This window comes from Mesorhizobium sp. M0217 (assembly GCF_040321955.1).
Classification (GTDB): domain Bacteria; phylum Pseudomonadota; class Alphaproteobacteria; order Rhizobiales; family Rhizobiaceae; genus Mesorhizobium.
Genome location: NZ_JAMYSN010000010.1, coordinates 56,619 through 169,138, shown reverse-complemented (window position 1 = coordinate 169,138; position 112,520 = coordinate 56,619). Strand labels below are relative to the sequence as shown.

The 112,520-nt window shown below is 62.6% G+C and carries 104 protein-coding genes and 3 pseudogenes (2 of these 107 cut by a window edge); 62 read left to right on the top strand and 45 right to left on the bottom strand.

Annotation, left to right across the window (positions count from 1 at the left end):
* The 4 genes from NKJ18_RS18090 to NKJ18_RS18075 form a co-directional block, all read left to right on the top strand.
* Positions 1–433 carry the final stretch of an ABC transporter permease subunit gene (locus NKJ18_RS18090; protein WP_023715631.1) on the top strand. 560 nt of this gene lie to the left of the window's left edge, so only the last 433 of its 993 coding nucleotides appear in the window; the start codon falls outside the window, past its left edge; the stop codon is at positions 431–433.
* Positions 434–509: 76 nt separating this feature from the next.
* On the top strand, positions 510–1,448 hold the full coding sequence (locus NKJ18_RS18085) for an ABC transporter substrate-binding protein (RefSeq protein ID WP_023670567.1): 939 nt from the start codon (positions 510–512) through the stop codon (positions 1,446–1,448).
* Positions 1,449–1,514: 66 nt separating this feature from the next.
* Positions 1,515–2,408: a sugar phosphate isomerase/epimerase family protein gene (locus tag NKJ18_RS18080; RefSeq protein ID WP_023681847.1), complete on the top strand. Its 894-nt coding sequence runs from the start codon at positions 1,515–1,517 to the stop codon at positions 2,406–2,408.
* Between the two features lie 621 nt (positions 2,409–3,029).
* A complete protein-coding gene (locus NKJ18_RS18075; protein ID WP_023670565.1) occupies positions 3,030–3,272 on the top strand; it encodes a DUF768 domain-containing protein in 243 nt (80 codons plus the stop codon).
* A 33-nt stretch (positions 3,273–3,305) separates the two neighbouring features.
* Here NKJ18_RS18075 and NKJ18_RS18070 read toward each other — a convergent pair whose 3' ends face one another.
* Entirely contained in the window at positions 3,306–4,424 is a 1,119-nt protein-coding gene (locus NKJ18_RS18070) for a DmpA family aminopeptidase (protein ID WP_023715632.1), read from the bottom strand.
* Between the two features lie 8 nt (positions 4,425–4,432).
* The gene (gene xseA / locus NKJ18_RS18065; RefSeq protein ID WP_023715633.1) at positions 4,433–6,106 is read right to left on the bottom strand and encodes an exodeoxyribonuclease VII large subunit; all 1,674 of its coding nucleotides are present in this window, start codon (positions 6,104–6,106) and stop codon (positions 4,433–4,435) included.
* Between the two features lie 91 nt (positions 6,107–6,197).
* Here xseA and NKJ18_RS18060 point away from each other — a divergent pair, with 91 nt between their 5' ends.
* Entirely contained in the window at positions 6,198–8,396 is a 2,199-nt protein-coding gene (locus NKJ18_RS18060; RefSeq protein WP_352759065.1) for a bifunctional diguanylate cyclase/phosphodiesterase, read from the top strand.
* Positions 8,397–8,402: 6 nt separating this feature from the next.
* Here NKJ18_RS18060 and NKJ18_RS18055 read toward each other — a convergent pair whose 3' ends face one another.
* A complete protein-coding gene (locus NKJ18_RS18055; RefSeq protein WP_352759064.1) occupies positions 8,403–9,359 on the bottom strand; it encodes a LysR substrate-binding domain-containing protein in 957 nt (318 codons plus the stop codon).
* A gap of 178 nt (positions 9,360–9,537) precedes the next feature.
* Between NKJ18_RS18055 and NKJ18_RS18050 the strand changes: the two genes are divergently transcribed.
* Entirely contained in the window at positions 9,538–9,828 is a 291-nt protein-coding gene (locus tag NKJ18_RS18050; protein ID WP_023692355.1) for a DUF1127 domain-containing protein, read from the top strand.
* A gap of 232 nt (positions 9,829–10,060) precedes the next feature.
* Here NKJ18_RS18050 and NKJ18_RS18045 read toward each other — a convergent pair whose 3' ends face one another.
* From NKJ18_RS18045 to NKJ18_RS18030, 4 genes are all read right to left on the bottom strand, one after another.
* On the bottom strand, positions 10,061–11,122 hold the full coding sequence (locus tag NKJ18_RS18045) for a DUF937 domain-containing protein (protein ID WP_352759061.1): 1,062 nt from the start codon (positions 11,120–11,122) through the stop codon (positions 10,061–10,063).
* A gap of 90 nt (positions 11,123–11,212) precedes the next feature.
* Complete coding sequence (locus tag NKJ18_RS18040) at positions 11,213–12,586, bottom strand: glutamate--cysteine ligase (protein WP_023670558.1); 1,374 nt, start codon at positions 12,584–12,586, stop codon at positions 11,213–11,215.
* A gap of 114 nt (positions 12,587–12,700) precedes the next feature.
* Entirely contained in the window at positions 12,701–13,435 is a 735-nt protein-coding gene (locus tag NKJ18_RS18035; protein WP_023715634.1) for a 16S rRNA (uracil(1498)-N(3))-methyltransferase, read from the bottom strand.
* 31 nt (positions 13,436–13,466) lie between these two features.
* Positions 13,467–14,114 carry a hypothetical protein gene (locus tag NKJ18_RS18030; protein ID WP_352759059.1) on the bottom strand — a complete coding sequence of 216 codons (648 nt, stop codon included), beginning with the start codon at positions 14,112–14,114 and terminating at the stop codon, positions 13,467–13,469.
* An 86-nt stretch (positions 14,115–14,200) separates the two neighbouring features.
* Here NKJ18_RS18030 and NKJ18_RS18025 point away from each other — a divergent pair, with 86 nt between their 5' ends.
* Together NKJ18_RS18025 and NKJ18_RS18020 are read left to right on the top strand one after the other, a co-directional pair.
* Positions 14,201–14,899 carry a type 1 glutamine amidotransferase gene (locus NKJ18_RS18025; protein WP_352759058.1) on the top strand — a complete coding sequence of 233 codons (699 nt, stop codon included), beginning with the start codon at positions 14,201–14,203 and terminating at the stop codon, positions 14,897–14,899.
* Between the two features lie 277 nt (positions 14,900–15,176).
* Complete coding sequence (locus NKJ18_RS18020; protein ID WP_006206855.1) at positions 15,177–15,317, top strand: hypothetical protein; 141 nt, start codon at positions 15,177–15,179, stop codon at positions 15,315–15,317.
* On the opposite strand, the gene NKJ18_RS18015 is transcribed toward NKJ18_RS18020, so the two are convergent.
* Genes NKJ18_RS18015 through NKJ18_RS18005 form a run of 3 tightly spaced genes read right to left on the bottom strand, consistent with a single transcriptional unit; the run spans position 15,314 to position 18,083 of the window.
* A complete protein-coding gene (locus tag NKJ18_RS18015) occupies positions 15,314–16,081 on the bottom strand; it encodes a metallophosphoesterase family protein (protein WP_352759055.1) in 768 nt (255 codons plus the stop codon). The genes NKJ18_RS18020 and NKJ18_RS18015 overlap by 4 nt on opposite strands.
* Positions 16,082–16,136: 55 nt before the next feature.
* Positions 16,137–17,273, bottom strand: a complete 1,137-nt coding sequence (locus NKJ18_RS18010) for an alpha-hydroxy acid oxidase (RefSeq protein ID WP_023815110.1) — start codon at positions 17,271–17,273, stop codon at positions 16,137–16,139.
* 12 nt (positions 17,274–17,285) lie between these two features.
* Positions 17,286–18,083 (bottom strand): FCD domain-containing protein, encoded by a 798-nt coding sequence (locus tag NKJ18_RS18005; protein WP_023827917.1) that lies wholly within the window; start codon positions 18,081–18,083, stop codon positions 17,286–17,288.
* Between the two features lie 205 nt (positions 18,084–18,288).
* On the opposite strand from NKJ18_RS18005, the gene NKJ18_RS18000 reads away from it, so the two are divergent.
* The 4 genes from NKJ18_RS18000 (at position 18,289) to glcF (ending at position 24,075) form a co-directional block, all read left to right on the top strand.
* On the top strand, positions 18,289–19,611 hold the full coding sequence (locus NKJ18_RS18000) for a DUF3422 family protein (protein ID WP_023686827.1): 1,323 nt from the start codon (positions 18,289–18,291) through the stop codon (positions 19,609–19,611).
* A gap of 222 nt (positions 19,612–19,833) precedes the next feature.
* A complete protein-coding gene (locus tag NKJ18_RS17995) occupies positions 19,834–21,330 on the top strand; it encodes an FAD-linked oxidase C-terminal domain-containing protein (protein ID WP_352759053.1) in 1,497 nt (498 codons plus the stop codon).
* Between the two features lie 203 nt (positions 21,331–21,533).
* Complete coding sequence (locus NKJ18_RS17990) at positions 21,534–22,745, top strand: FAD-binding protein (RefSeq protein ID WP_352759051.1); 1,212 nt, start codon at positions 21,534–21,536, stop codon at positions 22,743–22,745.
* Positions 22,746–22,749: 4 nt separating this feature from the next.
* Positions 22,750–24,075 (top strand): glycolate oxidase subunit GlcF, encoded by a 1,326-nt coding sequence (gene glcF / locus NKJ18_RS17985; RefSeq protein WP_352759049.1) that lies wholly within the window; start codon positions 22,750–22,752, stop codon positions 24,073–24,075.
* A gap of 4 nt (positions 24,076–24,079) precedes the next feature.
* Here glcF and NKJ18_RS17980 read toward each other — a convergent pair whose 3' ends face one another.
* On the bottom strand, positions 24,080–25,000 hold the full coding sequence (locus tag NKJ18_RS17980; protein ID WP_352759046.1) for a bifunctional 5,10-methylenetetrahydrofolate dehydrogenase/5,10-methenyltetrahydrofolate cyclohydrolase: 921 nt from the start codon (positions 24,998–25,000) through the stop codon (positions 24,080–24,082).
* A 270-nt stretch (positions 25,001–25,270) separates the two neighbouring features.
* Entirely contained in the window at positions 25,271–26,017 is a 747-nt protein-coding gene (locus tag NKJ18_RS17975; RefSeq protein WP_352759045.1) for a L,D-transpeptidase, read from the bottom strand.
* A gap of 209 nt (positions 26,018–26,226) precedes the next feature.
* Here NKJ18_RS17975 and NKJ18_RS17970 point away from each other — a divergent pair, with 209 nt between their 5' ends.
* Positions 26,227–26,865, top strand: a complete 639-nt coding sequence (locus NKJ18_RS17970) for a DNA-3-methyladenine glycosylase I (RefSeq protein ID WP_023670545.1) — start codon at positions 26,227–26,229, stop codon at positions 26,863–26,865.
* A gap of 127 nt (positions 26,866–26,992) precedes the next feature.
* Here NKJ18_RS17970 and NKJ18_RS17965 read toward each other — a convergent pair whose 3' ends face one another.
* Entirely contained in the window at positions 26,993–27,235 is a 243-nt protein-coding gene (locus NKJ18_RS17965; protein ID WP_023732340.1) for a hypothetical protein, read from the bottom strand.
* Between the two features lie 203 nt (positions 27,236–27,438).
* Here NKJ18_RS17965 and hisS point away from each other — a divergent pair, with 203 nt between their 5' ends.
* The 5 genes from hisS (at position 27,439) to NKJ18_RS17940 (ending at position 34,128) form a co-directional block, all read left to right on the top strand.
* Positions 27,439–28,944, top strand: a complete 1,506-nt coding sequence (gene hisS / locus NKJ18_RS17960) for a histidine--tRNA ligase (protein WP_352759043.1) — start codon at positions 27,439–27,441, stop codon at positions 28,942–28,944.
* 178 nt (positions 28,945–29,122) lie between these two features.
* On the top strand, positions 29,123–30,241 hold the full coding sequence (locus NKJ18_RS17955; protein WP_352759041.1) for an ATP phosphoribosyltransferase regulatory subunit: 1,119 nt from the start codon (positions 29,123–29,125) through the stop codon (positions 30,239–30,241).
* On the top strand, positions 30,238–30,939 hold the full coding sequence (gene hisG / locus NKJ18_RS17950; protein WP_352759038.1) for an ATP phosphoribosyltransferase: 702 nt from the start codon (positions 30,238–30,240) through the stop codon (positions 30,937–30,939). The genes NKJ18_RS17955 and hisG overlap by 4 nt, the downstream gene beginning before the upstream one ends.
* A gap of 234 nt (positions 30,940–31,173) precedes the next feature.
* Positions 31,174–32,934: an AMP-binding protein gene (locus NKJ18_RS17945; protein WP_352759036.1), complete on the top strand. Its 1,761-nt coding sequence runs from the start codon at positions 31,174–31,176 to the stop codon at positions 32,932–32,934.
* 90 nt (positions 32,935–33,024) lie between these two features.
* Positions 33,025–34,128 (top strand): calcium:cation antiporter, encoded by a 1,104-nt coding sequence (locus NKJ18_RS17940; protein WP_352759034.1) that lies wholly within the window; start codon positions 33,025–33,027, stop codon positions 34,126–34,128.
* Between the two features lie 104 nt (positions 34,129–34,232).
* Here the strand turns inward: NKJ18_RS17940 and NKJ18_RS17935 are convergent, their stop codons facing one another.
* Complete coding sequence (locus NKJ18_RS17935; protein WP_023751744.1) at positions 34,233–35,141, bottom strand: hydrogen peroxide-inducible genes activator; 909 nt, start codon at positions 35,139–35,141, stop codon at positions 34,233–34,235.
* 140 nt (positions 35,142–35,281) lie between these two features.
* On the opposite strand from NKJ18_RS17935, the gene katG reads away from it, so the two are divergent.
* A complete protein-coding gene (katG, locus tag NKJ18_RS17930; RefSeq protein ID WP_023751745.1) occupies positions 35,282–37,477 on the top strand; it encodes a catalase/peroxidase HPI in 2,196 nt (731 codons plus the stop codon).
* Between the two features lie 64 nt (positions 37,478–37,541).
* On the opposite strand, the gene NKJ18_RS17925 is transcribed toward katG, so the two are convergent.
* A complete protein-coding gene (locus NKJ18_RS17925) occupies positions 37,542–38,219 on the bottom strand; it encodes an MIP family channel protein (protein ID WP_023751746.1) in 678 nt (225 codons plus the stop codon).
* Between the two features lie 319 nt (positions 38,220–38,538).
* Between NKJ18_RS17925 and NKJ18_RS17920 the strand changes: the two genes are divergently transcribed.
* From NKJ18_RS17920 to NKJ18_RS17890, 7 genes and pseudogenes are all read left to right on the top strand, one after another.
* Positions 38,539–39,828, top strand: coding sequence for an RsmB/NOP family class I SAM-dependent RNA methyltransferase (locus NKJ18_RS17920; protein ID WP_352759031.1), 1,290 nt, complete (start codon positions 38,539–38,541; stop codon positions 39,826–39,828).
* Between the two features lie 72 nt (positions 39,829–39,900).
* A complete protein-coding gene (locus NKJ18_RS17915; RefSeq protein WP_023704461.1) occupies positions 39,901–40,353 on the top strand; it encodes a TspO/MBR family protein in 453 nt (150 codons plus the stop codon).
* 84 nt (positions 40,354–40,437) lie between these two features.
* Positions 40,438–40,896 (top strand): PaaI family thioesterase, encoded by a 459-nt coding sequence (locus NKJ18_RS17910; protein ID WP_023686843.1) that lies wholly within the window; start codon positions 40,438–40,440, stop codon positions 40,894–40,896.
* Positions 40,896–41,561 (top strand): 5'-methylthioadenosine/S-adenosylhomocysteine nucleosidase, encoded by a 666-nt coding sequence (locus tag NKJ18_RS17905; protein WP_023807579.1) that lies wholly within the window; start codon positions 40,896–40,898, stop codon positions 41,559–41,561. The genes NKJ18_RS17910 and NKJ18_RS17905 overlap by 1 nt, the downstream gene beginning before the upstream one ends.
* A 55-nt stretch (positions 41,562–41,616) precedes the next feature.
* A complete protein-coding gene (guaA, locus tag NKJ18_RS17900; RefSeq protein WP_023692332.1) occupies positions 41,617–43,179 on the top strand; it encodes a glutamine-hydrolyzing GMP synthase in 1,563 nt (520 codons plus the stop codon).
* Between the two features lie 282 nt (positions 43,180–43,461).
* Positions 43,462–43,738: pseudogene (locus tag NKJ18_RS17895) on the top strand (Arm DNA-binding domain-containing protein); the annotation flags it as partial.
* 195 nt (positions 43,739–43,933) lie between these two features.
* Complete coding sequence (locus NKJ18_RS17890) at positions 43,934–44,476, top strand: protein TonB (RefSeq protein ID WP_352519028.1); 543 nt, start codon at positions 43,934–43,936, stop codon at positions 44,474–44,476.
* On the opposite strand, the gene NKJ18_RS17885 is transcribed toward NKJ18_RS17890, so the two are convergent.
* Positions 44,469–44,759 carry a MucR family transcriptional regulator gene (locus NKJ18_RS17885; protein ID WP_502896302.1) on the bottom strand — a complete coding sequence of 97 codons (291 nt, stop codon included), beginning with the start codon at positions 44,757–44,759 and terminating at the stop codon, positions 44,469–44,471. The two genes, NKJ18_RS17890 and NKJ18_RS17885, sit on opposite strands and share 8 nt — an antisense overlap.
* A gap of 470 nt (positions 44,760–45,229) precedes the next feature.
* Positions 45,230–46,576, bottom strand: coding sequence for a family 1 glycosylhydrolase (locus NKJ18_RS17880; protein ID WP_023667728.1), 1,347 nt, complete (start codon positions 46,574–46,576; stop codon positions 45,230–45,232).
* Positions 46,577–47,495: 919 nt separating this feature from the next.
* Between NKJ18_RS17880 and NKJ18_RS17875 the strand changes: the two genes are divergently transcribed.
* From NKJ18_RS17875 to NKJ18_RS17845, 7 genes are all read left to right on the top strand, one after another.
* Positions 47,496–48,710 (top strand): ROK family transcriptional regulator, encoded by a 1,215-nt coding sequence (locus tag NKJ18_RS17875; protein WP_023681814.1) that lies wholly within the window; start codon positions 47,496–47,498, stop codon positions 48,708–48,710.
* Positions 48,707–49,960, top strand: coding sequence for a M20 family metallopeptidase (locus NKJ18_RS17870; RefSeq protein WP_023667730.1), 1,254 nt, complete (start codon positions 48,707–48,709; stop codon positions 49,958–49,960). Before NKJ18_RS17875 ends, NKJ18_RS17870 begins: the two co-directional genes overlap by 4 nt.
* A gap of 31 nt (positions 49,961–49,991) precedes the next feature.
* On the top strand, positions 49,992–51,053 hold the full coding sequence (locus NKJ18_RS17865) for a substrate-binding domain-containing protein (RefSeq protein ID WP_031249128.1): 1,062 nt from the start codon (positions 49,992–49,994) through the stop codon (positions 51,051–51,053).
* Positions 51,054–51,120: 67 nt separating this feature from the next.
* Positions 51,121–52,182: a substrate-binding domain-containing protein gene (locus tag NKJ18_RS17860; protein WP_023735717.1), complete on the top strand. Its 1,062-nt coding sequence runs from the start codon at positions 51,121–51,123 to the stop codon at positions 52,180–52,182.
* A 35-nt stretch (positions 52,183–52,217) separates the two neighbouring features.
* Complete coding sequence (locus NKJ18_RS17855; protein WP_023686847.1) at positions 52,218–53,186, top strand: ABC transporter permease; 969 nt, start codon at positions 52,218–52,220, stop codon at positions 53,184–53,186.
* Positions 53,187–53,198: 12 nt separating this feature from the next.
* Positions 53,199–54,398 (top strand): alanine racemase, encoded by a 1,200-nt coding sequence (locus NKJ18_RS17850; protein ID WP_023818638.1) that lies wholly within the window; start codon positions 53,199–53,201, stop codon positions 54,396–54,398.
* A 9-nt stretch (positions 54,399–54,407) separates the two neighbouring features.
* A complete protein-coding gene (locus tag NKJ18_RS17845) occupies positions 54,408–55,151 on the top strand; it encodes an ATP-binding cassette domain-containing protein (RefSeq protein ID WP_023686849.1) in 744 nt (247 codons plus the stop codon).
* Between the two features lie 23 nt (positions 55,152–55,174).
* On the opposite strand, the pseudogene NKJ18_RS17840 reads toward NKJ18_RS17845, so the two are convergent.
* Positions 55,175–55,428: pseudogene (locus tag NKJ18_RS17840) on the bottom strand (MBL fold metallo-hydrolase); the annotation flags it as partial.
* On the opposite strand from NKJ18_RS17840, the gene NKJ18_RS17835 reads away from it, so the two are divergent.
* Positions 55,388–55,552, top strand: a complete 165-nt coding sequence (locus NKJ18_RS17835) for a hypothetical protein (RefSeq protein WP_155922419.1) — start codon at positions 55,388–55,390, stop codon at positions 55,550–55,552. The pseudogene NKJ18_RS17840 and the gene NKJ18_RS17835 sit on opposite strands and share 41 nt — an antisense overlap.
* A 151-nt stretch (positions 55,553–55,703) precedes the next feature.
* Here the strand turns inward: NKJ18_RS17835 and NKJ18_RS17830 are convergent, their stop codons facing one another.
* The gene (locus NKJ18_RS17830) at positions 55,704–56,033 is read right to left on the bottom strand and encodes a GMC oxidoreductase (RefSeq protein WP_023740511.1); all 330 of its coding nucleotides are present in this window, start codon (positions 56,031–56,033) and stop codon (positions 55,704–55,706) included.
* A 120-nt stretch (positions 56,034–56,153) separates the two neighbouring features.
* Here NKJ18_RS17830 and NKJ18_RS17825 point away from each other — a divergent pair, with 120 nt between their 5' ends.
* Positions 56,154–56,687: an ABC transporter permease gene (locus NKJ18_RS17825; protein ID WP_502882089.1), complete on the top strand. Its 534-nt coding sequence runs from the start codon at positions 56,154–56,156 to the stop codon at positions 56,685–56,687.
* Between the two features lie 204 nt (positions 56,688–56,891).
* Here the strand turns inward: NKJ18_RS17825 and NKJ18_RS17820 are convergent, their stop codons facing one another.
* From NKJ18_RS17820 to NKJ18_RS17795, 6 genes are all read right to left on the bottom strand, one after another.
* Positions 56,892–57,743, bottom strand: coding sequence for a sugar phosphate isomerase/epimerase family protein (locus NKJ18_RS17820; protein ID WP_023704358.1), 852 nt, complete (start codon positions 57,741–57,743; stop codon positions 56,892–56,894).
* On the bottom strand, positions 57,740–58,765 hold the full coding sequence (locus NKJ18_RS17815) for an ABC transporter permease (protein ID WP_023667740.1): 1,026 nt from the start codon (positions 58,763–58,765) through the stop codon (positions 57,740–57,742). The genes NKJ18_RS17820 and NKJ18_RS17815 overlap by 4 nt, the downstream gene beginning before the upstream one ends.
* The gene (locus tag NKJ18_RS17810) at positions 58,762–59,769 is read right to left on the bottom strand and encodes an ABC transporter permease (RefSeq protein ID WP_023681803.1); all 1,008 of its coding nucleotides are present in this window, start codon (positions 59,767–59,769) and stop codon (positions 58,762–58,764) included. Before NKJ18_RS17810 ends, NKJ18_RS17815 begins: the two co-directional genes overlap by 4 nt.
* Positions 59,762–61,276 (bottom strand): sugar ABC transporter ATP-binding protein, encoded by a 1,515-nt coding sequence (locus NKJ18_RS17805; RefSeq protein WP_023704356.1) that lies wholly within the window; start codon positions 61,274–61,276, stop codon positions 59,762–59,764. Before NKJ18_RS17805 ends, NKJ18_RS17810 begins: the two co-directional genes overlap by 8 nt.
* Before the next feature lie 80 nt (positions 61,277–61,356).
* Complete coding sequence (locus NKJ18_RS17800; protein WP_023704355.1) at positions 61,357–62,349, bottom strand: substrate-binding domain-containing protein; 993 nt, start codon at positions 62,347–62,349, stop codon at positions 61,357–61,359.
* A gap of 365 nt (positions 62,350–62,714) precedes the next feature.
* A complete protein-coding gene (locus tag NKJ18_RS17795; RefSeq protein ID WP_023692318.1) occupies positions 62,715–63,794 on the bottom strand; it encodes a substrate-binding domain-containing protein in 1,080 nt (359 codons plus the stop codon).
* Between the two features lie 1,011 nt (positions 63,795–64,805).
* Here NKJ18_RS17795 and NKJ18_RS17790 point away from each other — a divergent pair.
* From NKJ18_RS17790 to NKJ18_RS17755, 8 genes are all read left to right on the top strand, one after another.
* Entirely contained in the window at positions 64,806–65,828 is a 1,023-nt protein-coding gene (locus NKJ18_RS17790) for a LacI family DNA-binding transcriptional regulator (protein WP_023686868.1), read from the top strand.
* A 173-nt stretch (positions 65,829–66,001) separates the two neighbouring features.
* Positions 66,002–67,015 (top strand): SIS domain-containing protein, encoded by a 1,014-nt coding sequence (locus NKJ18_RS17785; RefSeq protein WP_023686869.1) that lies wholly within the window; start codon positions 66,002–66,004, stop codon positions 67,013–67,015.
* 28 nt (positions 67,016–67,043) lie between these two features.
* Complete coding sequence (locus NKJ18_RS17780) at positions 67,044–68,366, top strand: ABC transporter substrate-binding protein (RefSeq protein WP_023686870.1); 1,323 nt, start codon at positions 67,044–67,046, stop codon at positions 68,364–68,366.
* An 11-nt stretch (positions 68,367–68,377) separates the two neighbouring features.
* Positions 68,378–69,337: a carbohydrate ABC transporter permease gene (locus NKJ18_RS17775; protein ID WP_023682778.1), complete on the top strand. Its 960-nt coding sequence runs from the start codon at positions 68,378–68,380 to the stop codon at positions 69,335–69,337.
* Complete coding sequence (locus NKJ18_RS17770) at positions 69,334–70,194, top strand: carbohydrate ABC transporter permease (protein WP_023686871.1); 861 nt, start codon at positions 69,334–69,336, stop codon at positions 70,192–70,194. The genes NKJ18_RS17775 and NKJ18_RS17770 overlap by 4 nt, the downstream gene beginning before the upstream one ends.
* Positions 70,195–70,215: 21 nt before the next feature.
* Positions 70,216–71,070 (top strand): sugar phosphate isomerase/epimerase family protein, encoded by an 855-nt coding sequence (locus NKJ18_RS17765; RefSeq protein WP_023686872.1) that lies wholly within the window; start codon positions 70,216–70,218, stop codon positions 71,068–71,070.
* Positions 71,067–71,930 (top strand): PfkB family carbohydrate kinase, encoded by an 864-nt coding sequence (locus NKJ18_RS17760; RefSeq protein ID WP_023686873.1) that lies wholly within the window; start codon positions 71,067–71,069, stop codon positions 71,928–71,930. Before NKJ18_RS17765 ends, NKJ18_RS17760 begins: the two co-directional genes overlap by 4 nt.
* Complete coding sequence (locus tag NKJ18_RS17755) at positions 71,927–73,345, top strand: NAD(P)/FAD-dependent oxidoreductase (RefSeq protein ID WP_352759026.1); 1,419 nt, start codon at positions 71,927–71,929, stop codon at positions 73,343–73,345. Before NKJ18_RS17760 ends, NKJ18_RS17755 begins: the two co-directional genes overlap by 4 nt.
* Before the next feature lie 177 nt (positions 73,346–73,522).
* Here the strand turns inward: NKJ18_RS17755 and NKJ18_RS17750 are convergent, their stop codons facing one another.
* Positions 73,523–74,617, bottom strand: coding sequence for a LacI family DNA-binding transcriptional regulator (locus NKJ18_RS17750; protein ID WP_023707239.1), 1,095 nt, complete (start codon positions 74,615–74,617; stop codon positions 73,523–73,525).
* Positions 74,618–74,830: 213 nt separating this feature from the next.
* On the opposite strand from NKJ18_RS17750, the gene NKJ18_RS17745 reads away from it, so the two are divergent.
* The 10 genes from NKJ18_RS17745 (at position 74,831) to NKJ18_RS17700 (ending at position 82,624) form a co-directional block, all read left to right on the top strand.
* Positions 74,831–75,673 carry an ABC transporter substrate-binding protein gene (locus NKJ18_RS17745; protein ID WP_023692311.1) on the top strand — a complete coding sequence of 281 codons (843 nt, stop codon included), beginning with the start codon at positions 74,831–74,833 and terminating at the stop codon, positions 75,671–75,673.
* 94 nt (positions 75,674–75,767) lie between these two features.
* Entirely contained in the window at positions 75,768–77,309 is a 1,542-nt protein-coding gene (locus tag NKJ18_RS17740) for an amino acid ABC transporter permease/ATP-binding protein (RefSeq protein WP_352759023.1), read from the top strand.
* A 60-nt stretch (positions 77,310–77,369) separates the two neighbouring features.
* A complete protein-coding gene (locus NKJ18_RS17735; protein WP_023710086.1) occupies positions 77,370–78,497 on the top strand; it encodes an NAD(P)/FAD-dependent oxidoreductase in 1,128 nt (375 codons plus the stop codon).
* Positions 78,498–78,677: 180 nt separating this feature from the next.
* On the top strand, positions 78,678–78,893 hold the full coding sequence (locus tag NKJ18_RS17730) for a hypothetical protein (protein ID WP_023667757.1): 216 nt from the start codon (positions 78,678–78,680) through the stop codon (positions 78,891–78,893).
* Positions 78,894–78,906: 13 nt separating this feature from the next.
* Positions 78,907–79,152, top strand: coding sequence for a hypothetical protein (locus tag NKJ18_RS17725; RefSeq protein ID WP_352759020.1), 246 nt, complete (start codon positions 78,907–78,909; stop codon positions 79,150–79,152).
* A gap of 172 nt (positions 79,153–79,324) precedes the next feature.
* The gene (locus NKJ18_RS17720; protein WP_023707234.1) at positions 79,325–79,513 is read left to right on the top strand and encodes a hypothetical protein; all 189 of its coding nucleotides are present in this window, start codon (positions 79,325–79,327) and stop codon (positions 79,511–79,513) included.
* Between the two features lie 132 nt (positions 79,514–79,645).
* Positions 79,646–79,789 (top strand): hypothetical protein, encoded by a 144-nt coding sequence (locus NKJ18_RS17715; RefSeq protein ID WP_023818614.1) that lies wholly within the window; start codon positions 79,646–79,648, stop codon positions 79,787–79,789.
* Between the two features lie 9 nt (positions 79,790–79,798).
* A complete protein-coding gene (locus tag NKJ18_RS17710; RefSeq protein ID WP_352462136.1) occupies positions 79,799–81,565 on the top strand; it encodes a thiamine pyrophosphate-dependent enzyme in 1,767 nt (588 codons plus the stop codon).
* Positions 81,566–81,588: 23 nt separating this feature from the next.
* Positions 81,589–81,741: a hypothetical protein gene (locus tag NKJ18_RS17705; protein ID WP_352759018.1), complete on the top strand. Its 153-nt coding sequence runs from the start codon at positions 81,589–81,591 to the stop codon at positions 81,739–81,741.
* Between the two features lie 13 nt (positions 81,742–81,754).
* On the top strand, positions 81,755–82,624 hold the full coding sequence (locus NKJ18_RS17700) for an SDR family oxidoreductase (protein ID WP_023707232.1): 870 nt from the start codon (positions 81,755–81,757) through the stop codon (positions 82,622–82,624).
* Between the two features lie 305 nt (positions 82,625–82,929).
* On the opposite strand, the gene NKJ18_RS17695 is transcribed toward NKJ18_RS17700, so the two are convergent.
* Positions 82,930–83,442 (bottom strand): OmpA family protein, encoded by a 513-nt coding sequence (locus tag NKJ18_RS17695; RefSeq protein ID WP_023667764.1) that lies wholly within the window; start codon positions 83,440–83,442, stop codon positions 82,930–82,932.
* Between the two features lie 10 nt (positions 83,443–83,452).
* Positions 83,453–84,112: a L,D-transpeptidase gene (locus NKJ18_RS17690; protein ID WP_023682764.1), complete on the bottom strand. Its 660-nt coding sequence runs from the start codon at positions 84,110–84,112 to the stop codon at positions 83,453–83,455.
* Positions 84,113–85,128: 1,016 nt separating this feature from the next.
* On the opposite strand from NKJ18_RS17690, the gene NKJ18_RS17685 reads away from it, so the two are divergent.
* Entirely contained in the window at positions 85,129–85,293 is a 165-nt protein-coding gene (locus NKJ18_RS17685; protein WP_023667766.1) for a hypothetical protein, read from the top strand.
* Positions 85,294–85,503: 210 nt separating this feature from the next.
* Here NKJ18_RS17685 and NKJ18_RS17680 read toward each other — a convergent pair whose 3' ends face one another.
* The gene (locus tag NKJ18_RS17680) at positions 85,504–86,103 is read right to left on the bottom strand and encodes an EF-hand domain-containing protein (protein ID WP_352759015.1); all 600 of its coding nucleotides are present in this window, start codon (positions 86,101–86,103) and stop codon (positions 85,504–85,506) included.
* Positions 86,104–86,516: 413 nt separating this feature from the next.
* Here NKJ18_RS17680 and NKJ18_RS17675 point away from each other — a divergent pair, with 413 nt between their 5' ends.
* Positions 86,517–86,984, top strand: coding sequence for a hypothetical protein (locus NKJ18_RS17675; RefSeq protein ID WP_023667769.1), 468 nt, complete (start codon positions 86,517–86,519; stop codon positions 86,982–86,984).
* A 282-nt stretch (positions 86,985–87,266) separates the two neighbouring features.
* Here NKJ18_RS17675 and NKJ18_RS17670 read toward each other — a convergent pair whose 3' ends face one another.
* On the bottom strand, positions 87,267–87,524 hold the full coding sequence (locus NKJ18_RS17670; protein WP_245260390.1) for a hypothetical protein: 258 nt from the start codon (positions 87,522–87,524) through the stop codon (positions 87,267–87,269).
* Positions 87,525–88,648: 1,124 nt separating this feature from the next.
* Here NKJ18_RS17670 and NKJ18_RS17665 point away from each other — a divergent pair.
* Positions 88,649–88,873, top strand: coding sequence for a hypothetical protein (locus NKJ18_RS17665; protein ID WP_155922421.1), 225 nt, complete (start codon positions 88,649–88,651; stop codon positions 88,871–88,873).
* Positions 88,874–89,129: 256 nt separating this feature from the next.
* Here the strand turns inward: NKJ18_RS17665 and NKJ18_RS17660 are convergent, their stop codons facing one another.
* From NKJ18_RS17660 to NKJ18_RS17650, 3 genes are all read right to left on the bottom strand, one after another.
* Positions 89,130–89,678 (bottom strand): hypothetical protein, encoded by a 549-nt coding sequence (locus NKJ18_RS17660; protein WP_023667774.1) that lies wholly within the window; start codon positions 89,676–89,678, stop codon positions 89,130–89,132.
* Positions 89,679–89,688: 10 nt separating this feature from the next.
* Complete coding sequence (locus tag NKJ18_RS17655) at positions 89,689–90,864, bottom strand: zinc-dependent alcohol dehydrogenase (RefSeq protein WP_023682758.1); 1,176 nt, start codon at positions 90,862–90,864, stop codon at positions 89,689–89,691.
* A gap of 534 nt (positions 90,865–91,398) precedes the next feature.
* The gene (locus tag NKJ18_RS17650) at positions 91,399–92,028 is read right to left on the bottom strand and encodes a TetR/AcrR family transcriptional regulator (protein ID WP_023682757.1); all 630 of its coding nucleotides are present in this window, start codon (positions 92,026–92,028) and stop codon (positions 91,399–91,401) included.
* 123 nt (positions 92,029–92,151) lie between these two features.
* Here NKJ18_RS17650 and NKJ18_RS17645 point away from each other — a divergent pair, with 123 nt between their 5' ends.
* Positions 92,152–93,048 (top strand): NAD(P)/FAD-dependent oxidoreductase, encoded by an 897-nt coding sequence (locus NKJ18_RS17645; RefSeq protein WP_352759012.1) that lies wholly within the window; start codon positions 92,152–92,154, stop codon positions 93,046–93,048.
* Between the two features lie 333 nt (positions 93,049–93,381).
* On the opposite strand, the gene NKJ18_RS17640 is transcribed toward NKJ18_RS17645, so the two are convergent.
* The 3 genes from NKJ18_RS17640 to NKJ18_RS17630 form a co-directional block, all read right to left on the bottom strand.
* The gene (locus NKJ18_RS17640) at positions 93,382–94,095 is read right to left on the bottom strand and encodes an alpha/beta hydrolase (protein WP_352759009.1); all 714 of its coding nucleotides are present in this window, start codon (positions 94,093–94,095) and stop codon (positions 93,382–93,384) included.
* 110 nt (positions 94,096–94,205) lie between these two features.
* Positions 94,206–95,654, bottom strand: coding sequence for an NAD-dependent succinate-semialdehyde dehydrogenase (locus NKJ18_RS17635; protein ID WP_352759097.1), 1,449 nt, complete (start codon positions 95,652–95,654; stop codon positions 94,206–94,208).
* Between the two features lie 58 nt (positions 95,655–95,712).
* On the bottom strand, positions 95,713–96,939 hold the full coding sequence (locus NKJ18_RS17630) for an iron-containing alcohol dehydrogenase (protein WP_352759007.1): 1,227 nt from the start codon (positions 96,937–96,939) through the stop codon (positions 95,713–95,715).
* 174 nt (positions 96,940–97,113) lie between these two features.
* Between NKJ18_RS17630 and NKJ18_RS17625 the strand changes: the two genes are divergently transcribed.
* On the top strand, positions 97,114–97,812 hold the full coding sequence (locus NKJ18_RS17625; RefSeq protein ID WP_023667782.1) for a GntR family transcriptional regulator: 699 nt from the start codon (positions 97,114–97,116) through the stop codon (positions 97,810–97,812).
* A gap of 156 nt (positions 97,813–97,968) precedes the next feature.
* Positions 97,969–98,562: a DJ-1/PfpI family protein gene (locus tag NKJ18_RS17620; RefSeq protein ID WP_023686902.1), complete on the top strand. Its 594-nt coding sequence runs from the start codon at positions 97,969–97,971 to the stop codon at positions 98,560–98,562.
* A gap of 271 nt (positions 98,563–98,833) precedes the next feature.
* Here the strand turns inward: NKJ18_RS17620 and NKJ18_RS17615 are convergent.
* From NKJ18_RS17615 to NKJ18_RS17600, 4 genes and pseudogenes are all read right to left on the bottom strand, one after another.
* A pseudogene (locus tag NKJ18_RS17615) lies at positions 98,834–99,464 on the bottom strand (class I SAM-dependent methyltransferase).
* Positions 99,465–99,593: 129 nt separating this feature from the next.
* Positions 99,594–100,193 carry an NADPH-dependent F420 reductase gene (locus NKJ18_RS17610; RefSeq protein WP_023732290.1) on the bottom strand — a complete coding sequence of 200 codons (600 nt, stop codon included), beginning with the start codon at positions 100,191–100,193 and terminating at the stop codon, positions 99,594–99,596.
* 32 nt (positions 100,194–100,225) lie between these two features.
* On the bottom strand, positions 100,226–100,978 hold the full coding sequence (locus NKJ18_RS17605; protein ID WP_023751777.1) for an SDR family NAD(P)-dependent oxidoreductase: 753 nt from the start codon (positions 100,976–100,978) through the stop codon (positions 100,226–100,228).
* A 50-nt stretch (positions 100,979–101,028) separates the two neighbouring features.
* The gene (locus tag NKJ18_RS17600; protein ID WP_023699875.1) at positions 101,029–101,763 is read right to left on the bottom strand and encodes an SDR family NAD(P)-dependent oxidoreductase; all 735 of its coding nucleotides are present in this window, start codon (positions 101,761–101,763) and stop codon (positions 101,029–101,031) included.
* 229 nt (positions 101,764–101,992) lie between these two features.
* Here NKJ18_RS17600 and NKJ18_RS17595 point away from each other — a divergent pair, with 229 nt between their 5' ends.
* Complete coding sequence (locus tag NKJ18_RS17595; RefSeq protein WP_023667788.1) at positions 101,993–102,889, top strand: LysR family transcriptional regulator; 897 nt, start codon at positions 101,993–101,995, stop codon at positions 102,887–102,889.
* A 131-nt stretch (positions 102,890–103,020) separates the two neighbouring features.
* Here NKJ18_RS17595 and NKJ18_RS17590 read toward each other — a convergent pair whose 3' ends face one another.
* The 5 genes from NKJ18_RS17590 to NKJ18_RS17570 are packed head-to-tail and all read right to left on the bottom strand — an operon-like array spanning position 103,021 to position 109,665.
* On the bottom strand, positions 103,021–104,613 hold the full coding sequence (locus NKJ18_RS17590; protein ID WP_023692298.1) for an indolepyruvate oxidoreductase subunit beta family protein: 1,593 nt from the start codon (positions 104,611–104,613) through the stop codon (positions 103,021–103,023).
* Positions 104,606–106,759, bottom strand: coding sequence for a thiamine pyrophosphate-dependent enzyme (locus tag NKJ18_RS17585; protein ID WP_023692297.1), 2,154 nt, complete (start codon positions 106,757–106,759; stop codon positions 104,606–104,608). The genes NKJ18_RS17590 and NKJ18_RS17585 overlap by 8 nt, the downstream gene beginning before the upstream one ends.
* A gap of 44 nt (positions 106,760–106,803) precedes the next feature.
* On the bottom strand, positions 106,804–107,286 hold the full coding sequence (locus tag NKJ18_RS17580) for a MarR family winged helix-turn-helix transcriptional regulator (protein ID WP_023667791.1): 483 nt from the start codon (positions 107,284–107,286) through the stop codon (positions 106,804–106,806).
* Positions 107,286–108,857 carry a phytoene desaturase family protein gene (locus NKJ18_RS17575; protein ID WP_023735693.1) on the bottom strand — a complete coding sequence of 524 codons (1,572 nt, stop codon included), beginning with the start codon at positions 108,855–108,857 and terminating at the stop codon, positions 107,286–107,288. The genes NKJ18_RS17580 and NKJ18_RS17575 overlap by 1 nt, the downstream gene beginning before the upstream one ends.
* Positions 108,858–108,873: 16 nt before the next feature.
* Positions 108,874–109,665 carry a cyclase family protein gene (locus tag NKJ18_RS17570; protein ID WP_023695181.1) on the bottom strand — a complete coding sequence of 264 codons (792 nt, stop codon included), beginning with the start codon at positions 109,663–109,665 and terminating at the stop codon, positions 108,874–108,876.
* A 118-nt stretch (positions 109,666–109,783) separates the two neighbouring features.
* Here NKJ18_RS17570 and NKJ18_RS17565 point away from each other — a divergent pair, with 118 nt between their 5' ends.
* Together NKJ18_RS17565 and NKJ18_RS17560 are read left to right on the top strand one after the other, a co-directional pair.
* Positions 109,784–111,358, top strand: coding sequence for a phytoene desaturase family protein (locus tag NKJ18_RS17565; RefSeq protein WP_352759005.1), 1,575 nt, complete (start codon positions 109,784–109,786; stop codon positions 111,356–111,358).
* 112 nt (positions 111,359–111,470) lie between these two features.
* Positions 111,471–112,520, top strand: partial view of an ABC transporter substrate-binding protein gene (locus tag NKJ18_RS17560; protein WP_023686913.1) — the 5' portion only. 480 nt of this gene lie beyond the right edge of the window; 1,050 of the gene's 1,530 nt are visible here — the first part of the coding sequence; its start codon is at positions 111,471–111,473; the stop codon falls past the right edge of the window.

Here is a 112,520-nt window from a genome sequence, read left to right as displayed (position 1 = left end):
GTCCTGGCTGGTGCTCAAGCGCACCGTGCTCGGCACCTGGATCTATGCCGTCGGCGGCAATGCCGAAGCGGCGCGGCTGACCGGCATCAAGGTGCCGCTGGTGCTGCTCTTTGTCTATGGCGTTTCCGGCCTGCTGGCCGGCCTTGGCGGCGCCATGTCAGCGGCCCGGCTCTATGCGGCCAACGGGCTGCAGCTTGGGCAGTCTTACGAACTCGACGCCATTGCCGCGGTCATTCTCGGCGGCACCAGCTTCGTCGGCGGCGTCGGCTCGATCTGGGGTACGCTGATCGGTGGCCTGATCATAGCGGTGCTATCCAACGGGCTCATCTTGGCCGGTGTCTCGGACATCTGGCAGTACATCATCAAGGGATTGGTCATCATCGTGGCAGTCGCCCTCGACCGCTACAGGCTCCAGGCAGGAGCGAGAACGTGATTGACCTTGGTCGCCGGCGTAAACGACCGGTTTGTGTAACGCACCGTGAGAGGCGCGGGGCAATTGGAGGAAAGCAATGAAGACCATCGCTAAACTGCTCTGCGGCGTCGCACTCGCGGCCGCCGCCATCGCGCCCGCATCGGCCAAGGACCTCAACAAGGTCGGCATCTCGGTCGGCCTGCTCGGCAACCCCTTCTTCGTCGCCACCATCAAGGGCATCGAGGACGCGGCCAAGAAGATCAACCCGAAGGTCGAGGTAACCTCAGTGTCGGCCGACTACGACCTCAACAAGCAGGTCTCTCAGGTCGATTCCTTCATCGCCGCCGGGGTCGACGTGATCATGCTCAATGCGGTCGATGCCAAGGCGATCGGCCCGGCGGTGAAGAAGGCGCAAGCAGCGGGCATCGTCGTTGCCGCCTTCGACGTCTCGGCGCCAGGCGCCGACGTCACCGTCATGACCAACAACGTCAAGGCCGGCGAAGAGGCCTGCCAGTATCTGGTCGACCACACCGGCGGCAAGGGCGACTACGTTATCCTCAACGGCCCCGCGTCGTCGTCGATCCTGGAGCGGGTGAAGGGCTGCAAGGACGTCCTTGCAAAACACCCCGACATCAAGATCCTCTCCGACGATCAGAATGCCGAAGGCTCGCGCGACGGCGGCCTGAAGGTCTTCCAGTCGCTGCTCACCCGCTTCGACAAGATCGATGCGGTGTTTGCCATCAACGATCCGACGGCGATCGGCGCCCAGCTTGCGGCCAAGCAGCTCAATCGCTCGGAGTTCATCTTCACCGCAGTGGATGGCGCTCCCGATATCGAGAAGGAACTCGCTTCCGGCACCTCGATGATCAAGGCCTCGGCTTCGCAGGATCCCTACGTGATGGCTGGCCAGTCGCTGACGATGGCGGCTGAGCTGCTTGCCGGCAAGAAGCCGGCGGAGCCGACCGTGCTGCTCGACCCGAAGCTGATCACGGCCGAGAACCTGAAAGACTACAAGGGCTGGACCGCAGCCCGCTAAGCCTCCCAAGGCCGATGCGGCCGGGGCAACCCGGCCGCATCTCAATTCCAGAAACGGGAGACGATCATGTCGCGCATCGGTATTCATTCCTTCGTCTGGTCGGCGAGCTCGGCGCAAGGCGACCTCGAACGCACGCTGGCCAACACCAGAGAGGCCGGCTTCGACCTGATCGAGTTCTCCTATCTTGACCCGGCCAATGTCGACGTTGGCGGGTTGGCCAGGCGCATCGCCGACCTCAAGCTCGGCGTCGCGATCAGCATCGGCCTGCCGGCCGACGGCGACATTTCGAGTGCCGACAAGGCGGTTGCCGCGCGCGGCGTCGAGATCCTCAACGAGACGATCGCGCTCACCCGCGATCTCGGCGGCCAGAAGATTGGCGGCATCCTCAGCACCAGCCACGGCTTGCAGACGCAGGCGCCGACGCGCGATCAGTGGAACCGCAGCGCGGGGACACTTGCGAAGGTTGCGGAGACGGCCAAGGCCGCCGGCGTCACGCTCAATCTGGAGATCGTCAACCGCTTCGAAAGCAATCTGCTCAACACCGCTTCACAAGGCCTGGCCTTCATCGCGGACACCGGCTCCGACAACATCTTCCTGCATCTCGATACCTTCCACATGAACATCGAGGAGGCCGATGTCGGACTGGCTATCCGCCATGCCGCTGACAAGATCGGCTATGTCCATATCGGCGAGAGCCATCGCGGTTTCCTCGGCACCGGCAATATCGACTTTGCCGCCATCTTCGATGCGCTGACCGCAATCGGCTATAGGGACGACCTCAGCTTTGAATCCTTCTCGTCGAAGATCGTCGACGAGAACCTCTCACGGAAGACCGCGATCTGGCGCAATCTGTGGGCCGACAATATGGAACTGGCCCGGCATGCGCGCGCCTTCATCTCAATCGGGCTGGAGACGGCGCAGCGCAAGGCAGAGCTTGTCGCATCGAGACATCGTCCTTAGCAGGAGCGCGCTGCCAAAGCGCCAATGTTGTCGTTCATCCGGCCCGCGCGTTACGTGCAAGGAATCGACGTCGGAGGCGCTGAGTGTGGCGGAGGCAGTCGAGCGGGGTGACGCTGACGAGAGCTTTCTGATTTTGGCTCACGAAACGCAATAAAATCAACATCTTCATACGCCCTCCGGGGCCATCCGATCTCCATACTGGACGGGGATGACGTTTGACACAGCGCGGCGGAAGGAAGCAGGATGGCTGATAGAGTCGACATCGCATAATGATGTCACTATATAGCGGCGGCTTCGACCGTGTAGCTGTGGCTGTGTACCACGAAGCAGCAGAAAATGTGTTACGCGTTGTGATCCCTATTGTGATACAAATCGGCCGTCGACAGCAGGAAAAGATCGTAAGAACAACAGCATAGAGCCGAAGCCGATCCCGGCCAACGTACCACTCTATCAAACAATCAGAACGTGCTCATTGAACCCTTCCCTTCATTCGGCTCTTCGGACCTCCGACAAGATCAACTTGCCGGGCGAAGCCGACTCGGTTCGAATGGCAGCATGCATCCTTTACCGGGTGCGGACGTTTACGGTTACCAACCGGCATAGCCGCCAGGGAAAAGCAGTATGAGTGAACATGCGATCGAGTTCTTGCGCGGATGGATCGGTGAAAAGGTCCACTGCCAGCACTCGCCGGTAAAGATCGAGAAGCAGGCCGAGACCCTCGCCAAGGAGTGCGCGGCCAAGGCCGCTGAGGTCGGCATTCCGCTGGAAGATATCCAGGAAGAAGTCGGCGACATCCAGGAACTGATCGCATCGCGGCTCGAAGAGGCGGCCGAGGCCGACCAGAGCAACGCGGCCAAGCCGTGACGCAACAGGCCTGGCGCCGCCAGGCCTTGTCCTCTATCCAAATCGATCTTTCAGCCAGGCCTTCGGCAGCGCCGGCACGAAATTGCCGTCGCGTCCGCTCATATCCTCATTGGCGACCATTGCATTGAGAATCGCCTCCTCTACGCCTTGCGCCACCGCATCGAAGAACGGATCGATATCGACGTCCGGGATGTAAGCGACGTTTGCGGTTCGTCCCGATGGTGCAAGTGCTGCTTGCGGATTGGCGGTGGTGAAGGCCAGAAAAATGTCGCCCGAACTGTGGTAGCCGAAGCCGCCTGTCATGGCGATGCCGAGCGGCACGCGCTTTGCCAGCCGCTTCATCTGGTGCGGCAGAAATGGCGCATCGGTGGCGACGATGGCGATGATCGAGCCCTTTTCGGCACGCGGCGTGCCTTCGCGCATCGCCGGCTCTACCAGATCAGGCCCGACGCGGGCGCCGCGCAGTGTGAAATTGCGCCGCTTGCCGAAATTCGCCTGCACGAATACGCCGACCGTATGCCTGATGCCCTGCCACTCGACGATGCGCGATGCCGTGCCCGAGCCGGCCTTGAAGCCAAAGGCAATCATGCCGGTGCCGCCGCCGACACTGCCTTCCTCGATCGCTCCACCGGCGGCACCGTCGAGCGCGGCTTCGACATCTTCGAAGCCGACGTGATGACCGTTGATGTCGTTGAGGAAACCATCATAGGTCTCCGCCGCAACCGGCAGGCCCCAGCCGCTGTCGAGCGCCGGCGGCAGCACGCGTTGCATCCAACGCAGCGTGCCGTCGCGGGTAACGCCGCAGGAATGCGTGTTGGTGATCGTGACCGGCAGGTTGAAGGCGCCGACTTCCTCGATAATGTGCGACCCCGTCAACTCGCCATTGCCGTTCTGGCTGAAGACACCGGCAAACACCGGCGTGGCGAGCTCAGCCAACGGCCGCGGCAGGATGGCGGTGACGCCGGTGCGCACCGGCCCCGTGCCAACCTCGAGCAGACCCTCGCCGGAAATCAGCGTCGCATAGCCGACCGATACGCCGGGCACATCGGTGATGGCGTTGAAGCCGCCCGGCGTGCCCTCGAAGGCAATGCCGAAAGCACGGGCGCGCGGCTTGCCCGCCGGCGTTTGAAGATGCGGGTCATGTCCGGTCATGCGGTCCTCTAAAAAAGCGAGCCCTGATTGCCCGGTTCTTTCGGTTTGCTGGCCGCCGGCTTTGCGGCGGGTTTGCTGGCGGGCGGCGTGGCCGCTGGTTTGGCAACGGCCTGCACCCGCTCGGCGTCGCCGGTCGCGACCGCATTTACGATGCCGTCGGCGAACTCCAGCTGCAGGCCAGCGCCCGGCGTCACATCAACTGCCAGTTTGATCACCGCGCCGTCGGCATCCTTGACCAGCGCGAAGCCGCGGGCCAGCACAGCCTTGTGCGACAGCGTTGCCATCAGCCTCTCGGATTGGACAATGCGGCCGCGCAGTCGCTCCAGCCTGAGCAGTACCGCTTGCGTGCCGCGTCTCGTCAAAGCTGTCAGCAGATCCCTCTGCACGGTTTGCCGCCGTGCCGTTGGCTCGATCGTAATGCGGCCTTGCAGCAAAGCCAGTTGCTGCCTGTGCCGTTGCAGGGATGCTTTTGCGCATTTTGGCAGTTGATCCGCTGCGCGATTGAGTTCCGCGCGCCGGGCTCTCGCCAATGCGCGCAGCGCCCCCTGGGCGCGCAAAAGGTTGCGGTCGTTGGTTCGTCGCGCCTCGGCAATCCGCCGCGACAGCGTTGCCGGAGTGAGCTTCACGGCGAAGAACCGAGCTCGCTTTCTTTCGGTGGAGACCATCAGCCCCCGGCTAAGCCGGCTGGCCGCCTCGTCCAGCCGCCGTCGCGGCAGCGCCAGCAACTGGTCGGGTGAGGGCAGTGCCCGGGCCGCCGCACGCGAGGCCTGCCGCTTGCGTTCGAAATTGCGCAAGGTGGCTGCTTTGAGACGTGCGCCAAGACTGGCTAGTGTCGCTTCGAGGTCCGCTTTCACCGGCACCGCGATCTCCGCCGCACCTGTCGGCGTCGGTGCGCGCATGTCGGCGACGAGGTCGATCAAGGTCCAGTCGGTCTCGTGCCCGACGGCCGAAATCACCGGAATGCGCGAGGCGGCGACGGCGCGCGCCAGCCCTTCATCGTTGAACCCCCAGAGGTCCTCGAGGCTGCCGCCGCCGCGCGCCACGATCAGAAGGTCGGGCTGGGCAATCGCGCCATCCCAGGCCAGCGCGTTGAAGCCGTTGACGGCGGCCGTCACTTCCGCCCCCGCCGTCTCGCCCTGGACTCTTACCGGCCAGACCAGCACATGCAGAGGAAAGCGGTCCTTGATGCGATGGATGATGTCACGGATCACCGATCCGGTCGGCGAGGTGACGACGCCGATGGTGCGCGGCATGAACGGCAGCCGCCGCTTGCGGCCGGCATCGAAAAGTCCTTCGGCCTGCAGTCGCCGCTTGCGCTCTTCCAAAAGCGCCATCAGCGCCCCGGCGCCGGCGGGTTCTAGATTGTCGATGACGATCTGGTAGTTGGATTTGCCGGGATAGGTGGTGAGTTTGCCGGTGGCGATCACCTCCATCCCCTCTTCGGGACGGAATTTCAGCCGGCTCATCGTGCCTTTCCAGACCACGGCATCGAGCCGCGCGCGGTCGTCCTTCAGGGTGAAATAGGCATGGCCGGAAGAGTGCGGCCCGCGATAGCCGGAAATTTCGCCGCGCACCCGCACATGGCCGAAGACATCCTCGACCGTGCGCTTCAGCGCGCCGGAAATCTCGCTCACCGTGTATTCGGTGGCATTGGTTCGTGATTCGGATTCTGCGTCGCTCATCGGCCGATTGAGCGGCTGTTGTCGCTCCGCGTCAAGATTCCATAACTTGATCTTAAGCCTGGCCTGATTGACTCTGGGCCAAGGAGGACGCATGAGCGCCCGCAAACAACGCAGCCCGTTGACGTTCCAGGTCACCCTGACGGTGCTGACGCTTGCCGTTTTTGCACTGGCCATCGTTGTCGGCTTCGGCCTTTACGCCACCATGCAGGCCGACCGGGTCTCGCTCGAGCGGGAGAAGGTTTTCCTTGCCAACGGCCTGCAGGACCAGATCGCCGCGGTAAAGCGCGAGCAGGAAAGCGTCGCCGTCTGGGATGATTCCGTTATAAACGCCAAGGCCGGCAACCAGACCTGGATGGCCGAGAATTTCAGCGTCTGGATGTACTCGTATTACGGCCACAACCGGGTCTATGTGCTGGACAACGCCAACCGGCCGGTCCACGCCATGCGCGAAGGCAAGGTCGTGTCGCCTGCCGTCTTTGGCGAGGACGAACCCGCTTTGCGGCCGACCATCGCCAGGTTGCGCCAGATGATGAGCAAGGACGCAAGCCAGGCCGGCGCAAAATTCGTTGCCGACGATCTGGTCTCGCTTGGCGGTCAGCCTGCCATACTCAGCGTCATGCCTCTGGTGCCGAGTTCGGATCGCGTCACCCAGGCATCCGGCAGCGAATATCTGCATGTCTCCATAGAGTTCATCAACGACGCGGTGATCGGCAAGATCGCGCAGAAATATCTGCTGGCGGGGGCGCATCTCCTGCCGATGGCTCAGCCGCTTGGCTCGGCTGCCATTCCGCTTATCGACAAACAGGGTGTCATCCTCGGCTATATTGCCTGGGACCAGGAACGGCCCGGCCTGACGCTGGTGGGCAAGGCCAGCCCGGCCCTGGCTCTGGCCGCGCTGCTCGCGGCGAGCGTGCTGGCCTTTCTGCTCCGGCGTCTGCGCCGAGCATCATCGGCGCTGCAGACCAGCCAGGCCCAGGCGCAATATCTCGCCTTTCACGACACGCTCACCGGCCTGCCCAACCGGGCACTGTTCGAGGACAGGCTGCGGCGTGCCTTGCTTACCTCCGGCAATGAAAGCAAGGTGGCGCTGCTTTATCTCGATCTCGATCGCTTCAAGCATGTCAACGACACGCTTGGTCACCCGGCAGGCGACGAACTCGTGCGCCAGACGGCGGCCAGGCTTCAGCATACGGTTCGCGACGTGGACACGGTGGCAAGGCTGGGTGGCGACGAATTCGCGGTGATTCTGATCGATGTCCGCGACGTCAGGAACGCAGAGGATATTTCGGAGAGGGTGCTGCAGAAACTGCAGGAGCCGTTCAAGCTGATGGACGATCAGGTCTTTATCAGCGCCAGCATCGGCATAGCCTTGTCGACAGGCTCTGATGCCGATGCAGACGATCTGCTGCGCAAGGCCGACATCGCGCTCTACGAAGCCAAGAAGAACGGCCGTGGCCGCTACCAGGTCTTCGCCGGCGACATGGACGACCTTTTGCTGCGCAAGCGCAAGGTCGAGAGCGAGCTGCGCAGCGCGCTGAACGGCGGCACCGGTATCAAGCTCGCCTACCAGCCGGTCTTTGCCAGCGACGGCAAGACCATTGTCGGCGCCGAGGCGCTGATCCGCTGGGCGCATGAGGTCCATGGCGCATTGCCGGCAGCGCAGTTCATCGCCATCGCCGAGGAACGCGGCATGATCGGGCAGCTCGGCGCATGGGCCCTGCTGGAAGCCTGCCGCTTCGCCGTGAAGACCAAACTGCCGTGGCTCGCCGTCAATGTCTCGCCGCTGCAATTGCGCGACGCCGGCTTTGCCGAAGAGGTTGCCTCGATCCTCGCCGAAACGGGACTGGCGCCGAAGCGCCTGCAGCTCGAGATCACCGAAAACGTTCTCCTGGAAAACAACGACACCACCAGAGCGGCTCTGGCAGCCTTGCGCCAGTCGGGCGTCGGCATTGTGCTCGACGATTTCGGCACCGGCTATTCGTCGCTGAGCTATCTGCGCCGCCATGCCATCGACAAGCTCAAGATCGACCGCTCCTTCGTGCGGCTTCTCGACGGCGACGGCAATTCGGGCGCCATCGTCAAGGCGCTGATCGATCTCGCCGGCGCGCTCAAGGTCGAGGTCACCGCCGAGGGCGTAGAGACCGAGGTGCAAAAGGCGCTGCTGGTCGCCATGGGCTGCCAGCAGCTGCAGGGCTACCTCTTGTCGCCGCCGCTGGAGCCGGCGCAATTGGTGGCGCTGCCCGGCCTGTCGTCGGCCAACGCAACGACGGAGGCGGCAGCGTCGGCCTGATCGTTCCTACCAGCCAGGCAGGATCTGGTTCGGCTTGCTCCGCTTCATCTTGGCGAAGGCGAGCGAGGCGAAATCGAAGCTTCCCGTTTCTTCGCCGAGCGGCACGGAAATATTGTCGAGGCTTTCCGAGATGTGCCGGGCCAGCGCGTCGACGATTTCGGGCCGCGAGGTCTGGCCGCGCATGATGCCGATGCGGCAGTCGGGCAGCGCGCCAAAACCGTCGGCTTCGCCCAGCACTCGCATGCCGGGCCGCAGCGCGCATTCCGGCAGCACCGAGATCGCCAGCCCCGACAGCACCGCGGCGGTGATGACGGTCGCCGAGAAGCTGGTGAAGAGGATGCGATAGTCGCGGCTTTGCCGGTCGAGCACATCGACGGCGGCGCGCCGCCAGATGCAGTTCGGCCGGCCGAAGGCCATCGGCAGCACTTCCTGTTCGTGCGTGGCATGGTTGGCCGAGGTCACCCATAGCAGCGGCTCGCGCCGCACCACTTCCGACTGGCCGCGCGTATCCTTGTGCGTCACCAGCGCAAGATCGAGATTGCCGCGCTTGATATGCTCGACCAAGCCTGGCGTAGGCTCGCAGATGACGGTCAGTTCGACGCGCGGGTTTGACCGTGTGAAGCGTGCCATGATTTCGGGCAGGAACCGGTCGGCATAGTCGTCGGGGGTGCCGATGCGGATGGTGCCTTCGAGCCGCTGGTCATCGAAGGCGGCCAGCGTTTCGCGGTTGAGATAGAGCAGGCGGCGCGCGTAGGAGAGCAGCTTGTCGCCTTCCTCGGTCAGCCTGTTGGTGCGGCCGTCCTTTTCGAACAGCGGCTTGCCGATCCGCTCTTCCAGCCGGCGCATCTGCATCGACACCGCCGATTGCGTGCGCAGCACTTCCTCGGCCGCGCGGGTGAAGCTGCCGGTATCGGCAATCGAGATGAAGGTCTGCAACTGGTCGAGATCGAGTGGCGCTTTCATCGGTCCAATCCATCACTAGCGTTGATGCTAAAGATTAGAAACATTCGTTGGATTAATCAATCGGTGCGTGGCAAATTCACATTGTCCACATGAAAGCATGTGAATCGAGACCGGAACGGCCGCTGTCCCCAGCGCCGATCGCCTGGTCTTGTCCAGTTCGAGTCTGAAGGAGACCGACATGACCACGTTTGATTTCGCCACCGAGACCTCGCGCATCACCTCGCGTCCGGCCGTTGCGACGCGCGTGGCCAACACTCTTCTCAATGCCTACCAGGCCTGGAAAAATCGCCGCGCCTTCTATCGCCTTGGCGAGATGTCGGACGCCGAACTCGCCGATATCGGCCTGACGCGCTCGGACCTCCATGTCGCCATCGATGTGCCGTTCGGCGCCGATCCGACCGTGAAGCTGCGTGCGATTGCGAGCGATCGTGCCGATACGATCGAAGATCTCGCCCGCCAGATAGCGTGATGTCGGGCGCATTGTTTCGGTTGCCGTGAACCTTTCTCAGGCTCGCTGCGACCAACGAGTATAGCAGGCTCCCCACTCCCTGCCGGTTCCCCGCCGGCCAGCCTGCACACTGGCCCGGTCCTCCTCCAGGACCGGGCTTTTCTTTTAAAGCTCCGTCGTCATCCTGCGGTCTGCGCCGCTCGCTTCGTTCCTTGCTCCGAAGCCGCGAAGGTCAGCGCCCAACTACCGCCAACTACCGCCGGTCCATGTCCCGCTTGAACTGGTCGAAGATCGTTTCCACGCCCTTCTGATAGTCGTCGCGCTGCTGGGCGCCGGTCTCGAACATCTTGCCGAAAATATCGTCGAACGGATTGCGTGGCCTGCCGCTCGGATTGGCCTGCGGTTGCGGCGCCTCGCGCTCCTGCGGTGCCTGTCGCGGCTGGGGTGCTTGCGGCTGCTGCGGCGCCGGCTGCCCACCGGGCAGGCCGAAGCCGCCACCACCGCCTTGCCGCATCATCTCTTCAAAAATCTTGCCCAGCGGGTTGTCGCCGTAAGGGCTCTGCGTCTGTTGCGGCTGTGTTGGCTGCTGCGGCCGGCCCTGCGGTTGCTGTGCCGCGCCACCGCCGAACATGTCCTGCAGCACCTTGCCCAGCGGATTGTCGCCATAGGGGTTGGGCGCCTGTTGCGGCTGGCTTTGCGGCTGTTGCGCGCCGCCGCCGAACATGTCCTGCAGCACTTTGCCCAGCGGGTTCTCACCGTAAGGATTGGGTGCTGGCTGCGGCGCAGGCTGTGCCCCGCCGCCCGCCTGCCGCATCATCTGTTCGATGATCTCGCCGAGCGGATTGCTGCCGCCGCCGAAGCCACCGGCGGCCTGCATCTGACCCCCGGTCAACTGGTCTGTCGTCTGCTTGAACAATCCGCCCATCACCATCGAAGCGATGGCCGGCAGCATCTGCTGCAAGATCTGCTGGCTGACGCCGGTCGCCTGCGCGGCCTGGCTGGCCACCGCGCGCGACAGCTCCTTCGAGCCGAACAGATGACCCAGAATGCCATTGCCCTCATTGACGCCTTGCGGTGAGAAAGCCCTGGTCGCGTCCTCGAAATATTTGGCGTGCTGGCCGCTCGCCATCGCCGTCATGAAGGCGCCTAGCCCATAGGGATCGGCGGTGTTGCGTTGCAGCCCTTGCGAGAAGGCCGGCAGCAGAGCGGCGACAGCCGCCTGCGTCTGCTGCATGGAAAGCCCGTACTGCTGGGCAAGCGCCTGCATGCCGTTGCCGTTCTGCGCCTGCGCCAATATGTCGAACAAGGTAGGCATCGGTTTCTCCTCCGGGAAATCCTCGAGGGAGAACCTAGTTCGTTTCGATGTTCGATTGAAGCGGCTTTTGCCGCTGCTCGAGGCGCGACGCTAATACGCATATTCCATGAACACCGGCTCGATCGAGCCGCCCCAGCGCGTGTGGTAGGCCGACAGCATTTCCTCGGCACTGGTGGTACCGCGCGCCACGACTTCGTCCAGCGTGTTGAGGAACGAGGTCTCGTCATAGCCGTCGCGGTTTTTCCTGCCGCGATTTTTGAGCCCAAGGCGCGAAATGGTCATTACATCGCGGCCGATCTCACGCAGCGTCGTGTTGCGGAACGGCGCGGAAATGCCTTGTTCCGGCACCGCATTGCGCATCGCCAGCGTTTCTTCATAGGTCCAGCTCGAAGTCAGCGCCTCGGCGGCGTCGAGCGCGGCCTCGTCATAGAGCAGCCCGACCCAGAAGGCCGGCAGCGCGCAGATGCGGCGCCACGGCCCGCCATCGGCGCCGCGCATTTCGAGGAAGCGCTTCAGCCTGACGTCAGGGAACAGCGTTGACAGATGGTTCGCCCAGTCGCCCATGGTCGGCAGTCCGTCCGGTACTTCATTGCGGGCAACGCCGGCCATGAACTGGCGGAAGGTGATGTGCGTCATGTCGTGATAGTGGCCGTCGCGGATGACGAAATACATCGGCACGTCGAGCGCCCATTCGACATAGTCGGCAAAGCCGAACTCGGGCGAGAAGCAGAATTCGAGCAGGCCCGAGCGTTGGTTGTCGGTGTCGCGCCAGATGTCGCCGCGCCAGCTCTGCAGCCCGTTCGGCCGGCTGTCGGTGAAGGGCGAGTTGGCAAACAGCGCCGTCGACAGTGGCTGCAGCTTCAGCGACACCTGCATCTTGCGGCGCATGTCGGCTTCGCTTTCGAAGTCGAGGTTCACCTGGATGGTGCAGGTGCGATACATCATGTCGAGACCCTTGGTGCCGACCTTGGGCATGTAGCGGGTCATGATTTCGTAGCGCGATTTCGGCATTTTCGGCGTCTCGGCCAGCGACCATTTCGGGCTGCCGCCGAGGCCGAGAAAGCGGATGCCCATCGGCTCGGCGATCTCGCGTACCTGCGCCAGATGCGCATTGCCCTCGCGACAGGTCTGGTGGATCGTTTCCAGCGGCGCGCCCGACAGCTCGAACTGGCCGCCCGGCTCCAGCGAGATCGCGCCCTGTCCGGTCGGCTCGACCAGGCCGATGATGCGGCCGTCATCGATGATCGGGTCCCAGCCGAGCTTTTGCTGCATGCCTTCGAGGATGGCGCGGATGCCGCGCTCGCCGCCATAGGGCACCGGCGCGTTGCCGTCGACATAGAAGGGGAACTTCTCGTGCTCGGTCCCGATGCGCCACTTGTCGCGCGGCTTGTTGCCTTCGGCCAGATGCTCGACCAGTTCGTCGATGCCTTCGATTGGCCGGAAATCGGTTGTGTCGCGCGCCATGGGGCCCCCTCTGCGGCTCTCGGAGCCCGCCGGCGCTAAATGGACGAAATGTCAGCAGCCGATCAAGCGAAAAATCCTGAGCCACAGGTCAACAGGAATTGATCTTTACGCCTCTTACCAGTCTCCGACCGTCGCCTGCATCACCGCAAGCGCCGCTACAGCTGCTGTGTCAGCGCGCAGGATGCGCGGTCCGAGCGGGATGGCAGTGACGAAGGGGAGCGCCCGCAGCATCTTGCGTTCGTCATCGGAAAAGCCGCCTTCCGGCCCGACCAGCAGCGCCAGCTTCCTCTCAGGTATTGCCTGCAATGCCGGCAGCGGGTTGTTGGTCGAGGCATCCTCGTCGCAGAAGATAAGCCGGCGTTCCTTGTCCCAGCCGGAGAGCAGGCGCTCGAATTTCTCGGCCTCGCGCACTTCCGGCACCGCCAGTATGCCGCATTGCTCGGCCGCCTCGACGACATTGGCGCGCAGCCGGTCGATGGAGGGTTTTGCCACTTGCGTGTGCTGGGTGATCACCGGCTGCAGGATGCCGGCGCCCATCTCGACCGCCTTCTGCACGAGATAGTCGAGCCGGCCCTGTTTCAGTGGCGCGAAGCAATAGATCAGGTCAGGCAGGGGCGGTTGCGGTCTCTGCGAGGCCAGCACCTTCAGCCGCACCGCCCTTTTCGACCTGGTGGCAATCGCCGCCGACCACTCGCCGTCGCGGCCGTTGAAGACCAGGATCTCGGCGCCTTCGCCGAGCCGCAGCACATGCGTGAGATAATGGCTCTGCTGCTGGCCGGCATCGAATTCGATGCCGGCCGCGAGGTCGTCCGGCACGAACAGCCGCTGCATCTTGTAATTGGCGCGCATCGCCGAGGAATGGGCGAGGCGGTGCCTGGCGTCAAGTCTCGGCGGAACGATGCCACACCGGTTCAAAACCGTGCCGCAGCACCGAAACGGTCGTGGCCGGTGTGAGCAGGCGCAGCGACCGGCCGGCAAGGCTGTCGAAGGCCGCCGCATCGCCATAGCCTGCGAACGACCAGGGCAGCGCCTTGCCGCCGCGCAGCGCATAGGCCGAGCCGCCATCCGCGATCATCGCTCCGTCCGGCAATTCGGCAAGCTCTCCCATGGTGACATCAGGTGGCTTGCCGCCGGAAGCCAGCCGCTCCTTGTGCAGCCGCTTGTCCACCATTGGCGCGCGCGGTTCATTTACACCGAAGACTTTGCCGAAACGCCCGACAAAATCCGTGGCTCGCTCACGCCGGCAATAGAAACAGGGACGGTGCCCGGCGGCCAGCGCCGTCACCTCGTCGAGGAAGAACAACTCGGTCCAGCCGGCCCTGCCGCCCGGCCTGTTCCTGCCCATCGGCTCGCGCCGCACATTGCGGAATTGGCAGACGCAGATGATCCAGGCCGGCAAGGCCCAACGCTTTTTCAGCAGCGTCTTGGTCTCAGGATCGTGGATGATGCCGCGATTGCCGGTGAACAGGCCGCGCTCGGATACGGCATGGATGGCGCCGAACGGATCGACCCGGTTCTGCAGTGGCATAGTTCTCTCCCGAATGCGCATCTTGGCTGCAATACGGGCGACATGATATCGCTCCTCGCGTCATTTCATGTCAGCAGGGTTTGGCGATGCGGGTGCTGGTGGTCCAGAACTACGACAATACCGGCCTTGGCCAGGTTGGCATTGCGCTCGCCGAAGCGGGCGCCGATCTCGACCTGCGCCGGCCCTACAAGGGCGACGCGCTGCCGCACGACGCGACCGGACACGATGCCATGGTGATGCTTGGCGGCGGTCAGAATGCGCTGGCCGACGATGACTACCCGTATTTCCCGGCGCTGCTCGAACTGACCCGCGATTTCGCCGCCAAGGATCGCTCGGTTCTCGGTATCTGCCTGGGCAGCCAGTTGGTTGCCCGCACTTTCGGCGGTGAGAACCAGATCGGCGGCGCCTCGGAATTCGGCTGGCACAAGGTATCGCTGACGCCGGACGCCAGAACCGATCCGGTGCTTGGCGCACTTCCCCAGGATTTCCCCATCTTCGAATGGCACGACGACACTTTCGCGCTGCCGTCAAATGCGGTGCGGCTTGCCGGCAGCGACATTGCTGAGAACCAGGCGTTCCGAATCGGCCGCGCCGTCTACGGCTTCCAGTTCCATTTCGAGGCCGACCGGCCGATGGTGAGGGACTGGAGCACGTCCTTCGCGCCGCTGATTGCCGATCGCCATCCCGACTGGCACGATCGCCTCGACAGCGAAATGGCTCTCAACGGCCCCGAGGCTGATGCCGCGGGCTTGGCCATTGCCCGCGCCTGGGTGGCGACGATCTGAACCCAGCCAACGCGCGGCCGTTGCATAATTGGCACGCGGCGGGGAATCTGCCGGGGACAACTTCTTTCGTCCTTGGTTTGTGGCCGAACGCCATCCTACAAGGCGCGCGCTATGCATCGGCAATGCAACCGCGATGAACCTTCTGTGTGATCCGCGCGACACACCGCCGATACAGAATCGACCTACAAGCGCGAAATCGTCGAAACTTTGAGACGAATTCTCGGTTTCAACCCATTGGTAACCGCCTCGTGCCCAGATGCAGGAAGCTCAACTAGAGATGACGTCCGTGAAAGCAGCGCTTCTGTCCTTTGTCATGCTGTCTGCCATCGTTTTGTGCGGTCTCGGCATTTATTCCGCCGATGCAGCCAACAACCATCAGGCCGTCGACGGCTACGGCGTCACCGCCGCGCTTCGCTAAAACGCTTTTCCCTGCACCGTCAGGATACGCTTGTCCGCGCCGTCCACGGCGAGCGCGCTGAGCATGCCTGACTGCCAGGCGAGCGTGTCGACATTGACGCGGTTCGGCATCACCTCCGCCTCCGGCACCGGTGTGTGGCCGTGCACGATCACCTTCGGGTAAAGCCTTGGATGGTTGTGGAAGACGTCGCGGATCCAGACCAGATCCTGCGGGCTCTGGCTCTCCAGCGGCACGTCAGGCCTGACGCCGGCATGGCAGAAGAAGAAATCACCTGATATCAGTGACAATTGCAGCGACCGCAGGAAGTCGACATGGGCTTGCGGTACAGCATTGACCAGTGCCTGGTGTCCCCGCCGTAACGCCTCGGCCTTGCCGAACCAGCTTGCTTGTTCCGCTAGGTCGACGCCATAGGATTGTGCCGTCTGCACGCCGCCATAGCGGATGAACAGCCCTTCCGGGTCAGGCTCGTCGAGAAAATCGAGGAAGCCGATATCGTGGTTGCCGGCGAGCATCAGATGCCGTGGATCGCGTTTCTGTACCTCGATCAGGAAGTCGATGACGCCCTTGGACTCTGGTCCGCGGTCGACATAGTCGCCGAGGTGGATGACGCGCCAATCGCTGGTCGGCTTGTATTCGAGTTCGCTCTCGATGCGGCGATGCATGGCCGCGAGCAGGTCGAGCCGGCCATGCACGTCGCCGATCGCATAGAGGCGCATGCCATCGGGTGCGCGCGCGTCGAGGTAGTGGATGCCGGTCTCGGTCAAGGCGGCTTCGTCTCCGTGATCCAGCGAGGCTAGGGTCTAATCGGTGAACAAGACCCTATCGCCGCAACTGGTCCTTGCCCATCTCGGTCACCAGCCGTTTGCCGCACAGTGCCAGCGTGATGTCCATCTCCTTGCGGATGATGTCCAGCGCCAGGGTCACGCCTTGCTTGCCCATGGCGCCCAATCCGTACAGGAACGGGCGGCCGATATAGGTGCCCTTGGCGCCGAGGCAAAGCGCCTTCAGCACGTCCTGGCCCGAGCGGATGCCGCCGTCCATATGCACCTCGATCCTGTCGCCGACGGCATCGGCGATCTCTTCCAGCGCCATGATTGACGACGATGCGCCGTCGAGCTGGCGCCCGCCATGGTTGGAAACGATGATGGCGTCGGCGCCGGTCTCGACCGCCATCAGCGCGTCCTCCTTGTCGAGAATGCCTTTCAGGATCAGCTTGCCGCCCCAACGTTCCTTGATCCAGGCGACATCCTTCCACGACAGGTGCGGGTCGAACTGCTCCGTCGTCCACGATGCCAGCGAAGCGACGTCGCCGACGCCCTTGGCATGGCCGACAATGTTGCGGAAGGTGCGGCGCTTGGTGCCGGCAATGCCCATCAGCCAGCGTGGCCGCATGGCGATGTTGGCAATGTTGGCCAGCGTCATCTTGGGCGGCGCCGACAGCCCGTTGCGGACATCCTTGTGGCGCTGCCCCAGGATCTGCAGGTCGAGCGTCAACACCAGCGCCGAGCATTTTGCAGCCTTCGCCCTGTCGATCAGGTCGAGCACGAAATCCTTGTCGCGAAGCACGTAGAGCTGGAACCAGAACGGCTTCTTCGTCACCGACGCGACATCCTCGATCGAGCAGATGCTCATCGTCGACAGCGTGAACGGCACGCCGAATTCCTCTGCCGCCTGCGCCGCCAGCATCTCGCCATCGGCATGCTGCATGCCGGTCATTCCAGTTGGGGCAAGCGCCACCGGCATCGCCACTTTCTCGCCGATCATGGTCGATTCCAGCGAGCGGTTGCTCATGTCGACCAGCACGCGCTGACGGAATTTTATCTTCTGGAAGTCCTCCTCGTTGGCGCGGTAGGTGCTTTCGGTCCAGGCGCCGGAATCGGCATAGTCGTAGAACATCTTCGGCACCCGCCGGCGCGCCAGGTCCTTGAGATCGGCAATGGTGAGGATGTCGCTCATGGTGGTTCCTCGTTAGCCAGTCGTCTTGAAGCCGTCGTCGGCGTCGGAGCGCTGCTTGAGCCTGAGCCGCGACACGCGCTGCCACTCGCCGCTGCGTTCGGCCTCGAGCATCGAGCGCTCGACATAGGAGATATGGTCCATCGCCGCCTGGCGGGCAGCTGAGGGATCGCCGGCCTTCACGGCTTTGTAGATCGCGCCGTGCTGGGCCAGCAGCGCCTCGCGCGCTCCGGGCACGCTGAACACCAGAAGCCGGTTCTGGAACACGCCTTCAGACAGCAGCCGGTAGCAGGAGCGCAGCGTATGCAAGAGGATGATGTTGTGCGCGCATTCGCACACAGCATGGTGGAACTCGACGTCGATTTCCGCCTCGTCGTCGAAATCGCCGGTGCGGTGCGCCTCGTCCATGCGCGCCATGATGCGGTCGAGCAGCGCAATGTCGTCCGCTGTCGCGCGTCGCGCCGCATATTCGGCCGCAACACCTTCGATCTCGCGGCGGTATTCCAGATAGTCGGTCACCGCCTTGCGGTGCATCGAGATGAGGTCGGTCACCGGCTTGGTGAACAACTGGCCGATGACGTCGGCGACATGGGTGCCGCCGCCGGCCTTGGTGATCAGCAGCCCGCGCCCTTCCAGCGCCTTCAGCGCATCGCGCAGGATCGGCCGCGACACGTCGAACTGGCGCGCCAGCTCGCGCTCGCCCGGCAGCCGGTCGCCGGTGCGCAGCACGCCTTCAAGGATCAGGCTTTCGATCTGCTGCACCACCTCGTCGGCGGTGCGCGAATGCTCGATCCTGGAGAAAATATCGCTCAACGGGGGCCTGGGAAATTGAACCGGTGTCGCGCAAGATAAAGCCAGCGTCGCCAACTGGTCAAATTATTTATCCAATTTGCCCAATCGGGTCGGTCTGCGCGTCGCGCCGGCAGGACCTACGATGCTAGACTTTGGTGTTTACGCGCCTCATGGATTGCCTTTAGAGGACGCCATCACACGAAGGGTCGAGAACAGGGGGACCACCGTGTCGGACGAGACGTCCAACCTCGAATTCCAGCCGCGCGCCCAGGGCAGCGTGATGGGCTTTCCCGCGCATGAGGGACGGCCCGGCGCGATCGGCGAGGTCCATGCCCGGCCGCATCCGCTGATCGAGAAGCCGCGCGTGCTTGTGCAACTCGCCTTCATGACCGAGGGCGGCTCCGGCGTCGACATGGCCGTGCTCTCCGAACTGTCGCGGCGCCTCGGCATCGCGGCGCCCGACCGTCATGCCCGCCACCACGCCATGAAGTGGGGCAAGGGTACGCTGCGCTGGGAGCGGCATACGGAATTCTCGACCTATCTTTGGGAAGGGCCGCTTGCCGAAAGCGGCAGGGCGCAGGAGGATTCTCCTTTCGGCAACGGGTTCTCGCCGCCGGGAACGGTGATCTCAGGCATAAGGCTGGAGATCCGCAAATGGACGCCGGCAAGCGAGAAGCTGATTGCGGCCTTCGACCCGACGAGCCTCTGCTATTCGCTGGTCGAGCGCGGCAATGCGGCCATCGTCACCGATTTCCGCCAGGACGGCGACGGCCTGACCCGCATCCTGGTGCTTGATCGCGGCCTGACGCCGGCGCGGACCGGCGCGCTGTCGCAGCGGCTGATCGACGTCGAGACCTACCGCACGCTTGCCATGCTCGGCCTGCCGCTGGCGCTGACCCTGTCGAGCCGCGCCCGCCGCATTGAAGACCGGTTGGCGCAGACCACGCTGGAAATGAAGGTCACTGAAACCCGCGACAGCCAGACGCTGCTCGCCGACCTGACCGAGCTTGCCGCCGAGCTGGAAGCCGATGCCGCCTCCAGCCTCTATCGCTTCGGCGCCAGCCGCGCCTATGACGGCATCGTTGTCGAGCGGCTGGAGGCGCTGGACGAAGAAGCCGTGCCCGGCTACGACACTTGGGGCGGCTTCCTGCAGCGGCGGGTGGCGCCTGCCATGCGCACCTGCCGTTCGGTCGAGGAGCGCCAGGCCAACCTGTCGCGCAAACTAACCCGCGCCACGACGCTGCTGCGCACGTGGGTTGATGTCGAGGTCGAGAAGCAGAACCGCGATCTGCTGGCGTCGATGAACAACCGCGCCCGGCTGCAACTGCGGTTGCAGCAGACGGTCGAGGGCCTGTCGGTGGCAGCAGTGTCCTACTATGTCGTCGGTCTGATCTCCTACCTTGCCAAGGGCGCCTCGATCTTCGGCCATGCCATTGCGCCCGAAGTCGTCACCGCCGCCTCGGTGCCGGTCGCCATCGTGCTGGTCTGGTGGGGTGTGCGGCGAGTGAGGCGGATGCACTCCGAGCCGGCGAAACATCCGGGGGAGTGAGAAGCGGTCCGCGCAGCGGACGAAAAGCCAATTGCTTGGCTTTTCGAGCTTCGAACGCCCTGAGCCAGCGAAGGGCAAGGCGCTGGACGATCCGCCCTGCCGGGCCAGCGGCAGATTGCCGCTGCGGAAGGCGGGCAGTACGCTCTTTGCCCGACGCGGTGTTTGCAACATCCGGATGTAACTGGTAAAAGATTTTTACCAGCCAAGCGGAGGACGCCGCCGATGTCCGGCCTTGTCATGCCCAAGCCAGACGACGCCACGATGCGAAGGCGCGCAGAGATCGTCGCCGATATGCGCATCATCGTGCCGGGCGAGGGCGTCGTCGACGCCACCAACGAAATGCGCGCTTTCGAAAGCGACGGTCTCACCGCCTACCGGCAATTGCCTCTGGTCGTGGTGCTGCCGGAAACGGTGGCGCAGGTGTCGCGGGTGCTGAAATACTGCAACGACCGCAACATCCGTGTCGTGCCGCGCGGCTCCGGCACCTCGCTCTCCGGCGGCGCGTTGCCGCTCGAGGATGCCGTGCTGCTGGTCATGAGCCGCTTCAACCGCATCCTTGCCATCGACTATCCCGATCGCGTCGTCGTCGCTCAGCCCGGCGTCACCAATCTCGGCATCACCACCGCCGTCGAGCAGGAGGGCTTCTACTATGCGCCCGATCCATCCTCCCAGATCGCCTGCTCGATCGGCGGCAATGTCGCTGAAAATTCCGGCGGCGTGCACTGCCTGAAATACGGCCTGACCGCTAACAATGTGCTGGGCATCGAGATGGTGCTGATGAACGGCGAGGTGGTGCGCCTGGGCGGCAATCATCTGGACTCGGAAGGCTATGATCTCCTCGGCGTCATGACGGGGTCCGAAGGCCTGCTCGGCGTCGTCACCGAGGTCACGGTACGCATCCTGAAGAAGCCGGAGACGGCGCGCGCTCTGCTGATCGGCTTTCCGACCAGCGAGCAGGGCGGCCAATGCGTCGCCGACATCATCGGCGCCGGCATTATCCCTGGCGGCATGGAGATGATGGACCGGCCGGCGATCCATGCCGCGGAAGATTTCGTCCACGCCGGCTATCCCCTTGATGTCGAGGCGCTGCTGATCGTCGAACTCGACGGGCCGGGCGTCGAGGTCGATCACCTGATCGGTCTCGTCGAAGCGATCGCCTACAGGAACGGCTCCACCACCTGCCGCATCTCGCAATCCGAACAGGAGCGGCTGAGTTTCTGGGCCGGCCGCAAGGCGGCCTTCCCGGCGGTCGGCCGCATCTCACCCGACTATTACTGCATGGATGGCACCATCCCGCGCAAGGAATTGCCGCGTGTGCTCGCCGGCATGCGCGAACTGTCGGGAAAATACGGCCTTGGCGTCGCCAATGTCTTCCACGCCGGCGACGGCAATCTGCATCCGCTGATCCTCTACGACGCCAACGTGCCGGGCGAACTCGACAAGGCGGAAAGTTTTGGCGCCGACATCTTGCGGCTCTGCGTCAAGGTCGGCGGCGTCTTGACCGGCGAGCACGGCGTCGGCGTCGAGAAGCGCGACTTGATGCCTGAAATGTTCAACCAGATCGACCTCGACCAACAAATGCGCGTCAAATGCGCCTTCGACCCCAACCATCTGCTCAACCCCGGGAAGGTGTTTCCACAACTGCGCCGCTGCGCGGAGCTTGGGCGCATGCACGTGCATCGCGGCCAAGTGGCGTTTCCGGACATTCCGAGGTTTTGAGTGGCTAAGTTGGCGCGTGAACACCCCCCTCTGTCCTGCCGGACATCTCCCCCTCAAGGGGAGAGATTGGCAGCTTGCGCGCCTTACCCTTCCTTCAAGGTCGGAGATTGGCGAAATCGGACGCGACTTCCGATCTCCCCCCTTGAGGGGGAGATGTCCGGCAGGACAGAGGGGGGCGCGAAGGAACTCGACCCATCTTCGCCATGACGACCTTCACTCCCACCACATCGGCCGAGACCCTCTCCATCGTCCAATGGGCGGCCGCGGAAGAGTCACCTTTGGAAATCATCGGCCACGGCTCCAAGCGCGGCATCGGCCGGCCACAGCAGAGCGAACACACGCTCGATCTTTCGAAGCTCACCGGCGTCACCCTCTACGAGCCGGCCGAACTGGTGCTGTCGGCGAAGGCCGGCACACCGCTTTCCGATATAGAAAGCCTGCTCGCCGAAAACGGCCAGCAACTTGCTTTCGAGCCGATGGACTACGGCCCATTGTTCGGCGGTATCAAGGGAAGAGGCACGATCGGCGGCGTGCTTGCCGCCAACCTGTCCGGCCCGCGCCGGCTGAAGGCGGGGGCTGCACGAGACCATATTCTGGGAATCAATGCGGTTGCCGGTCGTGGTGAAGCGTTCAAATCAGGCGGCCGCGTCGTCAAGAATGTTACCGGCTACGATCTGTCGAAGCTGATGGCCAACAGCTGGGGCACGCTGGCTGTATTCACCGATGTCACCTTCAAGGTGCTGCCGGCGGCCGAGATCGAGGTGACGCTTGCCGTGCGCGGCTTGCTCGACGATGCGGCGGCTGCCGCCATGGCGCTGGCGCTAGGCTCCAGCGCCGAAGTGTCGAGCGCCGCCCATCTGCCCGAGCGCACCGCCGCGCGCGTTGCCGGCGGCAGTCTCGGGGCCGACGCCGCAACGCTGCTGCGCGTCGAAGGCTTCGGCCCTTCGGTCGCCTACCGCATCGAGGCACTGAAAACCCTGCTCAAAAATGCGGGCCCGCTGCAGGAGATTGCAGGCGAGGCCTCGCATTCCCTCTGGCGTGACATAAGGGACTGCACGCCATTCGCCGACCGTAGCGAAAAGCCGGTCTGGCGCGTCTCCATGGCGCCGTCTCAGGCCCATCAGATGGTGCTGACGCTGCGCATGCAGATCGGTGTCAGCGCCTTCTACGACTGGCAGGGCGGGCTGGTCTGGCTGCGCATGGAGGAGGGCGATCCCGAGGCCGCCCTGCTGCGCGGGCTGATCAGAAAGCTTGGCGGCGGCCACGCCACGCTGGTGCGCGCCACCCCTTCGCATCGCGCCGCCGTGCCGGTGTTCGAGCCACAGGCGCCGCATCTGGCCGCCCTGTCGGCTAGGCTCAAGGCCGAGTTCGATCCCAAGGCCATCCTCAATCCCGGCCGCATGGCCCAGGGCTAACGCGATGCAGACCAATTTCTCCCTTGCCCAGCTCGCCGATCCGCATGTCGCGGAATCGGAGAAGATCCTGCGCAAATGCGTGCATTGCGGCTTCTGCACCGCCACCTGCCCGACCTATGTCACACTCGGCAACGAGCTGGATTCACCGCGCGGGCGCATCTACCTGATCAAGGATATGCTGGAGAACGGCCGTCCCGCCGACAAGGAGATCGTCACCCATATCGACCGCTGCCTGTCCTGCCTCGCCTGCATGACGACCTGCCCGTCGGGCGTCAACTACATGCATCTGGTCGACCATGCCCGCGCCCATATCGAGGAGACTTACAGGCGGCCGCTGCTCGACCGGCTGACCCGCGCCCTGCTGGCCCTAGTGCTGCCTTACCCCGCGCGCTTTCGCGCCGCGCTGAAGCTGGCGAGATTGGGCAAGCCGTTCATCGGCCTGTTCGAAAAGGTCCCAGCCTTGAAGCCGCTCGGTGCTATGCTGAAGTTGGCGCCGGCCTCGATCCCGGCGGCCTCGCCGATGGCCTCTCCCGGCGTCCATGCCGGGCAGGGGACGAAGAAAGGCCGCGTCGCCATCCTCACCGGCTGCGCCCAATCGGTGCTCGATCCCGCCATCAACGAGACGACGATTGCATTGCTGACCAGGCTCGGCATCGAGGTCGTGGTGCCTGAGGGCGAGGCCTGCTGCGGCGCGCTGGTCCATCATATGGGCCGCGAGGCAGCCGCACTAGCCTCGGCGAAGCAGAATGTCGATGCCTGGACACGCGCCATCGACCAGGGTGGGCTCGATGCCATCGTCATCACCGCGTCCGGCTGCGGCACCACCATCAAGGACTATGGCTTCATGCTGCGCCTCGATCCGGCCTATGCAGACAAGGCTGCAAAGGTCTCGGCGCTGGCCAGGGACATCACCGAATATCTCGCGAGCCTCGACCTGCCCGAGCCGGTGCGCAAACCCGGCACCGTCGTCGCCTATCACTCCGCCTGCTCGATGCAGCACGGCCAGAAGATCACCCGCCAGCCGAAGGAATTGCTCGCCAGGGCCGGCTTCGTCGTGCGCGATCCGCGCGAGGGACATCTGTGCTGCGGCTCGGCCGGCACCTACAACATCCTGCAGCCGGAGATTTCCGCAAGGTTGCGTGACCGCAAGGTGAAGAACATCGAGGCCACCGGCGCGGAGATCGTCGCCACCGGCAACATCGGCTGCATCACCCAGATCGCTTCCGCCGCGAAGCTGCCGGTGGTGCACACGATCAAGCTGCTCGACTGGGCCTATGGTGGTCCGAAGCCGGAGGGCGTCTCCGAAGGAAACCTGGTCGCCGCCGAGTAAGCAGCTATTCCGCTGCCAGCCGGTCCACCACGCCATACGTCGCCTGGTAGCGCGCGCGCTGGCGGCTGAGAGCTACCATTGTGTTGCGCAGCAGGATCGCCACGGTGATCGGACCGACGCCGCCGGGCACCGGCGTGATCCAGGACGCGACTTCCTTCACGCTCTCGGTGTCGACGTCGCCGACGATGCGGCTCGTGCCGTCCGGGCCGATCTCGGAATTGATGCCGATGTCGATGACGGCCGCACCGGGCTTCACCATGTCGGCCTTGATCAGCCTGGGCTTGCCGACGGCGACGAACAGTGCGTCGGCGCGGCGCGCATGTGCCGCCACCGAGCGCGTCATGTGATGGCACACCGTCACCGTTGCGCCTTCGCCCATCAGCAGGAAGGCAATCGGCTTGCCGACGATCTCGGAATGGCCGACGACGACGACTTCGAGCCCCTTGAGGTCGAGGCCGGTTACCTTGAGCAGCTCGACCGAGGCCGCAGCCGTGCAAGGCGCGAGGTCGAGCTGATTGTAGACGATATTGCCGATCGACGCCGGATGCATGCCCTCGACGTCCTTCAGTGGATGCACCGCCGCTTGCAGCGTCTTGATCGGGATATGCGCCGGCACCGGCCGCTGGATGATGATGCCGGTGACGCGCGGGTCGGCGTTCAGGCCGTGGATCGCCGCCTCGAGTTCGCCGGCGCTGATGTCGGCGGGGAACCGCCGCTCCTCGAAACCGATGCCGGCAAGGGCGGCCTTGGCGCGCTGGTTGCGCACATAGACATCGACGGCAGCGGTATCGCCGACGGTGATCGACACCAGCTTGGGCGGAAAACCTTCGGCGGTGGCGATGGCGGCATCCTCGCGCACGGATGCCATGATGCGCTGGGCGACCGGGCCGCCCCGGAGATAGCGGCTATCGTCTGGCGGAGACATGGCTGAACCTTTGCAGCGAGTTTGGCGCAGGGGAGTTTGGCCGTCCCTATAGCAGGGGAAATGCGGCAAGGCAGCGTGAAAGCGAACCGTCATCCCCCTGGCGCGACGTTCTGGCGCAGCCTGGCTCAGCTATAGCCGCAAAGAGAAAGGGCAGCGCGGTTTCCCGGGCTGCCCTTTCCTGACTGGCCGCATCCCCACACGGCCCGTCCCCCGTAAACTCTTCCCGACCCTGAAGGTCTAGCCTTCTGGACCAGATGATTCGGTAGCCGACTATATCACGACCACGGTCGTTCCAACATTGACCCTCTCGTAAAGGTCAACCACGTCCTCGTTGCGCATGCGGATGCAGCCGGAAGACACCGAGCCGCCGATGGTCCATGGCTGGTTGGTGCCGTGGATGCGGTATTCCGTCGTGCCGAGATAGAGCGCGCGGGCGCCAAGCGGGTTTTCCTCGCCGCCGGCCAGATAGGTCGGGAGGTAGCGGCCCTTGGCGGCCTCGCGCTTGATCATCTCCGCTGGCGGGCGCCAGTCCGGCCAGACGCGCTTGTTGGTGATCTTGTGCGTGCCAGACCATTCGAAGCCAGGCTTGCCGGTGCCGACGCCATAGCGCCGCGCCTTGCCGTTCTTCTCGACCAGGAACAGGAAGTTCTGCGTCGTATCGATGACGATCGTGCCCGGCTTCTGTGGGCCGTCATAGGCGACTTCCTGCGGCAGATAGAGCGGATTGATCTGCGGCCGCATCACCACGCGCTTGACCGGCGCCTGCACGGAAGCAGTGCGCACCCGATCGGGTCGCGCTGGCTGCGCATAGCGAAGGCGTGGCTGCTGCTGCACGAACTGGCGGCTCTGCCGCACGATGCCGGGCGCGCGGCCAAGCTGCAGCACCCAGGGCGCGGAAAGGTCGGGGCTCACCATCACCGGCGGCCTGTCGGCATAGCGGTCGTTGGCGGCAGACGAGGTGACGCCGGCGGCCAGAATGGCCACGGCGCCGAGCACGGAACGCAAAAAGATCTTCATCGGAACGCACCTTGATCGTCGAACGGACGGAGGCGGAACTTGCCCCCGGTTGCGCGATCCTTGGCGCGAAGCCACAACCGAAACATGAATCGGAATGCGTAAAATGCCGCTTTGTCAGTAAACCTTTTGGTGTGGTTACCGCCGGGTTCAGGAATCTGGTAAAGCCGCGGTAAATGCAGCGCAAAAGCGCGTTAACGGATGGATTGGCCATGGCGCAAGACAACACCGGACTGCTTACCGGCTCCGACGGGATCACGCGCTGCTTCTGGCACGGCAATCTGCCGGACTATCTGCACTACCACGACCATGAATGGGGCCGGCCGGTCGCCGACGACCGCAGGCTGTTCGAAAAGATCTGCCTCGAAGGCTTTCAGTCCGGCCTGTCCTGGCTGACCATTCTGCGCAAGCGCGAGAATTTCCGCGAGGCCTTCGCCGGTTTCGACTTCGACAAGGTCGCTGCCTTCACCGACGAGGATGTCGAGCGCCTGGTCGCCAATGCCGGCATCATCCGCCACCGCGGCAAGATCGTCTCGACCATCAACAACGCCAAACGGGCGTGCGAAATGGTCGACGAGTTCGGCTCGCTGGCCGCCTGGTTCTGGAAGTTCGAGCCGGGGCCGAAGGAGCGGCCGGCGGTGGTGGACATGGCGCATCTACGCGCCAACCCGACGACAGGGGTCTCGATCAGGATTTCGAAGGAGTTGAAAAAGCGCGGCTGGACCTTTGTCGGCCCGACGACGGTCTACGCCTTCATGCAGGCGATGGGTCTGGTCAACGACCATCTCGAAGGCTGCGTGTGCCGGGAGCAGGTGGAGAAGGAACGCAAGGCCTTTAAGAGGCCGAAGTAGGGCGCTGTCCCCCTACCTCCCCCTTGTGGGGAGGTCGCGCCGAAGGCGCGGGTGGGGGTATCTTGGCGCTGCACCCCCACCCCGACGCTACGCGTCGACCCTCCCCACAAGGGGGAGGGTAAGGAGCTCACGTCCCACTTGCGCCAGTCAGGAACAATCCCGCGACAATCGCCGCCAGTGCCGCAAAGGTCGGATAAATCACCAGCAATCCAGTCATCAGCGCCTCGCGCATGGTGGAACGCTTGCGCTCGTCGGCGGTGACCTCGAACGGACCGAGGCTCGCCGTCACCGGCGCACGGTTCTCGGCCGGCCGCAGCCGGACTTCATGCAAGCCGTCGTCTCTGATGTCGAATTTGTGTGCCGCAGTCATGGCCCCAACCCTTTGTTTCGGCGCGCTTATCGGCTCTGATTGTGTCGGCACGATGCCGCGCCGATGGCGGAATTGTTTCCTTTTGGTGCGTTTTGTTTCGGAGGAGAAGGAAAAAGCGCAAACCCTTGCCGCACAAAGCCGCTTCGGTTAGGACACGCCCACTCCAAACAAGTCATCGATTACTAAGCGAAAAGACCCATCCCATGGCCGACAAATCGGAAAAGACGAAAGCGCGGCTGCCGCGCGGCTTTGCCGACCGCAGCGCCGACGATATCCGCGCCGTCGAGAAGATGATGGCGACGATCCGTTCGGTCTATGAGCTCTACGGTTTCGAGCCGGCCGACCAGCCGCTGATCGAATACACCGATGCGCTCGGCAAGTTCCTGCCCGACCAGGACCGGCCTAATGAGGGCGTATTTTCTTTCCAGGACGATGACGAGCAGTGGCTGTCGCTGCGCTACGATTTGACTGCGCCGACAGCGCGCTACGTCGCCGAGAATTTTGAGAAGCTGCCGAAACCCTATCGCAGCTACCGCTCCGGCTGGGTGTTCCGCAACGAAAAGCCCGGCCCGGGCCGCTTCCGCCAGTTCATGCAGTTCGACGCCGACACGATCGGTACGCCGGGCGTCGCAGCCGACGCCGAGATGGCCATGATGATGGCCGACGTGATGGAAGCGCTCGGCATCAGGCGCGGCGACTACGTCATCCGCGTCAACAACCGCAAGGTGCTCGACGGCGTGTTGGAGGCGATCGGCCTTGGCGGTGACAACAATGCCGGCCGCCGGCTGACCGTGCTGCGCGCCATCGACAAGCTGGACAAGCTCGGGCCGGAAGGCGTGAAGCTTCTGCTTGGGCCGGGCCGATGGGATGGCGGCAAGGAAGGCGAGGGCGACTTCGCCAAGGGCGCTGGTTTGGACGACGGGCAAGCTGAAGCAGTTCTCCTCGCCACGGCAAGGAACGCACAGGTCGACCAGGTTTCCATGGTGAGCTCGAACCCGACTTACCAAGAAGGCGTCAGCGAGCTCGCGACGATTGAAGCCCTGGTCAGGGCGGCCGGATATGGCGAAGATCGCATCGCCATGGACCGCTCCGTCGTTCGTGGCCTCGAATACTACACCGGCCCGGTTTTCGAGGCCGAGCTTCTGGCCGAAATCCCCAACGAAGACGGCCAGATCGTGCGCTTCGGTTCGGTCGGTGGTGGCGGCCGCTATGACGGGCTGGTCTCGCGCTTCCGTGGCGAGCCGGTGCCGGCGACCGGCTTTTCGATCGGCGTCTCCCGCCTGATGACGGCGCTGAAGAACCTCGGCAAGCTGGACACCACCGATGTCATCGCGCCGGTCGTCGTGCTGGTGATGGACAAGGATACGGAAAGCCTCGGTCGCTACCAGAAGATGGTGGCCGATCTGCGCGCGGCCGGCATCCGCTCCGAAATGTATCTCGGCGGCGCCGGCATGAAGGCGCAGCTGAAATATGCCGACCGCCGCGGCAGCCCGGTCGCCGTTATCCAGGGCGGCGACGAGCGCGCCAAGGGCGAGCTGCAGATCAAGGATCTGATCGAAGGCGCGCGGATGTCGGCTGAGATCACCGACAACGCCGAATGGCGGGCTGCCCGCCCGGCGCAGGTGACGGTGGCGGAGGGAGAGCTGGTCGCCGAGGTGAAGAAGATTTTGGCGGCGCAGGCGGCCGACCGTGCGAAGGGTGGCGCTTGAAGGCCCCCCTCTGGCCTGCTGGCCATCTCCCCCTCAAGGGGGGAGATTGGATGTCGCGCATGGTTTCGCCAATCTCCGGCGTTGAAGAAGAGGCGCTGCGCTCCAAGCTGCCAATCTCCCCCCTCGAGGGGGAGATGGCCGGCAGGCCAGAGGGGGGTGCCTCGCACCCAACCAGCCGATGACTCGCTATCCCGCCATCGCATCCGAAATCACCAAGCTCTTCGCCACCCGCAACACCCATGCGGTTGAGGTCGCGGTGCTGCAGCCGGCCGACCCGTTCCTCGACATGGCCGGCGAGGATCTGCGCCGCCGCATCTTTCTCACCGAAAGCGAGACCGGCAAGACGCTGTGCCTTCGTCCCGAATTCACCATCCCCGTCTGCCTCGACCACATCGCCTCGCAGGCCGGCACGCCGCGCCGCTATTCCTATCTCGGCGAAGTGTTCCGCCAGCGCCGCGAGGGCGGCAACGAGTTCTTTCAGGCCGGCATCGAGGATCTCGGCGACCGCGATACGGCTGAGGCCGACGCCCGTTCGCTGGCCGATGCGCATGCGCTGCTGCAGCTGGTGCTGCCGGCGCAACCTCTGGCGATCACGCTCGGCGACCAGACCATCTTCGAGGCGGTGCTGGCAGCACTCGGCTTGCCGCGCGGCTGGCGCATGCGGCTTGCGCGCGCCTTCGGCTCGGCGCCGATGCTGCAGGCAGCACTCGCCGATCTCGCCAACCCGCCGCGCAACGGTCAGCTTGACGGCGATGTCGCGGCCCTTGTGCTCGATGGCGATCTCGAAGCGCTTTCCGCCCACATCGCCGGCGGCATGGAAGAGGCCGGCCTGTCGGGCTCCGGCGGGCGCGCGCCGGCGGACATTGCCCGGCGGCTGATCGAAAAGGCCGAACTGCGCAGCGTGCGGCTGTCGAACGAGGCCTTTGCAGCACTCAGGGATTTTCTCGCCATCGACGTGCCGCTCGACGGCGCCAGCGCTGCGCTCGAAAGCTTCGCCGCTGGTGCCGGGCTTTCGCTGGGCGCGGCGCTGGAAAAATTCGCCGCCCGCGCCAAAGCCATCGAGGCGCATGGCCTGCCCGTAAAGACGATCCGCTATGACGCCGCCTTCGGCCGTCCGCTGGATTACTACACCGGCATCGTCTTCGAGATCGCAGCACTTGGTGGCGAGCGGCCGCTGGCCGGCGGCGGTCGCTACGACCGGCTGCTGACCCTGCTCGGCGCCAAGACGCCGATCCCCGGCGTCGGCTTCTCCGTCTGGCTCGACCGCATCGAAGCGTTGCGGGGAGAGGCCAAATGATCACGCTGGCGATCCCGTCGAAAGGCCGGCTCAAGGAGCAGGCGCTGGCGGTACTGGCCAGGGCCGGGCTTGCCGTCAGCCTGCCCGGCGACGAGCGCCAGTACCGCGCCCGCATCGATAACGCCGAAGGCATCGAGGTGGCGTTCCTGTCGGCGTCCGAAATCGCCGGCGAGATCGGGCAGAGGTCGGTCGATCTCGGCATCACTGGCGAAGACCTGTTGCGCGAAACAGTCGCCGACTGGGAGGCGCGCGCCGAAATCGTCGCTCGCCTCGGCTTCGGCCATGCCGATGTCGTGGTCGCGGTGCCCGGCATCTGGCTCGACGTCGATACTATGGCCGATCTCGACGATGTCGCCGCCGATTTCCGCCAGCGCCACGGCAGGCGGCTGAGGATCGCAACCAAATACTGGCGGCTAACGCAGCAGTTCTTCTCGCAAAAGCACGGCATCCAGGTCTACCGCATCGTCGAAAGCCTCGGCGCCACCGAAGGCGCGCCGGCGGCAGGCCTTGCCGATGTCATCGTCGACATCACCACCACCGGCTCGACCCTGCGCGCCAACCATCTCAAGGTGCTGGTCGATGGGGTTGTGCTGAAGTCGCAGGCCTGCCTCGTGGCTGCCAGGAAAGATCGTGCTGCTGCGGATGAGGCGCTAGTGCGGGAAATAGCCGCGAAGATGAGCGCGCTCCCTCCCCCTTGAGGGGAGGATGGACAGCCGCCAAAGGCGGATGGACGGGTGGGGTCGCTCCGGCAGTGCTCGACGCGAGACGACCCAAGCCGGGTCGACCGTGAGCAAGGAAGTCGAGCACTTCGCCGAGGGTCCCACCCGCCTCGCTTCGCGAGGCACCCTCCCCGCGAGGGGGAGGGGAACCGCCTCTACTTTCCACCATCCCATCAGGCTGATAGGCTCGCCATATCCCGGGAGGAAACGGCGATGGCGATCAATCTCGACGAGCTCAAGAACGCCACCAATCTGCGCGGGCGCGGCAGGGCTTTCATCGCTCCGCTCGACGGCCGGGCACACGTGTCGGGCGACCGTTCGGTGCCGCTGCTCGACAAGACGATCCCTCAGCTTTTCTCCGGCACGGTCAGCAAATACGCCACGCAGGATGCTGCCGTCTTCGTCGGCCAGGACAAGCGCTTCACCTGGAGCGAACTGTCGGACACGGTCGATACGCTCGCCGCCGGTTTCCTGGCGCTCGGCCTCGAAAAAGGCGACCGTGTCGGCATCTGGTCGCCCAACCGCTGGGAATGGCTGGTCACCCAATTCGCCACAGCTCGCATCGGCCTGATCCTGGTCAACATCAACCCGGCCTACCGGCTGACCGAGCTCGAATATGCCCTCAACAAGGTCAGCTGCAAGGCGCTGGTCACCGCCGCCAGTTTCAAGACCTCCGACTATCTCGGCATGATCGAGACGCTGGCGCCGGAGCTCGCCAAGGCCACCCCCGGCAAGCTCAAGGCGCAGAAATTGCCGGCGCTGAAGATCGTCATCCGCATGGGCGATGACAACTCGCCCGGCATGTTCAATTTCGCCGACGTGCTGTCGATGGCCGGCCGTGACGAGCATGACAGCCTCGACCGCATCTCCGAAGGGCTGAAGCCGGGCGAAGCCATCAACATCCAGTTCACTTCGGGCACGACGGGCGCGCCCAAGGGCGCGACGCTGACCCACACCAACATCGTCAACAACGGCAATTTCGTCACCGCGGCAATCAGGCTCACCGTCGACGACCGGCTCTGCATCCCGGTGCCGCTCTATCACTGCTTCGGCATGTCGATGGGCACGATGGGCTGCGTCACCAAGGGCGCGACCATGGTTTTCCCGGGCGAGGGTTTTGACGCCGGCGCCACGCTGAAGGCGGTGGCGCAGGAACGCTGCACCGGCCTCTACGGCGTACCGACCATGTTCGTCGCCATGCTCGACCATGCGGATTTCGCCAGCTTCGATCTCTCCAGCCTGCGCACCGGCATCATGGCGGGCTCACCATGCCCGATCGAGGTGATGAAGAAGGTGGTGTCGCTGATGCATATGGAGGAAGTGACCATAGCCTATGGCATGACCGAGACCAGTCCCGTCTCCTTTCAGAGCAGTGTCGACGACCCGCTGGAAAAACGCGTCTCCACTGTCGGCCGCATCCATCCGCATGTCGAGGTCAAGGCCATCGACGCCGAGGGCGCCACCGTCGCCGTCGGCGCGCCGGGCGAGCTGTGCACCCGCGGCTATTCCGTCATGAAAGGCTACTGGGACGACGCGGAAAAAACCCGCGAGGCGATCGACAGCGACGGCTGGATGCACACCGGCGATCTCGCCACCATCGACTCCGAGGGCTATTGCAACATCGTCGGCCGGGTCAAGGACATGGTTATCCGCGGCGGCGAAAACGTCTATCCCAGAGAGGTCGAGGAATTTCTCTATCGCCATCCCAAGGTCAAGGAGGTGCAGGTGTTCGGTATTCCCGACCCCAAATATGGCGAGGAGCTGTGCGCCTGGATCGTGCTGAAACCGGGCCAGATCGCCACCGAGCAGGAGATCAAGAATTTCTGCGCCGGCCAGATCGCCCACTACAAAATCCCCCGCTACATCCGCTTCCGCACCGAACTGCCGATGACGGTGACGGGAAAACCGCAGAAGTTTCTGATGCGCGAGGCGATGGTGGAGGAACTGGGGCTGGTGGTGCAGAAGACGGCTTGAGGGTTGAACGCCGGGGGACGGGATTGCCCGCTTCGACATTGGGGTGCTCGACAGGCTTCCGCAAGGTTCGCCGAACGCATTGGGGCTTGAATGACTGGTTTCGCACGATCAGCGACTTCCTATGCGATGCCTTTGGCCGCGCTGGCACTGGCCGTTGCGGTCAGAGCCAGCGGGCTATCGGTGGACGAAGGTTCGCCGAGCGTCAGGATTCTCGTCGGAGCGCTCTCGAGTGCGATCATGTTCATCACTATTTTCGTGGTGCTCGATCACGCCGAGGCGATGGCCCACCGTGTGGGGGAACCCTACGGCACATTGGTGCTGACTTTTGCCGTGACGGCAATCGAGGTGTCGATCATCGTTTCCATGATGCTGCATGGAGAGAACAACCCCACGCTTGCACGTGAGTCCGTCTTCTCGACGGTGATGATTGCCTCCACCGGCGTTGTCGGAATGTGTCTCACGTTTGGCGGCTGGCGTCATCGCAAGCAGGCAATTGTCCGGCAAGGGACAAGCGCATATCTGGCGGTTCTGGCCGCACTGACCGTCATGACGCTTATCCTGCCGACCTATACACGGACCACCGATCCCGGCACATTTTCGGCAGCTCAGCTTGGCCTTGTGAGCGTACTTTCCGTGCTGCTCTATGCAAGTTTTGTGTTCGCGCAAACCGTCCGGCACCGGGACGACTTCATCGAAGGACTGGCACACGACCTTTCGGCGCGAACCGCCCCTCACAAAAGCATCTCTTCCAGCGCTCTGCTCCTGGTAATCGGACTGATCGGAATTGTCATGCTCGCCGAGCAGGTCGCCGCAAGTGTTGAAAATGCGCTCGTTGCTTACCAGGTGACCCAGGCTGACAGCATTGTGGGGGCAATGATCGCGGGTCTGGTTTTGATGCCGGAAGCCATTTCGGCGGTTCGCGCTTCACTCAACAATGAGCTGCAGCGCGGCCTGAATGTCGCAATGGGTTCGGCTTGCGCCACGATTGGTTTGACGATACCTGCGGTCGCAGCAGCCAGCCTGCTTACGGGACGAGGGTTGACCCTGGGGCTCCCGGAAGCTGACGCAGTACTTTTGGTTTTAGCGCTTTTCATATGCGGCGTAAGCTTTAGCAACGAAAGGACGACCTTCCTGACCGGAATCGTCCATGCCGTTGTGTTTTTTACGTATGTATTTCTGGTATTTATCCCTTGAGGCTTTGGTGCGATCTGGCGACCAGCCATCAAGGCGGGTATTCTCGAACGCGCCTGATTTGAGCTTTTCGGGGTTCCCAAGGCGACATCTAAGACCCGAACGACTCACACCCCCATCACCACCCCATCCAGCCCGCGAATGATCTTCGCCAACTCGACGCACTCATCATGCCGCACCTTGTTGCGGCGCCAGGCGAGGCAGATCGTGCGTTGCGGCATTGGCTCCTGGAACGGCACGATCTTGAGGTCCGGCATGGCGCTGGCCGGCCTTGCCGCCATTTCGGGGATGAGCGTGACGCCGAGACCATGCGCCACCATCTGCAGCAGCGTCGTCAGGCTGGTGGCGCCGTAGCTTGCCATCGCTACGGGACGCACGCTGCCGCAGAGCGCGAGCGCCTGTTCGCGCAGGCAGTGGCCTTCCTCCAAAAGCATCAACCGCTCCAGCGCCGGGCTTTCCGGCGGCACCGGTGGCGAGGCGAAGGCTGGATCTCCGGCTGGCACGGCGAGGAAGAAGCGGTCGGCGAACAGTTCCTCGGTGACCAGGCCCGGCTGCTCGAGCGGCAGCGCGGCGATGAAGGCGTCGAGCCGTCCGGTTGCCGTGTCCTCGACCAGTGATGCCGTCACTGCTTCGCGCAGTTCGAGCTGCAGGGACGGAAAATGCCGCTTCAGCTCCGGGAGCACATGCGGCAAAAGATACGGCGCCACGGTCGGGATGATGCCCAGCCGGAAGCGGCCTTCCATGGCCGGGCGGCCGCGCCGGGCCGTCGTCTCGACATCACTGATGTCGCGCAGGATGCGCTCGATGCGTGGCAGCAGCGCTTGCGCCTCTTCCGTAATCCGCACCGTCTTGCCGCCGCGCTCGAACAGCCGGCAGTTCAGTCTTTGCTCCATCTCGGCGATCTGCGCGGACAGCGCCGGCTGGCTGACGCCGGCGAGTTTTGCGGCGCGGCCGAAATGCAGCGTTTGCGCCAAAGCCTCGAAATATTGCATCTGACGCACGGTCAAGCCAATCATAAGGAAAGCCTATCGCAACAAACAGGAAAGGCAATTTGTTTTTATCGAAGAGACGGCTTAGTCTGGAACCATTCCAGAGTGGCGCGGCTCCCGGCCGGCCCGGAAAAAACAACACATAAATCAGCAATTCGGAGGCCAAGATGGACGCGATGACCGACGACAACAGCGCCGGCAAATGCCCGGTCGCGCATGGAACCTCCGCCAGGACCAACCGCGACTGGTGGCCGAACCAGCTCGACATCGGCGTTCTCCACCAGCAGTCGAGCCTTTCGGACCCGATGGGCGAAGCTTTCGACTACGCCGCGGAGTTCAAGACGCTCGACCTCGATGCGGTGATCGAGGATTTGCACAAGGTGATGACGGATTCGCAGGATTGGTGGCCGGCCGATTTCGGCCATTACGGGCCGCTGTTCATCCGCATGGCCTGGCACAGCGCCGGCACCTATCGCATCGGCGACGGCCGGGGTGGCGCCGGTGCGGGCCAGCAGCGTTTCGCGCCGCTGAACAGCTGGCCGGACAACGCCAATCTCGACAAGGCGCGCCGGCTTTTGTGGCCGGTCAAGCAGAAATACGGCCGCAAGATCTCCTGGGCCGACCTGTTGATTCTCACCGGCAACGTCGCGCTGGAATCGATGGGCTTCAAGACCTTTGGCTTTGCCGGTGGCCGCGCCGATGTCTGGGAGCCCGAGCAGGATGTCGACTGGGGTTCGGAAACCAAGTGGCTCGACGACAAGCGCTATTCCGGCGACCGTGAGCTGCACGGCCATCTCGGCGCGGTGCAGATGGGCCTGATCTACGTCAACCCGGAAGGGCCGAACGGCAAGCCGGATCCGCTGGCCTCGGCCCGCGACATCCGCGAGACCTTCGCGCGCATGGCAATGAACGATGAGGAAACCGTGGCGCTGATCGCCGGCGGCCACACATTCGGCAAGACCCATGGGGCCGGTGATGCAGCACTTGTCGGCGCCGAGCCGGAAGGCGCGGGCATCGAGGCGCAGGGCCTCGGCTGGTCGAGCAAGCATGCCACCGGCATTGCCGGCGATGCGATCACGTCCGGCCTCGAAGTTACCTGGACGACGACGCCGACCCAGTGGAGCAGTAACTTCTTCGACAATCTCTTCAACTTCGAATGGGAGCTGACCAAGAGCCCGGCCGGGGCCCATCAGTGGACGCCGAAGGGCGGCTCTGGCGCGGTTACGGTGCCGGACGCGCACAATCCCTCGAAGCGTCATGCGCCGGCAATGCTGACCACCGACCTCGCGCTGCGGGCCGACCCGGCCTATGAGAAGATCTCGCGCCGCTTCCATGAGCATCCGGAGCAGTTCGCCGATGCCTTCGCCCGTGCCTGGTACAAGCTCACCCATCGCGACATGGGGCCGGTCGTGCGGTATCTCGGCCCGTTGGTGCCGAAGGAAGAGCTGATCTGGCAGGATCCGGTTCCGGCCGTCGACCATGAGCTGGTCAGCGACCAGGACATTGCATTGCTGAAGGCCAAGATCCTGGCTTCGGGCCTCAGCGTTTCGCAATTGGTCTCGACCGCCTGGGCCTCGGCCTCGACCTTCCGCAACTCCGACAAGCGCGGCGGCGCCAATGGCGCGCGCATTCGCCTGGCGCCGCAGAAGGACTGGGAGGTCAACCAGCCTGTCGAACTGGCCACCGTGCTGGCGGAGCTCAAAGCCATCCAGAACGAGTTCAACGCAAGCGGCAAGAAGGTCTCGCTGGCCGACCTCATCGTGCTCGGCGGCGTCGCCGCGGTCGAGAAAGCCGCAACGGATGGCGGCAATGCGGTGAAGGTCCCCTTCACGCCCGGCCGCACCGACGCCTCGCAGGCGCAGACCGACGTCCATTCCTTTGCGGCGCTCGAGCCGAAAATTGACGGCTTCCGCAACTATGTCAGGGGCAAACCGCCGATGTCGGTCGAAGCCATGCTGGTCGACCGGGCGCAACTGCTCAACCTGACGGCGCCGGAGATGACGGTGCTGGTTGGTGGCCTGCGCGTGCTCGGCGCCAACACCGGCGGCTCGAAGCATGGTGTGTTGACCGACAGGCCGGGCACGCTGACGAACGACTTCTTCGTCAACCTGCTCTCGATGAGCACCATCTGGGATCCGGCCTCCGAGCCCGGCTCGCATGAGGTCTACGAAGCACGCGACCGCAAGACCAGGGCAGTCAGGTGGACCGCCACACGCGCCGACCTGATCTTCGGCTCGCATGCGCAGCTGCGCGCGCTGGCCGAGGTCTACGGGTCGGCGGATGCCGGGCGGAAATTCGTTGGCGATTTCGTCAAGGCGTGGACCAAGGTGATGAACGCCGACCGTTTCGACATCGCTCCCTGATACAACCTCCCAAACGAAGGGCGTGGGCCGAGGCCCGCGCCCTTCGTTTTCGCAGGCTTCGAAATCAGTCCTTTTCGAAGATGCGTGCCTTGGCGACGACGCCAGCGATTGCGCCGCCGATCAGCGGCGCAACGATGAACAGCCAGAGCTGGCTGAGGGCTGCGCCGCCGGTAAACAGCGCCGGGCCGATCGAACGCGCCGGATTGAGCGAGGTGCCGGTCACCGGGATCATTGCGAAGTGCAGTCCGGCCAGCGTCAGGCCGATGACCAGGCCGGCGAACGCCGTCGAGTGCTTCTCGGCGGTGACGCCGAGGATGACGGTGACGAAGGTGAAGGTGCCGATCAGCTCCCATAGGAAGGCCGAACTCGTCCCCCATTTCGCCACGTCCCAGCCATTGGCGCCGAAACCGGTGGTGTGCCCGCCGGTCTGGCCGGAGACGATGATCCACAGCGCCAGCGAGGCCAGAATGGCGCCGATGATCTGCGCGATCCAGTAAGGAATCACACCCTTGGCCGGCAGCCGGCCGGCAAGGAAGACGCCGAGCGTGACGGCCGGGTTGAGATGTGCGCCTGAGATGGGACCCACCGCGTAAGCCGCCGCAATCAGGCCGATGCCGAACGCCAGGCCGATGGCTTCCTGGCCCAGCGGCAAGTCGGCGAGAAAGCCACCCGTCGCCACCGACGCCGTGCCGATAAACACCAATAGAAATGTCCCTAGAACTTCCGCAAGATACGTTTTCATTGCCCTCTCCTCGCATCGATCCGTCGGTCCGCTTTTCCGCGCCGCGAATCATGGCGCAAAGAGTATTCCCAACGCAAAAGCTTGGAAAGTAGAGCAATTGCGCCACAGATCGTGCTTACGGCGGCCAGTTACCAACATTAGAGACCTTGCATATATTTGAGATTTGTTATCGCCGGCGTGCAGACATTTGCCGGCGGGGAAAATCGTCGGCCGCGAGCGGAAGGCCTCGTCGCCGCGAAATTCAAGCGGGGTTCAATCTCGACGAGAAACGCTCTAAGAGCAGGCCGAAAGATACTGTGCTCGATAGATGGAATGACGAATGCGACTGGGCGGACGGCTGGCGGCAGCCATTGAAGTGCTGGACGACATTGGCCGGCGCCACCGGCCGGTGGCCGATGCGCTGAAAGATTGGGGCCTGTCGCATCGCTTTGCGGGCGGCGGCGACCGCGCGGCGATCGGCAACATCGTCTACGACGCGCTGCGCCACAAACGTTCCGCCGGCTGGCTTTTGGGTGAAGACACGCCCCGCGCCATCGGCTTCGGCGCGCTGCTCATCGAATGGGGCCAGACGCCGCAGTCGCTCAACGATGCGCTCGAGGGCGACAAGTTCGCGCCACCGTTGCTCAGCGCCGCCGAGTTGCAGGCGCTGGCCGAGCGCCGGCCTGAAGACGCGCCGGAGGCGGTGCGGGCGGACGTACCCGACTGGTGCGCGCCGTTGTTCGAACGAGCCTTTGGCGCAGACTGGGTTGCGGAAGGGGCGGCTTTGGCGACCCGCCCGCCGCTCGACATCAGGGTCAACACGCTGCAGTCCGACCGCGCCAAAGTGCTGGCGGAACTCGCCGACACCGGCGCCAAACCGGCTGCTATTGCGCCGCAAGGCATTCGCATCCCGCCCATCGGCGGCGACGGCCGGCACCCCAACGTACAGGCCGAGCCGGCTTTCCAAAAGGGCTGGTTCGAGGTTCAGGACGAGGGTTCGCAGATCGTTGCAACCCTTGCCGGCGCGCAAGCCGGGATGCAGGTGCTCGATTTCTGCGCCGGCGCCGGCGGCAAGACGCTGGCGCTATCTGCGGCGATGGCCAACAAAGGCCAGGTCTTCGCCCATGATGCCGAAAAGGCGCGGCTGGCGCCGATCTTCGACCGCATCCGCCGTTCGGAAAACCGCAACGTCCAGGTTGTCACCAAGCCGGCTGAGCTCAGCCCCCTCGCAGGCCACATGGACATCGTGCTGGTCGATGCGCCCTGCACCGGCAGCGGCACCTGGCGGCGCCGTCCAGACGCCAAATGGCGGCTGACGCAAAGACAGCTCGATGCCCGCAAGGGCGAGCAGTCGGCGATCCTTGATGCGGCGAATGCCTATGTCAAACCGGGCGGCCTGCTGGTCTACATCACCTGTTCGGTGTTCGACGAGGAGAATGGCGAGCAGGTCGCCGCCTTTCGCGAACGGCACAAGGGCTTCGTCCCGGTCGATCATCGCGCGCTCTGGGATGCCAGCTTCCCCGGTCACGCAGCGGCCGCCCGGATCGGCAAGACAAGCGATATCTCGCTGTCGCCGGCTCTGAGCGGCACCGACGGGTTCCATTTCTGTGCGCTGCGTCGGGCGAATTGACGCTGCGATTGACAGGCTGACATAGCGCCAGTTGCAGATGCGCGGCGTCGGCCGCCAGACGGGGTAGAATTCTTGCAAAGATATGTGTCGCTTCTGCTTTTCCTCCTTCTGGTGCTCGGCGGCGGCCTGTTGATCGGCTATGCGACGCTGCCGGGTGAATGGTATGCCTCGCTCGCCAAGCCGCCCTTCAACCCGCCCAACTGGGTCTTCGCGCCGGCCTGGACGCTCCTCTATGTGCTGATCGCCGTGGCCGGCTGGCGGACATGGGAGCGGGAACGAGCAGCCGCCGCGATGAAGATCTGGGCCCTCCAGCTTGTTCTGAACTTCGCGTGGTCGCCGACTTTCTTCGGCGCCAAACAGATGGGGCCGGCACTGGTCGTGATCCTGGCTCTTCTCGCCAGCATTGCGCTGTTCATAGCCACGGTGTGGAACCGCGACCGGGTTTCCGGCTGGCTGTTTGCGCCCTATGCCGCGTGGGTAGCCTTCGCCACCTTGCTCAACGCGTCGCTGCTCCTGTTGAACTGAGTGCTTTGCTGCAGTGCAGCAAAAGCATTTGCGTGGCGTTCAGGCGTCTGCGATAAGCTTTGCAGATAAATCAGGGCGATGGCCATGGCAGCAAAGATCGTACCCGCACCCGATTATGAGGACCGCGTCAGGGCGTCGTTCGCGCGCCAGCAGGCGATGGCGACCATCGGCGCCGAACTGACGCTTGTGACGCCGGGCATCATCGAGATCGAAATGCCCTATTCGGCCGCACTCACGCAGCAGCATGGTTTCCTGCATGCCGGCGTGATTTCGACCGCACTGGACTCGGCTTGCGGCTACGCCGCGTTCTCGCTGATGCCGGAAAATTCCGGCGTGCTGACCATCGAGTTCAAGGTCAACCTCCTGGCGCCCGGCCGGGGCGAACGCTTCCTGTTCCGCGGCTCGGTGACCAAGCCCGGCCGCACCATCATCGTCGCCGACGGCCAGGCCTACGCCTTTGCCGCCGATGGCGAGGCCAAGCTGATCGCGACCATGACCGGCACGATGATGACGGTGGTTGGCCGTGACGGGATAGCAGGCTGATGGCCAAAATTACGCGAATTGGTGGCAAGGACGTCCTCTTCGTCATGGCGGCGCAGGCCGAGTACGGTCCGCATCTGCAAAAACTGTTCACGCCGCTGATGACGGGCGTCGGCCCGGTAGAGGCAGGTGTGCGGCTCGGCGCCGAACTGTCATGGCTGAAATCCGAGAAGGCGTTGCCCGATCTCGTCGTCTCGCTCGGCTCCGCCGGCAGCCGCACACTAGAGCAGACGGAAATCTACCAGGCGGTCTCGGTCAGCTATCGCGACATCGACGCTTCGCCGCTAGGCTTCGAAAAAGGCGCGACGCCGTTCCTCGACCTGCCGGTGACCGTCCCGCTATCATTCAGGATACCGGGCATGAAAGAAGCCAGCCTGTCGACCGGCGGCGCCATCATCACCGGCGCCGCCTACGACGCCATCGCCGCCGATATGGTCGACATGGAAACCTTCGCCTGCCTGCGCGCCTGCCAGTTGTTCGATATCCCGCTTATCGGCCTGCGCGGCATTTCAGACGGTGCAGCCGATCTGCGCCACGTTGGAGACTGGACCGAATATCTGCATGTCATCGACGAGAAGCTGGCGGATGCGGTCGTGCGCCTCGAACAGGCCATCGGCTCCGGCACGCTACACAAGGAGCAGCCTGGGCAAGAGCCGGCAGCGCTCTGAAAGTCGGGCTACGCACCCCATTGCGCCGACTCGTTTCTTTCTCTAAAGGCTCGCCATGACGACAGCCAATCATCCCGATACAGTCCTGATTGTCGATTTCGGCAGTCAGTTTACGCAGCTCATCGCCCGCCGCATCCGCGAGGCCGGCGTGTTTTCCGAGATCGTGCCGTTTCAATCGGCCGAAGCTGCCTTCAAGCGTATCAATCCAAAAGCCGTGATCCTGTCGGGCGGTCCCGCCTCGACATCGGACATCGGCAGCCCGCGCGCTCCGCAGATCGTCTTCGATGCCGGCGTGCCGGTGCTCGGTATCTGCTACGGCCAGATGGCCATGTGCGTGCAGATGGGCGGCGTCGCCGAAAGCTCGAACCATCGCGAATTCGGCCGCGCCTTCGTCGAGATCGAAAAGGACAGCCCGCTGTTCGAGGGCCTGTGGGCGCCCGGCCAGCGTCACCAGGTGTGGATGAGCCATGGCGACCGCGTCATCTCGCTGCCCAAGGGGTTCGAAGTCTTCGGCAAGTCGGAAGGCTCGCCCTTCGCCATCTTCGGCAATGTCGCGCGCAAGATGTACGGCATCATGTTCCACCCCGAAGTGGTGCATACGCCGGATGGCGCCAGGCTGCTGAGAAACTTCGTGCACAACATCGCCGGCATCGAAGGCGACTGGACGATGCGCGCCTATCGTGAGCACGCGGTCGAGACCATTCGCAAACAGGTCGGCAGGGGCAAGGTGATCTGCGCGCTGTCGGGCGGCGTGGATTCATCGGTCGCTGCCTTGCTGATCCACGAAGCGGTAGGCGACCAGCTGACCTGCATTCTTGTCGACCATGGCCTTATGCGCAAGGACGAGGCGGCCGGCGTCGTGGCGATGTTCCGCCAGCACTACAATCTGCCGCTGATCCTGGTCGACGCGTCGGAAAAATTCATCTCGGCGCTGGAAGGCGAGTCCGACCCCGAGAAGAAGCGCAAGACCATCGGCCGGCTGTTCATCGAAGTGTTCGAGGAAGAGGCCAAGAAACTCGGCGGCGCCGATTTCCTGGCGCAAGGCACGCTCTATCCCGACGTCATCGAGAGCGTCTCCTTCACCGGCGGCCCGTCGGTGACCATCAAGTCGCACCACAATGTCGGCGGCCTGCCGGCGCGCATGAACATGCAGCTGGTCGAGCCGCTGCGCGAACTGTTCAAGGACGAGGTGAGGGCACTGGGCAAGGAACTCGGCCTGCCCGAAAGTTTTATTGGCCGCCATCCGTTCCCCGGACCAGGCCTTGCCATCCGCTGCCCCGGCGGTATCACCCGCGAAAAGCTCGAAATCCTGCGCGAGGCCGACGCCATCTATCTCGACGAGATCCGCAAGGCCGGCCTCTACGACGCCATCTGGCAGGCTTTCGCCGTGCTGCTTCCGGTGCAGACCGTCGGTGTGATGGGCGACGGCCGCACCTACGAATTCGTCTGCGCCCTGCGCGCCGTGACGTCCGTCGACGGCATGACCGCCGACTTCTACCACTACGACATGGCTTTCCTCGGCGCGGCGGCCACCCGCATCATCAACGAAGTCCGCGGCATCAACCGCGTCGTCTACGACGTGACGTCAAAGCCGCCAGGCACCATCGAGTGGGAATGATTCAGGCCCACTCAAACGCCGCCGAAAACACGCCATTGTACGCCATAACTATTTGACAACACATATAAACCCATTCGGCGACAATCGGTGCGCAGAGATTGGATTGACGGACCGGCTGACGGACCTTCCGCATATTGGTAGCTCAGATTTTTCGAAGTACCGTCAGATCCAATGAGGCTCTGACGGTATTTTTTTATGCCTTAAGGAATTGAAGATAAAACAAAATTTCTGCCGAAGAGCCTCGAAATTGTACTGACGGTACTTTTCAGGAGGTAGCGGGGAATGCTGACGGACGTCGCCCTTAAAGCCCTGAACCAAAAGAGAAATTCTACAAGATTGCGGACCGCGACGGCATGTATGTTCGCGTCATGCCTAGTGGCGCGATCTCCTTTCGGCTGGATTACAGGCTCAACGGAGGCCCCGAGACGGTCTATCTTGGCAGGTATGGACGGGACGGAATCTCGCTTGCCTCAGCCGGGAGAAGTGTCTCGACGCGAAGCGCGCTATTGGCGAGGGACGGTCGCCGGCGATAGAAAGGCAGCGCGACAAGCGCCGAGTTGTCACCCCGATCTCCGGCCGACTTCAGCGCCGAAATGGCTACCAAACCAAAGCGATGCCCGGGCCTTCAAGGCCTCTTCTTATTCCGGCCAAGCCGGCCCGGAGCGCCGCATTCACTCACATCCCTTGAACCTGAGTGCAGAGTTGCCGCATCGAAGCCATTTGAGCAGCCGAGTTCGCGCCCGAACCCGTGCTGGTGCTGGCGGTCGTATCGCCAGCTGTATTCGAGGATCCCGACGTGCCGGTGGTTGTACCCGAACCAGTGCTGTTGCTGGCCGTGGTGTTACTGCCGGTCGAACCAGAGCTGCCTGAAGTGCCGGTGGCTGTGCCAGAGCCGGTGCCGATACTCGCCGTTGTATCACTGCCGGTCGAAGCCGAGCTACCTGACGTGCCGGTCATTGTGCCAGAGCCAGTGCCGTTACTGGCCGTCATTCTCGAGCAGTCGGAGCGAACCTGTGCCTGCTGTTCAGAGCTCAGGGACGACCAGTTCTTGCGGATCTCATCCTGCGACAGAAGTCTTCCCGAATTGGCGTCGCTGAAGAATGAGCCGGAGAGCTTGCTGTCCCAGCCGCTCGGGATACCGCTTTGGCCGGAGCCGGACGTAGAGCTCATACCCGACCCGGCCGATGAGCCGGACGTTCCGTTCGTGCCGCTGGATGTTCCCGACGACTGCGCCAAGGCCGCGGTGGCGAGACAGAGAGAGATCGCTGTAGCTGTCAAAATCTTACGTTTCATGTGAGTCTCCTTTGGGGTTCGACGCCGTTGCGGCGTCGAATCCTAATCCCGAGGAAAGGCACTTGTTCCTGTAAAGAGTGGAATTCAATGTCATGATCCTTGTGCACCAGCCTTGGGTCTCCAATACGATGCCGGAGCGCCTCAAGGACGACTGACGCCTCAGGCGAGAGCTGTCCGCCCACTGGGGTGTTATAGGCGATATGCAGAGCGCTTCCCGAATGGTTGGGTGCCACCATCGGGTAATTGCGAGGCAGGTTCCATTTGGTTCGGTAATCGTCCGGAGTCATGCCCAGTCGGCCAAGGTGCAATATCCGTCGCGTCTCGGTTAGAGACAGGAGGGTGGCCTTTGCCGCAGCGTATAGCTTGACATGCGGAGCTCGTCTCGACCGCGCACACTCAATACGTTTACGATGACGCCGCCAGATGTCATATGAGCGAATGCCTTTCGGGCGAAATAAATTGCGCCCAGCAGGTCGACGCTCAGCACCTTCAGCCAGACCGCGCTAGTGAATGCCTCAATGGTTAAAGATTATCAGGCCGGCGCGTTGTTGACGATTATCACCAACCTGCCGAACGCGTGAGCGCAAGTCGACAGCACCGTGATAGCGGCCTCCCCGGCGCGCCCCTTGTTGAACCGATGCGCGCCTTCTCGACCTTGCCTCCACCCACGTCGGCTCACCCGTGCACCTTCGGTGCCCAACCGCATGGCGATGGCCAGTCCAATGCCGCTTGCAGCACCGGTTACAATGCAGTCTTGTTATCCAGGCGCATCGGGTTCGACCTCTTTCTGGGGAGCAGCAAGTGGTTCAGTCCAGCCTTCAGCGACCCGATCCACGCTCAGCAGGCTGCGCGCATAATCCTGTTGCGCGCGAACAATGGCATCGTCTTGCTGTGAGGGAAGAAAGACCGGCAAAGCAAGGCAGACACTTTGTGTGGCCAACAGCTTGTTCCAGTTCGCGATCAGCGCCTTGAAAGCGCGCCCCACCGCCCTCGGATTTCGGTCGAGGTCATAGAGGCCGAGCGGATTGATCCGTCCGTTGTTCTCCCGAAGCGCACTGTCCCAGTCCACCTGATCCGTCAGCGAGTACCAGGTGAAGCCTACGATGGGGATGCCATCGTTGCGGATCCGCAGCACGTTGGCCCACTCTTTCCACAGCCAATAGACGGCCTCGTCTCCATTGGGGCCTTCGCTGATGTTGGTCTCCGTATGCATTACGGGAAGCCGGTAGCGGTTGAAGTACTGCCGCGTGATCTCGTCATAGCCAAACACCTCGCCGGACCCGGACGTCGTTCCGTCTGCCCAAACCCGATGTTCGTTGGTCTGGTAATAGTCGGTGCCCATCACGCAATGCCTGCGCAGATGGCTTTCCAGGAAGAAACTGTATTCTTCGGCCGTCATCCCGTTTTCGAGAAGATAGCGATAGGTGTGCGCGTCGACGTCATGACCGTAGTTGAGGTCAAGCGACAGGAAACGCTCGCTGTTGAACCGTTCCGCTCTGCCGACCGCCTCGGGAGAATCGGCGTGGAAGTATTCCGAGGATTCGCTCTGAATGAAGATGGCGTCCGGCCGCACCTCGAGAATCGCCCGCATGGCAAGCACGTTCGCCTTCACGATGTGCTTGAGGGCGGTGACGAAAGCAGTGTCGCTGCTCAGTTGTTCGTTCCACCATCCCCAGCGGGCCGAAAAGGTGGCGCAGATGAACATCTCATTTATTGGGGTGAAGAGCTGGATCCACGGATAGCGCATCGCGAAATCCCTGGCGTAGTGCTCGAATAGTGTCGGAAAGTCCGGGTTCTGGAAGTTGCCAATCCAGTCCGGCACGCCAAAATGGCAAAGGTCGACGATCGGAAGAATGTCTTTCGCCTTCAGGTCCGCGAAGGTCTCATCGGCGAATGCCCAATCATAACGTCCGTCACCCAGCCATGTTTTGTGGATGGGAGGTCCGTAGCGGAGGAAATGCACCCCGAGATCCTGGACCAGTTCGAAGTCGGTGCGCCATCGTTCGTAGAAGCGGCATTTTTCCATTTCGTCGACGCGCTCCCGGCCTTGTCGAATGGTGGGGGTGCTGTTCTCGATGCCGGTGGCAAACATGAACGTGAACATTGATGGTCCTTAGCCAAGGCGGAGATGCCCGCGCTTGGTCAAACGTTCAGTGCTCGACGCAGTTCCTGCAAGACTGCTTGTCAAGTTCGGTGGGCGCCTGTCAACCACGTGCCTGCAAGTGCTATTCACAGTCGGTTGACCGTTCGTTGCGAAAGGCAACGGCACATGGCGGAAAAGCCTTCGAACCGGCTTTTTGCCAAAGCCGGAGAATGGCTGGTCGAGAAGGTTCAGCGGCGATTTCTCCAGCCTCACCCGGCCATTCGGAAAGATGGCGCTACGCTCGTGATTGTGAGCAGGGGCCACCCAGGCATAGGCGGGTCGAGATTGGCGGAATTCTATCCCACGGTTCAAGCGAGCAGCTTGCGCCGAATATGATCGGACTATGCTGGACGGAGAGGTCGGCTTCGGGCCAGCCCAGTTGGCGTCAAACGGGTCTTTGCGAGTTAAGGCGGTATGGTAGTTATCCACGTTTGCAAACTGCAAACGGACGTTCCGCTGCCGGCCCCATTTGAGCCATTCACTGGGACGCAGACCCGCGGTACATCACCGATATTCTCGAAGCCAATAGTTGGTCTCGTTCATCGTCCCATGGTTCGACAGACCCATACGAGAGAATACGAGAGATATGGACCGGCGAACCATCCGCTGTATTGATCTCCTGTAGAAAACAGTGCCCCTCAGAGACTAGCATGATCGTTATTTGTCAATGCGCTGCGAAGCTGTTCGCCCAATTGATTCAAGAAGCTGATCCAGCCACTCCCTGACCGCATTTATCTTCTGCCGAACGGCAGCACCGCGCCTGAATCCTGCCTCCGGATCAATGTTCGCGTGCGCAAAAACGGCCGCTCGCGAACATACATTGACAGGTCCAGTTCCGAATAATAAGTTCGGTCATAGAACGAATTAACGGGAGTTCAATGTGACTGACCTGCCGCGCATATCCCGTCAGTTCTCACAGCGCTCCGTGATGGAAGCGATCGTCCAGGGCGGGCCGATCTCCCGCGCCTCAATCGCCAAGCTGACGGGCCTGTCGAAGCAGACCATCTCCGAAATCATGCGCGGGCTCGAGCAGGAGGGCTGGGTCCAGGAAACCGGCCGCACCAGCGGCCATGTCGGGCGCACCGCCGTCACCTACGAACTGGTCCACGACGCAGCCTATATCATCGCCGTCGACCTTGGCGGCACCAAGGTGCGGGTCGCGCTGACGGACCTTGCCTGCCAGATCTTTGCCGAAGCCGCCACACCGACCGACCCGCGCGGCGGCCAGTTCGTCGTCGATCAGATTGCAGCGCTGGCCTTCGATGCCGCGGCCAGACAGCACGTCGCGCGCAAGAAGATACGCCTGGCCGTCATCGGCGCGCCTGGCGCTCCTGACCCGGCCACCGGCCGCATTTTAATGGCGCCGAACATTGCCGGCTTCGACACAATGAATGTGCTGGATGCCTTCGAAGAAGCGCTCGGCGTCGCGGTGATGATCGAGAACGACGTCAATCTCGCGGTGCTTGGCGAGAACTGGCTCGGCCAAGGCCAGGGCATCGACAATCTCGCCTACATCGCGCTCGGCACCGGCATCGGCAGCGGGCTGATGCTGGGCGGCCATCTGGTGCGGGGTGCTGGGCACGCCGCCGGCGAGATCGGTTTCATGCCGATCGGGGCCGATCCCTTCACCGAGGAATCACTGCGCACCGGCGCATTCGAACGCGCGGTGGCCACCCACGCCATGACCGATCGCTACCACGCTCTCACCGGCAGGCAGGTCTCGGTGCCGGCAATATTCGAGAATGCCGCGCTTGGCGACAAGGACGCGCTCACCGTGCTCGACGAAACTGCCCGCCATCTGGCGCAAGGCGTTGCGGCAATCGCGGCAATCGCCAATCCAGAAAAGTTTATCCTCGGCGGCTCGATTGGGTTGCGGCCCGAAATCCTGTCCAGGGTGCAGGCGCTTCTGCCGCTATGCTTCCCCTATCCGGTCAGGGTCGAGGCGAGCGAACTCGGCGCACGCGCAGCCCTCATTGGCGCGGCGGCAATCGGCCTTGGCCAGTTGCACAACACGCTGTTCGGCGTCGACGCGCCTGATGGCCGGATTTCGCTGCCGCCTGCCCAGGCCGCCGCCCTGAAGGAGGCCGCGATATGACTCACGATATTACCGCCCGCCTGCAGGCAGCGCTCGACCGCGACGACGCACTAACGCTGTTTCGCCGCGCCATCGGCCGAGAGAGCATCACCGGCAACGAAGCCAACTTCGTCGACTTCCTAGAAGCCAGGATGCGCGACCTTGACCTCAGCGGCCTGACCAGGACGGAATTTCTTCCCGGGCGGCCCAACATCTGGGGCGAGCGCAAGGGGGCCGACCAGGGAAAGCGCCTGCTGTTCATGGGCCATACCGACACCGTCCATGTCGACGGCTGGCGCGAGCATTGGGCAGGCACCGAGCGTGAGGATCCGTTCGCCGCCCCGATCATTGATGGTGCTGTCTGGGGCCGCGGCTCAGGCGACCTCAAGGCCGGCATCACTGCTTCGCTGGCGGCACTCGCGCTACTCGACAAGGCAGGCGTTCGCCTCAAGGGCGACGTCGCCTTCGCTTTCATCGGCGACGAGGAGAGCGGCCAGCCCGGCACCGGCATTTCCGCCGGGATCAAGCACTTCGTCGGACGCATCGAGACCGGCGAGGTCACAGCACCCGATTTCAGCGTCTATGTCGAGCCGACCCGCCTGGCCGTTTATGCGGCGCAGATCGGCTTCTTCATCACCGATATCTCGATTACCGGCAAATCCGCCTATTTCGGTGTGCCAGAACTCGGCAAGGATGCGCTCCGTGCAAGCCATGCCGCGATGACGGCGCTTTGGAAGCATTCGGATGAGGTCGCCGCGCGCGCCGAGCACAAACTGGTCGGGCGCGGCTTCCTGCTTATCACCGGGCTTGCCGGCGGCGGCTACATTGCCGTTCCCGAGCGCTGCACGCTCTCGCTGATCCGTAAGCTGTTGCCTGGCGAAGACCTCGACACCGCCGCCGCCGAGATCGAGGCTGCCGTGCGCGGCGCGATCACCGATCCGGATATTTCGGTAGAGTTCGCCTACCCCGCCGGCCGCGACCACAGGCTGGGCGGCACCGCTGCCGAGATCGGCGAAACGCGGGCGGAAGTCGCCATGCTGTCCGACGCGATGGCCGGCGCAATGAGCGGACGCGGCGTCATCGAGGGCGCACCGTTCTGGTCGGAGTCCCCCTTCATCATCAATCAGCTCGGTATTCCTGCCGTCTATTGCGCGCCCGGCGACATCAGGAATTGCCACACATTCGAGGAGCACGTGGATGTCGAGGAATATTTCGCCGGCATAGTCGGCTTCGCCGCCTTCATGGCCCGCTATTGCGGCGTGGCCGACTGAACCACCAACGAAGCAAAATGGGAGAACTGACATGCCGATGAAGACACTGATCGCCGCCGCCTTTGCCGGCGGATTGATGCTTGCCGCCAACCCAGCTTTCGCACAGACGGTCGGCCCGCAGGGCGAGAGCGCCACGCCGAGCGCCGAGGTGATCCTAAGCGATGCCGACATCGCCGCGCTCAAGGACAAGGGCTACAAGGCTGCCTTGCTCTGGCACACCTCGTCCGATTTCACCAATGCGGTAACCGCCGGCGCCACCGACGAATTCGCCCGCGCCGGTATCACCATTGCGGTCAAAACGGATGCCCAGTTCGACTCCGCCCGCCAGCGCAGCGACATCGAGACGGCGTTGGCCGCCAAGCCCAACGTCATCTTGGCGCTGCCGCTCGACCCGGTCACCTCGGCAGAAGCCTTCCGCCAGGCGGTCAAGGACGGCACCAAGCTGGTGTTCCTGTCCAACTTGCCCAAGGACTACAAGCAGGGCACCGACTACGCTTCGATCGTGACTGACGATCTATTCCAGATGGGCAAGCAGGCTGCGGACGCGATGGCCAAGGCGATCGGCGGCAAGGGCAAGGTCGGCTACATTTTCCACGACGCTGCCTACTACGTCACCAACCAGCGCGACCAAGCCTTCAAGACCACCATCGAGAAGGTCTATCCCGACATCAAGATCGTCGCCGAACAGGGCATATCCGACCCGGCCCGCGCCGAGGAACTGGCCAACGCGATGCTTTTGCAACATCCCGATCTCGACGGCATCTACGTGACCTGGGCCGAGCCGGCCGACGGCGTGCTGTCGGCGCTACGCGGCGCCGGCAACGCCAGGACCAAGATCGTCACGCTCGACCTCGCCGAGCCGGTCGCGCTCGACATGGTCAAGGGCGGCAATGTCGCAGCCCTCGTCGCCGACAAGGCCTATGAACTCGGCCGCGCCATGGCTGCTTCCGGCATGAAGTCGCTGCTTGGCCAGCCGACACCAGCCTTCGTCGTCGCCCCGGCCCTGACCGTCACCAAGGAGAATGTCGCGCAGGGCTGGAAGGACTCGCTCAACCGCGACGCGCCGCAGCCGGTGCTCGACGCGTTCAAGTAAGGCTCTCGCTCCGGCGCGGCCCGCCGCACCGGAGCTTTTCTTCGACAACAAAAAGGGGAATCGGGACATGCGCATAGCATCTGCAATCATAACGACGGTGGCGAGCCTGCTAGCCATGCACGCCTTCGCCGCCGAAGGCGTCACCACAGGACCGAATGGTGAAAAGCCGGTGCCGGCGAGCAGTCTTACGCTGACGCCAGCCGAAGAGCAGCAGATCAAGGACGGCAAGTTCACCGCCGCCCTCGTCTGGCACGAGATGAGCGAATACACCAACGCCGTCAATGCCGGCGCCCATGACGAATTCAAGCGCCTCGGCATCGAGGTGGTGGCGCAGACCGATGCCGGTTTCGACGCCGCGCGACAGAAGGCCGATATCGAGACGGTGATGGCCAAAAAGCCGTCGATCATCCTGTCGCTTCCCGTCGATCCGGCGACTGCAGCTTCGGTCTACGATCCGGCACGACAGGCCGGCGTCAAGCTCGGCTTCGTCGACAATTCCCCGGCCGGCTACAAGCAGGGCAGGGACTATGTCACCATCGTCTCCGACGATCTCTTTCAGATGGGCAACAAGGCCGGCATCGCCATGGCCGAGGCGCTCGGCAAGAAAGGCAAGGTCGGCTACATCTTCCACGATGCCGACTTCTACGTCACCAACCAGCGCGACCAGGCCTTCAAGAAGACCATCGAGCAGGACTATCCCGATATGAAGATCGAGGCCGAGGCCGGCATGGCCGACCCGGCGCGCAGCGAAGACATCGCCCAGGCGATGATCACCCAGCATCCGGACCTGGACGGCATCTATGTCACCTGGGCCGAACCGGCGCTGAGCGTGCTTTCGGCCTTGCGCGGTGCCGGCAACACGCACACCAAGATTGTCACGCTCGACCTCAATGAGCCTGCCGCGCTCGACATGGTCAAGGGCGGCAACATCGCGGCCCTCGTCGCCGACGAGGCCTACAGCATTGGCGTGACGCTGGCGCGCGCCTCGGCAGGTTCTCTGGTCGGCAAGAAGGCCGAACCATTCTATGCCGTAGATTCCATCGCCGTCACCAAGGACACGGTGAAGGACGGTTGGAAGAAGTCCCTCAACAGGGACGTACCGGCGGCTATCGCGGACGCGGTGAAATAGGCTCGAGGCGAAGCGCTCACCACCGGAGGAATAAAATGTCCAGTGCCAACACCAGCGCCGGTAGCAGCTTCGCCAGCCGCTTCAATCTGCAGCAATATGTCGTCTACCTCGGTTTCCTGGCGATCTTCCTGTTCTTCGCCATTGTGCTGAGGGACAGCGGCTTCCTCACCGTCCGAAACTTATCGAACATCGTGTTGCAGACGACGCCGGTGACGATCATGGCCATCGGCCTGGTCTTCGTCATGTCGGCCGGCGAAATAGATTTGTCGATCGGCTCGATCGTGGCGGTGGCGGCCCTTGCAGCCGCCGTCACCATCAACGCGTACGGCATGCCGGCAGGGATAGTCGCCGGCCTCGGCGCCGGCCTGCTGATCGGCGTCATCAACGGCGTGCTGGTGGCGTATGTCAGGCTGCCCTCCTTCCTGGTGACGCTGGCGACGCTCGGCCTGTTCGCCGGCGTTTCGCGTTCGATGACAGACCTTCGCTCGATCTCGGTGACCAACGAAGCGTTCACCGGCTTCTTCGGTTCCGGCTCGCTGCTCGGTGTCCCCTCACTCGTCTGGTGGTCGGTGATTGCCGTGGCCATCGGCCACCTGGTGTTCCGCGAAACCCGTTTCGGCGCGCATGTGCTGGCGACCGGCGACAATGCCCGCGCCGCAAGCGTATCGGGCATCAGCGTGCCCAGGATCAGGCTCGCCGTGCTGACCATCAGCGGCGGGCTCGCCGGTCTTGCCGGCTTGCTCTATGCCGGTCGCCTGCAGGCGGCGAAATATACTCTCGGCGAAACCGACCTGATGACGGTCATCGCCGCCGTCATCGTCGGCGGCACGCTGCTCAATGGCGGCAAGGGCTCCGTGGTCGGCGCGCTGGTCGGCTCGTTGATGATGGGCATGCTCAACAACGGCCTGATCCTGATGGGCCTGTCGGTCTCCGACCAGATGATCGTGCGCGGCCTCATCATCCTGACCGCAGTCGCCGTGTCGCTGCGCGAAAAGAACCGCTGAAGGAAGCCATCCATGTTTCTCGACATTTTGCGCCGCCGCAACCCCGCCTTCATCGAATCAGCTATCCGGTTGCACCAGCAAGGTAAGCTGCCGGCCAATGCTTATGTGCTCGATCTCGACACGGTTGAGGCCAATGCGCGGGTTCTCAAGAGCGAGGCCAACCGCAACGGCCTGAAGATCTTCGCCATGACCAAGCAGGTCGGCCGCTCCTCGTCGTTCTGCCGGGCTGTGATGCGCGGCGGCATTGACCGCGCGGTCGCCGTCGACATGGCTTGCGCCCGCGCCACCCACAAGGCAGGCATGAAGCTTGGCCATCTCGGCCATCTCCAGCAGGTCGCAAAATTCGAAGCGGCGGCTGCGGCGAAAACCTTCAAGCCGGACTACTGGACCGTGTTCAATGATACCAAGGCTGGGGAAGCGGCAACAGGCGCCAAGGCGGCCGGCTATGTGCAGCATCTGCTGGCCCGCATCGCCGCCGAAGGCGATATCTTCTATCGCGGCCATGAAGGCGGTTTCAATGCCGCCGACATTATCGATGTCGCCGACCGGCTGGATGCCGTCGAAGGCGGCCGTTTCGCCGGCATCACCACTTTCCCTGCTCTGCTGTTCGACCATGCTTCGCGAAAAGTGCTGCCGACCCCCAATCTGGCGACGCTCGCGAAAGCTGCGGAAGCGCTGGCTAAGGCAGGCCGCAAGGACATTGAGATCAACGCGCCGGGCACCACGTCGAGCGTTATGCTGGCGGCACTCGCCGAGGCCGGCGCGACGCAGTGCGAGCCCGGCAATGGACTACATGGCACCACCGCGCTGCATGTCATGGAAGATTTGCCGGAGCTGCCGGCGGTGCTCTATCTCGCCGAGGTCTCGCATCTCTCCGGCGGCAAGGCCTATTGCCTTGGCGGCGGCTTCTACATCGATCCGATCTTCCCCGACTACGACGTCAAGGCGATCGTCTCGGCTGAACCGACAACGGCAGGCTCGGCACTGCGCAGCGTCGAGGTGCCGCCGCCCTCGGCGATCGACTATTACGCCATGATCGATGCCGCCGGCGCGAACGCGCCGAAGCCTGGCGACAGCGCCGTGTTCGGCTTCCGTGGCCAGGCCTTCGTCACCCGCGCCCATATTGTCGGCGTGTCGGGCATTTCGACGGACAATCCGAAAGTGGAAACCATCGAGAACGGCTTCGGTGAACCCTATGCCTGGCCAGTCTAGGAGAAACACATGACGGTGAGCGCGCCCATCCTTCAGCTGCACGACATTCGCAAGAATTTCGGCGGCATCACCGCGATCGAGAGTTTTTCGCTCGAGGTTTTCCCGGGCGAGATCGTTGCACTCGTCGGCGACAACGGCGCCGGAAAGTCGACGCTGGTCAAGATCGTCTCGGGGGTCCACCCGCCCTCGTCCGGCACCATCGTCATCGAAGGAAAACCGGTGACGATGTCGAATGCCACCATGGGGCGCGCGCACGGCATCGAGGTCGTCTACCAGGACCTGGCGCTGGCCGACCAGCAGACGGTCTACATGAACATGTTCCTCGGCCGCGAGCCGCTGAACCGCCTCGGTTTGCTCGACCGCCGCCGCATGATCGACGAGACCGAGAAACTGGTGAAGGAACTGGACGTGCGCATCCCCTCCGCGCACGCCACTATCCGCGATCTCTCCGGCGGCCAGCGCCAGGGCGTTGCGATCGCGCGCGCCACGCATTGGGCAAGCAAGCTGATCCTGCTGGATGAGCCGACGGCGGCGCTGGGCGTTGCCGAAACCGCCCGGGTGGAGGCTATCGTCCAGTCGCTGAAGCAGCGCAATGTCGGCATCCTGATCATCAGCCACAGCCTCGACCAGGTCTTCAAGCTCTCCGACCGCATCTGTGTTCTCAGGCGTGGCAAGCAGATTGGAATTCGCGAGACCGCGAAGACCGATAAGAACGAGATCATTGCCATGATCACCGGCCTGCAGCAGCAATAGCAGGAACCTCTCTGAGAGCCCCCGCCCGAGATCCGGATGTTGTCGGCAATCACGCGATCGATCAGCTTGTGCCGCGTGGTGATCGCCATCGGCCCGTCCTGGTCGTAGCTGCCTTGCCACTCCGGATGCGGCGCCAGCAGCGCTGGCACATACATCGTGTCGGCCGAAATCATGCGATGTTCCTTGCCGTAGTTTGCGAGGTAGACCGAGTGGCCGGGCGTGTGGCCGGCGCAGCGATGATCTGGAAGCCGGGCGCGACTTCGGCGCCGTCATGGATGCTGCTGGAACTGCTGCGTCTGGTGAAGCTGCCTGCATCGCCTGAATTTCTCCAGGCGTATCCGCACCAGCTTTCTGGCGGCCAACAGCAGCGCGTTGGCATCGCTGTCCCAGTCTCGATTTGATAGGACCTATGCAATGTATGGCGGCGCCGACATCACCGTGCCGCCCGGCGGAGTCAAGCTGTCCGGTTTCGGTCGCGACAAGTCGCTGCATGCGCTGGACAGATACACCGTCTCAAAACAGCCTGGATTTCTCTCGGCTGCCCGTTTTTCGCTAAGCGCTGCCGAGGATGAAATCGGCGCAGCGGTCGGCGATCATGATCACCGGCGCGTTGGTTTTGCCGCTGATGAGACGCGGCATGATCGAGGCGTCGCAGATGCGTAGGCGCGGCACGCCGCGCACGCGCAATTGCGGGTCGACCACCGCCTGGTCATCGCTGCCCATCCGGCAGGTGCCGCAGGGGTGATAGACCGTTTTGGCGTGTTCGAGGATGTGGTCTGTTATGGACTGATCGGAAAGGTCGGCGGCCCCGCCCAGCGACAGCTCCTCGGCGATCACCGCCTGCAGGGCCGGCTGACGCAGGATGGTGCGGGCGATCTTCATGCCGGCGAGCAGCAGGGCAACACCAAGATGCGACGGCAGGCTTTCCCTACGAAACCCGCTTCGAGGATCTGGAATATCTCACCACCGGTCGCACCGATCTGGTTTCGGTTCTTACCAACAATGCCTACCTCCATTCCCATTCCTCATTCTTTTGTCTTCCTGCTTGTCCTGGCGGCGGTGATGTTGGTCGTTCTGCACCGTACCGCCTTCGGACTATACCTCTACGCCGTCGGCAAAAATGAAGAGGCCGCGCGGTTTTCGGGAATCCGTACCGGCCGGGTTATCATCTGCGCCTATGTGATCTGCGCCGGGCTGACGGCGCTGTCATCCATCTTTCTCGCAATGTACACACGCTCGATCCTGCCAAGCTCGCACGGCAATTTCTACGAGCTCTACGCGATCGCCGCCGCCGTCCTTGGAGGGTTCTCGTTGCGGGGCGGGGAAGGCTCAATCATTGGTGTGGTGCTTGGAACGATCTTGCTGCAGGTGCTTCAGAACCTTGTCAATCTTCTAGGCATTCCCTCCTCACTCAACTTTGCCGTGAGTGGATCGGTGATCCTGATCGGGGTACTGGCCGACCAGGAATACACAGAGTTTCGAAAGCGCCGCGAATTGATGCGGGGCCGGCTCGCAACCGCCGAAGGTAGGCTGTGATGCCCGAGCCGGTGAAATAGGTTGTTCACGGCAGTTGCGATCGCCGACCGGTTGGCTGCTTGCGCCCGGGGGGCAGCCGAAGGCCGGGATCTAAAACGCCGCAATATTGCCTCTCAAGCGGCTCCTGCTTCGAAGGCAGTCGCCGCAATGTCGATGCAGTCGGCTCATGATGTGCCGAGTTTCGATCTCGCATGGCGATGTAACTTATGCGATCAGCCCGTACTGCCGTGCCTTGTTGCGCAAGAACGGCAGACCGTTGCCCATTACAACCGCTTCACTCTCGGCCACCGGACGCCACACGCTGAGGCCAAACGCCAGACGCGGATCCATGTTGATGAAGCTCTCCATCGCGAGCCCGCCCTTGAAGCCGATCGCGGCCAGCGTTGCGAACGTCTCATCCCAATTGCAATTGCCCTCGCCTGGGGTGCCGCGATCAGACTCGGAGAGGTGGATATATTTGAGGTAATCGCGGGCGACGATAATACCGTTGCCCATACCTTTCTCCTCTATGTTCATGTGATAGGTATCAAGGTGCACGAACATATTGTCGGCGCCGACTCTCTCGATTAGTGCCACCGCCTGAGCCGCGGTGTTGATGATGTGGTTCTCGTAGCGGTTCACGGCTTCAACACCGAGTTCGATGCCGCGAGACTTGGCTTGCGCGGCGGCGGACGTCATCACTTTTGCAATGTTATCAAGTTCGTCCTGCGTAGGTGGCACGCCAGTACGCTCGCCGATGCCGCCATAGATTACGCCGCATAGCGCCTGGGCTCCGATGTCGGCCGTCTTGTCGATAGCCACCTTGAGAAAGTCAATCGCCTCCTGTGGGTGGCGCGATGCCCACGCATATTCGGGCAACCCTAGCGAGCACACCGCCTGCATGCCATTTGCCGCCAGCAGCTTGCGGGTGTGATCGGCATCGCAAGAAAATGGATCGGCCAGCGAAATTTCAATGAAATCGAGATCGTATTTTTTCACCGCCGCTACAGTGTGCTCGGCGCCCTCTACGGACCAACCACTCGTCCACATGCTCGTATGAACGCCAAAACCCTTCATCGTGTTATCCTCATGAAATTGAGCTGCCCGGCAGCCCACCGCAAGATCATGACGCCGATCAGCATGATGCCCCAAATGGCTGTGGCCAGGTGCTGGCTGGCGCCCAAGAGATTCAGTCCCGAAGAAAGCAACTGCAAAACGATGAGGGCTAGGAAGACCGAAACGACCTTGCCGAAGCCGCCAAACGGATTCACCCCGCCCAAGAAGCAGGCAAGCACCGTAATCAGCACATAGGACTCGCCATGGCCGACACGGACGGAATTGAATCGTGCCATCATGATAATGCCGGCCAACGCACACATGGCGCCAGACAGCGCGTAGATCAGAATGATCACGCGTCGCGTCGAGATGCCGGAATAGCGCGTCGCCTCGATGTTGGAGCCGACCATATAGTTTGAAAAGCCAAGCCTGGTTCGGGTCATCAAGACATGCCAGACGATGACTGCGCCGAGCAGTATCAGCAGCGGGACAGGAATGCCGACGATGCTGCCGTGGCCCAGGGGCTGGATGAATTCGGGAAAGCCCGAAATATCGGCGCCGCGGGTCAGAAACTCGCCAAGGCCGCGCAGGAAAATCATCACCGAGAGCGAGACGAGGATGGGGTGCGCGCCGGTATAGGCTATCACCGGGCCCATGACCAAGCCGCTTGCCGTGCCAACGCCGACCGCAAGAACGGAACCGAGTAGAAAGGCATAGATGCTTGCGTCCGGTCCTCCGTTGGCCTGAAGAACCCAGGCGAGCGTGAGGCCGCAGAGATTGGCCGTGAACGTCACGGCGAGATTGATGCCGCCCGAGATGATCGGCATCAACATCGCGAGTGTAAGCAGTCCAAGTTCAGGCAACTGGAAGGCCACCGATTCAAAGGTAGCTTTGGACAGGAATCGCGGCGAGAGAGATCCGAAGAATGCAATCACCAAAATCAATGCCAGCAAAAGTCCGATATTCTCGGCGCCCAACGTGCCGGCAAGACGGCGCAAGAATCCGTGCCGTAGCGCTCCAGTTTCGAGCACGCGCTGCGTCATGTACCCATCCTCTGCCGCAAGCCCGCGAGGATATGCCCGAGCGGCGCGTTGGACAGCGTGATGGCAATCAAGATGATCGCCCCGACGATCATCTTGAAAGCATAGGGAGAGATGCCGAGGAGGTTCAGCCCGTTTTGCGTCACCGACACAAGAAACACGCCAAGGATGCAACCGAGCACGGTGCCGCGCCCGCCACCCAGCCTGGCACCGCCAAGGACAACAGCTGCCAGCACGTCCAGCTCGCGCCCCACCAATGCGTTGGGCACGATTTCCTGGGAATAGTGCACCTGCACAAGTCCCGCGATCCCGGCCATCAAACCAAGCCAGCCGAAGGCAATGAAGTGCATCGCCGCGATGTTGATACCGAGGCGACGGGCGCCCTCCGGGTTATCGCCAAAAGCGTATAGCTGCCGTCCCGTGGTGGTATACCGGATAAGCCCCCAGGTGGCGGCGACGCAGACCGCCATGATCGCAACCGGCAGTGTTAGCTCGGCCCAATTGCCATTCGCCTGTTGGAACTCGAAAAGCACAGTGCGATGCGTCCACCATGCAGGCAGATTGTAGATCGATACACCGTGCGTGAAGAACATCAGAAGGCCGAAAAAAATATTGAAGGTGGCGATGGTGACAACGATTGAAATGATCTGGAAATAGTAGATGAGGCCGGCGTTCACCGCACCCAGGGCGATCCCGACGATTGCCGCCAAGGTGAGGCCGATGAACCAATCACCACCTCCCATTTGGGCTAGAGCCAGCGCCACAACGTATTGAACCACTGACGCGGCCACGGCGAAGGAGATGTCGATGCCCCCAGCGATCAACACCACCAGCAGCCCAACCGCGAAGATCAGATTTGTCGAGCTTGTGTTGAGCAGATTGAAGAGATTGGCAATGGTGAAGAATTTGTCGCTCGCAACGGAGAGACCTGCGCTCATGATGAGAAGAACCACAACGAGCCATGTCTCGGTGGGATGAGCCCGGAAGAGCTTGCCGCGGTTACGCATAGACGGCAGCTTCCAGGTCGCCGAGCGGGATGGCGTGCGGATCGTATTCGGCGACTATCTTGCCCGCGGCCATATGGAGGATGCGGTCGGCGTTGAAATAGACCTCCGGCACTTCATCGGATATCAGCAGAATCGCCAGGCCTTCGGCAGCGAGCTTGGCGACAATCTCGAAGATGCCGGCCCGCGCGCCAACGTCCACCCCCACGGTTGGCGAATCAAGAATGATCAGTTTCAGGCCGACCGCCAGCCATTTGGCGATGGCCACCCTTTGCTGGTTGCCGCCCGAGAGCGTGGAAATCGCATCGGTCTGCCGCCCGACTTTTATCGCCAATTCCTCGATCCAATGATTGACGAGCGCGTCCTTCTTCTCCGAGGAGATCAGCCCTCGATCAAGGATCTTGTCGAGCACCGGGATAACGGCGTTGTCGGCGATGGACTGAGCTTGTATGAGACCAAGGGACAAGCGGTCTTCGGAGAGATATCCAATACCCGCGCGGATTGCGTCGCGGTTGGAGTTCAGATGAAGAACCGTCCCGTTGAGTGCGATGCTGCCGCGGTCTGGGCGCAGCATGCCGAAAATCGAAAGCGCGAGTTCTGTGCGACCGGCGCCGAGTAGCCCGGTCAGGCCAAGCGTTTCACCGCGCCGTATTGTCAGCGAAACGTCGTCATAGTCGCCTGCGCGGGTCAATCGGTCGATCTTCAACACGACGGGTGATCCACTAAGGTTTCTCGTGCTCACGGTTTGGTCGAAAGTCTTGCCGGTCATTAGTTCGGTGAGGCGTGATTGGGTCATTCCGGCGGTCGGGAACACCCCAACGACCTTACCGTCGCGCAGAACGGTGACGCGACTTGAGATCTCCAGAACTTCCGCAAGGCGATGGCTGACGAAGACGATGGCCATGCCTTCATTCGAGAGTGTTCGAACGATCGCGAGCAACCGGTCTGTTTCCGATTGAGTAAGCGACGATGTGGGCTCGTCCATGAAAATAACCTTCGCATCGCCGGCGAGCGCCCGGGCGATGGCGACGATCTGACGTTGGGCGATTGCAAAGCTACGCAGAGGCGCGTCGACATCGAGGTCGGCGCCAAGCCGCGCCAACAGCCCTCGCGCCACCTCGCGAATGCGCGAATGATCGACGAGCCGAGGCATGTTGCCGAGGACAGTTCTGATCCCGATATTTTCCGCGACTGTCATTTCAGGAAACAGTGCGAGGTCCTGCCAGATGACTTCCACCCCGGCGCTGCGCGCCGCAGCCGGCGACATGATGTCGACAGACTTTCCGGCGATCGACATGTTTGCGCCGGCTAGTGGCTGACAAACGCCGGTGATTACCTTGATCAGGGTGCTCTTGCCGCTGCCGTTCTCACCGGCGATGCATTGCACTTCACCCGGGAGAACCTCGAAGGCGACATCCTGGAGGGCTCTAACGCCACCAAATGTGACGCTTATGTTGCTAAACGACAGAACCGATGGGAGGTCCTGCGTCGTAGACGCGACGAGGTTCACGGCGGGCCCTTCTGAAATGACAAGGATGGGGCGTGCCGGGATTGATCTGCCACCCCGGCACGCCAGCCATGGTCCGCCATCTAAAGCCCTAGGGCTGCAAGACCATCGACCGTTTCGACCGTGATAGGCTGCACAGCGTCCACGATGATGGTGCCGGTTTTGAAGTCAGGGTGAACGACACCCAGACCTTCGATCGTCATGCCGTCGGTGATTTCACCGCCGCCCGCCAGAAAATCAGCCATCGTTACGAATACTTTGCCCGCTTCCAGAGGATTCCACATATAGCCGCCGTCAATAATGCCGGATTTGAGCATTGCGCTGCCTTGGCTAGGCGAGAATGAACCGACAAGAACCACCTTGTCACCAAGCTTCTGCTCCTCGATCGCGCGTCCGGCGCCGATCGGTCCCTGACTGCCGAACGTCAGGAAGCCGCCGAGGTCAGGATTGGCGGCAAGCACATCCAGAGCCGTCTTCCGGCTGTCATCGGCGCTCTCGGCGACGCCATATCTGTCGCCAACCATCTGCATGTCGGGAAAGTTCTTCTTCAGGTAGGCGATTGCAGCATCGGCCCAGGCATTGTGTGCGGGCACAGTAAGAGAACCTACGTACACCACGTACTTGCCTTTGCCGCCCATTTTCTCGGCAAATAGCTTGGCATGGGCCTCACCGAAACCAACGGCCGAGACCATTTCGAAGTCCCAATCAGCGTTCACCTGGTCCGGCGATTCATGGGTTATGACCTTGATGCCCGTGTCGCGCGCCTTTTTTAGAACCGGCTCGAGAACGTTTGCATCATTCGGCACGACGCCAATTACGCTGACGCCCTGAGCTATCAGGTCTTCGATCGCGCGGACCTGAAGTGCCGGGTCGGCGCTGGTCGGCCCGACCATGAAGCCGTCGTCGCCAAGCTCTTTCGACTTTTCCTTTATTCCCGTTTCCATGGCATTGAACCAGGGAATGCCGCCGATCTTCACGACGACTCCAACCTTGACGTCCTTTGCCAGCGCAGCATTCATTGTGGCGACCGAAAGGGCTGCGCCGAACGCTGCCGCGAGTATAGTTTTTGCTAACATTTAATTCCTCCCTGATTGACGAGTTTTTGGGTTGCCTATTGCCCATGTCGGCTTTGTTTGGCCCACCCCTTTGTGCCCGACGGCATTGACGCACTCGGCGCCGCATTCCTCCCAGAACGCGCCATAAAAGACTTTGAATGCCGGCCGGTCAAGGTGCTAAATAGATTTAGCAAGGCGGTCACGCCACCGGCGTCTAAAAACATTTGTCGATTGATGTAAACGATCCGCCCTTTCGCACTCAGGCTGCACCCGTGGAAACGACATGCGATCCCCCGCCAGCCTTGGGTGGAGGCGATGCTACCCAGATCCGAGGTGCTGATGAACGGAGTTGAACTTCTGCAACGATGTCTTGCGACAAAGAATTGCTAGTGGTCGATGCTCGATTTGGATGCCGAATCCCAATCTTCTTGGGCGCCGTCATGCTCTCCGGTTCGCCCAAAGCTGGTCGGTACGGTCACCAGCGGAAAGTGGTCTATCGAATAATTCTCCAGAAGCGAAAATCCTTCAGCAATCATCACCTCGACATTCTGTCGGACCATGGTCACATCGAAGGGCAAATGCGCCGCGAATGGATCCCAGTCGAAGCTTCCGACAACAACCCGTCCAAGCTCACTTGAGGCTAGTGTCGAAGTGAACCGCAATGTTCCTTCAAGAGCGGTCACGCCGTTGACGAACATACCTGAGGGCAGATGCCCAAGCTGAGCGTATCGTGCAGCGAGAGACCGAGCAGCGTTGGTCGGTGCGTAGCCGCAGCAGTCAATCGTGCCCGGGCCCGTAACAATCCCATGCGCTGCCAGCGCATCGTGAAAACCCAGCAAACGGCTACGTGTTGCGTCATCATCGCTGACCCCGCCAAAGAAGAAGAGATCTTCGGTGGAGCCCCCTCGTTCTTTCAATTTCTGAACAATGATCTCTGTGAGCGCCTTGGCGCCCCCGTAGTTGTCAGAAACAACTGAGGGAGCCCGGCGGCCTGGCAGATCGATGTTGATGCACCGGACGCCCGCTGCCCGGCACAGATCATTCAGCGGATCGGGGTCACGAACGCCCGCAAGGAAGAGAAATTCCACCTGCTGGGCCAGCAGGGTTTCCGTCACACTCAACTCGTTATCAGGATTGCGATGGGTGCTGACGACGATCGGGCACAAGCGGTGGACGCGGGATTCCGCTTCAAAGGCTTCGGCCAATCCGGCGAAGAAGCGATTGCGGTAATGTGGCAAGATCATTCCAGCGAGTCCGGATCGGGAAAGCCGCAATCCTCGTGCCTTGAGGTTGACAGCATAGCCAAGCCGCTCAGCCCAATCGAGGATGGTCGCTGCGGTTTCCGCCTTGATCCGGTGCTGTTGCCACGAGCCATTGAGGACGAGACTGACGGCGGTCGGGGACGACTTTGCCGCCACCGCGATATCATAAATCGTTGACTTGCGTCGGACAGACTTTCTCGCCATTGGTGACGCTCCCGCTGGGAGATGCAGTAGACGCTAGTGCGGGGTCAAGGCAACATCTCTAAATTGCGTCAAACGGTTTGGAGGAGCGACCCCACGGAAGGACGCGGCGTCTCGTGCCTCCGGTCCGGTCTCCCTGATTGTCTCGATCGTTGCAATGACAGCGCCAGGGAAATCGGCAGATTTGGGATTTTCCCTGAAGGTTCGTTCAGCGTCACTGGAGACACCAACCCCAGTGTTTCGGCTTTGGTCTCCCCGATGATCAATCACCTTGCAAAGGTCGACGAGAAGTTTCGATCAGTTTGGAGCCCACCGTTGGCGATGGTCGGGCGCACGCGTCACGATCGAGTCCTCCGTTTCAATAGCGGGAAGATGAAAGCTTTGGGTTTCTGAGTCTCTATCTGGCCCCAAAAGGGTGCTGCCGGATGCGCCTCGTCTCCGGGCGTTGTTTGCGTACTTGGCCGAGGTGCCCTTGCTTGGCAAGTTCCTTCCGCGACAAGGGTCTGCTCGACAGCATTTTCGTCGCTATTGCCAATGCGGAGCCCCGAAGGATCAAAACCGGTTAGCAGCATGATGCCGACGGTTCAGAGCAAGCGACTCAGATTCCCGATTTGCTCAGAGTCTCCCAGCCTGTGGCTCTCCGTGCAGCGGGCCTTGAGCGTCTGGCTCGGCCTTTTTGAAAGCTCGCCTCCAATCGCTGGACGAGTTTGGCGGCAAGGCTAGTCGTCTCCATCGGTGTTATGATCGATGCCAGGGAGGCCGCCTGGACCATGGCGTGAACTCATGCCGCATGCTGGCAGTGCAAGGCAATGAACTGACTGCACAACATGTAGGTGCATTCGTGGATCAAATTTCCAGATAGCCAAGCAGCGCGCGTATCTCGATTAGGTGGCAAGGAGTTGCGAAAGCTATGTTCGCAGTTTGAGAATCGTCCGATATGCCGCACAACGATGCCGGCAAGACGAGCCGAGAATGATCTGACGCAATGTTCAGATCCAAGAAGGACGGTTACCTGTGGCCCAGAAAGGAATCACACTAAAGGACGTTGCCGCAGCGGCTAAGGTGTCGCGCGCCACGGCCGCCCGGGCGCTCAACAGCTATGGTTACGTTGGCGACGAGACGGCGCTCCGCGTGGTTGAGGCAGCCGAAAGGCTGGGCTATCGGGCCAACCTCGTCGCGCAGGCGCTGCGCAGCGGACAATTGCCGATCATAGGCTTCGTGCCCGGCGATATCCAGAATCCGTTCTTCGCCCGAATCGCGCACGACATAGAGGTGGAACTGCGCAAGCACCGCCACAATCTTCTGATTGCCAGCAGCGAGGAGAATGTAGAACAGGAGAAAGAACTGCTTGAGAGCCTTCGCTCGCTCAGCATTCGCGGCTTCATCCTTGCCCCAACGTCTGCAACCGACAGCCAGCATATTGTGCAACTGGCCCGCGAAGGCGCACCGATCGTGCTCATCGACCGCGTGGTAAAGGACCTGCAATGCGACAGCGTCGTCGTCGACAACGAGGGCGGGGCACGCGAGGCAGTGGACTATCTGGTTGGCAACGGTCACCACCGGATCGGTCTTTTGCGCGACGAGTCACGCATCTTTACGGCACAGGAACGCTTGGCTGGCTACCAAAACTCGCTCCACTCGCATGGGATCGCAATCGATGAAGCGCTCATCGGCGTATCGCGCTCGACCGTCGAGCACGCCATCGAAGCCACGATCCGCCTGTTCAGCCGGCGCAATCGCCCGACCGCACTGTTCACGGTGGACAGCCTCATGACGCAAGGCGCGCTTCTTGGCCTGCGTTCAATGGGGCTCTCGATTCCGCATGATGTGTCGGTGGTTGGCTTCGATGACTTCAACCTCGCCACGTTCACCGATCCGCAGATAACGGTCGTGGCGCAACCCATCTCCGAGATCGGACCGCTCGCCGCCAGATATCTGCTGGAGCGGCTTGCCGGCAAAAAGGTTGCACCGCGCCGTACCCGATTTCAGACCCGCTTGATCGTACGCGGATCGGTTGCCCGGCGCGCTGTGCGCTAAAGAGCAAACCCCTCGATTTCGGAGAATTTCGTCTAAAGGACTTGCCATTGGCGAAATTGCGTGCCCATTATTGCTTGTGAGATCGATCTCACATCGGAAAAACGAGCTAGACGGCCCACCGACGCCTAAGGCGGGCTAGAGGCCTGTCACATGCGAAATACAAGGAAAACGTCATGCTGAACTTCGATAGGGACCGCTTCGTGAAGATCCAAAGCGGGGCCGTCGCCGTCGCAGGTGAGGTTCGCTCACTCATGCGCACACTGCTGGCAGATGGCGTCGAGCGGCTGTTTTTCATGGGCACCGGCGGCGTGCAGCTTCTAACCTTGCCCGCGATCGAGTTGGCGCAGCGCTGTTCTACCTTCCCGGTGAGCGGTGCCTATCCGGCGCAGGTCGTGATCGATCCGCCCGCCGGTCTCGACAGCAAGGCCGTGGTGGTCATCCCGTCCTTGTCGGGCACGACCAAGGAAGGCGTCGAGCTCATGGCCTTTCTGAAAAAACGTGGTGTGCGCACGATTTCGCTCACCGGCCATTCGGATACGCCAATCGCACGGGAGGCTGACCACAATTTCACGAACTTCGCCGAAGACGACACCTCGTCGGAATCCTTCTACCTGCAGACGCTGCTGATCGTCCTGGCCCTGCTGGAAGAGCGCGGCGAATATGATGATTTTGATGGCACTGTCGCCGAACTCAAACTGCTGCCGGATCTGCTTGCCGACGCCAAGGCTGCCTTTGAGGACAGGGCGGCCGAACTGGCCCAGACAATCAAGGACGATACCTATCACATCTTCACCGGCGCCGGCTCGGTGTGGCCGGAGGCACACTATTACGGCATGTGCATCCTCGAAGAGATGCAGTGGATTCGCACCCGCCCGGTGCACGCCGCCGACTTCTTCCACGGTACGCTCGAGTTGGTCGAGCCGGGCGTCAGCGTTTTCGTGTTCAAGGGCGAAGATGCCCTTCGGCCCCTGGCCGACCGGGTCGAGAACTTCGCCAGGCGCTACACGGACCGCGTTCGCACGCTGGACGCGGCCTCGGTCAAGTTGCCGGGCATCTCCGCAAAGGTCCGCGGCATGATCTCGCCGGTTCTGCTCGCCACCTTGCTCGAGCGGCTGAGCGCCCATCTCGAGGTGCTGCGCAACCACCCGCTGACCACCCGTCGCTACTACAAACGCGTGGAATATTGATCCCCTCTTACCTCTGAAGGAGCTATCCATGAAACGTTCGCTGCAAGTCGTGGCGGTCACGGTGGCCGCGGTATCATCATTGGGGTTGTCGATAAGCGGCAGTTCCGCCGCTTCGCCGGCTGTCACGGCCGACCCAAACGCCAAGGTGGAATACACCGGCACGCTTTCGGTCCTGACCAAGTTCGGGCTGCAACAGCTGTCGCCCTATTTCGTCAACCTGGCACAGGCCTATGAGAAGCTCCATCCGGATGTGAAGGTCGAACTTATCCAGGAGAGCGACGACAGCGTGAAGGGCAAGACCAAGACGCTGGTCGCTTCCAACTCGCTGCCCGATATCTATTTCTCCTGGACAGGCAGCTGGGGTGGCAATTTCGTGCGCGGCAATCGCGCCGTTGATCTCACGCCCGTCATTGCTGCCGATACCGAGTGGGGCAAGTCGCTGTCTCCAGCCGCCGTCAAGGCGTTCCAGTACAACGGCAAGTTCTATGGCATTCCGCTTTACCAGGATGCCAAGTTCATGGGCTACAACAAGCAGATCTTCGCCAAGCTCAGCCTCAAGGCACCCGCCACTTTCGAGGACTTGCTGACCAGCTGCGACGCCATCCGCAAATCCGGCGTGACACCGATCTCCTTCGGCAACAAGGAGGCTTGGCCGGCGATCCACTTTGCAGGCCAGCTGCTCGCCTACAACGTGCCGCAGGCAACGCTGGAACGCGACTTCGATCCGGCCACCGCCCAATACAGCGATCCAGGCTATGTCGCAGCACTCAAGCAGTTCAGCCAGCTTGTCGAGCGCTGCACCGATGGCGCCGGCGTCAACGGCACATCCTATGCCTCGGCTCTCCAGGCCTTCACCAACGCCCAGTCGGCCATGTACTACCAGGAAATCATCGAGTTCGATCAGGCCGCCACGCCGGAGTCGGCGTTAAAGCCCGCCGATTTCGGATTCTTCCGGCTGCCGGTGCCCGCCGGCGCCAAGGGTGACGCCAAGTCGATCGAGGGCGCGCCGGAGGGCTACATGATCAATGCGGCATCGAAGAACATCCCGCTGGCGATCGATTTCATGAAGTTCGTGACCTCGAAGGAAAATGCGCAGGTCTTGTCTGCGCCACCCTATGGCCAGCCGAGCGCCACCATCGGCGGCGCCTCGGAATCGAACATGAGCGCGGCTGTGGTCGATGGCCTCAAGGATATCAACGCCGCCTCATACCTCATGCCCTGGCTGGATACGGCCAACCCACCGCGCGTCGCCGCCGTCTGGCTGTCCAGCCTGCAGGCGCTGGCGGGCGGCTCGATGACGCCCGAGCAAGTGATGGACGAGGTGCGCAAAGCCGCATCCGCGGCCAAATAAAGCAGGCGAGCATGGCAAGGGCCTCGGACACAGTGGACAGCGGCGCCGACATCGGCGTCGCCAGGCCGCAACGGCCAAAGAGCCGGCGGGCCTGCTTCGCCAACCTGTTGTCGTTGCGATGGGCGGCGATCGCGCTCATCCTCATCGGCTGGTTCGTCTATTATCCGATCGTCGACAATTTCATCGTCAGCACCACCGACCAGGACATCTACACCGGCGAGGTCACCAATGTCGGCCTCGCCAACTACGACCGGCTGCTGCATGACCCGGTCGTGCTGCTGGCGCTGTGGAACAACTGCCTCTACGCTCTCATCTCCGTCATCTTCCAGGTCTTCGGCGCGTTCCTGCTGGCGGCCATTATCGAGGACCTGAAAAGCGAAAGCTGGCGCCGGCTGTGGCGCGCCGTCTATTTCGTGCCGTCGGCAATCTCGATCACGGTGACCGGCCTGCTGTTTTATTTCATCTACCAGCCGCAGATCGGCTTGCTGGATGCCGCGCTCAGCCGTGTTGGACTGAGCCAGCTCGTCATGCCTTGGCTCGGCAATGAGCACACCGCCATCTATGCCATCATCGCCATGAGCCAATGGCAGGGTTTTGGCTATTCGACGCTGCTGTTCGCCATCGCCATCCAGAAGATCCCGCGCGACCTCTACGATGCCGCAACGATCGACGGCGCGGGTCCTCTTCGCCGCCTGTGGAGCATCACCTTTCCGCTGACCCGGGAAATGACGGGGTTGATGATCATCGTCACCATCACGGGCGCGTTCCAGGTGTTCAACGAGGTCATGGTGATGACCGCAGGCGGGCCCAACAACAGCAGCCAGGTGCTGGGCACGTGGCTCTACCAGAAGGCCTTCATCGAGGACAATTTCGGCTATGGCGCGGCGATCGCCGCCGTCATCTTCATGTTGACCATGCTCACAGGTGCGGCACAGCTCTGGTACACCAAGCGCCGCCGGGTGCAGCTATGAGTGCGATGGTCGCAGCCGGTCGCAGCCGGCACGTCAATGTGTGGTCGGTCATCGCCAGGACGTTGCTCTATTCATTCCTGGTCTGCCTTGGTGTCGTCGTCATCTATCCGCTGATCTGGATGGCGCTGAGCGGCTTCAAGGACAATGCGCAGATCTTCGGCGATCCCTTCGCCCTGCCCACCCATTGGTCGTGGAACAATTACGTGCAAGCGTGGAACCAGGGCGTGCGTGGCTACGTGACAGTCTCGGTGCTGGTGACCGTCGCTTCGGCCATATGCACCGTGCTGATCAGCGCCTGGACGGCTTTCGGCCTGACCCGCACCAAGATGCCGGCAAAGCCGCTGGTTATCGCCATCGTTCTGGGCGGCTTGATGCTGAGCCCCACGGTGGCGATCATTCCACTGGTGAAGATGTTGCAGGCGCTCGGTCTCTACAACACCTACTGGGCGCTGATCATTCTCTACACGGCGTTCCGTGTGCCGTTCACCACCTTCCTCATCCGCGCCTACATGCTGGATCTGCCTGAAGACATCGACGAGGCGGCGACGATGGATGGCGCCAGCGAGGGTCAGATCTTCTGGCGCATCACCTTGCCGCTGTGCCGGCCGATCATCATTTCCTGCGTCATCCTGCACGTCCTGTTCGCCTGGAACGAATATCTCTTCGCCATGATCTTCACGAGCGGCTCGGATGTGCAGACGCTGCCGGTCGGACTGACGTCGATCATGGCAACCCACGGGACCAACTATGCCGTGGTGTTCGCGGCCATGACGATCTCGGCGCTGCCTATCGTGATCGTGTTCTTTGGCGCGCAACGCTACTTCATCCGTGGCTTGGCCGAAGGCATCGGCAAATAACAATTCCCGAAAGGAGCCTTCATGCCGCAGCTCGCTGCTCATCAGCTGATCGGAGCCAATTTCAGCTTCCAGCACTTCCCCTTCGATGAGGTCGCCAGGACGATCCGAGGCTTTGGCCTGCGCGAGATCGAGCTGTGGGGGATTGCCCAGCATCTGGACCTGTTCCACGCCACGGACGCACGTGTCGAATCCGTTCGCCGGGTACTCGCCGACAACGAGCTGTCGGCCTGGTGCTTTACGCCTGAGCAGGTGTTGTATCCAATCAACATTGCCTCCGGCGACGCCGCACTGCGCCAGGACAGCATCGAGCGGTTTTGGCGTGCAGCCGACATCTGCGCGGCGCTTGGCGCCCGCTATCTCTTCCTGACGCCCGGCCGGGGCTACGAGAGCGAACCCCGGCAACCGGCATGGGACCGCGCGGTCGGTTCGATCGGCGAGATCGCCCGGCGCGCCGCCGCAAACGGGGTGCGCTGCCTGCTCGAGCCGTTGCAGCGGTTCGAGAGCAACCTCGTCAATAATGCGGCAGGCCTGCGCCAAATGCTGGATGAGGTGGGCGCCGGCAATATCGATATCGTGCTCGACACTGTCGCCATGGCCACGGCCGGCGACACCGTGGCCGGCTATGTCGACCTGTTCGGCTCGCGGCTGGCGCATGTTCATCTGGTCGACGGCACGCCAGGCGGGCATCTGGTGTGGGGGGAGGGCACGCTGCCGCTCGACCACTATGTCAGCGAACTCGCGCGCCTCGGCTATGCCGGTAAGTTCACCTTCGAGCCGTTCGGCAACGGCTCCTACGCGCTCGATCCGGTAAAAGCCTGGACACGCTGCCTTGGCGCCATCGCGCCGTATATCGATCGCGCAACGGTGCCGGCATGAGGTCGAAAAAGCTTATCGCGGTCGGGGACAATTGCCTTGATGCCTATTTGACCAACAACTTGATGACGGTGGGCGGCAATGCCTTGAATGTCGCGGCGCAATGGCGGCGCAACGGCTGGTCCGCGCGCTATTTCGGCGCCGTCGGGAACGATCCCGAAGGCGACGTGGTGCTTGCCGAACTGCAAGGTGCCGGCCTATCTCCGGACGACGTCGAACGGCGTCCCGGCGATACGGCCGTCACCTTGCTGCGCGATGAATCCGGCGACCGGAAGTTCCTGCACGAATCCTTCGGTGTGGGCGAAAACTACATGCCGGCGCCCGCGCATTATGCGGTCATCGCCGCGGCCGACTGGGTGCATCTCGGCACCAACGCCAACAAGCACCTTGTTCAACGATTGGTGACGGACCATGTGCCGTTCAGCATCGATCTATCGACCGCCCATATGGCGCTGCCGCTCGACGGTGTCCCGCTTTTGTTTGCGTCCGGACCGGACGATGTCGATGTTCCCATCGAGCCATCGCTGGGCGCGCTCAGGGCGGCCGGCGCAAGGCAGGTAGTTTTGACCTGTGGTCGACGCGGCTCCTACTTCGACGATGGCACGAATGTCGTGCATGCGCCGGCGACGCTTGTCGATGTCGTGGATACGTGTGGCGCCGGCGACAGTTTCATTGCCACTTTCCTCGCCGGCTTCCATTTCGGCGGCCTCGGCGCCCTGGAGGCATTGCACAGGGCGTCGATCGCGGCGGCGCAGACCTGCACCCATCTTGGCGGGTTTCCCCAGAGACCGCGTCCGATACCCGATTGGCTGCCAGCCAAATATGCCAGCTTCATTGTCGATGCGCAGGGAGCCCAAGCGTGAGTACAATTCGTTTGCGGCAGCCTGCGGTCGCGCTTGCATCTGACCGGTCGTTTTGGCTGCAGGACATTGCCGCCGCCCCTGCGACCGAGCCATTGCGAGGCGACGAGCGCGCCGACGTGGTGATCGTCGGTGGCGGCTATACCGGTCTGTGGACGGCGCTGCGGATCCTTGAACTTGCGCCGCAAACACGGGTGATGATCCTTGAAGCCGATCTGTGCGGATCGGGGGCCTCGGGGCGCAACGGCGGTCAGGTCCATTCATGGTTCGCCGAAATCGACCAGATCAGTGCGGTCGTCGGTCTCGAGGAAGCGCGCCTGCTGTGCGCCGACACGGTGGCATCGATCGCGGAGCTGAAGACGCTGCAGCAAAACGGCACCATAGACATGGACCTGAGGCTGGACGGATGGTTGTGGACAGCAAGCTCCATTGCGCAGGAAGGCGCCTGGGAGACCGCCGTGGCCTTGACGGCGGTTGTTGGAGAAAACCGTTTCAGCCCGCTGAAAGCCGAGGACATTCAACGCCGCACCGGTTCATCGGCCTCCTATGTCGGCGTCGTCGAGACCACTGCCGGCACGGTCCATCCCGCCAAACTTGCCATCGGATTGCGCAAGCTGGCACTGGCACGCGGCGTCATCATCCATGAGCGCAGCCCGGTCCTCGCCATCGAACCCGGCATGACATGCACGGTGCGCACGGCGCATGGCGCGGTACGGGCTGACAAAATCGTGCTTGCCGCCAACGCCTGGCTTTCCGCGCTGCCGGAACTGCGGCGACATCTTTATGTCGTCGGCAGCGAGGTGATTGCCACTGCCGCCGTTCCCGAACTGCTCGACAGCATCGGTTGGCGCGACGGTGCCTCGATCTGCGATTCCCAGGCCCAGGTGCTCTACTACCAGCGCACCATCGGGGGCAGGGTGGTCTTCGGTCGTGGCAGCGGCAACGTCGCCTTCAGTGGAAATTTCGGCGCCAGCTTCAACCGCAGCCCGGAGCACGGTCGCGACAATATGCGAGAGCTGCATCGGGTCTACCCCTCGCTGCGCGGTGTGGCGATCGAATATGACTGGTCGGGGCCGATCGACTGCGTGCCTGAACACGTTCCTGTCTTCGACCACCTGCGCGATCATCCCAATATCTTCTACGGCATGGGATTTAACGGCACCGGCATCGCGCAGACGCCGATAGCCGGACGCATTCTGGCGAGCCTGGTGCTCGAGCGAAAGGATCGCTGGAGCGAAAGTGGTCTGGTCGGCATCGAGCGGCGCATGTCGCTGCCGCCCGAGCCTTTGCGTTATCTCGGCGCCAGGCTTGTCCGCGCCGCGGTCCGCCGCAAGAACGAGGCCGAGATCCGCAACCGAAAGGCGGGCAGGATCACCAATCTTCTGGCAGCCCTGAAGCCAGGCAGGCCCAAGAAGTAGCCGGGCATCTGGCTCATCGTCACGCTCTTCAAACCATGAGCCGGCACGTGCCGTCCCGATGACGGTGGACGCGGCATTGCGATCAGGGTGCTTGCTGGGTTGATCGACGTACATTCTTAAAGCGGAGTGCGTCGACCTTGTTCTAACGTATTCATGTGGGCCGTATCGCCGTCACACCTATGCTTGGCGCACTTGCGGCTTTCCATTCGAGGGCGGGCCAACGGATCCGCGTGCAATGATGGCGGTCGGCAAAATGAGCTTTTCCGCCGGGCGGGAATCTCCCTTCAATCGCCGGATGAGCAATTCCGCGACGCTCTTGCCAAGCGCGTAGACGGGCTGGTCGATAACGGTGATGGGCGGCGTGGTGACGCTCGTCCAGTCCGCATCATGGAAAGTGATGAGCGAAATGTCGTCGGGAACCCGCAGGCCGCGCTCGCGGGTCACCTTGAAGATCTCCAGCGCAATGACGCTGTCGGAGGCGAGGATCGCCGTCGGCCGATCCGGCGCCGACAGCATCTCGCCGGCAACCCTGCGCGTTTCGGTGGGGCTTGTCGCGCCAAGGCGAACAAAGCGTTCTGGCCGATCAAGTCCGGCCTCTCGGCACACGGTGAGGAAACCGTCGATGCGCTCACGGACCGACGAGGTGTAGATCTGCCCGAGATCGCGGTACTCGTGCCCTTCGGCGTCGACCGCGGTCACATAGGCGATGTTGCGGTGGCCGGCATCGGCTAGAAAGCGGGTCGCCAGCATGGCGATGCCGCGATCGTCGGTCGTGACCGTATCGACATCCAGATCTGCCAGCGCCCTATCCAGCAGGGCAAGCGGTCGGCCCGAGCGGTGGATATCGCGCAGGTGCGCGATGTCGCGCGATTCCGACGGCGTGACGATCAGCCCGTCGACGCGCTTGCCGATGAGCAGTTTCACGGCCGCCTTTTCCGCCTCGATCTTCTCGCCGGAATTGGCCAGGATGACGTTGAACCCGGCTGCCTTTGCCGCGTCGCTGATGCCGCGTACCGCGAGGCTGAAGAACGGGTTCTCGATGTCGCCGACAACCACGCCGATGATGCCGGAGCGGCCGGTCGTCATGCTGCGGGCGAGCTCGTTCGCACGATAGTCCAAGGCCTTGGCCGCGGCCATGACTTCCGCGCGGATCATGTCGCTGACGACGCCGTATCCGCCGAGCACGCGCGCGGCTGTCGCTTTCGAAACATTGGCCGCGCGGGCGACGTCGCTGACCGTTATCGACGGGGTCTTGGGGGCGGTTCTTTTCATCGGATGACGACTACAAGAGTTGTTGACGGGAGGTCAACGTGGCGATAACGATTAACAAAGAGACCGGTCTCACGCAATATGAGACCGGTCTCTTTGAAAGGAGTGGAGCCGAGAGGCGTGACGGACCGTGATTTCGGCAAGGGCATGTCGGCGCGCCAGATGGCGGCTCGACGGAAATACCAAGAAGAACAGACCTTCAGAGTGGAGAAAGACATGAGCAGGAAAGAAATTCTCAAGTCGTTGATGTGCCCGGTCAGAACCGGCGCAATGGCTCTTATGGCGATGTGCGTCGGCGCTGGGCTGGTTTCAGGAGCGGCCGCCGCGGATGACAATCCCTATGGCCTCATTGATGCGAAGGTCATCAGCGTCGGAACCATGGGCGATGCCAAACCCTACGCTTTCACCCAGGCCGATGGGTCGTTCACCGGCTTCGACATCGAATTGTTCCGCAACGTCGCGAGCCGCCTTGGATTCAAGCCCGACCAGGTGATCTTCACCGGCCAGGAATTCTCGGCGCTGATGCCTTCCGTTGCAAACGAGCGCTTCGATGTCGCGGTCGCGGCAATCGGCACGACGGAAGCACGCAAGAAGACCGTCGACTTTTCCGACGGGTATATCGCAGGCTATCTGTCCGTGCTTACTGCCGACAAGGCGATCACGTCGGCGGACGGGCTCAAGGGCAAACGTCTCGGCGTCGTGCAAGGCACGCTCCAGGAAATCTACGCGGCGAAGAATTTTGTCGGAACCGATCTCGTCAAATTCCCCGACAACAACTCCGCCGTTTCGGCGCTTAACAACGGAACCGTGGATGCCCACTTCCTCGATTACGAGGCTGCCAAGGACTATGGCGTTCGCTATCCGAACCTGAAGATCGCGGTCAATATTCCTTCCTTTGACGCGCCGGCCGGCTTCGTCCTGCGCAAGGGCAACGACAAGCTCCGCAATGCGCTGAACACCGCCCTTCACGCGGCCATGCAGGACGGCACCTGGAAAACGCTTTATGAAAAGTGGTTCCCCGGCTCGCCGATGCCCGACCAGTATCTTCCCAAGAAGTAGACCGTACCCGGCCGCTGGCTCTCATGCCGGCGGCCGGATTACGCCGCCGTCCTTGATGCGGACGATGTGAATAGCGCAACCGAAAGGGGGGCGAATGAACTGGCTCGAAAACCTGCGGCGCAGTTTCCTCGACTGGCAGGCCATGGCGGACGTGCTGCCCAGCATGATCACCATCGGATTGAAGAACACGTTGATCCTCGCCGCCGCGTCGACGGTGCTGGGTGTCATTCTTGGCATGATCCTGGCGGTCATGGGCATCTCGCAATCGCGCTGGCTGCGCATTCCGGCGCGGGTCTACACGGATATATTCCGTGGGCTGCCGGCGATCGTCACCATCCTGCTGATAGGCCAGGGCTTTGCCCGCATCGGCCGTGAAATCTTCGGCCCTTCGCCCTTTCCGCTCGGCATTCTTGCGCTGAGCCTGATCGCCGGCGCCTATATCGGCGAAATCTTCCGCTCGGGCATCCAGAGCGTCGAGCGCGGGCAGATGGAGGCCTGCAGGGCGCTCAGCATGAGCTACGGCCAAGGCATGCGCCTGATCGTGATCCCGCAAGGCATCCGCCGCGTCTTGCCGGCCCTCGTCAACCAGTTCATCGGCAACGTCAAGGATTCAAGCCTTGTCTACTTCCTCGGTCTGCTCGCCTCGGAGCGCGAGATCTTCCGTGTCGGTCAGGACCAGGCAGTGGTCACCGGAAACCTCTCGCCATTGCTTCTGGCCGGCGTGTTCTATCTCGTCATCACCGTGCCGTTGACCCATGTGGTCAACTACATCGACAACTCGCTGCGGGTCGGAAAGCAAAAGGCCGGCCTCGTCATCAGCGGCCTGGCCGAAGTGAGCGAACTGGAGGGCGCCACCGGCAGTGCACCTTCGGAGGCCGGCTCTGATGCCGGCTCAGCGCTGCCCCGCTTCAAGGGCGGCAGTCTCGCCATCACCGGTCTCGACATGGCCTATGGCGACCTCGATGTTCTCAAAGGCGTCAGCCTGGCAGTCAAGCCTGGCACGGTCACATGCGTGATTGGCCCATCAGGTTCGGGCAAGTCGACCCTGCTGCGCTGCCTCAACCGCCTGGTCGAGCCCAAGGGCGGTGAGGTGTTGCTCGATGGTGCGAGCATCCTGGCGATGAAGTCTGAAAAACTGCGCCGGCGTGTCGGCATGGTTTTCCAGCAGTTCAATCTGTTTCCCGACCACACCGCGCTCGAAAACGTCATGCTGTCGCTGACCAAGGTAAAGGGGCTCCCTGTACAGGAAGCTGAGCGCATCGCCGAGGCGCGCCTTGCCGACGTCGGGCTTGCGACCCGCAAACACCATCGTCCAGGGAGCCTTTCCGGTGGCCAGCAGCAGCGTGTGGCAATCGCTCGTGCATTGGCGATGGACCCGGAGGTCATCTTGTTCGATGAGGTAACAAGCGCACTCGATCCCGAACTGGTGAAGGGCGTGCTCAACCTCATGGCGGATCTCGGCCGGCGCGGCATGACAATGGTCGTGGTGACACATGAAATGGGCTTCGCCCGCAAGGTCGCCGATCAGGTCGTCTTCATGGATGAAGGCCGCATCATCGAGGCCGGCACGCCTGCAGCGATTTTCGACACGCCGAAAAGCCCACGTCTGAAGCACTTCCTTGCCGAAGTGCTTTGATCACGCATGAGCCCTTCAAGACGGCCGCCCAAACCAACCTCCACCAGTGAAAGATATCTCATGGCTGCATCACATCAGGTTTCCAAGGTCGTTGTTGTCGGCGGCGGCATTTTTGGCGTCTCCTCGGCCGTTCATCTTGCAAGGCTCGGCATCGAGACCGTGCTGGTCAATGATGGACCGCTCGCCAAGGGAGCTTCCGGCCGCTCGCTCGCCTGGATCAATTCGGCGCGCAGGCGCTCGGCTGAATATCATCGCCTGCGCATGATCGGTATCGACCGCTACCGCAGTTTGTCGGCGCGATGCCCGGATGCCGCCTGGCTGCGTTTCGACGGTGGCCTGACGTGGGATGCGGACGATGCCTCAAACGAGATCGCCGATGTCTTCGCTCACGAAAAACGTCTCGGCTATGATGCGCAGCATCTGTCCGCGGACGCCATAAGGTTGGTCGCGCCGGGTGTCTGCGCAAGCGCTGTCACGCCTCAAGGCGCGATCTTCAACCCGGGCGAGGGCTGGGTCGACCTGCCGTCGCTGATCGAAATATTGATCGCGGAATTCGTGGAGCGGGGCGGCCAGGTGGTCACCGAGGCCGGACGCGCTACCGTCACCGTCGCCAACGGCCGCGCCACCGGCGTCACCACCACCAGCGGGATCAGCTTCGCCGCCAACGCGGTGCTTCTGGCGACCGGTGCGGATGTGCCGCGAATGGTCGCCGTGGCCGGTCAGCGTATTGCCGATGGGACACCAATCGCGCTGCTGGTCAGGACCAAGCCAGTCGACTTGCCGCTACGCGCCGTGCTCAACACGCCGCGCGTCGCCATCCGGCCGACGCCTGATGGCGCCCTCGCGCTCGATTCTGCCTGGTCGGAAGAAGAGGTGGTAGTCAATCCGGACGGGACTTATCGCGTAAAAGCATCGACCATCCAGGGGCTTCTCGACGAAGCGTCGAATGTTCTCGACGGTCATCCGAAATTGGAATTGGAGAGCTACGGTGTCGGGCCCAAGCCAATCCCCGGAGACGGCGAGCCGGTCTTCGGCCAGTTGCGGGAGATCGAGGGGTATTACGTCGCCTTCAGCCACAGCGGCGCAACACTTGGCTTGATTGCCGGCGAACTGCTTGCAACCGAGATCGCCACCGGAACAGAGCACCCACTCCTTGCAAGCTTTCGACCGTCTCGATTTTCACTTTAGCCCGCTAATTCGCCTCGGAATGGAATGTAATGTGGCATGCCTGGAGTTTCGCTAGCCGAGACGGCGGCCGCCTGGCCGCTTACGCGCACCGAACCTGACACCGGAACATTTTCTCCACGTTGAAGTTGGACAGCGCCAGGACCGTCTTTCGTCCAAGCTCAACCAGCGCTGGGAAATTCCATGACCAACCAACACCCCAAGACTAAACAGCCCACGGACAAGGATCTGCGAGACAACCCGGGAATCGGCACCTCGAAGGGCGCGGTCAAGGGCGGCGATATGCTCGACGAGAACGATGCTCTCGATGGGGACAATACGTTCGAAGGCGATGTCGAGAACGACGTCACGCCTCAGGGCGGCATCAACCCTGACCAGACCGGACGCACGAACAAGTAGGAGGCACCTTGCCATGGCCGGCCGGAAGACCCACGAGCAGCAGCTGCGCATCATCGAAAAGCGCGAGAACACCAGCAATGCCGGCGACGATTTCAATGCCGAGGATGAGCTGAAGAGAACCAAGCAGGAGCGCGAGGCGCGGCAAGGCGGCGCCAATCTGCGCGACGAGGGCGTGGAATTGACCGACAAGGACGATCGCCAGATGATCCGCGGCGAAGACCAGGAGAGCGAGCACCACAAGCGCAGGCAGGACGACTAAGCCTGTCGTCTTTAAGGCTATCGAGGAGCCATGCCAGACTACCGGCACGCCAGGCACCGCATGGTCGAGGCGCACATCGCCCGCCGCGGTGTGCGCGACGAACGAGTCCTTTCGCCACTGAGGCGGAATCCCGCGCGAGAAATCGTCGACGAGGGGTGCGAGGAGTTCGCCTATGGGGACGGTCCGGGCGGCGTTGCGCTCTGGCTATAGGGACCTGCGGAGACGCGACCTGAACATCGGCCAGCTCTGCCGCGAGAGCTTTTGGCGATCAGACAGCCTCGGCCACTACATGCAATCCTCGGCCTCGCAGCAGTTCGATGCCTTCGTCTGTTCGATCGCGCCTCGCCTGTTCAGCCGCTGACTGCCGAACAGCGCCTCATCGGGTGGTACTGAGACCTTTGCCTTCGGCACCTGAATAGGCGGCCTTGCCTTCGGGCACGGAACATCTCACCGACTTTCTGGTTAGGCAGGCCGGATGAAGGGAGCTTTGCGCATGGCCACTAATTTGGAAGACGGCAAGACCGCTCAGTCTTCCGACGACTTGCTTGGCGGCAATCGCGGCGGCGACAAGGACCAGCGTAAGACTGACAAGACCGCGAACAAGAGCAGCCAGGCGGCGGGATCCGCATCGCGGTAGGACTGAGACATGCCGACCGCCGCGGACATCCTCATCGAGACGCTGATCGACTGGAACGTCGATATCATCTTTGGCCTGCCGGGCGACGGCATCAATGGCATCATGGAGGCGCTGCGCAGGCGGCAGGACCGTATCCGCTTCATTCAGGTGCGGCACGAGGAATCCGCGGCGTTCATGGCGTGCGCCTACTCAAAATGGACAGGCAAGCTCGGTGTCTGCCTCGCAACTTCCGGCCCTGGCGGCACACACCTCCTGACGGGACTCTACGATGCCAAGCTCGACCAAGCGCCGGTGCTCGCCATTACCGGCATGCAGTTCCACGACCTCATCGAGACCTTCACCCAGCAGGATGTCGACTTGACGCGCGTCTTCAGCGATGTCGCCGTCTTCAACGCGCAGGTCTCCGACGCGGCGCATATGGAAAGCCTGGCCGGTCTCGCCTGCAGGTCGGCGCTGGCAAGTCGCGGTGTTGCGCATCTGTCGATCGCCAGCGATGTGCAGGAGCACACGCTCGACCAGGCCAAGCGCTCGAAGCGCAACAAACCGTCGCATACGCCGGATCGTTGGTTCGAAGGAAGTAGGCTTCCCGACGAAGAACAACTTGCGAAAGCCGCCGAGATCCTGAACGGCGCGACGAAGGTCGCGATCCTCGCCGGTCGGGGCGCGCTTGGTGCCAGGCACGAGTTGGAAGAGACGGCGGAGCTGGTTGGTGCCCCCGTCGCAAAGGCCTTGCTCGGTAAGGCTGCCTTGCCCGACGATCACCCGCTGACGACTGGCGGCATCGGAATTCTCGGCACGCTGCCGTCGCAGGAAATCATGGAGGAATGTGACGCGCTGCTCGTCGTCGGCTCGACCTTTCCCTACATCGAATACTACCCGAAGCCGGGACAGGCGCGCGGGGTGCAGATCGAGCGCGACCCGCAGCGCATCGGCCTGCGCTATCCCGTTGAGGCCGGCCTTGCCGGCGATGCCGCCGTGACGCTGCGATTGCTGAACAGGCGCCTGAAGCGCAAGGATGATCGCAGCTTCCTCGAGAAGGCGCAGGCGGGCATGCGACGCTGGCGCGAGATGATGGCGCAGTCGGAGCAAAAGGCCGCCACTTCGCTCAAGCCCCAGGTGGTTACACGCGCATTTGGGAAACGATTGCCCGATGATGCGATCCTGGTTGCCGATTCCGGCCAGAACACCGAGATGGCGGCCCGCCATATCGAGCTGCGTGACGGGCAGGCCTTCGGCGTCTCGGGCGCGCTGGCCTCGATGGCATGCGGACTGCCCTATGCGATCGCCGCGGGCCTGGCCTTTCCCGGCCGGCCGGTCTTCGCGGTCGTCGGCGACGGCGGTCTCGCGATGCAACTCGGCGAGTTCTCGACGGCAGTTCGGTACCGGGTCCCACTCAAGGTGCTCGTGCTCAAGAACGGCATGCTCAATCAGATCGCCTGGGAGCAGATGATGTTCCTCGGTAACCCGCAATTCGCCTGCGAACTCCAGCCCATCGACTTCGCCATGGCCGCCGAAGCCATGGGCGGCATCGGCTACAGCGTCTCTCGCGCCGAGGAGGTGGAAGGCGTTCTCGACGCTGCCCTGGCTGCTGAGGGTCCGGTGGTCATCGAGGCCGTGGTCGATCCGTACGAACCGATGATGCCACCGAAGATGCCACCGGATTATGCGAGAAATTTCCGCAAGGCGCTACCGGATACCCCCGGACGCGCGGAAATCGAGGCGAATGTGGCGCAAGAGCCGCTGAGGTCGATGATTACCGCCGGCGACAAAGACTGACCACACGCAAGAAGGAGCACGAGTTGAACAAGACCGACAGCGGCACCGCAAATCGCAGTTCGCCGGACCTCATGGGCGGCGACCAAGCGTGCAAGGCCGAGGAATGGGGCGGTGGCTCGAAAGCCGCCAAGGGACCGATCACGGAACCGGATCGACACAACCGCAACTCCAGCTAAAAAAGGACCTGACATGCAGGATGCCCAGCAGAAATATCCTCAGCCGCCGCTTCCCGAACAGCAGCAGGACATGCCCGGCTACACCGACGAGATGGATCCACGGCCCGACCACGGAGAGGAGAGCTATCGCGGCAGCGGTAAGCTGACGGACCGCGTCGCGCTGATCACCGGCGCGGACTCGGGCATCGGCCGGGCGGTGGCTATCGCGTTTGCACGCGAAGGCGCCGACGTCATCATCTCCTACCTTGAAGAGGACGAAGATGCGCAGGAGACGGCGCGCTTGGTCGAGGAAGCGGGGCGCAAGGCGGTGCTCGCACGCGGCGACATCTCGGACGAAATCTTCGCGCGGTCGCTTGTGCAGCGAGCTATCGATGAATGCGGGCGCCTGGACATCCTCGTCAACAATGCAGCCCACCAGGCGTCGTTCGAGAAGCTGGAGGACATCAGCGCGGAGGAATGGGATCTCACCTTTCGCACCAATGTCTATGCGATGTTCTATCTGTCCCAGGAAGCAGTGAAGCACATGGAACCCGGCTCGACCATCATCAACACATCCTCGATCAACGCGACCAGTCCATCGCCGGCACTGCTTGCCTACGCCACTACCAAAGGAGCGATCGCCAACTTCACCGCCGGACTAGCAGGACTGGTAGCTGAACGCGGCATTCGGGTAAACGCGGTCGCTCCCGGGCCGATTTGGACGCCGCTGATCCCGTCGACAATGCCCTCTGAGAAGGTCAAGGAGTTCGGCAAGAACACGCCGCTCAAGCGTCCCGGGCAACCGGCAGAGCTTGCAGCGACCTATGTGCTGCTTGCCTCGGAAGGATCGAGCTACACCACCGGCGCACTCTACGAGGTCACCGGCGGACGGCCGATGCTTTGAGCGAGCGTACCTGCCAGCTCCACGGCGCCCACTCCCCGTAGCACACCGACATGTGGCGAGGCTCATGCCGATCAGGATCGCGGACAACCGCCACGTCCGCAAACTGGTCGAGGCGGATGCCGAAGCCTCCCACCAGACCCTGAACCGGAGGTTGGTAGACGGGAAGCTGACTTCATTCCGGGTTCAACCGGAGCGTCAGCTTTCGGGGAGGGGCAAACGCTGGGTGAATGTCCCCGATAGGCGCATTGCAGCCATGCCGCCGTCGCGTTGTGAGACTGATTTGGCGACCAGCAAAACAGCAGCCTCTACGACTCGTCCCTCTCATCGCGCAAATTAGACACAACGCGGCGGTTCTGCGACCTGCAGGCGGAGTCGGGGCAGTCGCGGACCAGCCTGTCCTTGCCGTAGCCCTTGGCCCACATGCGGTTCCGGTCTATGCCGCCGGCGGCGAGGTAGTCCATCACCGCATCGGCGCGCTGCTGTGACAGCGCCGTTTCGCTTGCGCCGGGATCGTCGGCGAAACCCTGCAGCTTGAGCAGCCAGCGCGGATGCTTTGTCAACCAGGCGATCTGGGTGTCGAGGGTGGCCTTGGCGACAGAATCGAGCGCGGCCGAACCTTTCGTGAAGTAGGTGCGGCGGCCGACATTGAGGATAAAATCCTCCTCGCTGCCCGGCTGCACGTTCTGGAAGCCGGCAATCTCGGCGTTGGTGACGTCGGGCGTCGACGGGGCCAGCGTGTTGCTGGTCGAGCAGGATGTGGCCACAACCAGCAGGCCGGCGGCGAGCAGCCGGCGCGTGTTTTCAATCATGCGGTTCATGATGCGCCAATCATTCGACAGTGGTGGAAGCGGGCGCCTGGTCGGCGATGTGCGGCAGGACCTCCACCGCGGTGCCGATCGGGCACCGCTGGTAGAGGTCGATGATGTCTTCGGGGAACATGCGGATGCAGCCGCTGGAAGCGTCGGTGCCGATGCTCCATGGCTCCAGCGTGCCATGCAAGCGGTAGCCGATGTCGGCGCCGTCGCGGTACAGATAGAGCGCTCGCGGCCCGAGCGGATTGTTGGACGCGCCGCCCGCGATCATGGGCGGCAGGTCCGGCTTGCGCTCGCGCATTTCGGGGGGCGGGACCCATTGCGGCCACAGCGCGCGGCGATCGATCGTCGCGCGGCCGTACCATTTGAAGCCTTCCTTGCCGACGCCGACGCCGTAGCGGATGGCAGTCTTATTTTCCATGATGAGGTAGAGGAAGTGGTGGCGGGTATCGACCACGACGGTGCCGACCGGCTCGCTGCTGAAATACTTGACGATCTGGCGATGCCATCTCTTGTCGATCTTGGCGAAGTTGGTCTTGCGATAGACGAAATCGTTATCGCTGGCGGTACCGGCGAAAAAGGATTTTGCCCCCGCGGCTTGAACAATATTGCTGGTTCCACCGACCGCGACCAGCGCCAGACCGCCGAGCACGACACCCCTGCGTGATAAAACCATCGGCAATCCCCCATGCCTTAAGCCTGGCGAACCATAGTTGAGAATGATTTCGGCTCAAAGTGGAAAAATGCTGCAGTGGGTGGGCCGCAAGCGGTCTGTCCGCTTGACGGCAAAATAGCGGCTGCCCGCCGGCTCACGCCGGCGGGCTTTTTTGTGCGGACGGGAACATCCTCGCTCCAAGGGTGTTTTGTCACACCCGGCTCGTTCTTCATCGGTCGTGCCGGTGACCAAGATGTCCCCTCATTCATCATGGTCGGCCCGCGCAGCCTTGACCGCACGCGCGGGCCATCCCATCACAAGGCCCGCTGGCTCACGCTGGCGGGTTTTTCCGCGTCCAGGCGCCGAAACTCATCTTGGCATGCCTGTTACAACGAACCAGGCGGATTCCGCGCTCGGTCTCCGCACGCCGCGAGGAGGACTTGCGACATGCCTCGCTGCGGGATTTTCGCGATGAGTCTATCTAGCTCCTGCTGAACGCCATGGCTGACCACCGGGCGCGTTTGGACGACCTTCCAGTAGAAAAGCCCGCGGCAATCGCACCTTAGGCGAAGAGGCTTTGCTTTGTTGATGCAGTTATCATCGCATCAATCGTGGGTAGCAACGCGGTTGTTGCGTGTTGTTGGAGAGATGGGGTTTCCCGAAAAGAATGAACATGCGCAGATAAAAGAAGCGAGCAGGATGGCCGTGAGTACATCTGCGAATACCTATTACTCTCATATGTGCTCGCTCCTCGGAAGGCGATCCCGCCACCCTCTCGACAGTGAAGATGGCGGGATCTCAACCGGCGACAAGGGACTTCGATCGACGGTCGGTCTCCAATTCGGCTTCCGGCTGCGTGTTCCGCCGTTCGGGCTTCTTCCAACCGCCGTCAGACGCAAGTCCTATCCCATAAGACTGATGGCCAAATTCGGAACATCCGCTGAAGCATTGCGTTCGGCAGCGTGAAACCCCAAGGCAAAGGATGACTAATCATGTCGAATTGCGAGACTGCAAAATCACATTCGTTAGGAAATCGCGTGGCTGATCTCACAGCCAAGATGCGTGAAGCGCAGATTGACGCGGGTGAAATGATGGCCTTCCACAAGGTTGCAACTATGTTGGAGGACAGCCAAGGACGTATCAATGGCGACGACTTGATCGCCGCATCCTTCGTTCTGCTGGAGGACCGGGCGCCCGAGTGACCCTGCGTTGGTCGGCTTCGATCGTTCCTTGATCAGCACTGCGCAGCCGTTTTTTTGTCACGGCCGGCGTCTCCGGGACCGCGGGAATAGCGCAAGGCTGGAGGGTGCTGTTAGGGCCGCCGCGCCTAACAGCCAAGAGACACCGCTTCGAATTCGACCGCCAGGCGCTCGCCGGCTTTGTCCGAGGGAGGGCATTCACTTTGAAGGCAGCTACGGCGTGTCCTCGCTATCAGTGCCATGCATGCTGGAGCCATGCATGAAGGACTGGATCTCGTCCGCATCGATCTTGCCGTCACCATTCTCGTCAATGCTACTGAACATCCTGCCCACCGCGCGTTGAACCTCGTCCTCGGAAACCGATCCGTCGCCATCGGTGTCCAACAGCCCGAACATCAGTCGCATGCCGGCACCGCGCATCAGCTGATGATGCCAGCGTCCAGCCATTCTGTGTCCACGATCGCGGCCACCGTGGTTCTGCCAACGGCCGCCATCTTCATCGTGGCGGTCAGCACCCTCGTTGCGATCGCCTTGATAGTTGCGACTATCTTCCTCGCGGAAACCTTCTTCGGAACCGCGATCCTGCTGCATTCTCTCCCGGACAGCTTGCTCAACCATCTGGCGGATCATTTCGCGTGTTGGTGCATCCGCTTGTCCGGTCGCATCCGGCAACTGTCCGGCGGTCGGCGGTTCGGTTGCCGGAGCGGGTGCAGGTGTCGAGGGTGATGGTGTTCCGCTTGTCTGGGCGAGTGCGGGGGAGGTCAGGGCAATGAAAACGGCGGCCGCGGCCGTCGTGCTGTGTGGAAATCTCATGGCATGCTCCATCAGTGCTTTCGCTTGAAGGCCAAACTGGAGCTCGATGTGATTGTTCCCCGAAGGGATCAGGTCACGGCGAAGTTACTGAGGCATGCCCCCGTCTGAGGTAGATCAGGGTCTTCGCCAGGGAATAATTCGGCTCTTCTTCCCTAGGCACAAGAGGAAGCCGGCGCCCATTTTTGCGGGCAATGAACGTTGGACATTCGGCCTCGCCAATTTTCTGCCAATCGATCATACCGACGCACCAATTCCCTCTGCGTCCTCTCCTTTCGTGGGACGGAAGCCGTTTCGACCGCACGCCGTCAATCGCGAATCCCGCGTCCATATGCTGCGCGGCCATGAAGCATATTTTTTATGTCACGGACCTCTGTCCGTCTGGACACGATGTTAGCCAGCGCTAAATCAGAGCAATGCGACGCCTCCTGCTGGGACTTACAGTTTTTCTCTTTTGGACCACGTTGCTTCAGGCCGAGGCGTGGCAGCCCTTCGGCGTCCGACAGCTTGGCTTTAGTTTCGATATTCCTCCGAATTTCGTCCTGACCCAGAATTCGGAGCAGGGCGCGGCTTTTCAGGGCCCAAGAGACGCGTTTCTGGTCGTTTGGGGCGCGCGACTGGGCAAAGCAAGTTTTCGCGCCGAGATTGAACATCGCATGATCGAGGACGAAAAGGCCGGTTGGCGACTGACCTATCGGCGCCTAGCCCCGAAATGGGCCAGCTACTCCGGGGTCAAGAATGGCGAGATTCGCTACGTCCGTGCAATTATGGTCTGCAACCAGCGTGCTGCGCTTTTCACAATGAATTATCGGAAATCCGAAAAGAAACCGTATGACCCTGTTGTTGTGCGCATGGTCCGGTCCCTGAGAGCGGAAGGATGTTAGCCAGCAAAGAGCGAGGTTGCCGTACTGTGCTTCCCTCGGCTAAGGGCCAGCGGTCAACACGGCTCCCCAATAGCCCCGCCCAGTCACATGAAAGCAGGCACCGGCAGATATGCGGCCGAACGTTCTCACGCTGGCTCAGCCGCTCAAAGCCCATCACCGAAAAGCTGCTTAGTGCGGTCGCCAGCTAGAGCTACCACTGAGCCATTCCCGCTGCGGCTGGGTAGCGCCTCAGTTCCGTACGCGTTCATACCAAGAACGGGCGGGGCGAACGTCCTGATAGAGCTACGGCTGTAGAAGCGCGCCGCCAAACTGCGCCCACAAGCGCTCGCACTCTCTCGCCCTTAGGCTCGGGGTACCGGGCGCGCCATAGAAGACCATGGCGCCGCGAATGTCGTATCCAAGCACCGAGGCGTTGGCCACGAACTGGATGGCTCTTCCCAAGCTGGTGATGCCGATGTCGACCTCAGCTTTGTTGGTGAGGTCGACCACGCCTACTATTTCCGCATTGGCGCTCCTGCCCGCCAAAACGGCCGTCGACATCGCATCATGCACGGCAAGAAGCATTTCGGTGAGTTGCCCGGTGGAAGGGCTCTACAAACGCTTAAACGTCAGGTTTGTTCCCAACTGGCCCTGGCGGCTTTCCGACGACCAAGAATGCGACTGCGATTACGCGTATCAATAGAATCACTGCGAACAGGATTGCCATGATTTCCGCACTGTGTCGGATCACTCCGCGGCGAAGAAAACCCCGCAACATATCTCAGATAGCGGCGGGTGTTCGGCTGTAAGAACCAAACTGGGTCCCGCGGCCTCTCATGTGCGCGTAGGTGACATCGTCTGCTGGACCGAACGGTCAAGCCGAAGAGCCCAGTTCCTCTCGGCATCGAGCAGTTCATTCTGCTCAATCAAGCCGTTCATAAACAGCCTGAGTATATGCGCAGCTATGCGCTCTCCGTTCTGCGAAGCAAGAGGTAGGGCGCGCTCTTTGCAGACCGTGTGACAAACCTGGGCGAGCATCTCAATCTCGCTTGGCCCCAAAAACCGACCCGGATACAACATACCGTTTTCCTGTTGGAGAGTTGGAATGGCTATCCATTACGCAGGGTCACCGGCAGCCACAATCAACTATGATAGTGAGATGTCGAGTCCCGGTGGAAAAAACAGTGAAGTCCCAAAAGTGGTCGCGCTTGTCTCCGATTGACAGATGCCTCGACGCTACACCGACCAGCGCTACCGCACCCGCTTCATCGACGCGGCTTTGCAAAGGCCTATGACCAGTTCGCTACCAGCTGCCGGACCGCCCAGGCGAGCATGCCGCCGGCCCTCCCGAAGCGCGATGTGGATGAGGCAGCCTTTTCCGTATACATCCAGTTGTTACGTTGCGCATCTGCTTCGGTTCGAAAACTCGCCGCGAGCCTGGCGTGCTCGCGTGTCCGGGCCGAAACAGCCCACATGTTGATAACGACATCGATGAGGCTGCCGCCGACCTCGTTGGCATAGGATGCTTCCCGGCATGGGCATCGACCAATGCCCCGGGCCGACCAGCACGAACCTGCGGGGGCTTTCCCGGAACAAAGCGTCGACGATCCGGTTCGGCAGGAAGCGGCCAAAATTCATGCCATCGGAGATGCCGAGGCAGATGACAGATGAAAGGGAAGCTGAAGATGACGAAGTCTCGCGACCGCACCGTTCCCGGCGACGGCAAGATCGAAACCGGCCCGAACACATCTCCGCAACAGGATCCGGCAGAGGGGTCGCGCGAGACAATCGATCGCGAACTCGAGCGGACAGACGACGATAATAATTCCGACGAAGCGGAACGCTTGCGCCGAGACCTGCGGAAAGGGGTGGCGGAAGAGACCGAGCTTCCCGAACGCGGCTCGGCCTGAGGATCGCCGGAACCTTGCCAAGGCAAGAGACATGGAAGGCTCGACGCCGGTCGGATCGCTGCTTGCTTCGTGCCTTTAACGCACCGGCCACACAACCCATGCGCGGCGGTGACCCAGGAGACGGCGAGAACGGCCGCGCGACGGTCCACTCTGTTCCAGCAAACTCGGCTCGCCGAGAGCTACCACCTCTGGCGTTAGGGCCTGACGAGATGCCACCTGTCCAGGTCCCATGGCGCCAGGGGTTCGGCAATCTCTATCAGGCTGCGCCGGCCTCCTGGCTGCGCTGCGAGCGGGCACGGTCGCGGGCTGCGGCAGTGCCTCCGGGAAAGCCGCTTCGATCGCTGTAGTCGCGTGGCTTGGTCCCGCTCCGAGAGTGGCGCGCGGTCACGCTTTTCGCAGCGATGATGTCGAGCAATGTGATGCCGGCGACCATGGCAAGCGCAAGGCCTACATTATCGCGCTTTGGGTTGCCAGGCCGATACGCTGTCAGCAATGTCGCGATATCCAGGCCGTCGCCGGCCACCCGGCTCCACAGCCCGGCTTGCTTGTCCACTGAAAGCGAGAGTATGCCGCTGCTTATTTCCCGCGCCCCATAAGCGCGGATCAGATCTTCCTTGCCGCGCATGCCGAGCGCGCCGGCAATCCGCTCGGCGCCAACCAGCTCGGCGACGCCAAGCGCGATGCTGAACCAGCCGAGCTTGCGGGCAAGGCCATCGGATGCCCCGACCGCACTCTGCCCAGTCTTCAGCACTTTGGGATCGCCAGGCGATCGGGTGATGTTGGTAAGTTTGGCAATCACGTTCATGACGATTTCCCTACGGTTTCAATACAACCTTGATGCAGCTGTCCTGCTTGTCGCGAAACACCTTGTACATCTCGGGTCCCTGCTCGAGCCCCACGGTATGGGTGATGACGAAGGATGGGTCGATCTGGCCATCTTCGATGCGGCGCAACAGATCCTCGGTCCAACGGTTGACATGGGTCTGCCCCATTCGGAAGGTGAGCCCCTTGTTCATTGCCTGTCCCATCGGAATCTTGTCGACCAGCCCGCTGTAGACGCCGGGGATCGAGATCACGCCGGCCGGCCGGCAGACATAGATCATCTCACGCAAAACGTGCGGTCGATCATTTTCCATCAGCATCAACTGCTTTGCGCGATCGTACACGGTATCGGGCTGGGCCAGCGAGACGTGGCTTTCCATGCCGACGCAATCGATGCACTTCTCCGGGCCCTTTCCGCCGGTGAGTTCCCGCAGTCGTTCGACGACACTTTCCTCGGCGAAATTGATGGCGATGGCGCCGCCGGCCGCGGCCATGGAAAGCCGTTCCGGCAGGCAATCGATCGCCACCACCTGTTTCGCGCCGAGCAGCAGGGCGCTGCGTATGGCCATCTGCCCGACTGGGCCGCAGCCCCACACCGCAACCGTATCGGTAGGCTCAATGTCGCACTGTGCCGCCGCCTGCCAGCCGGTAGGAAAAATATCGCCGAGGAAGAGAACCTGCTCGTCGGTAAGGCTGTCAGGCACCTTTACGTGCGTGGCATCGGCAAACGGCACACGCATGTATTCCGCCTGTCCCCCGGGATAGCCGCCGGTCAAATGAGTGTAGCCGAACAGACCCGCGGTGGTGTGCCCGAACACCTTGTCACCGAGATTCTTCTTGCGGTTTGTGCGTTCGCAAACCGAAAAGTTCTGTCGCTTGCACTGGTCGCACTCACCGCAGATTATGGTGAACGGCACGACGATGCGGTCTCCCTCCTTCAGAGCGCCGTTGACGCCCTTGCCGACCTCGACGACCTCTCCCATCATCTCGTGGCCCATGATGTCGCCGGGCAGCATGGCTGGCACATAGTTGTGGTAGAGGTGAAGGTCGGAGCCGCATATGGCACAACTCGTCACCTTGATGATCGCGTCACGTTCATCCTCAATTTCCGGATCCGAAACCTGATCGCAGCGTATGTCTTCCTTGCCGTGCCAGACCAACGCTCGCATAGCTTGCTCCTATTTTCGCAAGATCTGTGGGTAGGGACCTCGCGCCTGTCCTAAGCGGGCCGATGCCTGGTTGGATCGACTGTGCCGCTGCTTGTCGAACCACAGGGGCGGACCGATGTTCCGGGAGCTCGAGAGAATTTTTGGGCCATTCCAGACCCGCACCTTGGAAGGATCTGTCGCGGGCACCAGCGGCCTTCGCGGGCGCGTCGGGGCACGAACCGCCGGAGCCCGAGCCACGAATGGACGTACTCAAGTGTACCAAAGAAGGTCCGTCCGCAGGTGTCCCTTCGCGGCGATCGACACCTCATCTGCTCGATTCTCGCGGCCATAACCGGCATTCTCTTCCTCGCCCTCACAGGTCGGCCGAGGCGCTCAAGGGTCAGCGCTGTGACCGGAGCAGGTAGGAGATGCCGCTCACCGGCGGGCGCGCAGCCCGACCGACGCGATCGACATGAGGTGGATGGGCGCCATCGCGACGGCGGCTCTAGCGGAGTATTTCGCAGAAATACAATGATTAGCGGGCAGGGCGGACTGCTAGCCGTGCGCAGCGATGAACATGGCGACGGCCGACCGGCAATAGGATTCGATTTCGTTGTCGTCCGCTGCTCTCGCGTCATCGAAGCGTGCGATAATCAGGAGATCGGATCCTTTGAAAAGCGCGGCAAACAAGCGGGCGGACCGGAGAGGATCGGGCACGTTCAGAACCGCCTTCGCGTGCAACTGACGCAACAGGGCCTCGATTTGGGCGATGACATTGGCGGGGCCGGCTTCGTAATGGAGCTTGCTTAAGGACTTTGGATTCGTCTGGTCGGCCATGACCATGGCTTCGACATTGCGGACATCTGATCTCAACAGCGTGCGAAGTAGGGATGATCCCACCGCCATGAGCTGATCCTCGACCGAACCGCCGACGCCTTCAAGAAGGGCCTGTGGTGCAAACAACTGATGGCAGCCGGACGCGATGGCCGCGCTGAACAGCGCCTCCTTGTTCTCGAAGTGCCGATAGATGCTGAGTTTAGATATCTTCGCCCGCTGGGCGACCTTGTCCAATGTGGTCGCTTGAAAACCCAATTCCACAAAGAGTTCGGACGCAGCGTCGAGTATCGTTTGGCCAAGCGCCTCGTTGGCGGGTCGGCCGCGCCGGCCCTGGCTATTTTCGGTCACGACAATTCCAGTCCTTGACAGTATCCTAATTCTTGGATTACGATACCATGTAGTTTCTGAAATGCGCAAGCCGATGGGTAGGTTTGGTCCAACCAGCCCCTCATCCACAACACGGAGCCCATCATGGATGACGTCATCATCATCGGCGGCAGCTTTGCCGGTCTCGCCGGTGCCCTGCAACTCGGCCGTGCCCGCCGTAAGGTCACCGTTCTCGATACCGGCCTGCCGCGCAACCGCTTCGCCGGCCACTCGCATGGCCTGCTCGGCCACGATCACAAGCCACCGCTGGACATCCTGGCCGAGGCGCGCCGGCAGCTGGCGCGCTATCCCACGATCAAGCTGGTCAATGCCCGGGCCGACAGCCTCTCCGGGGCCATCGACGATTTCTCCGTCCTCACTGGCGATGGCGGAAGCCTCGGCGCGCGCCGCCTGATCCTGAGCTATGGCGTCGCCGACCAGATGCCTGATGTTCCGGGCTTTGCCGAAGGTTGGGGCACGTCCATCGTGCCCTGCCCCTATTGCGACGGCTTTGAAGTCGCCGGCCAGCATTGGGGCCTCGTCTGGTCCGGCCCACAGTCGATGAATCAGGTCAGGCTGTTCCACGATTGGACCGACAGGTTGACGGTCTTCGCTGATGGTCACGACATTCCGCCCGATATCTGGGCCGGTCTGGCGCGCCGCAACATACCTGTCGTCGACGGCCGGATCAGCGAGATCGCCCATCACGGGGGGCATAACGCCACCGTCAAGCTCGATACCGGCCCCAATGTCGCGGTCGACATCCTGTTCGCGCATCCGCGCAACAAGCCGTCCGCAAGCCTGCACGAATCACTGGGCCTCGCCACGGTCGATACGCCCCTCGGCGTAATCCTCAAGGTCGACGAGCGCCGCGAAACCAGCATGCCCGGCATCTACGCCGCGGGCGACCTCGCCAACCCCCTCACGCCGCCATCGGTCACCCTGGCAATATCGCACGGCGCGATGGCGGGCATCTTCGCCCAGCAGTCGATGCTGGTGTGAGAGCGCAGATTCCCTTCTCCGGGGTGCCGCGGGCTATCGTATTCTGAAGGTTGCGGGCCGGTGTTACGGAACGTCGGCCCGCTCTCCCCCGAGGGGCGTCTTTGGCCGGCCAGCCTTGAGAACTCAACTGGGCTGCCTGCATGACGGCGATCGCCGACATCGGTTATCAAGCTCGATCACGCTGGAAAGCATGAACCACGTCGACGTCGACATCGCCGGCGGGCTTACGGTATGGGGACCGGTGGCGGAAGATTCGCCACCGCGGTCGGCACCTCGATGCTGCGACGCTACTGCGAAGAACGGTCGCGCCCAGCAGCGCTTCTGGCGGAACTCTCAGGCGGCCACGACGCGGGCCAGCAGTGACGCGGCCTCGGTACCAGCCAAGCCAAGGTCACGGACGCTGCTCATGTGATTGGCCCCGCCAAGGGTGGTGCGCGAAACAGTCAGTCCCTGTGTGTCAAGGTGGTCCGTGAAGAGTGCGGCCTGGCTGTGGAACGGCGGCGTTTCATCGGCGCCGACCAAGATATCTACGTCCACGGATGGATCGAAACTGTGATCGATGGGCGAGAATCGGCGGGCTTCCTCGTCGGTGATCGCGATCTCGGCGGCAAGGAACGACATCTGCAATGGCTTCAGGTCGTAAAGGCCGCCAAGCAGCAACGCAGCTTTGATGCCGGAAGGCCGCTCGTCACCGTCGAAAAGCATTGTTGCCAGATGCGCGCCGGCGGAATGACCGCTAACGGTCAGCAGGTCGGGATCTCCGCCATGGTGTACGACATTGTCAAATACCCATCGCTTGGCGCGGCGCACCTGGTCGACGATCCTGGCCATCCTGACGGTCGGCATCAGCGCGTAGTCGACAATGACCGCGATCGCACCTGCGTTCGTAACGGTCTGGGCGACGTAGGAATAGTCGCGCTTGGAGAACATGCGCCAATAGCCCCCGTGGATGAACATGTGCACCGGCAGGCGGTCCTGTTTGCCCTCGGGAAAGAACAGATCCATGGTTTCGGTGGCGTCAGCCCCGTAGGCGACATCGGCGACCATGGGAACGTTGGCCCTGGTCTCCTCGCTTCTGCGAACGATCTCGGCGACGATGTCATCGAACTCGACCACATGATCGCGAATGCGAAACAGATCTTTGGCGTGATGTCCGCTCACAGGGTCACGGCGATGTACTTGGCCTCCATGAACTCGGCAACGCCGTGCTTCTGACCGCCTTCGCGGCCTAGCCCGCTCTGCTTGACACCTCCGAAAGGCGCCGCCGGATCCGACATCAGGCCGCGGTTGAGCGCGATCATGCCGGACTCGATCTTCGATGCCACGCGCATCCCCCGGCCCAGGTCGCGCGTATAGATGTAGGCAGCGAGACCGTATTCGGTGTCATTGGCTTTGGCGATGACATCCGCCTCGCTTTCGAAGCGACTGATCGGCGCCACCGGACCGAATATCTCCTCGTGGAGCATGGCGGCGTCAGAGGACACATCGCGAAGCACCGTCGGGGGGTAAAAATATCCTTTGCCTTCGGCGATCGTCCCTCCGCACAAAACCCTGGCGCCACGGGCAACCGCATCCTGAACGAGGCGATCGATGTTATCCACGGCCTTCCTGGTGATCATCGGACCGCACTCGGTCGGCGAATGGGTGCCCGGGCCAATGGTCAGGGCGGCCATGCGTTTGCTCAACCCATCCGCGAAAGCATCATGGATGCCGGCCTGAACGTAAAGCCGGTTGGCGGCTGTGCAGGCTTCGCCGGCGTTGCGCATCTTGGCAACCATCGCACCGTCGAGGGCTGCTTCCAGGTCGGCGTCGTCGAAGACGATGAAGGGTGCGTTGCCGCCAAGCTCCATGGAACAGGAAATGACGTGCTTTGCGGCTTCGGCCAGCAGCACGCGCCCGACGCCGGTCGAGCCGGTGAAGGACAGCTTTCGCACGCGCGGATCGGCCAGCATGGCCGCCGTCACCGGTCCGGGGGTCGAGGTCGTCAGGACGTTGACGACGCCGGGCGGCACGCCGGCTTCCTCGTAGAGCGCCGCAAGCGCATAGGCCGTCAGCGGTGTCTCGCTGGCGGGCTTCAGGATCACCGTGCAGCCGGCCGCGAGCGCCGGAGCGATTTTGCGTGTCGCCATGGCAGCCGGGAAATTCCATGGGGTGATGAGCACGCAAATGCCGATGGGCTGGTAGTCGACAATGATCCGGTTCGCGCCCGAGGGCGCAAGGCCGAACTCGCCGTTGATGCGGACCGCTTCCTCGGCGTTCCAGCGAAAGAATTCCGCCGCATAAGCGACTTCGCCGCGCGCATCGCGCAGCGCCTTGCCGTTCTCCAGCGAGATCAGCGCGGCCAACGTCTCCGCCCGTTCCGTCATCAGTTCGAAGCAGCGCCGCAGGATTTCCGATCGCCTGCGTGGCGGGGTCTCGCGCCAGCCGGCCGCCGCCTTCGCGGCCGCGTCGACGGCGGAGGTGGCGTCGGCGAGCGTGGCGTCGGGAACCGCAGCGATCACGGCTTCGGTCGAGGGATCGACCACTTCGATCACGCGACCCTCCGATGAAGGCCGCCAGCGTCCGCCAATGTAGAGACCGTGCGAGACCGTGGCGTAGTCGAACATATCTTGATCCTCGTCGGATATGCCTGCGGCAATGTTCATTGGATGAACTCCTGGTCGGTCACATCATGGTGGCGGACATGTCGCCGTCATAGGCAGCCCTGACCAGCTGTCGCATCGCGGCAAGGTCGAACGGGCGGGGATTGTTCTTGATCAACCGGTCGATGCCCAGCGCCTGCTCAGCCGTCCAGTCGATCTTGTCTTCGGGAAGACCCAGTTCGGCCAATGTCGGTGTGATGCCGATGGCGCCAAACAGCCGGCTCACCTCACGGATGGTGGCGTGCGCCAAGGCATCGGCGCCGCCGCCCTGAAGGGAAAGGCCAAGAGCAGTGCCGACTTCCGCAATCTCCGCGGCTGCTGCGGCCAGATTGTAGGTCATCACATAGGGCAGCATGGTGGCCACTCCCAGGCCATGCGGGGTGTGGGTAAGCGCGCCGACGGGATACTGCACCGCATGGGCGGCGGCCGTTCCCGCCGTACCGAAGGCGCAACCGGCGGCCAGCGCTCCCATCATGACGTCGGCGCGCGCATCCTCGTCCGATCCGTCGCGATATGCCTTTTCGAGACTGCGGCCGAGCAGCCTGATGGCCAGAAGCGCGAAATGGTCGGTCAGAGCGCTCTTGCCGATGAACACGTGCTGTTGCGGCAAATGAGGGTCCGCGCCGCGTTTGGCCGCTGTGAAGGCCTCGATTGCGTGCGTCAGCGCGTCGGCGCCGGCGATCGCCGTCAAGGACGGTGGACAGGTCACCGTCAGATCCGGATCGCAAAGCGCCACTGCTGCGATGAGATGCGGACTGGCGATACCCACTTTCAGCGTCCGATCCGGGTCGGAGATCACGGCGACGGGGGTCACCTCGGAGCCTGTTCCAGCCGTCGTCGGCACTGCGATCATCGGAAGGGTAGGGCCGGGTACCTTGAACTCGCCATAGTAGTCCTCGAGCTTGCCGCCATGGCTGAGCAGAAGTGCAGCGCATTTGGCCATATCGAGGCAGCTGCCGCCCCCGATGCCGATCACCATGTCCGGCTTGAAATCTTTCGCTTGCGCAATGCAGGCGGCGACGCTGTCGCGCGGCACATCCGGCAGCGTTCGGTCGAAGACCAACGTCTCGATCGCCGCGTTGTGCAAGCCAGCGAGAATCTCGGCGAACTGCGACGTCGCCGCGAAGCGCTCATCGGTACAGACGAACGCGCGGCGCCCATATTTGGCGGCGATGGCAGGCAGGACATGGCGCTGGCCTTTGCCGAACAGAATCTCGCTCGGCAGGCGCGCCGCTGCAAACAAGCTCATGCACAAGATCCTGCGAAGACGGGTTGGAAGCCGACAGGCTTGGCTTCGTGCCAGAGGCCGACCTCGGCGCTGCAGGTCATGATCATGCGATGCCCTCTAATAAAATCGTATAGGATATAGGATTGAGTTTCGCGGAGCATCGTGTTAGTGGGTGGTTCTGTCAAGAGGCAAACGATGCAGAACACGGACCTGACGGTTGACAATGAAGCCCGTGCGACCGGTCGTATTCAGCGCGCCAACAGTCTGGCTGGCGACGTTTACGAAGCAATCTTCGCGCAGCTGATGTCTTTGAGGATTGCTCCGGGATCGCGCATCACCGTCGACAATCTCGTCAAGGAATTCAACGTCTCGCATACCCCCATTCGTGAAGCGCTTGGCAGGCTGGAGGGGGAAGGGCTGGTTCTGAAAACCCACCTGATCGGCTATCGCGCCGCCCCACAAATCACCCGCCGGCGCTTCGACGAGCTTTACGAGCTGCGTCTATTGCTTGAACCTGCCGCCGCGGCCAAAGCCACCGCAACAATGGACGGCGAGCGCCTTGCCGCGCTGCAGGAGGCGGCCGGCGTCATGGCTCGGCGGGTGGGGAAAGACGAACGCCTGCGCTATTCGAACTTCGCCCGTCAGGATGCGATCTTCCACGACAAGATCGTCGAGTTCGCCCAGAACGAACTCATTCGCGAGACGCTGAATCACCAGCATACCCACTTCCATATCTTCCGCCTGATGTATCACTCCAGGGTGACCGAAGAGGCGCTCGACGAGCACGAGGCTATTCTCGCTGCCTTTGCCGCGGGCGATCCGGACGCCGCCGAAAAAGCCATGCGTGCGCACATCGAAAATTCGCGGGACAGGCTCCTGCCTGCGTTCGAGTAGCGGCGATGTTGCTTGCCCGAGGCACCCTCAAGCGCGGCGCGCCGCTGTTCGCCCAGCCTGCCGCCTACGAATTCTACTCCCCGTTCTGAGCCGATTTCGATACCGGGAAGGAGGCGCAGTGCACCTCGCCCCTGAAACAAGCCGAGAGGAAAAGACATGCCAGCCAAAAAAATCCTGATGCTGACCGGTGATTTCACCGAGGAGTATGAAATCTTCGTCTATCAGCAGGCGATGGAAGCGGTGGGACACACCGTTCATGTCGTGTGCCCCGACAAAAGCGCCGGAGACATGATCAAGACGTCGCTGCACGATTTCGAGGGCGATCAGACCTACACCGAAAAGCCCGGCCACAATGCGCTGATCAACAAGACCTTCGCCGACGCCGAGAGGCAGCTGAGCCAGTACGACGCTGTCTATTGCGCCGGCGGTCGTGGCCCCGAATACATCCGCACCGACAAGCGGATACAAGCGATGGTGCGCCATTTCCACGAGGCAAAAAAGCCGATCTTCACGATCTGCCATGGCGTCCAGATTCTGATCGCGGTCGACGGCGTCGTGCGCGGCAAGAAGGTGGCGGCGCTCGCCGCTTGCGAGCCGGAGGTGACGCTTGCCGGCGGCACTTATATCGATTTGTCTCCCACCGACGCCTATGTCGATGGGACCATGGTTTCAGCCAAAGGCTGGACCGCGCTTGCGGCGTTCATCCGTGAATGCCTGAAGGTGCTGGGAACGGAAATCCACCATTCTTGAACCGTTTGTCCCGGCGCATCCCTGAGGGGATGCGCCGGCTCCCTCAACGGCGCGGCGACTTCCGTCATTTCATCAAGTTCAGATCAGGAACCTGCGGCAGGTGTGCTCCAGAACCTTGTGCCATCATCACCTCGGACGCCTTCAAGGCGCTGCCGCATCGCGTGCGTGCACCAGCGCGCCATCCTCGTTGAGCTTTCCCAGCTTGACGGGTGCGAACCCGAGTTGATGGACTCAATGGGAGGTCGACATGAAAGTCGGCGCCCGGGAGCTGTCAGGGCTTCACGAACCGAAACGCGAAGCGATCGGTCTCGCCCTTGATCGCGGGATCGAACACCTTGATCGAGTGCGGGTCATCCTTGTTCGCGAGCACGGTGCTTTCCGCGTCCAGTACGAAGCCGGCCGCCTCCACCTCCTCGCGGACGAATGCAGGGTATCCGATGCAGCGACCGGGTGTCGCTCGTGCCCGACCCAGTGGCGGCGGCGTGGTCGACGATAACGTAGGACCCACCGGGTTTCAGCCGCTTGTAGACAGCTCGATTGAAGTCGGCCGCCGTCGCACCCTTCTTCTGGACCAGGGCGGTGTGAAGATCGTGGTAAAACAGGTGCAGCCATAGGACATCGGCTGGCGGCGTGACCTTCGGCATCGCGACGAGATCCGCCGAGGCGGCTTCGACGTTCTCTCGGCTCGGCTCCTTCGCGAGCGTCCGCATGAGGCCGACCGGATCGTTCTTGAAGTGGGCGACTTCGGCCGGCACGAAGCTGTAGACCCGCCCCTCTGATCCGACGATGTCGGAGAAGAGGCGCGTCCAGTCTCCGTCGCCAGGGTAAACGTCGATCACGGTGGAGCCCGCCTCGATTCGTGCGAACCGGATTAAATCGGACACCTTGGATTGGTCGTACATCGAAATTTCCTAGTGGATATTCTTCTGGGTGCTCATACTGATTTCTCCATTTGCTCGGATCGGATCGGGCTTGATCCGATCCGAGTTCCGATCGCGTGCGTCGTCTCTTTGCCGGGGACGTCGCGCTCGTCAGTCGAATTTGACCAAGTCCTTGAAGATCAGATGACCCCAGCTGTTTCCGCGCGCCTGGACCAGCAGGCCACCTTCCGACACCCCGCCAAGCTTAATCGGCGCGAAACCGAGATTTTCCGCAAGCTCCCCAGTCTGTGTTGCGGCAGCATCATCGTCGCTTGCCAAGAACACGACCCTCCGGCCACCATGTACGGCCGGATCCTGATCAAGCACCGGGGCGACCAGATGGTTGAAGCCCTTGACCAGTTTTGCGCCAGAGAAGGCCTGCGCGATTAACTTGGAAGAAGGTTGTCCTCCCAGTTCCTCAGGGGGCACGCCATAGGCATTGGTCACATCGATGATCGTCTTCCCCTGCCAGGTGGGGAGCGCCTTCGCAACATTCGGGTGCGCCTCGAAGCGGACAGCCAAAAAGATGATGTCCGCCTTGATGGCTTCCGCCAGTTTTTTGGGGATGATGGTGGGTCCGATCGCGGCCGCATCGGCGGCAAAGCTTTCCGGGTCGCGTGTGGTTGCAACGGAAACTTCGATGCCGTTTCGGGCAAACGCCTTGGCAAGGGCCCGTCCGATATTGCCGAATCCTACGATTGCATAGTTCATAGTATTTCTCCGATCTGGTGCTAATGTCGGGGTCAGACTTGCGCCATGCCCCCATCGACGGCGAGATCCACGCCGGTGACGAAAGAACTTTCATCGGAGGCGAGGAACGTGACGGCAGCAGCGATTTCCTCTGGTTTGCCCCTGCAACCCATTGGGATCTGTGACGCAAACTGGGCGGCCGCTTGCTCGGCTTGCTCAGGAGTAAGGCCAGTCGTTGTCTCCAAGGCCGGCGTCTCGATTGGTCCCGGACTCATTGCATTGACGCGGATTTTGCGGTCTTTGAATTCCAGTGTCCAAGCGCGCGCGAAGTTGCGTACAGCCGCCTTGCTCGCGGCGTAGGTACTAAACCCTGGAAGCCCCAACACGTTCGACACTGAAGAATTCAGGATGATCGAACCGCCGTCTTTGAACAGGGGAAGGGCCTTCTGCACGGTAAAGAACAGACCCTTCACGTTCACATCGAAGGTCTGATCAAAATGTGCCTCGGTAGCGACGGCGAGCGGTGCGATCGTCCCCGCGCCGGCGTTGGCGAAGAGAATGTCGATATGACCATGTTTCTCCTTCACGACGGCATAGAGGCGATCCAGATCTTCCAGGAGCGACACGTCACCCACGACCGTCGTAACGCTTTTCATGATGAAGGCTGCGGCCTCGTTCAGCTCTTTCTCTCTTCGCCCGGTAATCACGACGCGCGCTCCTTCTTCTACGAAGCGCTTGGCTGTGGCCAATCCGATCCCGCTGCTTCCGCCCGTGATGACTGCGATCTTGCCTTCGAGTTTTTTCATAATTCTTTGTCTTTCGTTGCGCACGGGCCAGGTACGGACCGCGCTGGGGGTCAGAGTTGAGCCAGGCCGCCGTCGACGGCGACCTCGCTGGCGGTCATGAAGCTGCTGTCCGGCGACGCGAGAAAGGCGGCCACGGCCCCGATCTCCGCCGGATCGGCCATGCGCTGGAGCGGGGTCATCGCGCCGTAGGCCTTCTGGCCTTCCTCGCCTAACGCCTCCTTCGCGAGTTCGGTCGCCGTCGCTCCGGGCGACAGCACGTTTACGCGGATGCCGGTGCCCTTCAGGTCTTCCGCCCAGGTCCGCGCCAGGTTGCGCACTGCCGCCTTGCTCGCGCTATAGGCAGTGAACCCCGGAGCGCCCGTGGTGCCGGCGCTCGACCCGGTCAGGATGATCGAACCGCCCTGGCTCATCAGCGGCAGCGCCTTCTGGACCGTGAAGATCGTACCCTTCACATTGGTGTCGAAGGTTTCGTCAATGTGCCTGGCGGTGATCTGGCCGAGCGGAAGCGGGCTTCCCGCCCCGGCATTGGCGAAGACGATGTCGAGGCTTCCGCGCTCGGCCTTCACCGCAGCGTAGAGTCGGTCGAGGTCGGCCTCATCCGAGACCGAGCCCATAACCGCGCGGGCATTAGGCCCAAGGTCAGCCACGGCGGCGTCGAGCGCTTCCTGCCGGCGGCCGAAGATGAAGACGAAGGCGCCCTCCTCGATAAAGCGCTTGGCTGCGGCGCGGCCGATGCCCGTAGCGCCGCCGGTTATCACAGCGGTCTTTCCATTCAGTCTGTTCATGTCATGCATCCTTCGTTTCGCCGTCTCGTGTCTTTGGCTGTACGGGAAAGTCCCGCGAGAGCCTCAAGATGGGTTCGCCGAAGTCGGGCGGTGAGTGCGCAATCGCGCACATCGCTGGTGCGAAAACGATCCAGTAGATGATTGAACGCCACGATGACCGCACGAACTTACGGCTGATCGTGTTAGTATGGGCTTTTGCAAGCCGCACTTCGCTGCGCAGGAATGCACCATGATCGACTGGGATGACGTTCGCTACTTTCTTGCTGCCGCGCGCGTAGGCTCGGTGCGTGCCGCCGCCGCACACCTGGGTGTGAACCACTCGACCGTGCTGCGACGCATCGCTCAGCTCGAGGAACGCCTCGGGGCGCAGATGTTCGAAAAGCTGCCTTCCGGCTACCGCCTGACGGCTGCGGGCGAAGAGGTCCTCGATCTCGCGACCCAGATGGAAGCGTCGTCGCACCAGCTGGAGACGCGAGTCTTCGGTCGTGACCAGAGCGCGCGCGGGCTTTTGCGGGTGACGCTTCCACCGTTCCTCGCCACACACCTGCTCATGCCGGATCTCGCCGACTTCGCGCGTTTGCATCGCGACATCGAGATGGAAATCTTGTCGTCCGGTGAGCTGGCAAATCTGACCAACCGAGAGGCCGACGTCGCGATCCGCATTGTCGCCGACCGCAAGACCCTGCCGCTCAATCTTCACGGCCTGAAGGGACCGGAGCTGTTCAGCGGCGTCTACATGTCTCGCGATCGACTAGCCGCGTGGCGTGCGGGCACGCCTGATCCCATCCGGTGGATAGGCATAGACAATCATGGAATTCCGGACTGGGCGCGCGAGGGAGAAGTTCACGTCACGGGAGTACCGTTCAGGACACCTGACGCCGAGACGCAGATCATCGCGGCGCACCAGGGGATTGGGATAACGAAACTGCCGTGCTTCGTCGGAGATGCCGACCCCCTGCTGGTGAGGGTGCCGGGGATCGACGTGCCCATGCATGGGACACTGTGGCTTCTCACGCAAGGCGAGACACGCAAGACGAAGCGGGTGCGGCTCTTCACGGAGTTCGTATCCCGCAGGCTCGCCGCGTACGCTCCGCTTCTCTCGGGGCTGTCCATATCGCGCGACTGACGCCCGGCAGGTCCGCCGGCAACGCTTCCCGCATCCGGGTGGAAGCCGAGCTGCGTTCGCCTGAAGCGGCGTGTTCAATCCGCGAATCCAGTGGGAGTAGGAAACGGCGGCAGTAGCGTAGAGGTACCAGCCTAAGCTCGACCTCTTCCCACACCATGATCAGACAACGATGCCACCGTCTTCAGCGCGCCATCGAGCATGTCGCCTTTCTCGTCTTTCAGCGCAGCTTCGCGCAACCGTCTGATCCAGTCGGCAGCGTCATCGCGGCCCTTGACCAGATCGAGCGCCGACAGCACGCGATCGAATTTGGACTGGGCGCGGACGTGGGTGTCGCTGTAGCCCTTGATCAGCCGGCGGCAGTTCAGGATTTCGACGGCGAGCGCGTAATCCTGGGGCACATATCCAATTGCCAATGCATACCACCGCTCCAGATGCGCCGTCTCGACCTTGTGGCGCAACAGGCGCCGTCGCCAGCGGCGCAGGCCGCCGATGAACCAGAGGACCGCAAAGCCGGCAAAGCTGTCGGTGCGAATGCGCCGGCCATGGTTGATGCGACGATCAAGGAAAGCAGCGAGTTTCGGCCGGCTCTCAATGTAGTTGCCCAGCCCCGCCGGCAAGGTGCCGCAGAACTCCTCGATGCGCGGATGGAAATACTCGGTCACCTGCAGGATGGAGCCGTTCTTGACGCCGACCTCGCGGCGCACGCGCTGGGCGCGGGTCGAGCGAGTCTTGAGATCGGCGACGCGGATCATGTCGTCATAGCACAGGGCGTTGGCCAGATGCTTGGCGGCAGCGATGGACAATGCATGGGCATGGCCGGGATCATCAAGCGCAACGGCCTTGTCCAACCGGTCGAGATAGTCGCGGCCATAGGCGATGTCCTGGTAGTCGACGACCTTTCTCAGGCCCCGAAGCGCCATGTCGCGCACCGCCGCGGGCATCAGGTCGATGCGGGCGGCCAGCGCCTGCCAACCCTGCAGCAGGTTCTGCGGACCGCTCACGCGCCCTGCACCCGGAGCGGGGTCGACCGTGGCCGGTTCTGCCGGCTGTGGCGCGGGGGCCGTCGTACCGCGCGCGCGGTCGTAGGCGACGGCGAAGGCAGCGAGGCTGGCTTTCGCGCCTCGGCCGCCGGCGCCGATCGCTTGCTCATAGCTTTCACGCGTGAACGGCAATGCGTCGGAGCCGGCCAGCGCGCCAAGCAGACTGGCCGAGATCATTGAGCCATTGTCCGCGGCGATCTTTTCCATGTCGAAGGCGATGAAGCGTTTCGATGCAGCTTCCGCCGTCGCGCGTACCTTGGAAGACGAGGCCCGGCCGTCACCCGGCTCGATCTTTTCCGACACCGCGGCGATACGGTGCGAGGAGGTGATCAGCGTGGTGCGATCGGGCGTGACGAAGCCCCTGATGATGGCGCGGCCGGCTTCCATCAGCTCGGCGGCGATCAATATGTCGACATCGCCTTGCGAAGGCGAAAGGGCAAAGACCGGCAGCCGGCCGGTGTCGCGGGCCATCTCGACGTAATAGATCGTAGCGCCGGTGCGCTGGGCGACGCCGGCGACCGAGGTCGATTGCGCGACATAGGAATTGCGCTCGGCGACATCGGTGATCCAGTCGGCGAGCACGCCTCCGCCCTGGCCGCCGACCGCGAGCAAAGCGAGTTTGATCACCGGCTCGGTATCGGTGGCACCGGATTTCGGGCGCAAGGGCGAAGCCTGGTCAAGCATCGGCGAACGTCAACCTACGGCTCTCGCGGCGGCGCTGCATCAGGCCGATCACGGCGCGGCGAGCGCTTTCCAGGAAGCGGTCCCAGCGGCCCGGATTGTGCACGACATCGGCGCGGTAGAAGGATGGGCACAGCACGGCGGCGTCCGCCACCTCGCCGCAATTGCCGCAGCCGACGCAGCTCTGGTCGATCGATGCCACCGGATCGTCACGCAAGGGATCGTCGAGCGATTTCACCGACAGGGACGGGCAGCCGGACAGCCGCATGCAGGCGTGGTCGCCGGTGCAGATATCCTCATCGACGCCGAACTTCGGCTTGACGACGCGAGTCCCACCCTTGATCGCCTTGTCGACCAGCGGCTTTTCGCGGCGCTGGCGATTGAGCATGCATTCAGACGAGGCAACGATGACCTTGGGACCCTTTTCGTCCGTCGTCAGCGCCTCACGTAACGTGTCCTGCATCTTGGTGATGTCATAGGTGCGGTCGACATGGCGCAGCCATTTGACGCCCATGCCCTTCACCGCCTCGGTGATCGGATGCTTGGTCGACTTGGTCTTGTTGCCCGCACGCGACGACAGGATGTCCTGCCCACCGGTGGCGGCGGAGTAAAAATTGTCGACGATGACGATGACGCCGTCGTTCTTGTTGAAGACCGCGTTGCCGATCGAGGAGGTCAGGCCATTGTGCCAGAAGCCGCCATCGCCGACGAAAGAGATCGACCGCCGTTTGGCGTCGGGCGAATTGAACGCCGATGCCGATGCCGGCCCCAGCCCGTAGCCCATGGTGGTGGCGCCGAGCTCGAAAGGCGGCATGATCGAGAACAAATGGCAGCCGATGTCGGATGCGATGTGGTGGTTCCCGAGTTCCTGCTCGACCAGCTTTGTCGCGGCAAAAATCGGCCGCTCCGGGCAACCGATGCAGAAGCCTGGCGGGCGTCCCGGCACGACGTTGATCAGGTCCGCGGCGTCAACGCCGTCGCCGACCTTGTTGGGCGCGCGCACCTCACCCGGCAAGAGATGCGGGGCCTCGGCGCGCAGGAAGGCGCCGATGCCGTCCAGCATGACCTGGCCGGTATATTCGCCGGCCATCGGCAGATACTCCTTGCCGACCAGCCTGGTGCCGCGCCCGGCCTTGTGCAGCATGGCGGCAAAGGCCTGCTCGATGTAGTTGGGCTGGCCCTCCTCGACCACGAGCACCGCCTGCTTGCCTTCGCAGAAGGTGAGGAACTCGTCATCGATCAGGGGATAGACGGCGTTGAGAACGTAGAGCGGCACATCCGTCTCGCCATAGGTGTCGGCAAGGCCGAGCCGCTGCAAGGCGCGGATGACCGAATTGTACATGCCGCCCTGCATGACGATGCCGACCGAGCCATGGTCCGAACCGAAGAATTCGTTGATCTTGTTCTTGGCGATGAACTCCACCGCCGCCGGCCAGCGCTTCTGCACCTTCTCCTTCTCGTGCAGGAAGGAGGCGGGCGGCAACACGATGCGGCCGGTGTCGCGGCGCGGCGCGTCGAGCGCATCGGCCACCGTCATCGGCGGGCGCTTGTTGTCCTTGGCGATGAAATGGCCATGCACATGGCAGCAGCGGATGCGCACCTGCAGCATCACCGGCGTGTTGGATGCCTCGGACAGCTCGAAACCATCCTCCACCGCCTTGACGATCGACGGCAAATTGGGGCGCGGGTCGAGTAGCCAGACCTGGCTTTTCATGGCGAAGGCATGGCTGCGCTCCTGCATGATCGAGGAGCCTTCGCCATAGTCTTCGCCGACGATGATCAGCGCGCCGCCGGTGACGCCGCCGGAGGCGAGGTTGGCCAGTGCGTCGGACGCGACATTGGTGCCGACGGTCGACTTGAAGGTCGCCGCACCGCGAATGGGGTAATGCACCGAGGCCGCCAGCATGGCGGTGGCGGTGGCTTCCGAGGCGCTCGCCTCGAAATGCACCCCGAGTTCGCCCAGAATCTCCTGTGCGTCGGCCAGCACGTCCATCAGATGGCTGATCGGCGCGCCCTGGTATCCGCCGACATAGCCGACGCCGCATTGCAGCAGCGCCTTGGTGATGGCGAGAATGCCTTCGCCCGCAAATTCCTCGCCGGCGCCGAGCCTGAGTTTTTCGACTTCCTTGGCAAAAGAGCGTTCGGCCATTTTTCCAACCTTCCGTTGCCGGCGGTGCGGCCGGCGCCTAACGTCTAGATGTCGTGCTTGCGAATGTTCTTCAGCATCTTCTGCAATGTGGCGATCAGCGCCGCGTATTCGGCGTCGTCGACATCGTCGAACATCGCCTCGAACGCGTCATGCATTGCCGGCCAGGCGCGCGCGAACTCGGCGCGGCCGTCATCGGTCAGGAAGACATGGCGGATGCGGCTGTCTGTGACGCCTTGCTCGCGCCGCACGAAGCCTTGCCCTTCCAGCGTGTCGAGCGTGCGGCTCAAGGTCGACTGCTCGATGACGGTGTAGACCGAGAGGTCGTTGACGGTGACACCGTCGGTGACCGACAGCACGGCGAGCGTGCGGACCTGCGGAATGGTCAGGCCCTGCTTGCGGAAATCGTCGCGCAAGGTGGCGTTGTAGCGCCCCATGATGCGGTTCATCAGATAGGGCGCGAATTGCTGCAGGCCGATCTGGCCAAGCGTCGAAATGCGCTGGCGTTTTTCTGCGACCTTCTGCTCCATCACAGCCTGCCCGCCAGAAGAAAGCCGGAGCCGCCGCCGAGCCCTGCACCCGGATGGGTGGAGGCGCCGATGTGATAGAGGTTTTTGATGCCGGTCTGATGGTTGCGGCTGGTCTTGAACGGCCGCCACAGGAACGACTGGTCGATGGTGGACGACCCGCCATACGGGTCGCCGCCGACCAGATTGATGTTCATCGCTTCGAGATCGGCCGGTGAATAGGCGCGGCGCGCAATCACGCTGCCCTTGAAGCCATCGATGTGGCTGGCGAGAATGGTTTCGACGCGGTCGGCGTAGGCTTCACGCAGCGCCTCGGTCCATTGTCCGTCAGCCGGTGCATGCAGCGTGCCTGCGGCGTCGCCCTTGATGTGCCTGGGCGCCTCGGGCAGTTGCAGCCACAGGATCGCCTTGCCCTCCGGGCAGCGCGACGGATCGAGCGCATGCGGCTGGCCGACGCAGATGGTCGGCACTTCGGGCAGCATGCCGCGCGCCGCCTCGTTGCAGGCTTTCGAGACGCCATCGAGCCCCGGCGTCAGGTGCAACAATGCCACCTGGTCCAGGCCAGCACCGCGCCATGCCGGCGGCTTGTTCAGCGCATAGTGAATCTGGAAATTGCCTTTGCCGTAGCGATATTTCTGTGTCGCTTCGACATCGGCCTTGGGAGCCTCGCTGCCGAGCAACCGGTGGTAAAGCTGCGTCGGCGTGACCGAACAGATGACGCTCTTGTTTGCTGTAATCGTTTCGCCCGAGGCGAGCCGTACGCCGGTCGCGCGGCCACCGCTCTGGACGATCGAGGCGACATCGGCGACGGTACGGATGTCGCCACCACGTTCCCTTATCAGAGCTTCGAAGGCGGTGAGCAGGGTCTTCGCTCCACCCTTGACGATCGGCGCCCCGGCCGCTTCCAGCGCGAAGGCAATGACCTTGGCGATCTGCCCTGAGAAGGCGTCTTCCGGTCCGAGCCCGGCGTGCAGCACCCAGGGCGCCCACAGCGCGCGGATTGTCTCGGACCGATAGGTGCTTTCCAGCCAGCTGCGCGCCGGCACCAGTGCTTCGCCGAGAAAGGCGGCAAGGCCGCGTGGGCTGCGCCGCCAGGCATCGCCGGCCAGCAGTTTCGCCGTCGGATAGGACCACAGGCTGCCGCCGAGCAGGCCGAACAACAGGCCGGCATTGCGCTCGATGCCGCTGACATCGTCCGCATACCGGTCGCCATCGTCGGCGGCAATCGCATTGATTGCCGCGACATTGGCGGCGCGGTTGGTGGTGAGCACTGCATGACTGCCGTCCGGCCGCAGCACGCCGGTTGGCGTGCCGGTGTGGCAGAACTCCAACCCATGCCGCGCGAGGTCGCCGCCCAATGCCGCAAAGGCCGGCGAGGTGATGAACAGCACGAAGGTGGTTGCCATCACGTCATGGATGAAGCCGGGTGCGGTGATCTCCTCGGTACGCATGCAACCGCCGATGCGGTTGTTGCGTTCGAGGATGAGCACCTTCGCGCCCTTGCCGCCGAGCATCGCCGCGCAGACCAGCGCGTTGATGCCGCTGCCAACGATGATGTGATCCGGCTGGCTCACCGTGGCGTGCTCTCACCTAGCCGTTGGATACAAGCGCCAGCGCGCGGATCGGGCTGCCGGTGCCATGTTCGATCTTGAGCGGTGCGGCGATCAGGATGGCGCCCTTCGGAGGCAACTGGTCGAGGTTGCAGAGGCTGGCGAGGCCATAGCGGTTCGCCTTGTGCATCAGCGTGTGGGCCGGAAATGGCGGCTCCATGCCGCCGGCCTTGCCGGCATCGGTGCCGATCGTCTCTGAGCCCCAGCCCTTGATATCCTTGCTGATCAGGAACTGGATGGCTTCGGCTGTCGGACCTGGCGTATGTGGGCCGGTTTCGTTGGCGTTGAGGAATTCGGCTTCCGAGCCATTGCGCTTATACCAGTCGGTGCGCATGACCACCCACTCCCCGGCGTTGATGGCGCCATGCTTGGCTTCCCACGCCTTGATGTGGTCGACGGTGAGCAGGAAGTCGTGGTCGGCGGCGGCTTCCTTCGAGCAGTCGATGACATTGACCGGACCGACGAAATTCTGCGCCGGAATGGTGTCGGTGGCGCCGTCCGGATAGTCCTTGCCGCTGATCCAATGCTGCGGCGCATCGAAATGCGTGCCCGAATGCTCCCCAAGCTTCAGCCAGTTCCATGCCCACCACGGGCCGTTCTTGTCATAACGGGAGATGTTATGGATCTCGACCTTTGGCGTGTCGACGGCAAGCTCCGGCGGCAGCTTGATAAGAGGCGTATCGGGTCCGAGTTGCGCAGAGAGGTCGACCACCCTGATGGCGCCTGAAAGCAGCTGGCCGGCGACTTCGCCGAGGAGTTTTTGCGTGTCCATGGTCTGAAGTTCCCTCTTCTGGTGAAGATCAAGGCTCGTCTCGGCCCTTAATATCCTACTAGACGAAAACATATGCATCTGCAATTATCTTTAAGCATAAAGGAAATGGGAACGGGGCGTGAGCGAGTTCGACGCCATCTTTGTCGGGGCGGGCCACAACAGTCTGGCGTGCGCTGCGCATCTGGCGCTCAAAGGCTGGAAAACCGGGATTTTCGAGCGCAGTGCAGCAATCGGCGGCGCCGTCCAGACCCACGAATACACCCTCCCAGGCTTCCGGCACGATTTCGGTGCGATGAATCTGAGCCTGTTCGCCGGCTCCGCCTTCCACCGGAAATATGCAAATGAATTGAAAGCACAGGGTCTTGAGTTCGCGCCGGTCGCCGACTGTTTTGCCAGCGCCTTCCCGGACGGACGCTGGTTCGGCGTCAGCAACGATCTGGAAAAAACCACCGGCCGCATGGCCGCTTTCTCCGCCGCCGATGCCGCGACCTGGCGTAGACTGGTCGCCGCCTTCCCGGCAGAGGCCGAGCATCTGTTCCGGCTGCTGGGCTCGCCGATGAGTGCCCGCGCGCTTGCCGGCACCGCCTGGAACCTGTGGCGCAAGAAGGGCATGTCGGGCGCATTCGACACCGCTCGGCTTTTGCTGTCATCGCCGCGCGCCTGGCTGGAGGAAAATTTCGAGTCCGCGCATGTGCGGGCAACGCTTGCCACCTGGGGCATGCATCTCGACTTTGCACCCGACACCGCCGGCGGCGCCGTGTTCCCCTATCTGGAATCCATGGCCAACCAGACCTTTGGCATGGTGATAGGCAAGGGCGGCGCCGACACGATCATCCGGGCGCTGGCAGGTATGGTCACCTCGGCGGGCGGCAAGATCGTCACAGGGACAGAGGTTGCCGAAATCACCGTTTCCGCCGGCAAGGCGACCGGCGTGCGGCTTGCGTCCGGTGAGACGCATACGGTAACCAAGGCGGTCATTGCCGGCGTCGCGCCCAGGGCGCTGACCGGCAAGTTGCTGCCCAACGGTTCCGGCGACACCGGCTTCGACACGGCTATGCAGAAGTTCCGGCACGCGCCGGGCACGATGATGATCCATCTGGCGCTCGACGACCTGCCGGACTGGCGCGCCGGGGCCGAGCTGCGGCAGTTCGCCTATGTGCATCTGTCGCCCTCGCTCGACCCGATGTCGCGCACCTATCAGCAGGCGATGGCGGGCATGCTGCCGGACCAACCGGTGCTGATCGTCGGCCAGCCGACAGCGGTCGATCCGTCACGCGCGCCGCAGGGCAAGCATGTGCTGTGGGTGCAGGTGCGCATGCTGCCCGCCGAAATCCTGGGCGATGCGGCCGGCAAGATCGCGCCCGCGCATTGGGATCAGGTCAAGGACGTCTATGCCGAACGCGTGCTCGACACCATCGAGATCTACGCACCCGGACTGCACGCGAAAATCCTCGGCCGTGCAGTGTTCTCGCCAATCGACCTCGAGCGTGAGAACCCCAATCTCGTCGGTGGCGACCAGGTCTGCGGCAGCCACCATCTGGCACAGAATTTCCTGTTCCGCCCGGCGCGCGGTTATGCCGGCTGGAACACGCCGGTCGGCAATCTGCATCTCATAGGCGCCGCGACATGGCCCGGCGCCGGCACCGGCGCGGCCTCCGGCTTCATGCTCGCGCAACAGCTTGGCGGGAGGTAGCTCGCAAGATTTCATGAAGGCTACGAGAGGCAAGGCGCTGCTGCCCACGAAGCCCGGATCGATAAACTGATAGTGCCGCGCAAAGACAACAAAACCAACAAGGGGAACGACCATGACAATCAACAGACGAGAATTGCTGGGATACAGTGCCGCGGCACTTGGGGTGGCGGCGATCGGCCTGCCTGAGATCGCCAAGGCGGCAGCGGGCGAGCTGACCATCGCCTATAACGTCAACCTGCCGTCCTGGGATCCGACCACCGGACCCTCGGCCGTCAACCCGACGATCCAGGGCCTCTACCAGTCAGTGTTCGACCAGTTCATTCCGCAAAAGCCGGACCTGTCCTTTGCGCCTGGCCTGCTCACCGAATGGGGCTGGAACGAGGATCGCACCAAGGTGACGATGACGGTGCGCGAAGGCGTGACCTGGCATGACGGCTCGCCCTTCACGCCCGAGGACGTGGTCTGGTCGCTGCAGCGGGCGGGCGACGAAAAGACCGGCAATCCGATCCAGTTCGTCTGGAAGAACGTCAACAATTTCAAGATCGACGGCAACAAGATCACCGGCGACGTCGTGCAGTTCGATCCGGTCTACTTTAAATGGATGTCGTTCCTGACCGGCTACATCCTGCCGAAGGCCTATTATGAGAAGGTCGGCGCCGAAGGTTTCGAGAAGGCGCCGATCGGCACCGGCCCTTACATGGTGGAAAAATTCGAGCGAAATGCTTTCCTCCGACTGAAGGCCAACCCGCACTATTGGGGCGACAAGCCGGCCTTCGAGAATGTGACGATCAAGTTCGTCACTGATGCGGCGAGCCGCGTTGCCGAAATCGAATCCGGTTCCTCGCAGGTGACGCTGGAGGTCCCCTATGAAGAGTATGACCGGCTGATCGCCAAGGACGGGCTTGCCGGCTCGTGCAAGCCCGTTTCCGACATCGGCATGATCTTCTTCAACGACATCGAAGCGATGCTGGACAAGAACGTCCGCCAGGCCGCCGTCATGGCTGTGGACAAGGAGCTTCTGGTCAAGCGGCTGCTGCGCGGCTATGGCCAACCGATCGCCACGCTGGAGACCCCGGAGTACACGGCCTTCGACGCCTCGATCAAGGTCGAGCACAATCCGGAAAAGGCCAAGGAGCTGCTCGCGGCTTCCGGCTATTCGCCG

Bases quoted from the DNA above. Each gene is read 5' to 3' on its own strand.
- NKJ18_RS18085 (WP_023670567.1), top strand. From the start codon at position 510: ATGAAGACCATCGCTAAACTGCTCTGCGGCGTCGCACTCGCGGCCGCC.
- NKJ18_RS18080 (WP_023681847.1), top strand. From the start codon at position 1,515: ATGTCGCGCATCGGTATTCATTCCTTCGTCTGGTCGGCGAGCTCGGCG.
- NKJ18_RS18075 (WP_023670565.1), top strand. From the start codon at position 3,030: ATGAGTGAACATGCGATCGAGTTCTTGCGCGGATGGATCGGTGAAAAG.
- NKJ18_RS18070 (WP_023715632.1), bottom strand. From the start codon at position 4,424: ATGACCGGACATGACCCGCATCTTCAAACGCCGGCGGGCAAGCCGCGC.
- xseA (WP_023715633.1), bottom strand. From the start codon at position 6,106: ATGAGCGACGCAGAATCCGAATCACGAACCAATGCCACCGAATACACG.
- NKJ18_RS18060 (WP_352759065.1), top strand. From the start codon at position 6,198: ATGAGCGCCCGCAAACAACGCAGCCCGTTGACGTTCCAGGTCACCCTG.
- NKJ18_RS18055 (WP_352759064.1), bottom strand. From the start codon at position 9,359: ATGAAAGCGCCACTCGATCTCGACCAGTTGCAGACCTTCATCTCGATT.
- NKJ18_RS18050 (WP_023692355.1), top strand. From the start codon at position 9,538: ATGACCACGTTTGATTTCGCCACCGAGACCTCGCGCATCACCTCGCGT.
- NKJ18_RS18045 (WP_352759061.1), bottom strand. From the start codon at position 11,122: ATGCCTACCTTGTTCGACATATTGGCGCAGGCGCAGAACGGCAACGGC.
- NKJ18_RS18040 (WP_023670558.1), bottom strand. From the start codon at position 12,586: ATGGCGCGCGACACAACCGATTTCCGGCCAATCGAAGGCATCGACGAA.
- NKJ18_RS18035 (WP_023715634.1), bottom strand. From the start codon at position 13,435: ATGCGCGCCAATTACAAGATGCAGCGGCTGTTCGTGCCGGACGACCTC.
- NKJ18_RS18030 (WP_352759059.1), bottom strand. From the start codon at position 14,114: ATGCCACTGCAGAACCGGGTCGATCCGTTCGGCGCCATCCATGCCGTA.
- NKJ18_RS18025 (WP_352759058.1), top strand. From the start codon at position 14,201: ATGCGGGTGCTGGTGGTCCAGAACTACGACAATACCGGCCTTGGCCAG.
- NKJ18_RS18020 (WP_006206855.1), top strand. From the start codon at position 15,177: ATGACGTCCGTGAAAGCAGCGCTTCTGTCCTTTGTCATGCTGTCTGCC.
- NKJ18_RS18010 (WP_023815110.1), bottom strand. From the start codon at position 17,273: ATGAGCGACATCCTCACCATTGCCGATCTCAAGGACCTGGCGCGCCGG.
- NKJ18_RS17995 (WP_352759053.1), top strand. From the start codon at position 19,834: ATGTCCGGCCTTGTCATGCCCAAGCCAGACGACGCCACGATGCGAAGG.
- NKJ18_RS17990 (WP_352759051.1), top strand. From the start codon at position 21,534: ATGACGACCTTCACTCCCACCACATCGGCCGAGACCCTCTCCATCGTC.
- glcF (WP_352759049.1), top strand. From the start codon at position 22,750: ATGCAGACCAATTTCTCCCTTGCCCAGCTCGCCGATCCGCATGTCGCG.
- NKJ18_RS17980 (WP_352759046.1), bottom strand. From the start codon at position 25,000: ATGTCTCCGCCAGACGATAGCCGCTATCTCCGGGGCGGCCCGGTCGCC.
- NKJ18_RS17975 (WP_352759045.1), bottom strand. From the start codon at position 26,017: ATGAAGATCTTTTTGCGTTCCGTGCTCGGCGCCGTGGCCATTCTGGCC.
- NKJ18_RS17970 (WP_023670545.1), top strand. From the start codon at position 26,227: ATGGCGCAAGACAACACCGGACTGCTTACCGGCTCCGACGGGATCACG.
- NKJ18_RS17965 (WP_023732340.1), bottom strand. From the start codon at position 27,235: ATGACTGCGGCACACAAATTCGACATCAGAGACGACGGCTTGCATGAA.
- hisS (WP_352759043.1), top strand. From the start codon at position 27,439: ATGGCCGACAAATCGGAAAAGACGAAAGCGCGGCTGCCGCGCGGCTTT.
- NKJ18_RS17955 (WP_352759041.1), top strand. From the start codon at position 29,123: ATGACTCGCTATCCCGCCATCGCATCCGAAATCACCAAGCTCTTCGCC.
- hisG (WP_352759038.1), top strand. From the start codon at position 30,238: ATGATCACGCTGGCGATCCCGTCGAAAGGCCGGCTCAAGGAGCAGGCG.
- NKJ18_RS17945 (WP_352759036.1), top strand. From the start codon at position 31,174: ATGGCGATCAATCTCGACGAGCTCAAGAACGCCACCAATCTGCGCGGG.
- NKJ18_RS17940 (WP_352759034.1), top strand. From the start codon at position 33,025: ATGACTGGTTTCGCACGATCAGCGACTTCCTATGCGATGCCTTTGGCC.
- NKJ18_RS17935 (WP_023751744.1), bottom strand. From the start codon at position 35,141: ATGATTGGCTTGACCGTGCGTCAGATGCAATATTTCGAGGCTTTGGCG.
- katG (WP_023751745.1), top strand. From the start codon at position 35,282: ATGGACGCGATGACCGACGACAACAGCGCCGGCAAATGCCCGGTCGCG.
- NKJ18_RS17925 (WP_023751746.1), bottom strand. From the start codon at position 38,219: ATGAAAACGTATCTTGCGGAAGTTCTAGGGACATTTCTATTGGTGTTT.
- NKJ18_RS17920 (WP_352759031.1), top strand. From the start codon at position 38,539: ATGCGACTGGGCGGACGGCTGGCGGCAGCCATTGAAGTGCTGGACGAC.
- NKJ18_RS17910 (WP_023686843.1), top strand. From the start codon at position 40,438: ATGGCAGCAAAGATCGTACCCGCACCCGATTATGAGGACCGCGTCAGG.
- NKJ18_RS17905 (WP_023807579.1), top strand. From the start codon at position 40,896: ATGGCCAAAATTACGCGAATTGGTGGCAAGGACGTCCTCTTCGTCATG.
- guaA (WP_023692332.1), top strand. From the start codon at position 41,617: ATGACGACAGCCAATCATCCCGATACAGTCCTGATTGTCGATTTCGGC.
- NKJ18_RS17885 (WP_502896302.1), bottom strand. From the start codon at position 44,759: ATGACTCCGGACGATTACCGAACCAAATGGAACCTGCCTCGCAATTAC.
- NKJ18_RS17880 (WP_023667728.1), bottom strand. From the start codon at position 46,576: ATGTTCACGTTCATGTTTGCCACCGGCATCGAGAACAGCACCCCCACC.
- NKJ18_RS17870 (WP_023667730.1), top strand. From the start codon at position 48,707: ATGACTCACGATATTACCGCCCGCCTGCAGGCAGCGCTCGACCGCGAC.
- NKJ18_RS17865 (WP_031249128.1), top strand. From the start codon at position 49,992: ATGCCGATGAAGACACTGATCGCCGCCGCCTTTGCCGGCGGATTGATG.
- NKJ18_RS17860 (WP_023735717.1), top strand. From the start codon at position 51,121: ATGCGCATAGCATCTGCAATCATAACGACGGTGGCGAGCCTGCTAGCC.
- NKJ18_RS17855 (WP_023686847.1), top strand. From the start codon at position 52,218: ATGTCCAGTGCCAACACCAGCGCCGGTAGCAGCTTCGCCAGCCGCTTC.
- NKJ18_RS17850 (WP_023818638.1), top strand. From the start codon at position 53,199: ATGTTTCTCGACATTTTGCGCCGCCGCAACCCCGCCTTCATCGAATCA.
- NKJ18_RS17845 (WP_023686849.1), top strand. From the start codon at position 54,408: ATGACGGTGAGCGCGCCCATCCTTCAGCTGCACGACATTCGCAAGAAT.
- NKJ18_RS17835 (WP_155922419.1), top strand. From the start codon at position 55,388: ATGATCTGGAAGCCGGGCGCGACTTCGGCGCCGTCATGGATGCTGCTG.
- NKJ18_RS17830 (WP_023740511.1), bottom strand. From the start codon at position 56,033: ATGAAGATCGCCCGCACCATCCTGCGTCAGCCGGCCCTGCAGGCGGTG.
- NKJ18_RS17825 (WP_502882089.1), top strand. From the start codon at position 56,154: ATGCCTACCTCCATTCCCATTCCTCATTCTTTTGTCTTCCTGCTTGTC.
- NKJ18_RS17820 (WP_023704358.1), bottom strand. From the start codon at position 57,743: ATGAAGGGTTTTGGCGTTCATACGAGCATGTGGACGAGTGGTTGGTCC.
- NKJ18_RS17815 (WP_023667740.1), bottom strand. From the start codon at position 58,765: ATGACGCAGCGCGTGCTCGAAACTGGAGCGCTACGGCACGGATTCTTG.
- NKJ18_RS17810 (WP_023681803.1), bottom strand. From the start codon at position 59,769: ATGCGTAACCGCGGCAAGCTCTTCCGGGCTCATCCCACCGAGACATGG.
- NKJ18_RS17800 (WP_023704355.1), bottom strand. From the start codon at position 62,349: ATGTTAGCAAAAACTATACTCGCGGCAGCGTTCGGCGCAGCCCTTTCG.
- NKJ18_RS17795 (WP_023692318.1), bottom strand. From the start codon at position 63,794: ATGGCGAGAAAGTCTGTCCGACGCAAGTCAACGATTTATGATATCGCG.
- NKJ18_RS17785 (WP_023686869.1), top strand. From the start codon at position 66,002: ATGCTGAACTTCGATAGGGACCGCTTCGTGAAGATCCAAAGCGGGGCC.
- NKJ18_RS17780 (WP_023686870.1), top strand. From the start codon at position 67,044: ATGAAACGTTCGCTGCAAGTCGTGGCGGTCACGGTGGCCGCGGTATCA.
- NKJ18_RS17775 (WP_023682778.1), top strand. From the start codon at position 68,378: ATGGCAAGGGCCTCGGACACAGTGGACAGCGGCGCCGACATCGGCGTC.
- NKJ18_RS17770 (WP_023686871.1), top strand. From the start codon at position 69,334: ATGAGTGCGATGGTCGCAGCCGGTCGCAGCCGGCACGTCAATGTGTGG.
- NKJ18_RS17765 (WP_023686872.1), top strand. From the start codon at position 70,216: ATGCCGCAGCTCGCTGCTCATCAGCTGATCGGAGCCAATTTCAGCTTC.
- NKJ18_RS17760 (WP_023686873.1), top strand. From the start codon at position 71,067: ATGAGGTCGAAAAAGCTTATCGCGGTCGGGGACAATTGCCTTGATGCC.
- NKJ18_RS17750 (WP_023707239.1), bottom strand. From the start codon at position 74,617: ATGAAAAGAACCGCCCCCAAGACCCCGTCGATAACGGTCAGCGACGTC.
- NKJ18_RS17745 (WP_023692311.1), top strand. From the start codon at position 74,831: ATGAGCAGGAAAGAAATTCTCAAGTCGTTGATGTGCCCGGTCAGAACC.
- NKJ18_RS17740 (WP_352759023.1), top strand. From the start codon at position 75,768: ATGAACTGGCTCGAAAACCTGCGGCGCAGTTTCCTCGACTGGCAGGCC.
- NKJ18_RS17735 (WP_023710086.1), top strand. From the start codon at position 77,370: ATGGCTGCATCACATCAGGTTTCCAAGGTCGTTGTTGTCGGCGGCGGC.
- NKJ18_RS17730 (WP_023667757.1), top strand. From the start codon at position 78,678: ATGACCAACCAACACCCCAAGACTAAACAGCCCACGGACAAGGATCTG.
- NKJ18_RS17725 (WP_352759020.1), top strand. From the start codon at position 78,907: ATGGCCGGCCGGAAGACCCACGAGCAGCAGCTGCGCATCATCGAAAAG.
- NKJ18_RS17720 (WP_023707234.1), top strand. From the start codon at position 79,325: ATGGGGACGGTCCGGGCGGCGTTGCGCTCTGGCTATAGGGACCTGCGG.
- NKJ18_RS17715 (WP_023818614.1), top strand. From the start codon at position 79,646: ATGGCCACTAATTTGGAAGACGGCAAGACCGCTCAGTCTTCCGACGAC.
- NKJ18_RS17710 (WP_352462136.1), top strand. From the start codon at position 79,799: ATGCCGACCGCCGCGGACATCCTCATCGAGACGCTGATCGACTGGAAC.
- NKJ18_RS17700 (WP_023707232.1), top strand. From the start codon at position 81,755: ATGCAGGATGCCCAGCAGAAATATCCTCAGCCGCCGCTTCCCGAACAG.
- NKJ18_RS17695 (WP_023667764.1), bottom strand. From the start codon at position 83,442: ATGAACCGCATGATTGAAAACACGCGCCGGCTGCTCGCCGCCGGCCTG.
- NKJ18_RS17690 (WP_023682764.1), bottom strand. From the start codon at position 84,112: ATGGTTTTATCACGCAGGGGTGTCGTGCTCGGCGGTCTGGCGCTGGTC.
- NKJ18_RS17680 (WP_352759015.1), bottom strand. From the start codon at position 86,103: ATGAGATTTCCACACAGCACGACGGCCGCGGCCGCCGTTTTCATTGCC.
- NKJ18_RS17675 (WP_023667769.1), top strand. From the start codon at position 86,517: ATGCGACGCCTCCTGCTGGGACTTACAGTTTTTCTCTTTTGGACCACG.
- NKJ18_RS17670 (WP_245260390.1), bottom strand. From the start codon at position 87,524: ATGTCGACGGCCGTTTTGGCGGGCAGGAGCGCCAATGCGGAAATAGTA.
- NKJ18_RS17665 (WP_155922421.1), top strand. From the start codon at position 88,649: ATGACGAAGTCTCGCGACCGCACCGTTCCCGGCGACGGCAAGATCGAA.
- NKJ18_RS17660 (WP_023667774.1), bottom strand. From the start codon at position 89,678: ATGAACGTGATTGCCAAACTTACCAACATCACCCGATCGCCTGGCGAT.
- NKJ18_RS17655 (WP_023682758.1), bottom strand. From the start codon at position 90,864: ATGCGAGCGTTGGTCTGGCACGGCAAGGAAGACATACGCTGCGATCAG.
- NKJ18_RS17645 (WP_352759012.1), top strand. From the start codon at position 92,152: ATGGATGACGTCATCATCATCGGCGGCAGCTTTGCCGGTCTCGCCGGT.
- NKJ18_RS17640 (WP_352759009.1), bottom strand. From the start codon at position 94,095: ATGGTCGCCGATGTCGCCTACGGGGCTGACGCCACCGAAACCATGGAT.
- NKJ18_RS17635 (WP_352759097.1), bottom strand. From the start codon at position 95,654: ATGTTCGACTACGCCACGGTCTCGCACGGTCTCTACATTGGCGGACGC.
- NKJ18_RS17630 (WP_352759007.1), bottom strand. From the start codon at position 96,939: ATGAGCTTGTTTGCAGCGGCGCGCCTGCCGAGCGAGATTCTGTTCGGC.
- NKJ18_RS17625 (WP_023667782.1), top strand. From the start codon at position 97,114: ATGCAGAACACGGACCTGACGGTTGACAATGAAGCCCGTGCGACCGGT.
- NKJ18_RS17620 (WP_023686902.1), top strand. From the start codon at position 97,969: ATGCCAGCCAAAAAAATCCTGATGCTGACCGGTGATTTCACCGAGGAG.
- NKJ18_RS17610 (WP_023732290.1), bottom strand. From the start codon at position 100,193: ATGAACTATGCAATCGTAGGATTCGGCAATATCGGACGGGCCCTTGCC.
- NKJ18_RS17605 (WP_023751777.1), bottom strand. From the start codon at position 100,978: ATGAAAAAACTCGAAGGCAAGATCGCAGTCATCACGGGCGGAAGCAGC.
- NKJ18_RS17600 (WP_023699875.1), bottom strand. From the start codon at position 101,763: ATGAACAGACTGAATGGAAAGACCGCTGTGATAACCGGCGGCGCTACG.
- NKJ18_RS17595 (WP_023667788.1), top strand. From the start codon at position 101,993: ATGATCGACTGGGATGACGTTCGCTACTTTCTTGCTGCCGCGCGCGTA.
- NKJ18_RS17590 (WP_023692298.1), bottom strand. From the start codon at position 104,613: ATGCTTGACCAGGCTTCGCCCTTGCGCCCGAAATCCGGTGCCACCGAT.
- NKJ18_RS17585 (WP_023692297.1), bottom strand. From the start codon at position 106,759: ATGGCCGAACGCTCTTTTGCCAAGGAAGTCGAAAAACTCAGGCTCGGC.
- NKJ18_RS17580 (WP_023667791.1), bottom strand. From the start codon at position 107,286: ATGGAGCAGAAGGTCGCAGAAAAACGCCAGCGCATTTCGACGCTTGGC.
- NKJ18_RS17570 (WP_023695181.1), bottom strand. From the start codon at position 109,665: ATGGACACGCAAAAACTCCTCGGCGAAGTCGCCGGCCAGCTGCTTTCA.